The sequence below is a fragment of the Azospirillum agricola genome (assembly GCF_020005195.1).
GTDB lineage: Bacteria > Pseudomonadota > Alphaproteobacteria > Azospirillales > Azospirillaceae > Azospirillum > Azospirillum agricola.
This window is the reverse complement of sequence record NZ_JAIFZR010000001.1, coordinates 283711-396987: the sequence shown is the minus strand read 5'-3', so window position 1 is coordinate 396987 and position 113277 is coordinate 283711. Positions and strand designations below refer to the sequence as shown.

Genomic DNA, 113277 nt, shown 5'->3' with positions numbered 1-113277 from the left:
GCCGGGCTGTTCTATCGCGTCTCGGGCAGCAACCTGAGCGTGGCGGCCCAGACCTTCGACACTGGCAGCGCCGTCATGACACCCCCGGTCACCGCAACGACATCCCTGCCGACCAACTCCGCCGTGTCCATCGACGCCTTCCCGGCGAGCCTGCCCAGCAAGGCCGTGCTCAGCTGGAACAACGGCACCGCGCTGTATCTCAAGATCCTCGTCGCCGCCTGATAACGGAGTCCATCATGTCCGTGCAATTCCCGGCCGCGCTCGTGTGGCCTGACAACACCTTCCGCGTCTTTTACCAGGAGCAGGCTTTCGCCGGGTCGGACGGCACCTAGCACCCCGCCTTGGCTTGGACCACCTGGACGGCCGAGGACTGGGCAACCCTGTGCCCCGACGTCCGGCTGCTGCCCGTGGTCGACGAGCCGCCGTCCGTCACCGCTGACCAACGCCTCGTCCGCCATGCGGAGGAGGCGTGGACGCTCGGCGCCGACGCCGTGACGGTGCGGTACGACGTCGTCGACCTGACACCAGCCGAGCTGGCGGCGCAGCTCGCTGCCGACCGGGCCGCCAAGATCCAACAGGTCAACGCCGAGCGCGATCGGCGCTACGACGCGGGCTTCGCCTTCGAGGGCAACATCTACCAGATCGATGTCGAGAGCCGGACCGACATGCTGGCGATCGAGGCCAAGCTCAACCGCGGCGAGGCCAGCCCTCACGGTGGCTACTGGCGCTCCAAGTCCAACGTCATGGTGCCGATGGACGACGTCAAGGTGGCGGCGTTCATTGGGCTGGTCGAGGACCACGTCGGAGCGATCAAGGCCCAGTCGTGGGTGCTCAAGGACGCCGCCGCCGTCTCGCCCGATCCGGCCAGCATCGACCACACCGCCGGCTGGCCTGACAACGGCTGGCGCCGCGACAACACTCCAGCCCTGACCGACCCGGCGCCCGCGAGGCGCCTTTTTCATGACCGGAGGATTCGATGACCACCGTCACCACGCGCCCCGTCTGCGCGACCGCCATCGCTCTCGTCAAGCAGGCCGAGGGCCTGTTCCTGACCGCCTACCGTTGCCCGTCTGGCGTACCGACGATCGGCTACGGCCATACCGCCGGCGTCACCGAGGCCGACATCGGCCGGCGCACCATCACCGAGCCCCAGGCCGAGGCGTTCCTGTCGGCCGACCTGACCGAGGCCGCCGCCGCCGTCGATCGGCTGGTCAAGGTGCCGCTGACCGCCAACCAGCGCGGGGCGCTCGCCTCCTTCGTCTTCAACCTGGGGGCCGGCAGCTTGGCGTCCTCCACCATGCTCAAGCTGCTGAACCGACGTGATTACGCCGGGGCTTCCGGCCAGTTCGGCGCCTGGATCAAGGGGAGCGTGCGCGACAAGCGAACCGGCATCGTCGCCAAGGTCACTTTGCCGGGGCTGGTCACCCGGCGCGCGGCCGAGCGGGCGCTGTTCCTGGCACCCTGACCCGGCCCGCCACCACCGAATCGTCTGTCCGCCCGCGCCATCCTGGTTGCGGGCCTTCTCGTGTCTGCAAGGAGGCTTCCATGAACACCGAGCCCATCCCTTTCCTATTCGAGGGCGAGCACATCGTCCGCGTGTTCAGACCAGCGAAACCGAGCCGTGGTTCGTCGCCGCCGATGTCTGCCGCATCCTGGGCATCAAGATGTGGCAACGACCACTGAAAGATGATTGACACGGAAAATAGCAAAACTACAATGAATGCTAGGCTTATCGGGAGTCTCATCATGGTAAAAATCAATCATAGGATGCCAATCCATATCAATATAGTTATTTTTGCAATTTTTGGTATATCTCTGTTTTTTCTACTCGAAAACTCAGCTATAGCAAATAATATTTGTGATAACGGTGAAAAAGACATTATTTTGGAAATAATACATGAAAGGATTTCGAAAAGAATTGATGAGAGATCATTTCTTGAGGCTCAGCCCATTCACGTATCATCCAAACATGTTGATCAATACTATGACATCCTTCCCGCCCTGACTGAAAAGATGCGCGAAAGTGTGTACAGAAATAATAAAGAATTATTAAGAAGATCGTTTAAAGATTTTGTTAATTTAACAAATAAGGTCGTTGTTGATATTCACAAAGAAGAAACATCATCTATAATAACAAATACATATGCTCCAGGAGCCTTTTTGTTAACACCTTTTACGAGAGCACTTTATAAGTGGTCAGACTCAAATGCCCTCTGTGAGTTCGTTTCCGGAGAAAGATATTGCGCCTTTTGGAACGATCGCACATCGATAGTAAATAGTAGAGTCAATCATCTTATAAGCCTGCCTTACAAAGCTGATCCATCTACAAATATTTGTGATGAGTTTTTCAATTTTGTTATAAAGAAGTGATAACGTTTCCCGTTTGTATGAAAATTTAGAGAATTCTCGGGATTGCCAAGTGCCCGTTTGACAACCGTTTCAATGGCAGAATCGTCGGAGTAGCAGACTTGCCGCTGCGAGCTGTATCATGCCGCCGGAGACGTCAATCCGCGCTTCGTAATCGCGAACCAGACGTCTCCAGCGGATCATCCATCCGAAGGTCCGCTCGACCACCCAGCGCCGCGGTACGACCTTGAACCCCGGTTCGGTATCGGTTCGCTGAACCACTTTCGATGGTGAAGTCGAGGAAGGTGGCCTTGTCCATCAGCTTCTTGCGATCATAGGTGCTATTTCATCTGGGCCGAGGAAGCCGCCCGAGCCTTGGCCAACCAGGCGCAGCAGTCCTTCGACCCGATGAACCCGGACCACCTTCTGCCGCTGTTGGCCCGGTATGCCGCGGACAAGAAGACGCTGACAGCCAAGGTCGCGGAGATAGCGCCGACGGCCGAAGCCCTCGATCGCCTCGCCACCCCTCGCGAAGGCTCCAGGAAGATCACCGAGACGGCGAAGCTTCTCCAGGTCCGCCCGAAAGACCTGTTCGACTTCATGCAGCGGAAGCGGTGGATCTACCGCCGCCCCGGCATGGACCGCTGGATCGCCTACCAATCCCGAATCCAGGCCGGCGAGCTGGAGCACAAGCTGACCAACATCGAGCAGTCGGACGGCTCCACCTCCACCATGGAGACGGTGCTGGTCACGCCGGCCGGACGGGTGAAGCTGGCCCGGCTGTTGGCGGAAGCCGAAGGGGAGTGAGCGGGCTGCTCAGGTGGGGCGGCCCGCTCACTTCCCTAACCGACAGCACATCACACGGCCGTACCGCCAGTGGTCATCGGCTTGCCTCGCCCGCAATTCCGGTCCCGTAACAGTCCTCACATTGACCGCCATCCTGCGGGTCGTAGCCGGAGCCATTGCATGTTGGGCAATCCTCTTCGCTGAACTCCCCTTCGAAGCCGCCCTCCACATCATCTGCGGACTCTTCATCGTCACGATCTTCACCAAGGCGATCACTCATGACCTTCTCCACCGGCTGAGACGTTAAGCGGGGTTAGCTGAGGCGCTAGACGGAAAGTCGCCAATAGCAGTTTTTCAACCAATGGCCCGCCGACCCCGAAGCTACGGCCGGACCTACTTGATGAGCAAGCAAAGCTTGCACATTTCAGAACATCCCTGCGCCCGGCCTGCCGCGCTCCACCCCGCTCTTGCCCCGCACACTGTCCCACAACTCCTTGCCGATGGCCCGGTGCTGAGCGCAGTACCAGCGGGCCTCCGAATGCCCGAAGCCGAACATGCCTGTCAATCGGCTTCCAATTTCCAGCCGGCATCGGCTTGCAATTTCCAGCCACGCTTGCGGTTGCAGAACCTGTTGTCCAGGGAGTCCACGGGAGGGGCCTGTGGGCCCCCTGGGCAACGGACGGAGGGAAGGCTTTGGATCAGGAGCGGTTCTTGAACCGCCAGCTCTCGTTGCCGGTTTCCAGGATGTCGCAGTGATGCGTCAGCCGGTCGAGCAAAGCGGTGGTCATCTTGGCGTCGCCAGCGAACACCGTCGGCCATTCAGCGAAGCTCAAGTTGGTGGTGATCAACACCGAGGTCCGCGAGTACAACTGGCTGAGCGCGTGGAACAGCAGTTGGCCGCCCCTCTGTGAGAACGGCAGGTAGCCGAGTTCGTCCAGCACCACGAGATCAACGCGGGTCAACTGGTCAGCGAGTTTGCCCGCCTGCCCGGTTCGGGCTTCGGCCTCCAACCGGTTCACCAGGTCGATGACGTTGAAGAACCGGGCACGGGCGCCGCGGCGCACGCAGTTGGCCGTGATGGCGATGCACATGTGCGTCTTGCCGGTCCCGGTTCCCCCGATGAACACGGCGTTGCGCTGGGTTTCCAGAAAGCCGCCATCGTGCAGGTCGCGCACCAGCCCCTCGTTGAGGGGACTGGCGGTGAAGTCGAACTCGGCCAGCGTCTTGGCCAGGGGCAGCTTGGCGGCGCCGAGCTGGTAACGGATCGAGCGCGCCTGCTTCTCCGCCCGCTCCGCGGCCAGCAGATCGCCCAGGATCTGCTGGACGGTGCGCTGCCGCTTCAGCCCGTCGCCCATCACCTCGTCGTAGGCGGCACGCATGCCGGCCAAGCTGAGCTCGGCCATCAGCGCCATCAGCTCATGCCGTTCCATGGCAGCCCTCCCGCACCGCGCGCAGGCGGTCGTAGCGCCCGCAGTCGGCGGCCGGCTCGATGGACAGCGTCAACGCCGTCGGCACCGCCATGGCCGGTGCCGGTGTGACGTCGTGGTGCCGGGCGAGGATGTTCAGGATCACGTCCCGGCTGTGCGTACCGCTCGCCAGTGCCTCGCGGCAGGCGACCTCCACCGCCTCCAGGCCATCGGTGAGGATGGCGGCGAGCACGCCAACGAACTGCCGGTCAGCGTCGTCGCCGCGGCCCAGGCGGGTCCGCACCGTCGCCAGGGCTGGCGGCAAATCCCAGTCCCGGAACGGCGCCCCGTTGCGCAGCGCCCCCGGCTTGCGGACGAGAACCGGAAGGTAGTGCAGCGGATTGTACCGCGTGTGGCCGTGCCCGAAAGCTCGAGGGTGCTCGGCGACGATCGCCCCGTTGAACCACACCACGATCCGTGTCGCGTAGGCGCGGACCTGCACCGGCTTTCCGGCGGCGACCGCGGCCACGCTGTAGCGGTTGCGGTCAAAGTGGATCAGGCAGGTTTTCGAGACGCTGAGCGTGGCCTCGTGGAAGCCGTCGAAAGGATCGCTCACGGTGATCAGCGCCGGCCGCTCCGCCTGGAACACCTCCCACACCGTCCGGCTTTTATCCTCTGGATGCGACGTCTGTTGGGCCCAGACGATCACCTCGTCGTGCAGGCGTTCGTTCACCTCTTCCAGCGTCTTGGCCCGCAGCCGCGGCGTGAACAGCCGCTGGCGCAAGGTGCCGACCTGGTTCTCGACCTGGCCCTTTTCCCAGCCCGAAGCCGGGGTGCAGGCCACCGGCTCGACCAGGTAATGCGAGCACATCTGGGCGAAGCGGCGGTTGAAGCGGCGCTCTTTGCCGACAAATACGGCGTCCACCGCCGTCTTCATGTTGTCGTAGATGCCGCGCTCGCACAGGCCGCCGTAGAAGGCCGCGGCACGGGCGTGGGCGTCGAACACCATCTCCTGGGTCTGGCGCGGGTAGACCGCCACGAACGGCATGCGGCTGTGGCACAGGCGGGCATGGGCCACCTGCACCTTGGTTGTCACCCCGTCCAGGATGATCCACTCCTCCGCCCAGTCGAACTGGTACGCCTCGGCCGGGGCGAAGGTGAGCGGAACGTAGGCGTTCACCGGCCCACTCGGCGGCTGGCGCTGCTTGAAGCGCTTGATGTAGCGCCGCACCGTGTCGTAGCCGCCCTGGAACCCGGCATCCTTCAGCCGTCCGAAGAGCCCCAGGTAGTCGAGCCGGTCACGCACCGGCCGCCGCTCGTTCTCCGTGATCAGCCGTTCCAGCTCCTCCTGGAACCCGGCCAACTTCGGAAGCGGCTGGTGCTGGCGTTCGTAGCGCGGCGCCGTCTCGCCCGAGCGCGGGTATTTCGTCACCGTCTCCCGCGACACCTTCAGCGACCGGGCAATGGCCCGGATGCTTTTCCCCTTCGCGTGCTCGCGTCGTATCCGTGCGATCGTCTCCACCGTCAACATCCCTGTCCGCCACCCTGTCGTCCAAACCCAGGGTCGTAGTCTGCCAGATCAGGGGTGGCTGGTTATTGGACGCCGATCACCCCTGAAACTGGCCCAGTGTTGCAGGCCGATGCACAATGTTCGCAAAGCTCAAAACCTTGGTCCGGAAAGCCGAGGAAAGGACGATCGAAGCCGTATGGCGGCGCATCGGAAACCTGCTGGAGCACTTCCAGCCTCACGAGTGCGCCGCATATATCCGACATGCAGGATACGATTCTACTTAAATCAGACAGACTCTAGCACACCGACATTCTACCGGCTCCAGAAGGCCGGGAAGGGGCCGGTGCTGATGCGGATCGGGTCCGAGGTGCGGATCAGCTTCGAGGCCGCCGCCGCCTGGAGGCGGGCGCGGGAAGCGGATCATCGAGCGGAAGGGGAGGGGGCATGAAGCGCTTCCCGGCGCTTCCCCTCCTATCCAGTCATTTCCCAGAGCTATGCGGCTCGATACCGCTCAAAATACCCTTCAAAACGACTAAGCCCCGCACGAGGCGGGGCTTAAGTCATTGACGCGGTTGGCGTCCCCTAGGGGATTCGAACCCCTGTTACCGCCGTGAGAGGGCGGTGTCCTAGGCCTCTAGACGAAGGGGACGTCGTTGGCGTGGGCGGGTTTTTAGCGAACCCTGACGAAGTGATCAAGCACTTTCTTTCGTCGCCGATACGATTTTTAGAAAAGCGTCCACCGCGGCCGCCGGCGTGTCGAAAGAGGTCACCAGGCGCACCAATCCGTCGTCCCAACGGTAGAATGCGAAACCTTCCGTCTCCAGCGCCCGGATGGTCTTTTCCGGCAGGCGCACGAACAGTTCGTTCGCCTCCACCGGATGCTCCAGCGTGACCTCGGGAACACCGGCCAGCCCCCTTGCCAGGCGCGCGGCCATGGCGTTGGCGTGATGGGCGAGGCGCAGCCACAGGCCGTCGGCCAGCCACGCGTCGAGCTGCGCCGACAGGAAGCGCGTCTTCGACACCAGATGGCCGCCGCGCTTGCGGGCGTAGCCGAAATCCTCGGCCATCGCCGGATTGAAGAAGACCACCGCCTCGGCCGCCAGGCAGCCGCCCTTGGTGCCGCCCAGCGCCAGCACGTCCACCCCGGCCCGCCACGTCACGTCGGCCGGCGCGCAGCCCAGATGGGCCACCGCGTTGGCGAAGCGCGCCCCGTCCATGTGGACCGCCATGCCGTTGGCGTGCGCCACATCGACCAGCGCCCCGACCTCGGCCGGGCTGTAGACGGTGCCGGCCTCGGTCGCCTGGGTCAGGCTGAGCGCCGCCGGCTGCACCCGGTGGACGACGTTGACGCCGGCCCGCGCCACCGCCCGCGCCACCGCCTCCGGCGTCAGCTTGCCGCCGGCGCCCGGCAGGGGCACCAGCTTGGCGCCGCCGGTGAAGAATTCGGGGGCGCCGCATTCGTCCACCGTGATGTGCGCCTCCTCGTGGCAATAGACCGCGCCGAAGGGGGGCACCAGCGCCGACAGCGCCAGGGCGTTGGCCGCCGTTCCGGTCGCCACCGGGAACACCGCCACCGGGGTCTCGAACAGCGCCGACAGGCGCTCGGTCAGCCGGCGGGTCAACGGGTCGTCGCCGTAGGGGCTGGCCGAGCCGGTCGAGGCGGCGGCCAGGGCCGTCATCACCTCCGGCGCCGCGCCCGCCACATTGTCGCTGCGGAAATCATGCATGGTCGAGGGTCCGGGTCTGGGAAGGGGTCAGGGGGCGGGCTTGCCGGCGGTGACGGTCGCGGTGACGGCGCCGTTGCGCGGATCCATCACGTACAGCCGATCCAGCCCCTGGGGCAGGGTGACCTTGAACAGGACGCGGTTGTTGACCACCACGATCTCGCCGATGCGCGACCCGGCGGGCACGTCCAGCGTGACGTCGGCGGATTCGCGGCCGGGCGGCGCACGGTCGGAATCGGCGGCCTGCTGGGCGGCGCGGTTGGGATCGGTCGCGCGTTTGTACAGCTCCACCCCGAGGAAGGTGAAGCCGGCGATGATCAGAACGCCCATGATGACGACGAGTGCCTTGAGGATCTGCACGGTTTGGGGTCCACTCCCGGACAAATGAGACGACAAGAGAAAACTGGCGAACACGCGATGAAAGACGGCCGAACGATGCCCGGAACGATGCCCGAGTCCGGCGACAGCGTCCAGCAGGCACCGCTCGCCTACACGGTTCCCGTGACGGCGGCCGGCGAGCGGCTGGACAAGGCGCTGGCCGCCGGGCTGCCCGACCTCTCGCGTTCGCGTGTGCAGGCCCTGCTGGAGCAGGGACGGGTGAGCGTGGCCGGGCGGACGATAACGGACCCGTCCATGAGGGTCAAACCCGGCCAAACTTTCGACGTTTTCATCCCCGAAGCTGAGGCTGCGCAGCCGGAGGCCCAGGACATCCCCCTGGACGTGCTGTTCGAGGACGAGGACGTGCTGGTGATCGACAAGCCGGCCGGTCTGGTGGTTCATCCCGCCGCCGGCAACCCCGACAACACGCTGGTGAACGCGCTGCTCGCCCATTGCGGCGACAGCCTGTCGGGCATCGGCGGCGTGCGGCGGCCCGGCATCGTCCACCGGCTGGACAAGGACACCAGCGGCCTGATGGTGGTCGCCAAGAACGACCGCGCCCACCATGGCCTGACCGAGCAGTTCAGCGACCGTTCGCTCAGCCGCACCTACCACGCGCTGGTCTGGGGCGTGCCGAATCCGAGGCAGGGACGGATCGAGGGCGCCATCGGACGCAGTTCCGCCGACCGCAAGAAGATGGCGGTGGTCGAGCATGGCGGCAAGCACGCCGCCACCCGCTACCGCGTGCTGAAGAGCTTCGGGCAGGCCGCCGCCCTGGTCGAATGCGTGCTGGAAACCGGCCGCACCCACCAGATCCGCGTCCATATGGCCCACATCGGCCACCCGCTGGTCGGCGATCCGCTCTATGGCCGGGGCCGCTCGTCGCGTCCGGGGGGGAAGCACGCCTCGACCCTGCCGGAACCGGCGCGCCGGGCCCTTGTTGAGTTTCCACGGCAGGCCCTGCACGCCACCGCGCTGACCTTCCGGCACCCGTCGCGCGAGGAGACGATGACCTTCCACGCGCCGATGCCCGCCGACTTCCATGAACTGATTGTCATCCTAGAATCGGTTTAAATTAATGCGCGGGGGGTGGTCGCCTGGTTTAGAGTCGGGGCCATGGCAGGCTTCGACGCCCGCTCCGACGAGGGGCCGAAGCCCGCGCAGAGACAAGAACGGCCCCCCGCGCAGCCTTGCGCGCGGGGGCCGCAGGAAAGGGGAAAAGGACATGGCGACAGCATCCAGCGTTCCGGCGATCGGGGCCGAGAGCAATCTCTCCCGCTATCTCCAGGAAATCCGCAAGTTCCCGATGCTGGAGCCCCAGAAGGAATACATGCTGGCCAAGCGCTGGCAGCAGCATGAGGATTCCGGCGCCGCCCACCAGCTCGTCACCAGCCATCTGCGGCTGGTCGCCAAGATCGCCATGGGCTACCGGGGCTATGGGTTGCCGTTGTCCGAGCTGATCTCGGAGGGCAACGTCGGCATGATGCAGGCGGTCAAGCGCTTCGATCCGGACCGCGGTTTCCGGCTGGCGACCTACGCCATGTGGTGGATCCGCGCGGCGATCCAGGAATACATCCTGCATTCCTGGTCGCTGGTGAAGATGGGCACGACCGCCGCGCAGAAGAAGCTGTTCTTCAACCTGCGCCGCCTGAAGGGCCAGATGCAGGCGATCGAGGAGGGCGACCTGTCGCCCGAGCAGGTCAACGCCATCGCCACCAAGCTGGACGTGCCGGAGCAGGACGTCGTCAACATGAACCGGCGCCTCGCCAGCCCCGACCATTCGCTGAACGCGCCGTTGCGCGTCGACGGCGAGGGCGAGTGGCAGGACTGGCTGGTCGATGAATCGGCCAACCAGGAGATCACGCTGGGCGATCAGCAGGAATTGGGCAAGCGCCGCAAGCTGCTGAGCGGCGCCATGGAGACCCTGAACGACCGCGAGCGCGACATCCTGATGGAGCGCCGCCTGCGCGAGGTGCCGACGACGCTGGAGGATCTCTCGCAGAAATACGGCATCAGCCGCGAGCGCGTCCGCCAGATCGAGGTTCGCGCCTTCGAGAAGTTGCAGAAGGCGATCAAGAACGCGGCGGTCGAGCAGAACATGGTGATGTGACGGTGCTGCGCAGGGCGGGAGCCGGGGCCGCGACGGCCGGCCCGGTCCCGCCCTGCGCCCATCCGCGTCCGGGAGCGTCAGTCGAAGGTGAAGCCGCTGTCCTTCATGTAGATGTTGTGGACCTTGCACCAGTCCACCTTGAACTGCTCGGCCTCATAGCCGATCCAGCTGACCTTGAAGGGTACCACGCAGTTTCCCTCGTCGCTGCCCCAGTCCATCTCGGCCGACTCGCCGGGCTTCAGCGTGAAATCGATCCAGTTCTTGCTCCACTCCCCCTTCTCGAAGGTGCGGAAGCCGTTGATGACGTATTCGGACGACTTGTTGTGGAGATTGAACTTGTAGCTGTCGGCGGCCTGGGCCGCCGAAGCGAAGCCGGCCAGCGCGGCGAGCACGCAGAAGACAAGACGTTTGCGCACGAGGAGCACCTCTTCGATGGGGCGATGGATCGTCCGGCGGGCGGTCGCGGGGTGACGTCCCGCGCCGCGTCCTGTTGACGCTGCCAAGGAAATCGATCGCGCAGAAGAGTGTATTTTAGGCGGTTGCGAGGAAAATTCCTTTCGGTGATCCTGGCGGATCATCGCACCGCCCGAACCGGCAGGACGACGGTCGGGACACTGGCCAGGGCAGCGGTCGGGACACGGGACGGAACAAGGCAAGGCGGGAGGCCAGCATGAGCGGCATCGACGGCGGCTGGGTGGAATTGCCGGCCGGGGACGGCCACCGATTCCGCGCTTACCGGGCGGCGGCCAAGGGAGAGGAGATCGGCCGGCTGATCGTGGCTCCGGAGATCTTCGGCATCAACCGGCACATCCGCTCGGTCTGCGACGGCTTCGCGGCCGAGGGCTACAGCGTGGTTGCCCCCGACCTGTTCGAACGCGCGGAGCGCGCGGTCGAGTTGCCCTACGACGAGGCCGGAATCCAGCGCGGGCGGGACATCAAGGGCCGGATCGCCGATGAGGACGCGCTGACGGACCTGCGGGCCGCGCTGGACCATCTCGGCGGCGACGCGGCGCTGATCGGCTATTGCTGGGGCGGCAGCCTTGCCTGGGCGGCCTCGTCACGGCTGCCGCTGCGCGCGGCGGTCGGCTATTACGGCGGCGACATCGGCAAGCGGCTGGACGAGACGCCGCGGGTGCCCACCCTGCTGCATTTCGGCGAGCAGGACCACGCCATCCCGCCGGAGGTCGCCGCGGGCGTCCGGGCGCGCCACCCGGCGGTTCCCGTGCATCTCTACCCGGCCGGGCACGGCTTCAACTGCGACGAGCGGGGGAGCTTCCATCCACAAAGCGCCGCTCTGGCGCGGCTGCGGACGCTGGGCCTCCTGCGGGCCGTGTTCTGACACGGGACTCGCCACGGCCGGGCAGGCGGAGCGGCCAGCGGCGGAAGGCGAGCAGCCCGGTGGCGATGGTGGCGTAGACCAGAGGCGTCGTCTGCCAGCCCTTCACCAGCATGATGAAGTGCAGGCAGCCGGCCAGCCCGGCGATGAAGACGCCCCGGTGCAGCGCCCGCCAGCGCTTGCCGCCCAGCCGCTTGACCATGCCGTTGGTCGAGGTGGCGGCGAGCGCCGCCAGGATCAGGAAGGCGCCCATGCCGACGGTGATGTAGGGACGCTTGACGATGTCCTTCCAGATCGCCGGCCAGTCGAAGAACTGGTCGAGGCCGATGTAGGTCGACAGGTGGACCGCCGCGTAGAAGAAGGCGAACAGCCCGATCATCCGGCGGAAGCGCGCCAGCGCCGCCACCCCCGTCAGCATCCGCAGCGGCGTCACCGCCAGCGCGATCAGCAGGAAGCGCAGGGCCCACAGCCCGCTCTGCTTGACGCTTTCCAGCACCGGCTCGGCCCCCAGCTCGCCGCTCCAGGCCAGCCAGATCGTCCAGAACAGGGGAACCAGGGCGAGGGCGAAGACGATCGGTTTGGCCCAGTGCGCGGTCAGGACGGCGTTGGCGGTCTGGCGGAGGTCGGGAGCCATGTGGGGAACCTTGAGGGGGTGGGACGCAAGGCTCAGAAGCTCGCCTTCAGGTCCATGCCGGTGTAGAGCGACGCGACCTCGTCGGCGTAGCCGTTGAACATCAGCGTCTTGCGGCGCGAGAAATCGCCGACCCGGCGCTCCGTCGCCTGGCTCCAGCGCGGGTGGTCGACCTCCGGGTTGACGTTGGAATAGAAGCCGTACTCGCGCGGCTGCGAGCGGTTCCAGGCGGTCGGCGGCTGGTCCTTGACCAGCGAGATCTTCACCACCGACTTGATCGATTTGAAGCCGTATTTCCACGGCACCACCAGCCGGATCGGCGCGCCGTTCTGGTTGGGCATCGTCTCGCCGTACATGCCGACCGCCATCAGGGTCAGCGGGTGCATCGCCTCGTCCAGCCGCAGCCCCTCGACGTAGGGCCAGGTCAGCACCCAGGATTTCTGGCCGTACATGCGTTCCGGATCCAGCAGGGTCTGGAAGGCGACGTATTTGGCGTTGCCGGTCGGCTCGACCCGCTTCAACAGCTCGGCCAGCGGGAAGCCGATCCAGGGGATCACCATCGACCAGCCCTCGACGCAGCGCAGGCGGTAGATACGCTCCTCCATCGGGAATTTCAGCAGATCGTCGATGCCGATGGTCGTCGGCTTGGCGACCTCGCCGTCGACGACGATCTCCCAGGGACGGGTGCGCAGCGCCGAGGCGCCGTCCGCCGGGTCGCTCTTGCCGGTGCCGAACTCGTAATAGTTGTTGTAGGTCGTGGCGGACTTCATCGGCGTGGCCGCATCCAGCTTGCCGTCGGCCGGCTTCACCGTGGTGGGTGCCTGGAAGGCCGCGGCCTGCGCCAGTCCCGGCCAGCCGGACAGGCCGCCGACGGCGAAGGCGGCGGTGCCGACGGCCATCAGGCTGCGGCGGGACAGGACCAACCCTTTTGGAGTCACCTCGTCCTCGCGGGCCATCGAGGCGGTGGGGAACTTGAACAGCATCGACCCTCTCCCAATCCGGACGTCATCCCATAACCATAGGTCCGGAGCCGGCCGCCGGCAAATCACGGGGCCTACACGTTTGCGTGAACGGGAGTGGGAGGGGGATCAGGCCGGTTCGTGGACGTAGACGACGAAGCCGACGCTGTCGGGATCCGTCAGGCGCACCTCCAGCCGCCAGTCGGCGCGCGATTCGAGGTGCGGCCGCAGGAGGGCCTGCTTGTCGCAGTCCCAGTCATGGCACATCAGCACCGAGCCCGGGCGGAAATGCGGCTCGAAGTACGCGAACTGCTGCATGGTCTGTTCGGGGTCGGAGGCGCCGTCGAGAAACACGCAGTCCGCCCCGCCGGCCTCCGCGAGGATGGGGGAGAACAATTCGGCGGAGCTGCCGTGGATGAATTTGGCGTGCGGCTTCCGATCCGGTAGATAGCGTTCGTAGAAGGAGGCCGCCAGCAGATAGAGGTTCTGGTCGGCCTCCAGGGTCACCACCTGTCCGGCGCCCAGCGCCTTGAAGGCCGACGACAGGAAGAAGGTGCTGCCGCCGCCCGTGAAGGTGCCGATCTCGAAGCAGTGGCGCGGCTTGTGACGGAGGATGGCGTCGTACAGGGCGCGACGCTCCTCCAGATACATCTGGCCGATCAGGTCGCGGCAGCCCTCGAAGAGGAACTGGGTGTGGGGGTCCCATTTCGGTTTGACGGCCACCATGTAGAGAATGCGGTTGAGGTCGCTCAGCTCATGGAAATTGTGCCGGAAGACGGGGCTGCTGGGGGTGAGCATCGGAATCGACCGTCCACTTGGTTCTGGCGATGGGGCGTCACTTTACCGCGCGGCAGGCGGGGGGAGCAACGCACGGCGATTCCAACATGTTTTCGAAAAATTGGACTGTTTGGGGCGGTCCGGATTCCGTTTTCCGGATGTCACGTCCTTCTCACGGGCAAGCAGTCGGATATCCGCCCAAGGTCATAGGCAAGCATCCTATGACGGGCGTCGGTGTGCGTACCAAAGGCTAAGTTGACCGGAATCGCCTTTACTTCATCGTGTGGGGCTGTAGGACTGCCCGCTAACTCATTCGGTCGGGATGGATTCACGTTGGGGTGAGGCTGGTATTTGCGCAAAGCGAGAAGGTTGTGCGCATTGCTTGACGGGGTTCGGCGGCGCTGAATTCGATGGCGCCGGATGTGACCGTGGATGGGTGGGGCATGGGGGCGGCGGCCGGCGGGGCCGCGAGCGGGATGGGGAAACGGCATGACGGCGACGATGGCGACCGCTGAGATTCTGGATCCGAAGGCGCTGCTTCTCGCCTTGCGGCAGCTCCGCAAGGGTGATTTCTCGGTCCGGCTGCCGATGGACCTGACCGGGGTGGACGGCGAGATCGCCGCCGCCTTCAACGACGTCGTCGAGCTGAACGAGAACCTGACCAAGGAGGTCAGCCGGCTCAGCGTCGCCATCGGCAAGGAAGGCAAGATCAGCCAGCGCGCCAAGCTGTCCAACGCGTCCGGCGGCTGGGAGACCTGCGTCGACAGCATCAACACGCTGGTCGGCGACATGATCCAGCCGACCACCGAGATCGCGCGCGTGATCGGCGCCGTCGCCAAGGGCGACCTGTCCAAGACCATGGCGCTGGAGATCGAGGGCCGGCCGCTCCAGGGCGAGTTCCTGCGCACCGCGCGCAACGTCAACACCATGGTGGAGCAGCTCGTCTCCGTCACCTCGGAGTTGACCCGAGTCGCCCGCGAGGTCGGCATCGAGGGCAAGCTGGGCGGGCAGGCCCATGTGAAGGGCGTCGGCGGCACCTGGAAGGACCTGACCGACAACGTGAACATGATGGCGGCCAACCTGACCGGGCAGGTGCGCAACATCGCCGAGGTGACGACGGCGGTCGCGAAGGGCGATCTGTCGAAGAAGATCACGGTGGACGTGAAGGGCGAGATCCTCGAACTCAAGTCCACGATCAACACGATGGTGGACCAGCTCAACAGCTTCGCCTCGGAAGTGACGCGCGTGGCGCGCGAGGTGGGCTCCGAAGGCAAGCTGGGCGGTCAGGCGCGGGTGGAAGGCGTCGGCGGCACCTGGAAGGACCTGACCGACAACGTGAACATGATGGCGGCCAACCTGACCGGGCAGGTGCGCAACATCGCCGACGTGACGACGGCGGTCGCGAAGGGCGATCTGTCGAAGAAGATCACGGTGGACGTGAAGGGCGAGATCCTCGAACTCAAATCCACGATCAACACCATGGTGGACCAGCTCAACAGCTTCGCCTCGGAAGTGACGCGCGTGGCCCGCGAGGTGGGCTCCGAGGGCAAGCTGGGTGGCCAGGCGCGGGTCGAGGGCGTTGGCGGCACCTGGAAGGACCTGACCGACAGCGTGAACATGATGGCGGCCAACCTGACCGGGCAGGTCCGCAACATCGCCGACGTGACGACGGCGGTCGCGAACGGTGATTTGTCGAAGAAGATCACGGTGGACGTGAAGGGCGAGATCCTCGAACTCAAATCCACGATCAACACGATGGTGGACCAGCTCAACAGCTTCGCCTCGGAAGTGACGCGCGTGGCGCGCGAGGTGGGCTCCGAAGGCAAGCTGGGCGGTCAGGCGAAGGTCGAGGGTGTCGGCGGCACCTGGAAGGACCTGACCGACAGCGTGAATTTGATGGCGGCCAACCTGACCGGGCAGGTGCGCAACATCGCCGACGTGACGACGGCGGTCGCGAACGGCGATTTGTCCAAGAAGATCACCGTGCCGGTGAAGGGCGAAATTCTTGAGTTGAAGAACACCATCAACACGATGGTGGACCAGCTGAACAGCTTCGCCTCGGAAGTGACGCGCGTGGCGCGCGAGGTGGGCTCCGAGGGCAAGCTGGGCGGGCAGGCCCAGGTGAAGGGCGTCGGCGGGACGTGGAAGGACCTGACCGACAGCGTGAACGCGATGGCGACCAACCTGACCGGGCAGGTGCGCAACATCGCCGAGGTGACGACGGCCGTCGCCAACGGCGACCTGTCGAAGAAGATCACCGTGGACGTGAAGGGCGAGATCCTCGAACTGAAGTCCACCATCAACACCATGGTGGACCAGCTGAACAGCTTCGCCTCGGAAGTGACGCGCGTCGCCCGCGAGGTGGGTTCCGAGGGCAAGCTGGGCGGTCAGGCCCAGGTGAAGGGCGTCGCGGGCACCTGGAAGGATTTGACCGACAACGTGAACGCGATGGCGACCAACCTGACCGGGCAGGTCCGCAACATCGCCGAAGTGACGACCGCCGTCGCCAACGGCGACCTGTCCAAGAAGATCACCGTGGACGTGAAGGGCGAAATCCTCGAACTCAAATCCACCATCAACACCATGGTGGACCAGCTCAACAGCTTCGCCTCGGAAGTGGCGCGCGTGGCGCGCGAGGTCGGCATCGAGGGCAAGCTGGGCGGGCAGGCGCAGGTGAAGGGGGTGGCCGGCACCTGGAAGGACCTGACCGACAACGTGAACATGATGGCGGCCAACCTGACCGGGCAGGTCCGCAACATCGCCGAGGTGACGACCGCCGTCGCCAAGGGCGACCTGTCGAAGAAGATCACCGTGGACGTGCGCGGCGAGATTCTTGAGCTGAAGAACACCATCAACACCATGGTGGACCAGCTCAACAGCTTCGCCTCGGAAGTGACGCGCGTGGCGCGCGAGGTGGGCTCCGAGGGCAAGCTGGGCGGTCAGGCGAAGGTCGAGGGCGTCGGCGGCACCTGGAAGGATCTGACCGACAACGTGAACATGATGGCGGCCAACCTGACCAACCAGGTGCGCGGCATCGCCAGCGTCGTCACCGCGGTCGCCGACGGCGACCTCAAGCGCAAGCTGGCGGTGGACGCCAAGGGCGAGATCGCGGCGCTGGCCAACACCATCAACGGCATGATCGAGACGCTGGCGACCTTCGCCGATCAGGTGACCAACGTGGCCCGCGAGGTCGGCATCGAGGGCAAGCTGGGCGGTCAGGCCCGCGTGCCGGGTGCGGCCGGCCTGTGGAAGGACCTGACGGAGAACGTGAACCAGCTCGCCGCCAACCTGACCACCCAGGTCCGCGCCATCGCCGAGGTGGCGACCGCCGTGACCAAGGGCGACCTGACCCGCTCCATCACCGTCGAGGCGATGGGCGAGGTCGCGGCGCTCAAGGACAACATCAACGAGATGATCCGCAATCTTCGCGACACCACGCTGAAGAACGCGGAACAGGATTGGCTGAAAACCAACCTCGCGAAGTTCACCCGCATGTTGCAGGGCGAGCGCGATCTCGTCACCGTCTCCAACATGATCCTGTCGGAGATCGCCCCGCTGGTGAACGCCCAGCATGGCGTCTTCTACGTCGCCGGCCGCGAGAAGGACGAGGCGATGCTGGAGCTGGTCGCCAGCTACGCCCTGAAGGAGCGCAAGAACCTCGCCAACCGCTTCGGCCTGAAGGAAGGGCTGGTCGGGCAGTGCGCCTACGAGAAGAAGCGCATCCTGCTGACCAACGTGCCGCGCGACTACGTGTCGATCAGCTCCGGGCTGGGCGAGGCGCCGCCGCTGAACATCATCGTCCTGCCGGTGCTGTTCGAGGACGAGGTCAAGGCGGTGATCGAGCTGGCCTCCTTCGGCCGCTTCAGCGAGACCCACCAGTCCTTCCTGGAGCAGCTGACCGAGAGCATCGGCATCGTGCTCAACACCATCGCCGCCAACATGCGCACGGAAGGGCTGCTCAAGCAGTCGCAGCGCCTGACGACGGAACTCCAGAGCCAGCAGGAGGAGCTGAAGACCACCAACGAGCGGCTGGAACAGCAGGCCGCCTCGCTGCGCAAGTCCGAGGAGCTGCTCAAGGCCCAGCAGGAGAAGCTGCGCCAGACCAACGAGGCGCTGGAGGAGAAGGCCGAGCAGCTCGAACAGCAGAACGTCGAGGTCGAGCGCAAGAACCGCGAGGTCGTGCTGGCCAAGGCGGCGCTGGAGGAGAAGGCCGAACAGCTCTCCCTCACCTCCAAGTACAAGTCGCAGTTCCTCGCCAACATGAGCCATGAGCTGCGCACGCCGCTGAACAGCCTCTTGATCCTGTCGAAGCTGCTGGCCGACAACCCCGACACCAACCTGTCGGCGCGTCAGGTCGAGTTCGCCCACACCATCCACGCCGCCGGTTCCGACCTGCTCGGCCTGATCAACGACATCCTCGATCTGTCGAAGATCGAATCTGGCACCGTCACGCTGGAGATCGGCGAGGTCGTGCTGGGCGATCTGCGCGGCCATGTCGAGCGCACCTTCTCGCAGGTTGCGCAGGAGAAGAAGCTGCTCTTCACCATCGAGATGGACGAGAAGCTGCCGGTCAGCATCCAGACCGACGAGAAGCGGCTGGAGCAGGTGCTGAACAACCTGCTGTCCAACGCCTTCAAGTTCACCGACGCCGGCGGCATCACCTTCCGCGTCGCCCCGGCGACGGAGGGCTGGAGTGCCGGCCACGCGGTGCTGAGCGCGGCCAGCTCGGTGCTCGCCTTCACGGTGATCGACACCGGCATCGGCATCGCCGACGACAAGCAGCGCATCATCTTCGAGGCGTTCCAGCAGGCCGACGGCACCACCAGCCGCAAATACGGCGGCACCGGGCTCGGCCTGTCGATCAGCCGCGAGATCGCCCGCCTGCTCGGCGGCGAGATCCGCGTCGTCAGCGTGCCGGGCAAGGGCAGCGCCTTCACCCTCTACGTGCCGCTGACCTTCGACCTCGCCAGCGACGCCGCCCAGTTGAGCGGCCAGTCGGGCGGGCCGTCCGGCGGCCTGCTGCCCAAGCGCGCCGACCTCGCCACCCGCCCCATCGTCACCACCGGCTCGGAGGAGGGGCTGGCCCTTCTCCAGCCGCACCCGACCTCCGACGACCGCGAGCGCATCCGCCCCGGCGACCCGGTGGTGATGATCGTCGAGGACGATTCGAAGTTCGCCTCGATCCTGATCGATCTGGCGCGCGAGCGCGGCTTCCGCACCGTGGTGTCGGCGACCGGCGGCGCGGCGCTGCCCTTCGCCCGCAAATACCGCCCCGACGCCATCCTGCTCGACATCGGGCTGCCGGACATGGACGGCTGGGCGCTGCTCGACCTGCTCAAGCGCGACCCGCAGACACGCCACATCCCGGTCCACGTCATCTCGGCCAAGGACGAGCGGCGGCGCGGCCTGTCGATGGGCGCCTTCGACTATTCGGAGAAGCCGGTGGAGCGCGAGGCGATCTTCGCGGCGCTGAACCGCGTGAAGACCTTCAAGGAGGAGCCGCACCGCAAGCTGCTGGTGGTCGAGAAGGAGAGCGGGGAGGGCCGTACCCCGCTCGGCATCGCCGCCCTGATCGGCAACGGCGACGTCGAATCGCGGACCGTCACTTCGACCGAGGCCGCCATGGCGGTGCTCAACGTCGACCGCTTCGACTGCATGGTGCTGGACCTGTCCACCCCGCTCGCGGCCGATTTCGAGCTGATCGAATGGCTGCGCACCCGCGAGTCGCTCGCCTGGATGCCGGTGGTGGTCTACGCCTCCACCGACATCGCCCCGGACGACGAGGCGCGGCTGCGCCGGCTGGCCGAAACGGTCGTGCTGAAGAGCGCGCGCTCGCCGGCCGACCTGCTCGACGACACAGCACTCTTCCTGCACCGCGCCGTCGACCGCCTGCCCGACGAGAAGCAGCGCGCCATCCTCGACCTGCGCCAGCACGACCCGGCGCTGGCCGGCAAGCGGGTGCTGGTCATCGACGACGACATCCGCAACATCTTCTCGCTGGCCAGCGTGATGGAGGCGCACGCCATCCAGGTTCTGCACGCCGAAAGCGGGCGCGAGGGCATCGAACTGCTGAAGCAGAATCCCGACATCGACGTCGCCCTGGTCGACATCATGATGCCGGAGATGGACGGCTACCAGACCATGCGGGAGATCCGCGGGATCGAGTCGCTGCGCCATCTGCCGATGATCGCCGTCACCGCCAAGGCGATGAAGGGCGACCGCGAGAAATGCATCGAGGCGGGGGCGACCGACTACATCGCCAAGCCGGTGGACATCGACCATCTGCTGTCGCTGCTGCGCATCTGGACCGCGAAGGGAACGCGGACGGTGCTGCGGGGGCTGCCGGCATGAACAGACGGAGGATCCGTCTTGCGGCGCGCGGGCCGGCACGGGGCATCCCGCGGCGGGCCCAGGGGGGAATCGCCCCCTTCGTCGTCCCCCGCCAGGGTCTGGTGCCGCTCGACCCGGCGCCGCCGACCGTCGCCGGGCCGCGCGCCGTGTGGGAGAGCCGGGGCATGAGCAGCGACCCGCAACCGGAACCGCGCAAGCCGGACGTCGCCATCCTGATCGTGGACGACGATTCCCGGAACCTGTTCGCCGTGCGCGAGACGCTGGAGGAGCTGGGCGCGCAGCTCGTCCTCGCCAAGTCGGGCGAGGAGGCGCTGAAGCATCTGCTGCGTCAGGACTTCGCGCTGATCCTGCTCGACGTCCACATGCCGGGCATGGACGGCTACGAGACGGCCGAGATGATCCGCAAGCGCGAGCGGTCGCGCCACATCCCGATCATTTTCCTGACCGCCATCAACAAGGACGAGGTCCACATCTTCCGCGGCTATTCGACCGGGGCGGTGGACTACATGTTCAAGCCGGTCGATCCGCATGTCCTGAAATGCAAGGTCGCCGTCTTCGTCGATCTCTACCGCAAGAGCGAGGAGGTCCGCCGCGAGGTTGCCGCCAAGCAGAAGCTGCTCGACGAGAACGAACGGGTCCGCCGCGAGAAGCTGCACGCCGAGCAGGCGCTCCGCCGTTCGGAGGAGCGCCAGGCGCTGATCCTGCGCCAGCTCCCCATCGTGCTCTACACCGCCGACCTGACGCCGGGGCTGCCCTTCCGCTACGTCTCCGACAACGTCGAGGCGGTGCTGGGCCATCCCGCCGAACGCTTCGTCGAGAGCAGCGGCTTCTGGGAGGAGCATCTGCACCCGGATGACCGGCCGCGCGTGCTCAAGCAGCTCGCCTCGATCCGCGACGCTGGCCTGTCGACGGTGGAATACCGCTGGCTCTGTCCGAACGGGTCGGTGCGCCACCTGCTCGACCAGACCGTCGTCGTCCGCGACGAGGCCGGGGCGCCGCGCGAGCTGTTCGGCACCATCCTCGACGTCACCGAGACCCGGCAGGCGCAGCAGCAGCTCGCCCACTCCCAGAAGATGGAGATGGTCGGCCAGCTCACCGGCGGCATCGCCCACGACTTCAACAACATGCTGATGGTGGTGATCGGCAGCCTGGAGCGGCTGGCCCCGGTGCTGGCGGACGACGCCAAGACCGCGCGGCGCGCCGACATGGCGCTCCAGGCGGCGCTGCGCTGCTCCGACATGACGCGCCGGCTGCTGACCTTCGCGCGGCGCCAGCAGCTCCACCCAGAGCCGGTCGATCTCGACGCGCTGGTCGCCGGCATGGGCGAGCTGATGGAGCGCACGCTGGGCCGCGACATCGAGATCGTCATCGAGCCGCCGCCCGAGCCGCTGTGGACCGCCACCGTGGACCGCTCGCAGGCGGAATCGGCGCTGCTGAACCTCGTCATCAACGCGCGCGACGCCATGTGCGAGGGCGGGCACCTGCGCATCCACACCGCCAACGCCCGCTTCCAGGAACCGGCCTGCGCCCACGGCATGAGCGTCCCCGCCGGGGACTACGTGCTGCTGTCGGTGTCCGACAGCGGCTGCGGCATGGCGCCCGAGGTGCTGGAGCGGGCCTTCGAGCCCTTCTTCACCACCAAGGAGACCGGCAAGGGCACCGGCCTCGGCCTCAGCATGATCCATGGCTTCGTCAAGCAGTCGGGCGGGCTGATCGGTATCGACAGCGCGCCCGGCGCCGGCACCACCTTCCGCCTCTACCTGCCGCGCGCGGTGGAGGTGGCCCGCCCGTCCGGCGAGCCGGACGGCGACGCGGCGGAGCAGAGCGCCGGCCGTGGCGAGACCGTGCTGGTGGTGGACGACGACGCCGACGTGCGCGCGGTGGCGGTGCAGGCGGTGACGGCGCTGGGCTACCGGGTGTTGGAGGCCGACGGAGGGGCCGCCGCGCTGGCGGTGCTCGACGCCGCCGCGGGCGGCGGCTCGGCGGTCGATCTGCTGTTCACCGACATCGTCATGCCCGGCGGCATGAACGGCCGCGAGCTGGCGCGCGAAGGGCTGCGCCGCCATCCCGCGCTGCGCGTGCTGTTCGCGTCGGGCTACGCCAACGGCTCGACGGCGCCGCTCGACCCCGAGCTGGCCGCCGCCGAGACGCTGGCGAAGCCCTACCGCGACGCCGACCTCGCCCGCGCCCTGCGGCGCGCGCTCGATTCCGCCGCCGCCCTGTCCCAGGCGGGGTGACGGCTCCCTCCCCCTGGCGGGGAGGGTTGGTGAGAAAAACAGGTCAGGTTCTGCTTTATGGTGTTGTCCGACGATGCGCTCACCCTTCTCCGCAGCTCGATCCGTTCGGTCTGGGCTCTGGAACTCCTGATGCTCCTGCGTCGGGATCCCAACCGCGTGTGGTCGCGCGACGAGCTGATCCGCGAGCTGCGCGGCAGCGAGCTGGTGGTGCAGGAGGCGCTGGATGCCTTTCTCGCCGCCGCCCTGGTCACGTCCGAGAGCGCCGGGCACCAGTACCGGCCGGCGGTGCCGGTGCTCGACCAGTGGGTGGAGGAGATCGAGCGGGCCTACGCGCAGCGCCCCTCCGCCGTCATCCGGGAAATCTTCGCGGCGCCCGGCAACAAGGTGCAGATCTTCGCGGATTCGTTCCGTTTCCGGAGCAATGACTGATATGGATGTCGTGAAGTCTGGCGTCTATCTGCTGTGTTTCGCCGCGAGCCTGCTCTGCATGATCCTGCTGGCGCGAAGCTACTGGCGCTCGCGCTCGCGCCTGCTGCTGTGGAGCACGCTGTGCTTCGTGGCGCTGGCCATCAACAACCTGCTTCTCTTCGTCGACGTGGTGGTCCTGCCGACGCAGGTCGATCTTCTGCCGTTCCGCCAGCTCTCGGCCCTCGCCGCGGTCGGGGTGCTGCTCTACGGCTTTATCTGGGATGCCGATTGATGGCCGGAACCAGCTATGGGTTCATCACCGGGGCGCTCGCCGCGCTGAACGTCATTGCCGGGCTGTTCTTCCTGCGCTTCTGGCGGCGGACGCGCGACGCGCTGTTCCTGCATTTCGCGCTGGCCTTCTGGCTGTTCGCCCTCAACCAGGCGCTGGTCGCGGTGGGCGGCGTCGTGCGCGAGGAGCAGAGTTGGATCTACCTGCTCCGCCTGCTCGCCTTCGGGTTGATCATCGTCGCCATCGTCCGCAAGAACCTGGAGGGCGGCCGGAAGCTCCCGAGGGGCGGCGGCTCAGCGCAGGGACGATAGCCGGTCGATCCGGCGCAGCGCCGGGAACATCCAGGCCCAGCCGGCCGCCAGCCCCATGGCGCCCAGCCCGCCCAGCACCACCGCCGGCACGACGCCGAGCGCCGCGGCCAGCGCCCCGGATTCGAACTCGCCCAGCTGGTTCGAGGCGCCGATGAACAGCGAAGCCACGGCACCCACCCGCCCGCGCATGTCGTCGGGGGTGGAGAGCTGGACCAGCGTCTGCCGCACGAAGACGCTGATCTGGTCGGCCGCCCCCACCACCGCGAGCGCGGCGAAGGACAGCAGCGGGTCGGCCGACAGCCCGAAGGCGACGGTGGCGGCGCCGAAGGCGGCGACGGCGGCCAGCATCCAGCGCCCGGCGTGGCGCCGCACGCCCCAGCGGGTGATGCAGACGGCGGCGGCCAGCGCGCCCAGCGCCGGCGCGCTGCGCAGCAGCCCGAGCCCCCAGGGGCCGACGTGCAGCACGTCGCGGGCGAAGATCGGCAGCAGCGCCGTCGCCCCGCCGAGCAGCACGGCGAAGAGGTCGAGCGAGATGGCGCCGAGGATCTCCGGCCGGCTGCGGATGAAGGCGGCGCCGGCCAGCATGTTGGTCAGGCTCATCGCCCGCCGGGTCATCGTCACCGGGCGCGGCCGCATCAGCAGGACCAGGACCACCGAGAGCAGCATCGCCGCCGTGCTGAAGCCGTAGACCGCCGCCGGCCCGGCGATGTAGAGCAGCCCGCCCAGCGCCGGCCCGGAGATCAGCGCCACCTGCACCGCCGAGGCATGCCAGGCGACGGCGTTGGGCAGATCCTCGACCGGCACGGTGGCCGACAGGATCGCCTGGTTTCCCGGCCCCTCGAAGGACTTGGCGCTGCCGATCAGCGCCACGATGGCGAAGACCGCCGGCGGCGTCAGGGCGCCGGCCAGGGTCATCGACAGCAGGGTGGCGATGGCGGCCAGCTCGACCGACAGGGCGCCCAGCAGCACGCGCCTGCGGTCGTGGCTGTCCACCACATGGCCGGCGACCAGCGCCAGCGCCAGGGTGGGCAGGAACTGGAACAGCCCGACCAGCCCGAGGTCCATCGGGCTGCCGGTCATGTCGTAGACCTGCCAGCCGACGGCGACGACCTGCATCTGCAAGGCCAGCATGGAGCACACCCTGGCGCTCCAGAACAGGGCGAAGGCCCGGTGCCGGAAGGCTGAGCCGAAGGCATCGCCGGAGGAGGCCGCAGTCATCGAACAGGCTCCACGAGAGTCGCCAGCCCCAGCCCGCCGCCGATGCCCAGCGTCGCCAGCCCGCGCCGGGGCGCTGTGCCGTCGGCCGGATCGGTGGGGGGAAAGAGGATGTCGGAGAACAGCCGCGTCATCAGGATCGCCCCCGACGCGCCATAGGGATGGCCGAGCGCCAGCGCGCCGCCGCCGGGGCAGACGCGGGCCTCGTCGATGCCCAGCGCGTCGAGGCTGGCCAGCACCTGGGCGGCGAAGGCCTCGTTGAACTCGATCCGGTCGATGTCGGCGACGGTCAGGCCGGGATGGCGGGCCAGCAGCTTGCGCACCGCCGGGATCGGCCCGGTACCGAGCAGATTCGGGTCGACGCCGGCCGCCTGGGAATCGACGATCCGCAGGCCCCGCGTCAGGCCGAGCGCCCGGAACCTGCGTTCCGAGACGATGGCGACGACCGCCGCCCCGTCGTTGACCGGGCAGGCGTTGCCGGCGGTGACGGTGCCGCCCTCGCGGAAGACCGGACGGAGGCGGGCCAGCCTGTCCAGGCTGGTGTCGGCGCGCGGGCACTCGTCGCGGTCGACGGTGCGGCCGTTGGGCAGGGCGAGCGGCACGATCTCGCGCGTGAAGCGGCCGGCGGCCTGCGCCGCGACCGCCTTGCGGTGGCTCTCCAGGGCGTAGCGGTCCTGGCGTTCGCGCGCGATGCCGAAGGCGGCGGCGACGTTCTCGGCCGCCTCGCCCATTGACGGGTCGCCGACGCTGTCGGGGGCGAAACGGGCACGGTCGTAGAAGCTCGGGCTGCGGGTGAGGCTGGACGGCTTGGCGACGCGCCAGGGGGCGGTGCTGGTGCTCTCGACCCCGCCGGCGAGGAAGACGTCACCGGCCCCCGCCTGGACCAGCCGGGCGGCGAGGTTGATCGCCTCCAGCCCGGAGCCGCACTGGCGGTCCACGGTGACTCCGGGAACCTCGACGGGCAGCCCGGCGGCCAGCGCCGACAGCCGGGCGACGTTGCCTCCCGGCCCGGCGGCGTTGCCGAGCAGCACGTCGTCCACCTCCGCCGGGTCGAGACCGGCGTCGGCCAGCACGGCGCGGATGACCGGCGCGGCGAGATCCTCGACGGGCAGGTCGCGCAGGCATCCGCCGATCCGCCCGACGGGGGTGCGCCGCGCCGCGACGAGGATGGGGCTTTGCGTCACGCCTTCCCGCCTTCAGTCCTCTTCTCCCCGCCGGGGAGAGGGCTGGGGGGAAGGTCGGGATGGGGGTGAGGAAAGCCGGAAGACGCGGGAGTCCTCACGCCAGCTCCTCCAGCCGGCCGGCGCGCGCGCGGTCGCGCAGGGCGGCGCGGGCGATCTTGCCGCTGCCGGTCAGGGGCAGATCGTCGGCCGCCAGGAAGCGCCGGGGCGCCTTGTAGCCCTCCAGCCTGCCATGGCACCAGGCGCGAAGCTCCGCCGCCGGGGCGCGTGCCTCCCCCCGCCACCAGAGCACGGCGGACACCGCGTCGCCCCAGTAGGCGTCGGGCAGGCCGAAAACCACCGCCTCGGCCACCGCCGGATGGGCACGCAGGGCCGCCTCGACCTCCGCCGGGTAGACGTTCAGGCCGCCGGAAATCAGCATGTCGCCCTCGCGGCCGGCCAGCCGCAGCCAGCCGTCGGCGTCGAGCCAGCCATAGTCGCCGACCGTCCCCCAGCCATCCCGCTCGCGGTAGCCGGCGCCGTCGGCGCCGCCGATGTAGCCGTCGCTCAGCATGGCGCTGCGCACCCACACGGTGCCGGGCTGGCCGCGCTCCACCGGCCGGCCGTCGTCGTCGCGCAGGGACAGCTCCACCCCGTGGAAGGGCCGCCCGACGCTGTCGGCCGGCGCCCCCTCGCGCGAGGAGCGCAGGCTGACGAAGCTCAGCTCCGAAGCGCCGTAATATTCGAGGACCGCCACGTCCGGGCACAGCGCGACCAGCCGCTCGTGCAGGGCGGGAGCCAGCTTCGCGCCGGAGCAGACCACCCGGCGCAGGGCCGGGAAGGGCGCGCCCCGCCGCTCCGCCGCGTCGAGGATGGCGACCAGCATGGTGGGCACGACGACCAGGGTGGTGACGCCGGCCTCCGCCAGCCGCCGGGCCGCGTCGTCGCCGTCGAACCTCGGCTGCACCTGGACCGTCGCCCCGGCCGACAGCCCCTCCACCGCGCCGTAGAGGCCGAGGCCGTGCACCAGCGGTCCCGGCACCAGCACGACGTCGCCGGGGCCGATGCCGAACTCGACCCGGCTGGCCTCCAGCGTCGCCAGCCAGGAGCCCTGGTCGCGGATGAACGGCTTCGGCCGCCCGGTGGTGCCGGAGGTGAAGCCGATCAGGAAGGGGGTCTTCGGATCGACCGGCGGCGGCACCCAGCCCGCCGGCTGCGCCGCGATCCAGCCGGCCGCCGTGCCGTCGGCCAGCAGCAGGTCCGGGCGCAGGGTGTCGAGCGCCGCCGCCGCCTGCCCCTCGCTCCATTTCGGGTCGAGCAGCGCCACGGTTCCGCCCGCCGCGACGATGCCGAGGAACAGCGCCAGCAGTTCCGGCCGATTGCCCAGCCGCAGCGCGACGCGCGGGGGCCGCCCCGCCGTCCCCGTCAGGGCGGCCACGCCGGCCCCCGCCCGCAGCACGGACTCCCGAAGGGCGCCGTAGGCAATCGGCGCGGCGTCGAAGATCAGGGCGGGGTGCGACGGGGCGCGGTCGGCGGCGTCGAGGAAGGGCCGGCAGAGGCTCATGGCTTCGGAAATCAGGCGTGGGCCGGCAGCACGCCGGCGCGGCGCACGGCGGCGGCGGCGAAGGCGGCGACGCCCGCCTTGATCAGGTCGCCCGGAAGGAAGGCCATCGACCCGAACGCCGCCTTCTCCAGCGGCATCCCGGCGACCAGCGACAGCCAGGGGATGCCGCCCGCATAGACCACGGCGATGCCGCCCGCCGCGCAGACCGCGAAGAGCCGCAGCGGGTTGGCGCCGGTGGCGAAGCGCTCGGCAAGCAGCCCGGTGACGAAGGCGCCGGCCACCCAGCCCAGGATGAAGCCGCCGGTCGGCCCCATCAGCACGCCGATGCCGCCCCGCCCGCCGGCCAGCAGCGGCAGCCCGGCGGCGACCAGCAGCACGAACAGCAGCACCGCCAGCCCGCCGCGCCTGGCGCCCAGCAGCGCGCCGGCCAGCATGACGCCCAGCGTCTGCGCGGTGACCGGCACCGGCAGGAAGCCCAGCGGGATGGGCGGGGCCATGCCGAGCCCGGCCAGCAGGGCGGCGAACAGGGCGCAGAGGACGAGGTCGCGGGTGCTCAGCATGGGGGTGCGCTTCCTTCCTGGGTGGGACTTGCCCCTACGGGCCGCGGTCGGCGGGGTCGTAGCCCCGCGCCTCCAGCGCGGCGGCCAGATCATCGGCCATGGTGAAGATCTTGACCAGCAGCGGAACGAACAGGGCGGCTATGCTCCGCTCCACGCCGCGCGCCTGCTGGGCCATGCGGACCTCGCGGACCTGTTCGGCCAGCAGCGGGATGAAGCGGATGGTCAGCGCCAGCATCAGCGCCAGCTTGGCCGGGTTGACGCCGACGGGCCGGAGCAGGCCGAACACCCGCTCGAACAGTTCCACCATGTCGGTGACCCGCGTGGTCAGCGTGACCAGCGTCGCCAGCAGGATCAGCGCCGCGAAGCGGAGGACGGCGACCAGCGCCGCCTCCCAGCCGGTCCCGGCAAGCAGGGCCTGCACTCCGAACAGCAGCGCCAGCATCGCCACCGGCGCCCGCAGATGGCGCAGCACCGTCGCCACCGGCAGCCGCGCGGCGGGGAGCAACCCAAGCCCGAGCGCTCCGGCCGCCAAGGCTCCCCAGACGCCGGGCAGCGCCAGCACCGCGGCGGTGACCGCCAGCAGCCCGCCCAGCTTGACGCCCGCCGGCCAGCGGTGGACGGGCGACTCCCGGTGCAGGTAGAGTCCCAGCATCAGGACAGCCGCGCCACATAGGCGGGAATCGCGACGGAGGGCACGTCGTCGGCGACGACCCGCCCATCCTCCAGCACCAGCACCCGGTCGAAATCCATCACCATGTCGAGATCGTGGGTGACGACGACGGCGCTCTGCGGCAACTCGCGGACCAGCTCGATCACCCGGCGGCGGTTGCGCAGGTCGAGCAGGGTGGTCGGCTCGTCGAACACGACATGGGCCGGCTCCAGCACCAGCACCCCGGCGATGGCGAGAAGCTGCTTCTCCCCGCCGCTCAACTGGTGGGCGGGCTGGTGGCGGTAGCGGGCGAGGCCGTGGCGGTCGAGCGCCGCCGCCGTCCGCCGGGCGATCTCCTCCTTCGGGATCTTGCGGGCCTTCAGGCCGAAGCCGACATCCTCCTCGACGGTCGGGAAGACGATCTGCATGTCGGGATTCTGGAAGACGAAGCCGACCCTCCGGCGCACCGCGCGCCCGTCCGTCCGCGTGTCGAGCCCATCGACCAGCACGCTGCCGGAGGAGGGGACCAGCAGCCCGTTCAGCAGCCGGGCGAAGGTGCTCTTGCCCGACCCGTTGCCGCCGACGATGGCGACGCGCCGCTCCGTCAGCCGGACGCTCAGATCGTGCAGGACGGTGCGGTCGCCGTAGGCGTGGGTGACGGAGCGGAATTCGATCATCGGAGCGTGGTCATCGGGCGCGTGTCGGGCGTGTGACGGTCGTGTTCGGGTGCGGAAGCTCTTACCGCCTTTGTCTTCGCCCCGCCAGCATGACCTTGCCCGCGCCCGAGGCTTCGGCTGCCCCTTGATCGTGTCCACACCGATGGGGCCCGGTGCGCGCTGCGTCGCCTTTCCATCCGGGAGCCGCGGATCCTGGCGAAGGGAGGGCGGCGCGCCGTCTTGCCGGTCAAATCTGGGGCGGTCAAATCTGGAATTCGGGATCGACCGGCACCTGCATGGCGGTCGCCATCGCGTTGGTCTGCATCGCCATGGCGAGGACGGAGAGGAAATCCTGGTGCTGCTCGTCGGTCATCCCCTTGGCCCGTGCGGCGGCGGTGTGGGAATGGACGCAGTAGGAGCAGGAGTTGGCCGTTGAGACGGCGAGGTAGATCAGCTCCTTGGTCAGCGGATTGAGCGCCGAGGGGGCCACCATCACCTGCTTCAGCCGGTTCCATGTGGCCTCGAGGAGGTCCGGCTGGTTCGCCAGCGCCCGCCACATGTTGTTGACGAAGTCGGTCTTCCGCGTTGCCCGGATGTCATCGAAGACGGCTTTGACACGAGGGTTCCGCGCGGCTTCCGCGTCGGTCCAGAGCTTGACGGTGGACATGGTGGATCAGCCCTCCTGAGGCGCCGGGTGTTCAAGGGAGGAACAGGGACTTCCCGTTGGGTGCTTGATCCTACCGCCAAGCCGCCGCATGGGAAAGTCCGGCGGGGGCCGGGCCGGGCCGGGCCGGGTGCGGGGCGTGCCGGCCGGAAACGAGGGAGTGACGTCGGAAAACCAGCGGCGGCCGGCGATCCGGCGCCAGGCAAGGAAATTGCCCCGATATGATCATCGGCTTCGCCAGCCTATGCCGCGTCGGCGGAATCCCCGCCGCGACCGGCTTGCAAGCCGCTGCACGCGCTGCGCCGGACGGAATGGGCATCGTCCGGTTGCCGGTCGACGGCGGGGTGACGAATAGATTGGGATGCGGCGGCGCAGGTGCCAGCAAGCAAGGGTGGCAATCCGGCAGGCACGGAAATGCCTGCCCCTTTGGGAAGCGGGCTGAAATCCGGGAGGGTTCGCATGCGATGTCACCGACAAGGAGGCAGCGGGCGACCTCCCTCATCAGCCGGCCGGCAAGCCCCCGGGGGGGGGGCGCCAACCGCTGATTCCGCGAACGGTGGTGAACCATGACGGCGCCCCCGGAATTTTCAGAAAGTCCGCACGGCATCCCGACGGGAGTGTATGAATATATTCCCTTTATTTTGTCGGGAGGCAGAGCATGAACGCGGTACGTGTCGGCAAGCATGGCTACAACTCCATCCTGACGACGTCGCAATCGGTGACGATCGTCAGCGCCGCCCAGAACACCGGCGGCATCGATCTCAAGTCGGCCCAGCTCTGGGCCGCAAACGACATCAGCATTCGGCTGATCGCCACCTACCCGGATTCCAGCAGTGTCGCCTTCTTCTACGTGACCGCTCTATCCAATCAGCCGGGAAGGGAGGCGATGCCCTATCCGATGAATCTTCCGGCCGGGGTGTCGTTGACGGCCGCTACCGGAAACGGTGTCGGCAGCGCCGGGGTATGGGTGAACTACGATCTCATCACCTGAAGATCATTTTCCGGGCTGCCTGCTTGAATAAAGAAAATATTCCTTTAATGTGGGCGCCTTCTTGAAGAGTGTGCTTGGTCGAAGGGCGCGCCTCAGATCATGACAATGGCGGCGTGGGGCGATCCGGATCACCCCACGCCGCTGCGCACCAGCCGCACGGATTCGCGTGGAGAGCCTCGGGACTTCGCCATCAGATCACCTGCATCACCCCGCCCCGGCCCTGTTCACGGGGGTGCTCTCCCGTCGAGAGGGATCGAGCGCCGGAGTGCGCGGCGAGGGAAACGCCGCGGACCAGCGATGAGGCCGGGGCGGGGCTGCTCATCCCAGACCAAGGAAGGGGGCGTCAGCTCATCATCTGCCGGAACAGTTCCCGCGGGGAGCGCACGCGGGAGCCGCCGGCAACCCCGTCGAGCTCCTCATCGGACAGTTCGGCGTTGCCGTGTCCGGCGATCACGGCGGCGATTTCAGCGTCGGTGACGTCATAGCCGTCGGCGCGCAGACGCGTGGCCATATCGGCCGCATCGGTGGCGGTCCGATAGGTCTCGATGAGAGCAGGCGTGGTGTTGGCCGCTGTGACGAACCGCTCGATTTCGGCTTGGCTCATGTGGCTCTCCATCAAGGCACAGTGCCTTTGTTGTCAATCGGCTTGCAATTTCCAGCCACGCTTGCGGTTGCAGAACCTGTTGTCCAGGGAGTCCACGGGAGGGGCCTGTGGGCCCCCTGGGCAACGGACGGAGGGAAGGCTTTGGATCAGGAGCGGTTCTTGAACCGCCAGCTCTCGTTGCCGGTTTCCAGGATGTCGCAGTGATGCGTCAGCCGGTCGAGCAAAGCGGTGGTCATCTTGGCGTCGCCAGCGAACACCGTCGGCCATTGAGCGAAGCTCAAGTTGGTGGTGATCAACACCGAGGTCCGCGAGTACAACTGGCTGAGCGCGTGGAACAGCAGTTGGCCGCCCCTCTGTGAGAACGGCAGGTAGCCGAGTTCGTCCAGCACCACGAGATCAACGCGGGTCAACTGGTCAGCGAGTTTGCCCGCCTGCCCGGTTCGGGCTTCGGCCTCCAACCGGTTCACCAGGTCGATGACGTTGAAGAACCGGGCACGGGCGCCGCGGCGCACGCAGTTGGCCGTGATGGCGATGCACATGTGCGTCTTGCCGGTCCCGGTTCCCCCGATGAACACGGCGTTGCGCTGGGTTTCCAGAAAGCCGCCATCGTGCAGGTCGCGCACCAGCCCCTCGTTGAGGGGACTGGCGGTGAAGTCGAACTCGGCCAGCGTCTTGGCCAGGGGCAGCTTGGCGGCGCCGAGCTGGTAACGGATCGAGCGCGCCTGCTTCTCCGCCCGCTCCGCGGCCAGCAGATCGCCCAGGATCTGCTGGACGGTGCGCTGCCGCTTCAGCCCGTCGCCCATCACCTCGTCGTAGGCGGCACGCATGCCGGCCAAGCTGAGCTCGGCCATCAGCGCCATCAGCTCATGCCGTTCCATGGCAGCCCTCCCGCACCGCGCGCAGGCGGTCGTAGCGCCCGCAGTCGGCGGCCGGCTCGATGGACAGCGTCAACGCCGTCGGCACCGCCATGGCCGGTGCCGGTGTGACGTCGTGGTGCCGGGCGAGGATGTTCAGGATCACGTCCCGGCTGTGCGTACCGCTCGCCAGTGCCTCGCGGCAGGCGACCTCCACCGCCTCCAGGCCATCGGTGAGGATGGCGGCGAGCACGCCAACGAACTGCCGGTCAGCGTCGTCGCCGCGGCCCAGGCGGGTCCGCACCGTCGCCAGGGCTGGCGGCAAATCCCAGTCCCGGAACGGCGCCCCGTTGCGCAGCGCCCCCGGCTTGCGGACGAGAACCGGAAGGTAGTGCAGCGGATTGTACCGCGTGTGGCCGTGCCCGAAAGCTCGAGGGTGCTCGGCGACGATCGCCCCGTTGAACCACACCACGATCCGTGTCGCGTAGGCGCGGACCTGCACCGGCTTTCCGGCGGCGACCGCGGCCACGCTGTAGCGGTTGCGGTCAAAGTGGATCAGGCAGGTTTTCGAGACGCTGAGCGTGGCCTCGTGGAAGCCGTCGAAAGGATCGCTCACGGTGATCAGCGCCGGCCGCTCCGCCTGGAACACCTCCCACACCGTCCGGCTTTTATCCTCTGGATGCGACGTCTGTTGGGCCCAGACGATCACCTCGTCGTGCAGGCGTTCGTTCACCTCTTCCAGCGTCTTGGCCCGCAGCCGCGGCGTGAACAGCCGCTGGCGCAAGGTGCCGACCTGGTTCTCGACCTGGCCCTTTTCCCAGCCCGAAGCCGGGGTGCAGGCCACCGGCTCGACCAGGTAATGCGAGCACATCTGGGCGAAGCGGCGGTTGAAGCGGCGCTCTTTGCCGACAAATACGGCGTCCACCGCCGTCTTCATGTTGTCGTAGATGCCGCGCTCGCACAGGCCGCCGTAGAAGGCCGCGGCACGGGCGTGGGCGTCGAACACCATCTCCTGGGTCTGGCGCGGGTAGACCGCCACGAACGGCATGCGGCTGTGGCACAGGCGGGCATGGGCCACCTGCACCTTGGTTGTCACCCCGTCCAGGATGATCCACTCCTCCGCCCAGTCGAACTGGTACGCCTCGGCCGGGGCGAAGGTGAGCGGAACGTAGGCGTTCACCGGCCCACTCGGCGGCTGGCGCTGCTTGAAGCGCTTGATGTAGCGCCGCACCGTGTCGTAGCCGCCCTGGAACCCGGCATCCTTCAGCCGTCCGAAGAGCCCCAGGTAGTCGAGCCGGTCACGCACCGGCCGCCGCTCGTTCTCCGTGATCAGCCGTTCCAGCTCCTCCTGGAACCCGGCCAACTTCGGAAGCGGCTGGTGCTGGCGTTCGTAGCGCGGCGCCGTCTCGCCCGAACGCAGGTATTTCGTCACCGTCTCCCGCGACACCTTCAGCGACCGGGCAATGGCCCGGATGCTTTTCCCCTTCGCGTGCTCGCGTCGTATCCGTGCGATCGTCTCCACCGTCAACATCCCTGTCCGCCACCCTGTCGTCCAAACCCAGGGTCGTAGTCTGCCAGATCAGGGGTGGCTGGTTATTGGACGCCGATCACCCCTGAAACTGGCCCAGTGTTGCAGGCCGATGCACAGCTCCCGCGCCCGCGCCTGCAAGGACGCGATGCGCGCGCTGAAGCGCGTAGCGCGGAGGCGCTGAAGTCTTGGGACGGCAAGTTGCCAGCCGGCATGGGCATCGGCCGCCTGATCGGCTACGCGAACCGGCTGGCGAACGACCAGATGTACGACAACGCGATGGACCAGCAGATTGGCGCCCTGCGCGCAGTCGGCGTACCGGAGACGTCAATTTTCGTGGATGAGGCGTTGATCGGCACGGTCGGTGACCGGAAGGGCCTGCAAGCCGCCCTGAAACAGGCGAAGCCCGGTGACACCGTTGTCGTGGCCGGACTCTCGATGCTCGGCCGAACCATGGTGGAGGTTCTGCGCGCTGTGCAGCTTCTACAGGCACGCTCCATGCATTTTTGGCTGCTCGACGTGAACATGCATTCCAACTCGGAGGCGGGTGCCCAGTTCGGCAAGGTTGTCGGCATGTTTCAGCGCGCCGAGGAAGAGCGCGTGCTCGCGGTCAGTCGGACCGCCTACCTCGCCGCCAGGGCCAACGGCAAGAGGGTCGGACGCAGCCCGGTCCTGACGCCGGAGAAGTGGAAGGAGGGTGGGCGTTTGCTAAGGGCTGGCGTTAGCGTGAGGGAGGTCGCGAAACGGCTTGGGATCGCGGTGGCAACGACCTACAACCACCGTGACGCCATGATGAGTGATTCGGTGGACGATCTGGAGGAGTAGCAGATGAAGAGTTATTCAAGCTGAAAGACCATGTGATGATGCCATTGTAGTTCCAAAAAGTGCGGTAGCATTCACAGCCTGGTTGATATCAGACCCCCATGTTTTGGCGGTGCGGCCAGCAATAAAACTGATGAAAATTTTGCCGTTTCTTCGCTATCCCCGGCTTGGAACTGACGGAGCTGCGAAAATTCCAGTCGCTCATAGACCCAAGAGCCAGCAGGCAAAGCAGCCGCTTGGTGGCATGCCGATCGAGGTTCGGACACCGACATCCATCTTCCTCCGCATTCCCCTCAGGCGGTCATCCTGATGCATTGACACAAATAATTGGAGAAAATCTCTCAAAGATGCATTCTTTAGGTGGGTGGCGTGAGAATCCGCCACGGCTTACTGGGGAGCGATGGTCAGAAAATGACCGCACCGCTGCATGATTGCGTGATCAGGTTCTGGCGGGAAACAGGCACTGGCCGGACAGTTGCCGGCACTGGCTTTCTGGCAACCGGGGCCGACGGCAAGACCTACGCGCTGACCTGCGCCCATGTGGCGAACCTGGCGCTGGGCCGCAGCTTGACCACCCGCATCGTGTGCCGCGGCTTCCGTCGGAGGCCGCGCTCAACCGCCCGCGTTCAGGCGCCCAGACCCCTATGCTGTGAGGATCACGCTGCCGATGAGCAATGATGACGGATTGGGAGACGCCCTGTTGGCGCGGGTGGCCGCGTGCAACTTCGACGCCACCATCTTCGACACCAACGATCTCAGTACCATTCGCGGCAGCGGTCTGATCGTGCTGCGCTTTCCCGACCGCATCGTCCAGCGGCTGAACCGCGACCGTCCCGACCTTCGGGTGTCGGCCATCGCCTCCGGCGCGTCGGAGCTGCTGTTCCGCTTCGCCCCGCTGCCGGGCGCGAGCGACGCGGTCGAAGAGCTTTTGCGGGCGATGCTGGAGGACCGCGCAGGTCAGGTGGGCTGGCCCTGGACCCTGTTCACCTATGTGTGGGCGGTGGAGCGGCCGGACGACCGCGCCGGGTCGGACTTCGTCAAACGCCGGCACCGGCTGGTCGCCCGCTGCAACGCGCAGCAGTATCAGCGGCGGACGATCACGCTCCCGCCCTTTCACAGCGATGCCCAGCGGGTTGGTCGGGGTGAAAAGGTCGACACCGCCAGCGTCGTCTGCGCCTTTGATGGGCTGCGCCCGGCCACACCCGGCCTTCGTCAAAAGGACAGGCCGGTGTCCGCCAGCGTGCGATGGCGCCGCGGCTTCGGTGTGAAGGCCAAGGGGCTATTCTATGAGGAGGAGCTGAAGTCGAACGGCTGCCGGCCCGCGCTTCCCTTCGCCTGGGAATTTTCCGATCTGGCGCCGACCCCCGAAGAACGGAAAACGCATGACATCCCGGAATCCCTGGCCGGCAAGATGGCCCTGATCTATCTGGACGGCAACGGCTTCGGCCGGCGGCGGGAGGAGGAGGGGCGGACAGCGGCGGGACTGACGGGCTTTTCCGAGAGGGTGAAGGCGAAAAGGCGGGACATGCTGCACGCGGTCCTGACGTCCTTGGAAAAGCGTCCCGGCATGATTCATCCCGGTGACGACCTGGCGCCGCGCCGCTTGCGCTTTGAAACCTTGCTGTGGGGTGGGGACGAGGTGATGTGGGCGCTGCCCGCCTGGCACGCCTGGGCGGTGATGGGAGAGGTGCAGGCGCATTTGAACGGGGGCCAGTGGGGGGAGCTGAGCCATGCCGCCGGGATGCTGATCGCCCCGTACAAGGCGCCGATCAAGCATTTGGCGGCCCTGGTCAAGGATTTGGCCGAAGTTGGGAAGGATGTGGACCGGGGTATCAACGGGGTCCAGATCGGAATCGTCGCCGGTTTCGACATGCCGGGGGTGACGGTGGACGCCCTGCGGCGGCCGTTGTTCGATCTGGTAGGCACCGTTGGCGACGTGCCGCATGGCGCCTTCCACTGCGACGGCGCCCGGTGGCCCGAGATTCAAAAGGCCATGGAGGCGATCAAGCACCCGCAAACGGGTCTGCCGCGATCCTCCCTGTACCGGAGCCATCACGAGGCGCTGGCGAAGGGGCTGTTCGCCATCGGCAAGGCGGAGGAGGCCCGCCGGCATCTGAACGCCGGCATCGGACAGATCGAGCTGGTGCATGAGGGGGCTGTCGATCCCCAGGCCCTCGACATCCTGCGCACCGGTTTTCCCGGCGCGCAGGGCGTGGCCGACCACCCGCTCGTGCCGCTCCACCAAATCCTCAGCCTGTGGGATCTCGCCCGATGACCGTCCCCTTCCGGTGGAAGCTGCGCATCGACCTGCGCAGCCCCTTCCTCATCCCCGGCCCGTCGATCACAACCACGCTGACCGATGCCAGTTTCGCGCGCGATGCCGCCGGCACTCCGATCATTCCCGGCACCCTGATCCGGGGCCTGTTCCGCGATGCGCTGGAAAGCGTGGGGTTCCAAGAAGCGCTGACCGTCTTCGGCGGGAAATCCGGTTCCGCCACCGCCGGGCCGGAGGCCGCGTCCGACATGGCGCAAAGCCGCAGGGTGGACAACATCCCGAAGCGGCGCACGCTCGACTTCCCCGATCTGGTGGCGGAGCGGGAGACGGGCATCGGCCCCGTCGCCCCCTTCACCCGCGTGGCGCTCGACAGCGACGGCACCGGGGCCGCGCGCGACGGGCATTTGCAGTTCATCGAACTGGCGGCGCCGCTCGGCTCCGTCGTCCATTTCACCGGAACCATCGCCGGCAAGGCGGAGGACCCCGATGCCCTTCTGCCCGCGTTCCAGAAGGCCGGCCGCCTGATCCGGGCCATCGGGTCGAACAAATCGTCGGGCTTCGGCGAGGTGGTGGGCATCACGCTATCGCCAGTGTCGGCCGCCGTCGCCAGTCCGGCATCCGTCCCGGCGCCTGACGGAGGCTCCGGTGTTCGGCACATCGACATTGCGTTCGCCCTCGACCGCCCCTTCCTGGTCAACGCCGCGCACACCACCGCAAACGAGTTCGCCGGTTCCGAGGTGATCCCCGGAGCGGTGCTGAAAGGCGCATTGGCGGGCAGCATCGCCCGGCTCGGAATCAGCCCCGACCAGTTGTTCCGGACCCGCATCGGCCATGCGTTTCCCGCCTGGGACGGCCAAATGCCGGCGGTCGTGCCGCCACTGTCGCTGGCGCTGTGCAAGGCTGGGAAGCGGTCCCTGCTGCTTGACCGGCTGCTGGCCGGCGATCTCGACGGACTGCCGCTCGACCATTGGGGACCGCCCATTTTCGCCACCGATTGGAAGGCCGCCGATCACGGCGATGTTCTGAAGCATCTCAAGGCATCGCGGCCCGCTCTGCGCCGTGACGCCCGCACGCGAACCGCGATCGATGGCAAGACCGGCACGGTCGCCTATGATCGCGACACCGAAAGCGGTGCGCTGTTCTCCTATAGCGCCGTGCGTCCCGACGGGCATCGCTGGGTCAGCCGCTGGCTGATCCCGGAGGATGTCGATCCGGCGACGGTGGCGGGCCTGACGGCGTTTCTGGCGCAGGGACTTCCCGGCATCGGCAAGACGCGCGCCATCGCCACGGCAGCGTCCTTTACGCCTGTTGGCGAAACGTCCGCCGTCCCGCTGTCGGGCGGCCGATGGGCGCTGACCCTGCAAACCGATGCCGTGCTCGGTGATGGGGACTTCGCCGATTATCGGGACTATTGGCATGGTCTGGGGTTCACCCTGGTCCGCCATTTCGCCGAACAGCGGTTGGTCGGCGGCTATCTTGCCCTGCGATATCCGGTGAGGCCCGACGGATACGCGCCCTATGTGCTGACCCGCGCCGGGTCGGTCTTTTTGCTGGAGGGCGGCGATGCGGAGCGGATGGCCGGGCTGCTGCGCCACGGGCTGCCGCCCGTACCGCCCTTCGACCGACGGGATTGGCGGGAGTTTCCCTTCGGACGGGAAAATGGGTTCGGCGCGGTGCGGCTGAACGCGGTCGATCACGCGGCGCTGCTGGCCGGCGAGGAACTGGACAAGGGTGGCGCCCATGCATAAGCATCATGTGGAGTTGACGGGCAGCCTGACCGTCCTGTCGCCCCTGCATATGGGCAACGGCCAACGCGGCACGCGCGAGGGACTGACCATCCGCACCGAACAGGGGGAGGAGAAGCCGGTCCAGCTGAGCGAGATCCAGCGTGACGGACGCGACTTTCCCTATCTTCCCGGCACCTCGCTGAAGGGGGCTCTGCGCGCCCGGCTGACGGGCGGAACCGTGGAAAAACTGTTCGGGCGGCTGGACGACAAGACCGATGGGGACGGCGTGATGGGCCGCCTGTGGATCTATGGCGCCATCCATCGGAACAGCGCCGCCGCCGCCGGGCCGCAGCACAGCGTCGTCGCCGCCCGGACCCGAATCGACCGCGCCAGCGGCACCGCCGACGACCACAAGCTGTTCCATGCGGACATGGTGCCCCCCGGCACGGTCTTCGACTTTCACGCCCGCTGGCTGACCGACGCCGAGGGTGCGGAGCTGGACGCCGAGCTGGCGCAGGTCGCCACCGCTCTCGCGCCGCTGACCGACGAGGCCGGGATCGCGCTGGGGCGCGGCGGCCGCCAGGGCCAGGGCCGCGTCCGCCTGTCCGAGCTGACGGCGACGCTGGTACCCTGGGACGGCGACCCGGTGGCGGTGACGCTGCCCACCTTGCGGTGGCAGCCGCCCGGCGAGGTCCACCGGCTGCGGCTGACCGGCGACGGCCCCTACATGATCCTCGATTCTGCCCGCCGCGCGGCCAAGCCGGAGGGCGCGGAGGAGGAGACCAACATCCTGCATTCCCTGCTGGATGGCGCCGGTCACCCGGCGCTTCCCGGCTCCACCCTGCTGGGGGCGTTGCGGGCGCGGGCGGCGTGGCTGGACGGCGGGGCGGACAACCGCGACCGGGTCTATTCACCGCAAGAGGAGTTGAGCGCCACCGAACGGCTGTTCGGCGTCACCGGCTGGCGCGGGCTGCTGGGGGTGGAGTCCATCCGCATCGTCGATCCTGGCGTGTCGCAGCGCTTCACCTCGGTCAAGCTCGACCGCTTTTCCGCCGCGCCCATCGACGGCGCGCTGTTCACGGTGGAGGCCTTTGTCGATCCGGTGTTCGAGGTGACGCTGAGCCTGACCCCGCGCGGCAATACCCCGATCACCGACGGCGCGCGCGCTTTGTTCGAGCGGCTGCTGCGGGACATCCGGGACATGGGCCTGATGCTGGGCCATGGCGGATCGCGCGGGTTTGGCTGGTTCGGGGTGGAGCCCCTTTCCACCGCATCCCTGGACGGTTCTTCGAGTGAGGCGACGGCATGACCGAGAAGCTTGATCAAGCGCGCGACGCCACCAAACTGGACTATGAACGGCTGCTGCGGCAGCGGAGCGGCAACGCCGTCGACGGCGCGCTGGACCTGCATTATGATCGCGTCGATCCGCTGGTCGACGATATCGATGGCGAGTTGGACGCGATGAAAGCGATCCTGCTCGCCCACAAACCCGGCAGCGGTCCGGCCGCGAACCTGTCGGCAAAGCCCGTCCGCAGCAACGCCCCGCCGTTTGCGATGGAAAGCGGCGGCAAGCGACGCCCGTCGGTGGATGAGACGGTGCTGACCTCGCCCTTCCGCTTCGTCGCGCTCAACGACGCCGTTGTCCCGCCGGAGCGGGACCGGCCCGACCTTGGCCGTCCGCTGGCAGGGGGATACCGCGCCGTCATCCGTGTGGATTGGGCAGCGGAAACCCCGCTGCTGATCGGCGCCGGCGGCAAGGAGGATGACGTGGTGGTGCCGATGACCATCGGCGCCGGCAAGACCCCGGTCATTCCGGGGGCGACCATCCGGGGTTGCCTGCGCGCGGCGCTGGAGATCGTCGCGTCCGGGCGGCTGGGCCAGATCAACGCCCATGCCATCTATGGCCTGCGCGATTTCGACCATCCCCTGGTCAAGTCGCGCGACGAAAGCCAATCCTTGCTGGCGGCGAAGAATGTCCGGGCGGGATGGCTGACGCTCGGCCCGGAGGGCGTGACCATCACCCCCTGCGCCGACTGGTATCTGATTCCCATCGCAGCCCTGCGGCCGGCGTCCCGCGATCCGTATCAGTTCCGGGCGAACTGGCTGCGAAAGACCATCCCGGAACGCTATGCCGACATCGAGCGCTCATGGGTGTCCGGCAGCGGGGAGACTGACCGAACCATCCGCTTCAGCGCGATGAAACCGCGACGCTTTGCCATCGAGGAGCAGCGCGGCGATGGCAAGACCATCCTCGGCTTGGACTCCGACGGCGCAGTGTCCGGCCATCTGGTGTTCTCCAATCGCTCGCCCGCGGCGGCATCGGCGCAGGACATCGAGACAAAGGAAAGGAATGGCGGCCCAGGCCAGCCGAAGAAATACGAATATGTCTTCGACAGCCGCGAGGGAACCCCGTTCACCGTCCCGCCGGAGGCGTGGCAGCGCTTTCGCGCCATCAACAGCAAAATCTTCAAGAACAAGATGAAGGGCGACGGGTCCTGGGGGATTCTGGAACGCTCGCTGGTCGATCCCGGCGACCGCATTCCGGTCTTCTATGTCGGGGCCGGGGCCGATCTGCAAATCGGGCTGACACGCTTCTTCAAGATCCGGCATCGCTACAGCCTGGGGCAAATCCGTGACCGCGATCCCGCCCATCGTCGCGCGAAGGCCAAACGGCCGGAAGAGGTCCGGCTGGATTTCGTCGAGGCGCTGTTCGGCTATGTCCATGAGGCCGACGAGCTGTTCGATCCGGTGCCGGACTCGGTCGGTCCCGGTGCCTTGGCGCGGCGCGGGCGGGTCGCCTGCGGCTTCGCCCGGCTGACCGGCGCGGCGCGGGTGGGGCCGGTCGTCGCCACCGTGATGGGCGCGCCGCGCGCCTCCTTCGCCCCCTTCTATCTGCGCGGCCGTTACAAGGATTACAGCAGTCCCGAACCCGCCACCCGGCTGGCCGGGCGCAAACGCTATCCGCCGCGCTTTCCCGCCGAAACCGCGGCGGGGGCGGAGACGGCGATCAACGGCCTGCTGCGGGAGCAGATCGCCCGCATCGAGCGGGACAGCGGAAACCGCCCGTCGTCCAAGGTGCAATCCCGCCTGTCCTTCCTGCTGCCGGCGGCGGGCGAGCGCGAGCTGCGCTTTTCCGGCGATCTCCGGTTGGACAATGTCAGCGCGGCGGAACTGGGGGCGGTGCTGTGGGTGCTGACCCATGGCGGCGACCCGGCCAAGCCCTATCGTCACATGATCGGCCGGGGCAAGCCGTTCGGCGCCGGTCAGATGCGGGTGGACCGGCTGTCCATCCGCCTGATCCCCAACGACGCCGATGCACGCCGGCTGATGGCGCCGCCGGAGGCGTGGGAGCGGGCCTGGGGCGACGGCGACCACTCCATGGCCCCCTTTCTGCGCGCCTTTCACGGCCATATGCGGCGCCACCGCCCGCACTGGCCGCGCACCGCCGATCTGGGCGAGTTCCTGGCAGCATCCGATCCCAGCCTGTGGGACCACCGCGAGCGGTCGGCATCGTTGGAGTACCCGCGTCTCAAGTCCTTCAACGAGATCCGCAAGATCGGCAAGCTGTCGACCGGGTTCGTCCCGCCGAACCCCCGCCCCGACCGCCACCTGCCGGTGCTGCCGGACACCGACGCCGCCCTGCGCTACGCGGAAGCGGCGGTTCTGCCCTACAGCCCGGCAGAGTCGAAGCGATGAGGGCGGGGACCGCCGCGCTGCTGGCGGGGAGGGAACCCTGTGGAAATTCAGGAAAATATTGAGATCGTTCCGTTTCTCACGATGAATGCGGATTTCCTCCTCATGCCCCTTGACGGATCATGGCCGTCCAACATCCACCCTGTGGAACCAGCCGCGGAAAACATCATTGCGACAAGGTGATATGGACGGTAGCCTTCAGAAGCGTTCCGCTATGGGAAGCGGATTGAAACGGGAGGGGCGGACCGGCCGCCCCCGCCACACACTTCAGAAGCGTTCCGCTATGGGAAGCGGATTGAAACAAACTTCTTGGCGTTTTGGGGATTCCAGAACTTCAGAAGCGTTCCGCTATGGGAAGCGGATTGAAACAACACCAAATAGAACATCCGACGAGACATTTCATCTTCAGAAGCGTTCCGCTATGGGAAGCGGATTGAGACTCCATTTCCTCACGGCGGAGATGTTCTCCCGGCGTCTTCAGAAACGTTCCGCCATAGAAAGCGGATTGAGACAGTAGCAGGACGAGCGACAACCACTTGCTGCCACCCGTTCAGACCGTCAGCGGTTCCATGCTGTAGCGGCCGAGGCCCTGGGCGGCGTGGCTACCGGCGTGGGTCAGGGCGCCAAGGGTCAGCAGGGGCCACAGGGGACCAAGGTCGCCGGTCAGGGTGACGGTGCCGCGCAGACCCTCCATGCGGATGGGCGCATCGCCCTGGCGGGCGGAATGGCGGTGCCACGCCAGCGGGCGCAGGGATGAGGCGTCGATGGTCAGGGTGGCGGCATGCTCCTTCAGGCTGCGCCAGTCGGCGACGACCGTGGTGTCCAGCCAGCGGGCCATGCCGGACAGCCGGTTGCCCAGGCTGGTGAACAAAGACCCGACGCCACCATGCGTCGTGCCGCCCCGGCGCAGGCACAGCGGCGTGACGAAATGCAGACGGGCGGCGGCGGGCGGCGCGGACGCGGCCACCCCCTCGTGAACCGCGATGCGGCGGTCCAGCGGCTCCAGCGCCGCATGCAGGCCGTTTGGCATGGCGACCCCGCCGCGCAGAGCCAGCACCCAGGCGTCGGCGGCGCTTTCCAGCCAATCGGTGGCGAAACCGAACAGGGTCAGGCGCAGCGCCATCAGGTCGAGGCCATCGGGCGCGGGATCGGCGGCGATGACATAGGGCTTGGGCGTCTCCAACCCCATCAAGGCCGGATGCTCGCGGAACAGCGGGTCATAGGCGCAGGGCGGCGACCAGGGGCACGGGCCGCCGTGGCGCGCCACAGGCGACGCCGTGTTCAGCAGCTGCCGCCCCCAGGCCCCGCGCAGCCGTCCTGGAAAGGCGGGATTCCACACCAGATCGCCGACGCTCCACCCGCGCGGCGGACGGCAGAGCGCCACCACCTCGGCATGGAACCAGCGTTGCGGCAGTTTGGCCAAGTCCGCCACCGCGATCGGCGCCGCCAGTCGCGCGCCGATCGGATCGCCGTCCATGCCCGAGTCGCCATCTTCCCGCATCCCGCGATCCTCGCCCTACCATAACCCGGTGTCCGCGTGTTTGGCGGCGACCATGCCACATCCACGGCGAATCCGGCCATGGCGAATCCGCCGAAGCGGGCCATCGGACCCTGTGGATATTATTCAATCAATTGATACTACTAAGAAAGTTGCAGAAATCCTGGTGCGCGGCGATCCGCCTCTTGACAAAAAGCCGACCTCAATCGCCTGCCCTGTGGAGAGAGTGGGAAATCACCTTTGTTGCGTCAATGGCTTGCCAGAGGTAGGTTCAGCATCGTTCCGCTATGGGAAGCGGATTGAAACCCAGAGGAAGAGGCAGAAGGCTTTTCCACCTTCCTCTTCCGTTCAGCATCGTTCCGCTATGGGAAGCGGATTGAAACCGATCGAGACGACGGTACCGATGTAGTGGTAGGTTCAGCATCGTTCCGCCATGGAAAGCGGATTGAAACATCTCAAACCGCATCTCGCGGTAGTTCATAAGCGGGGGGGCAATCCGCCCCGTCACCGAAACGGCGCTTTCCCTGACCGCATCTACAGCAGGTAGAAATCCTGCGCCTCGGCCAGCGGGGCGCCGCCATAGCTGCGGGAACGGGTCAGGCCATGGGCGCCGATGGCGTAGACGCGCAGGCTGTCGCCCGGCGCCAGATGGACGGCGACCTTTTCGGCCAGACGGGCGGCGGCGTGTTCGCTCATGCGGGCCTCGAACACGCTTTTCTGCACGCGGACGGCGGCATCCTCCAGCGCCTTGGCGACGCGGCGGCGGCGCTTGTTGTCGGCCACGTCGTAACAGAACACCATCAGCATCTCCGCCGCCGCCATGGCCGCCCGCCTTTCGCAACGCCGTTCAATAATCCAGGGTGAAGGGCCGATAAGGCGCCTCGCCCAGCGTATGGCGGCCATAGGCGACGACTTGCGCCTGCATCACCCGCCGCCACAGCATTTTCCGCCCTGATGGTCCCTTCACCGCGCGGTCCAGCCAGCCCTCATAGCCGCGGATCAGCCGGTCACGACCCGCCGACTGGATGCGGCAGACCGCGCCGCCTGGTTGCCCATCCGGGGCGGCGGTGGTCAGGAAATCGGCGCGGGACAGGATGCGGTTGTTGAACAGATAGACCGCCAGCCCTTCGACCAACGGCGCGCGGAATTCCTCGATCAGGTCGGACACGCAGGCCTGGGCGCCGTCGCGCGCGCTGTGCAGCGCGCCGAATCCTGGGTGCAGCCCATGACGGACGACGAAAGCGGCCAGATCGCGATGCAGCATCGCCGACAGGTAGGAGATCACCAGATTGACCGGATCGGGCGGCGGCCGGCGGCGCCGATGCTCAAACCGCCATCCCTGTTCCAGGCAACGGCCCAGCGCCGGCCAATAGGCGGCCGCCGCCGCCCCTTCCAGCCCCATCAGGGCCGGCACATCCTCGGCCACCGGCAGCTTGCGGATCAGCCGGTTCAGCGCCAGGGCGGCGTCGGTGACAGTGGTGTCGGCCCGCTTGCGGTTCAGCCGCCGCAGCAGGGCGCGCTGGTTGCGCAGCCGGCCATCGACGATGCGCCGCGCCAGATCGAGCCGCGCCTCCGGATCGATGGCCAGCCGCGCCTGGGCCAGATGCAGCCCGGCGCGTGGGCCGGTGGGGCGTTCCAGCGTGCCGACGCTGTCGCCCCAGCCATCGACCAGCGCCACATCGACGCCATGGGTCAGGGCGTGGCGCAGGACGTCGTCGTCGGCCTCGCAGCCCGGTCCCAGTTCGATACGGTCGAGCCGGGCCGGCGGAATCGCCAGCAGTTCCGCCCCATCCTCCGTCACCGTGAAGGACTGGTTGCGCCGGGTCAGCGTGCGGCCCCGGCGGGTGACATACAGCACGCGCAGGCCGGGCGCGCGGTCCTCGTCATCCGGTTCGGGCGCGGGGGCGGCGGGTTCGGATGTCGCGGCGGGATGGCGGGCGAGAACCAGCGCCTCGTCCGGGGTCAGATCGGCGGCATCGTCGCCGTCCACCGGCCGCACCACCAGGGAACGGACGAACAGATGCCCGAGAAAGCGGAACCCCTGTTCGAACGGAACGATGCGGGTCTTGTCGGGGTGCAGCCGCAACCCGTGTTCGGCCAGCAGCGCCGCCATGCGGTCGCGCGCGGCCTCCGCCGCCGCCTCGCCCCGGCACATCAGCAGGAAATCGTCGGCGAAGCGGACCAGACGGATACCGCGCGCGGCGATGCGGTCGTCGATGTCGTCCAGATACAGGTTGGCGAGCAGTGGACTGAGCGGCGCCCCCTGCGGCAGCCCCAAACCCATGGCGGAAAAGCTTTCCAGCCACAGCTCGATCAGGTCGAGCAGAGGCTGCTCGTCGATCGCGCGGGCGAGGCAGGCCATCATCCGCTCATGGGGAACCCGTTCGAAATAGCGTTCGATGTCGCCGTCCACCACCCAGCCGAACCCCTGGCGCCGGTGTTCGGCCACCCGCGCCACCGCCATCGTCACCGACCGCCCCGGACGGTAGGCGAAGCTGCCGTCATGCATCTGCGGATCGAGCAGCGGGGTCAGCACCTGGGCGACGGCGGTCTGCGCCACCCGGTCGACCACCGGCGGAATCGCCAGCGGGCGGGTTCCGCCATCTTCCTTGGCCACGTCGATGCGGCGCAGCCGGCCCGGACGGTAGGTGCCCTGGGCCAGGGCCAGTTGCAGCCGCACCAGCCGGGTCGGCAGATCGACGGAGAACTCCTCCACCGTCATCCCGTCGCCGCCGGCGCCGCCCTGGTTGGCGAGCACCCGCTCCCACGCCGCCTCCAGCCGATCCAGCCGGATGATCCGGTCGAACAAACCAAGGGTTTCGGCGGGATCGGGCATGCGGGAACCCTGTGGAAAGTCGAAAATACGAGGATTATAGGCAGGTTGATGACCATTCCGTACATATTTCCGATGAGGCTCTTGACAGAATGCGGGCTGGGATTTGCCGCTCTGTGGAAAGGCGTGGAGAATGAAGATGTTGCGTCAAGGGGTTGTGGAAGGTAGGTTCAGCGGTGTTCCGCTATGGGAAGCGGATTGAAACTTTCTATAGGAATCAAGTTCAGAGCGAATAATATGTTCAGCGGTGTTCCGCTATGGGAAGCGGATTGAAACTAAGAAATATAAGTATAAGATTCAGTACTACAACAGTTCAGCGGTGTTCCGCTATGGGAAGCGGATTGAAACTGCCGCTTCCGAGAGAGGGCGACCATTCGCGATTTCGTTCAGCGGTGTTCCGCTATGGGAAGCGGATTGAAACTCCTGTGGATTTAGATACGCGTCACAAACGAAGTTCAACGGTGTTCCGCTATGGGAAGCGGATTGAAACAACCAAAAAAATTGCACTGTTAAGAACAGTGGTTCAGCGGTGTTCCGCTATGGAAAGCGGCTCGATTGAGCGAACCGCCTTCCGATTACCCCGCATCCTGCCCCTCAGCCACGGCGCGCAGCAGTGCGGCGTCGTCCGGCAGCGGATTGGCATGGCCCCAGAAGCCGTAATCCGGGAGGGCGCCGCCGCGCCAGCCGCCGGGAAAGGCGCGGTCCAGCGCCGCGATCACCATGCCGGGGCCAAAGACATTGATCTCTCCCGGCGACAGCACGATCAGCGGGCGCAGGTCGTCGGGGGCCAGCCGGTCCGTCACCACGGCGCAGGCCGCGTGCGGCAGCCGTGCCAGACGGGCGCGGCCATCAAGGACCGTTTCCAGCGTGGCGACGGCCTGTTCCCCGGCCGCTTCCATCTCCGCCGTCACGCCTTGTGCGGCGCGGTCGTCGCGGCGGATGGCGGCGATTTCCGCCGCCGTGGCCCCGGCTGCCCGCAGGCCGCGGATATGGCCGCGGTCGTTGGCGGCCACCAGCTCCATCCGCCGGGTCCAGGCGGCGGCGGGCAAGGCCAGCAACGCGAAAACCTGGTGCAGGGAGGTCGGACGCTCCGCCCCCGCCGCGTCGCCGTGGTGATCGACGATGATCGTCCCGTCCGGAAGCGGCATATCGGCCGCCAGTTCCACCAGCACCGGCCGTCGGCCCGACGCGGCGGCGGCCCCGATGGCATCGGCGTAATCCGACGCCTTGGCCCCCCAGGCAAGCCCGGCATCGAACAGCGGCGCATCGGGGGCATGATCGCGGATCAGCCGGGCGATCTCCACCATCTCCAGATCGCGGCCGCCCAGGAAGAAGGCGAAGGGCGAGGGGGCGGTCATGGCACGGTCCGTTGCAGAGATTCAGTCATCCAGGATACAGGAGATACACACCAACCGCGCATCCGATGATCGGCAGCAGGGGAAGCCAGCGTTTGCCCCACCCCGGCACGTGGCGAGACATCGAACCGCCCAGTCCGGCCAGCCCGACGATCGCCCCCGCAAGAAGCACGGCCCAGGCGAAGATCGTCCAGTCCGCGCCACCCCAGGCCTTGATCGTGGCATTGCCGTCCGCTTTGTCGGCCACCAGGACATTCATACCGAGAAAGCCGGTCGCCAGCGACGGAATCGCCACCAGCAGCGCGGCGATGGTCAGGCGGGTGGTGGCCTCGGCGGTGCGGCGGTTTTCCGTCGCGTCCTGATACTCGGCGGCTACGCGCGCTTCTTCCCTCACCTGTTCGTACAGCGCCTTCGTGTTGAGGTGGCTGCGCCACAGGGCATACATCTCGCGCGCCTGAATCTGGTTGGACACATCGACGAACCAGTACTTCTGCGTGAAATCCAGAACACGCTTCAGCGCGCGCTCCACATCCTTGGCCCCCTCCGCGTCGGCCAGCCGCTTCGATTCGGCCAGCAGCGCCGCATATTCGAACTGCGCCAACAGGGCCAGCTGGAAATAATGGCGGCGGAAATGGGGCGGCAGGAAGTCTTTGAAGAATCCGTTCGCTTCACCGCCGACGGCGACGAAGCCATAGCCGGAGAACAGGTAGCGCGACGCCCTGGCGACGTTCAGGCTGCCATCCCCGTTCCTGATCCAATGGCGGTCGTAACAATGGCGCGCCTCGAAATTGCCAAGAAACTCCTTGGCATAGGGAAGCGGCAGATCATCGGGATCGTCACAGTTCGCCAGCCGCACCCAATCGCCATGGGAAATGGCGGCGGGGTCGTCCACCCGCAGGTACAGCATCTGCGGGATGCGCTCGTCCACGACCTGACGGATGTGGGCGCGATCGGCGGACAGCAGCGGCTTCAGCAGAGCCTTCCAATGCCCCGCCAGCGGCGGCTCGCCCTTTTCGACTGTCGGGCCGATCATGTCGGCGGGCGATGCGGGCACATGGTCCGGCCCGCATTGACCGTCCTTGCGTCGCCAGCGGACCGAGGTCGGCATCAAGCCCGCCTGCCCGTTGCGATACCAAAAGGGCGGGTAGGCCCGGCGCAGCCGTTCCTGGACGATCTGGGCGTGGTATAGCCGCATCGGCTGCCGCTCGCGGTCGACCAAGACATGACCGTCGTTGCGGAGTTCCAGCGCCAGCACGGCAATGCCAGCGTCGAACAGGTACAGGTTGGCACGCTCCACCTGAAACTCGACAGTGAAGTCGCCGGTGGCATCGCCGAAGCTCGCGTCCAGACCGTCGCAGCCGGAGCAGCGGAAGAGGCGGACCTTGTCGGATTTGCCGTTCTTGCCGAACAGGAAGTCGCGGACGAAGGGATGGAAATAGACGAATTCCTGATAGGCCGCCTGACCATCTCCAGCCGCCCCGAGATGGTCGAGCAGGCGGGGAATCTCCGTCCACCCTCCGCCTGCCAACGCTTTTGCCGCGTCATTCCGCAAGCTGCGCGGGTCGGTGACGCGCCCGTCCTCCAGCCGGAAAGGCCAGACAAGGATCTGACGAAACTCCTGAACGCGAATGTTTTGCGAAGGTGTCATGAATCGGCTTATCCCAACCTGAAGCACAGCTATTTATAGCAGGTAGCACCTAAGTTTCTGGGGAAAAGCGTGGTTCGCATTTCAGCTTCATACTTGGCATGCCCAAAGGAAATTCAAACGCCTGCCTGACAGTCGTCACGGAATATGGAGGTAGGGAATATGAGATGTTTCTGGTAAATGAATATAAGGGATCAATCAACAAATTAGCGGGATTTGACATCAATACAGGTCCACGGATGGAATGCTTCGGACCGGCAGGCCGTCGATCGACGGTGGTTGATGGGCGCCGCGAAGGGGGCAGGCCGCTTGTTCGACGCCTCCTGCCGACCGGCTGACGCGATTGGCGGGCGCCGATCGGCGGATGCCGAAGTTCCGATGCCCCGACATCAGGCCATTGCATTGATTCAAAATGAAATCAGAAACTGTTCCTCTCATGGTAGGTCTGGAGGAACTGTTTCACGCGCGGCTCGCTGCTCTCGTGGAAGACCTCGCGCGGCGGGCCGAAGGCGGCGATGCGGCCGCGGTCGAGGAAAGCCACCCGGTCGGCCACGTTGGCGGCGAAGCCCATCTCGTGCGTCACCACCACCATGGTCATGCCGTCCGACGCCAGATCGCGCATGACTTGCAGCACCTCGCCGACCAGCTCGGGGTCGAGCGCCGAGGTGGGCTCGTCGAACAGGATCAGGTGCGGCTCCATGGCGATGACGCGGGCAATGGCGACGCGCTGCTGCTGGCCGCCCGACAGGCGGGCCGGGTAGGCGTCCGCCTTCTCCGCCAGCCCGACGCGCGCCAGCATCTGGCGGGCCCGGGCGGCGGCGGCGACCTTGTCCATGCCGCGCACCTGGACCAGCGCCTCGGCCACATTCTCCAGCGCGGTCATGTGGGGCCACAGGTTGAACTGCTGGAACACCATGCCGACGTTGCGCCGCAGGTCGCGCAGCTCGCGGTTCGACAGGCGGCGGCGCGGGTCGCCCTCCGTGTAGCCGACCAGCCGGCCCTCGATGCGGATCTCGCCGCGGTCGTAGACCTCCAGGAAGTTGATGCAGCGCAGCAGCGTGCTTTTCCCCGAACCGCTGGGGCCGATCAGGCAGACGACCTCCGATCGGTTCACCGTCAGGTTGATGTCGTGCAGCACCTCGTTGGTGCCGTAGGCCTTGCTGACGCCACGGATGCTCACCATCGGCGCCGTGGGGTCCGTGGGGGAGTCCTGCCCTCGCATGGGCTTGGTTTCGGTAACGGCCGGCATCACGCCCTCGCGCTCGATATCGTCTTCGACGGGCGGGTCGTCTTCGACGGGTGGGACAGGAAACGGGTCACGCGCGCCTCGAAGCGGCGGCCGAGGCGGGACACCACCTCGACCAGCAGCCAGTAGAACAGCGCCATGGCCAGGATGGTCTCGAAGCTGGCGAAGGTCTCCGCCGCCATCGTCTGCATCTCGTACATCAGTTCCGGCACGGTGATGATCGACAGCACGACGGTCTCCTTGGTCAGGATCGCCAGCATGTTCACGATGGCCGGCACGGTGGAGACCAGCATCACCGGCAGGATGACCCGGCGCAGGATGCCGCCGTAGGGCATGCCGAGGCTGAGCGCCGCCTCCACCTGCCCCTTCGGCACGGCCTGGTAGCCGGCGCGGAAGATCTCGGCGAAATAGGCGCTGCCGTAGAGGCCGAGCCCGAGGATGCCGGCGGTCGTCGCCTCCAGCCGCAGCCCGATGGCGGGGCCGCCGCTGTAGAGCAGGAAGAGCTGGATCAGGAAGGGCGTGCCGCGGATGATCTCGATGTAGGCGCGGATCGTCCAGCGCAGCGGCTTCCACTCGATCCGGCCCAGCAGCATCAGGACGAAGCCCAGCGCCAGCCCGATGGCGCAGCCGGCCGCCCAGCACAGGATGGTGACGCCGAAGCCACGGAGCAGCGCCGGGCCGTACTGGATGAAGAGGGTGAAATCCATGGCGGCGTCACCCCTGCTGGAGCCGGCGTTCGACCAGCGCGCCGAACAGGGCCAGCGCGCCGTTGATCGCCAGATAGATGAGGCCCGCCGCCAGATAGATCTCCAGCGGCCGGTAGTTGCTGGCCGAGATGGTCTGGCTGGTGCGGGTCAACTCGGCCACCCCGACGACGGAGATCAGTGAGGACGCCTTCAGCAGCAGGATCAGCTCGTTCACCAGCGCCGGCACCGAGATGCGGAAGGCCTGCGGCAGCAGGATGCGCCGCCAGATGGTGGTGCCGGGAAAGCCCAGCGCCAAGGCCGCCTCGGACTGGCCGTGCGGCACGGCGTTCAGCGCGCCGCGGTAGATCTCCGAGACGTAGGCCCCCGACGCGAGGCTGAGCGCGCCGATGGCGGCGACCAGCGGCGGCACGTCGATGCCGACCAGCGGCAGCATGTAGTAGATCAGCAAAAGCTGGATCAGCAGCGGCACGCCGCGGAAGAAGCTGACATAGACGCCGCCGGCCATGTCGGCCGCCCGGCTGCCCGATTGCCGCGCCACGCAGACGAGCATCCCGATCACCTGCCCCAGCATGACGCCGAGCAGCGAGATCCAGACGGTCGTCACCGCCGCCCCGAGCAGATGGGGAAGCGCGTCGATGATCACGCTGAACTTCATGAACCGAACTTCATGGCTGGGCCTTGGTTGCCCTCTCCTGTCCCGGGAGAGGGAGGGGACCCGCGAAGCGGGGAGGGTGAGGGGCTATTGGTGGCATGGATCAAGCCGCACGCCCGACAGCCCCTCACCCTTCCCACGGCTCTGCCGTGGGCCCCTTCCCTCTCCCGGGACGGGAGAGGGAGAGTGTTGGCGGTCAGAGCTGCGGTTCGGGGACCGTGGTCGGCAGCTCGGCGGAGAGGCCGAACCACTTCTTCTGGATCGTCGCCAGGCGGCCGTCCTTCTGGATCTTCACCAGCGCGGCGTTGACCGCCTCGATCAGGCTCTTGTCGTCATCGGCCGGGCGGCCGACCCACGAGAAGTAGGAGGGCTTGCCGAAGGGCGGCAGCACGACCGCGAAGGTCTCCTTGCGCTGGGCGGCGGCGTAGGCGAGGTTCGGCAGCGAGTTCACCGACACGTCGACGCGGCCGGCGGCCAGATCGGCGTAGGACTGGTTGCTGTCGACGTATTCCTTGACCGTCGGCGCCGGGGTCAGCGTGGCGCCGAACTCCTTGACCTGGGCGAGCTGCGAGGTGCCCTTGCCGCCGCCGACATTCTTGCCGGCGATGTCCTCGGGCTTGTTGATGGTCTTGTCGTCGGCGCGCTTCATCATCGCCGCCGTCGCCTCCGAGATCGGAACGGTGAAGGCGTAGCGCTTCATGCGCTCCTTGGTGATGGTGACGGGGGCGATGACCAGATCGAACTTCTTGGCCTCCAGGCCGGGCAGCACGCTGGTCCAGGGCAGGTCGATGTACTTGGCCTTGACGCCCAGCTCCTTCGCCACCTCGTCGAACAGGTCGCGGTCGACGCCCTTGTACTCGTTGTTCTCGAGGAAGTCGAAGGGCGGGAACTGCATCTCGGTGGCGACGCTGATGGTGCCGGCCTTCTTGATGTCGGCCAGTGTGTCGGCCATGGCGCCGGCCGCTCCGCCGAGGGCGAGAACCGCGGCGCCCAGCAGGGCCGTCCGCACCGCACGGCCGAAACGGCCCGTCTTCTTGCCAGCGCTCGTCATCGTGAACTCCATTCGTTGAGAACCCCCTGTTGGCGGCCGGCCGTGATCGCTGGGATTGATCGCCACGGTTGCCGGCCTTTTGTGTTTACAAATTAAGCTCGGTCGCGCTGTCGGTGATCGACGCGCCGCTCAGGCTGAAGCGGTCGCCGACTGACAGGAAATGCACCAGGGTGATGGCGCGGTTCAAGTGGACGGTTTGCCGCCGGATCGACAGGCAGGCCGCACCCGGCTCCACCCCCAGCAGCGCCGCCATGTCGGCGGTGGCGTTGACGGCGCGCACCGTGTGCTCGGCCGACGACCAGGGCACCTGGTCGACCAGCCAGCGGCTGGGCGGCACGCTGTCGAAGGGTTCCGCCGCCACCTCGGGCACGGCGTCGAGGTTGACCAGCCGCCGCTCGAACTGGATCGGCGTGCCGTCGCTGAGATGCAGGCAGTCCAGCGACAGGATCGGCGTGCCGTCGGGCACGTCGGGCCAGCGGACCGCCTCGCCGTTGCGCAAGGATCGGCGGTCGAGGATGCGGAACTCGTAGAGGCTGCCGGCCCTGGCCACCACGTCGCCGATGTCCTCGATGGGCAGGGCGAAGCGGTCGTGGCGGCCGGTGGCGACGAAGGTGCCGGCGCGGCGGCGGCGGACCAGGAAGCCCTCCCGCGCCAGCAGCGCGATGGCCTTGTGGACGGTCTGGCGCGACACGCCGTAGAGCGACGAGAGCTGCTCCTCGTTGGGGAGGCGTTCGCCGGCCTGCCAGTGGCCCCGCAGGATCTGGCCGGCGACGGCGCGCTTGATCTGGCCGAACAGCGGACCCTTTCCGTCGAGGCCCGGCCGAAAATCCGGTTGCGGTGCGGCGGCGCGGTCGGCTAGACCCCGTTCGGCCCCCCCTCGGTCGGTCAGGCTCTGTCGCGCCAATCCCTGCACCCCGCTCTCCGCGTCCTCGCTCGGCGTGGGTGCGATAATGTATGTACAAAATAAGACGGTCAATCGGGAAATCGGCGGTTCCGACGCGCCGCCCGAGGTTTCCTACCCCTTTCGCGGGGGGTTGCGCCGCCGCCGCTTCAAGCCAGTTAGGAAGCGGATGTTTCGTTTGTTTTCTTCCGGAGTGCCGAGCCATTTCTGACGTGCCGAGCGGGAACCGGCCAAATGGGAACCGGCCGGAGGGAGCGGGAGGCTCGGTGCGCGACGACCTCGTCGCCTGCCCCGATTGCGGGCGGCTGCACCGCGTCCGCCAGCCGCGCCCCGGCCATCGCGCCGAATGCACCCGCTGCGGCGCGGTGCTCTACCGGCGCGGCGTGGGGGGCGTCCACCACGCGCTGCCGGCGGCGCTGGCCGGCGCGGCGCTGCTGGCGCTGCTGGCGCTCAACCCGCTGATGGCGGTCCACATCCAGGGCAACGACCGCGAGGGGCTGGTCACCACCGGCATCGAGGCGCTGAACGACCAGGGCATGTGGCCGCTCGCCCTGCTGGTCGCCGCCCTGGTGCTGGCCGTCCCGGTGGCGCGGGTCGCGGGCGTGACCCTGGTGCTGTCGGCGCTGCGCGAGGGGCGGCGGCCCGGCAACCCGCACGGCCTGGCCCGCCTGTTCGCCTGGACCGAGCGGCTGCGCGCCTGGGCGATGCTGGACGTCTTCCTGCTCGGCCTGCTGGTCGCCTATTCGCGGCTGGCCGGCTTCGCCAACGCCGAGTTCATGGCCGGCGGACTGGCGCTCGGCGGCTATGTGCTGATCCGCGCGGCGATGGACCAGACGCTCGACCGCCGGGCCGTGTGGAGCGCCATCGACCATGCGCCGGCGAGCGACGCGCCGCCTCCCGCGCGCTGGGTCGCCTGCACCGTCTGCCAGCGCGTCCACGGCTTCGATCATACGGCCCCGGCCCATTGCACCCGCTGCGCCAGCCCGCTGCACGCGCGCGAACCGGACAGCCTGGGGCGCACGACGGCGCTGGTGGCGGCCGGCGCCATCCTCTATGTTCCGGCCAACCTGCTGCCGGTGATGACCGTTGTCAATTTCGGACAGGGCGCCCCCAGCACCATTCTTCACGGCGTGGTCGAGCTGGCCGAGGTCGGGCTGTGGCCGCTGGCCCTGCTGGTCTTCGTCGCCAGCGTCGCCGTGCCGGTGCTGAAGCTGGCGGGGCTGAGCTGGTTCCTGATCGCCGCCCGGCGCGGGTCCGCCGCCCGGCTGCACGCCCGCATCCGGCTCTACCGGGTCATCGATTCCATCGGCCGCTGGTCCAACATCGACGTGTTCATGATCGCCATCCTCGCCGCCCTGGTGCAGTTCGGCGCCGTCGCCTCGATCCGAGCCGACGACGGCGCCATCGCCTTCGCCGCCGTCGTCGTCCTGACCATGCTGGCCAGCCATGTCTTCGACCCCCGGATCATGTGGGACCGGGCGGAGCCGCCGGACGAGCGGGCCGGCGGAGGCGGGTCATGACCGAACGGCACCCCGTGCCGGAGGTGGAGCTGCCGCGCCGCCGCCGCCTGTCGCCGATCTGGGCGCTGCCCATCGTCGCCGCGCTGATCGCCGGCTGGCTCGGCTGGCGCTGGCTGGCGGAGCGCGGGCCGCAGATCGTCATCACCTTCCAGACCGGCGACGGGCTGGAGGCCGGGCGCACCCGGATCAAGCACAAGAACGTCGATCTCGGCACCATCGAGCGGGTCCGCCTGTCCGACGACCTGTCCAAGGTGATCGCGACCGCCCGCATGGACCGCGCCGCCGCCGACCATCTGAAGGAGACGACGCGCTTCTGGGCGGTGCGGCCGCGCCTCGGCCTCGGTGGCGTGTCGGGGCTGAGCACGGTGGTGTCCGGCACCTACGTGGAGATGGAGCCGGGCGGCGGCGGCGACCGCCGCGAATTCGAGGCGCTGGAGGAGCCGCCGGTGGTCCGCTCCGACGTGCCGGGGCGCGGCTTCAGCCTGAAGACCCAGCAGCTCGGCTCGCTGTCGCAGGGGTCGCCGGTCTATTTCCACGGCGTGCAGGTCGGCGAGGTCATGGGCTACACCCTGTCGCCGCAGGACCGCGCGGTGTCGGTGTCGATCTTCGTGCGGGCGCCCTACGACGAGCTGGTGCGCGAGAAGACCCGCTTCTGGCGCTCGTCCGGCATCCAGGTGTCCGCCGGGGCGGACGGTTTCAAGCTGCAAACGGAATCGCTGCGCACGCTGGCGCTGGGCGGCGTCGTGCTCGACACGCCGCCCGACGACCAGGCCGGCGGCCGGGCAGGGGAGGGGGCCGGCTTCACCCTCTACGAGGATCCGGTGGCCGCCGCCGACGACCGCGAGCGGCTGCGCATCCGCTACCGGCTGGAATTCCCCGGCTCGGTCCAGGGGCTCCAGGCCGGCGCGCCGGTGCTGCTGCGTGGGCTTGCGGTCGGCCGGGTGGTCGGCTTGCGGCTGGAATACGACGTGGCGCGCGGCGAGATCCGCGTGCCGGTGGAGATCGAGCTTGATTCCGACCGCGTCCAGCCGGTCAACGCCCCGCCGAACGGTCCCCCGCCCGAGGAGGCGGCGGCGCGCCGCGTCGTGGCGGCGCTGGTGGAGAAAGGGCTGCGGGCGCGGCTGGCCTCGGGCAACCTGCTGACCGGACAGAAGCTGGTGGCGCTGGATTTCGAACCCAACGCCCCGCGCCCGGCGGCCGGGGATCCCACCGGGTCGGAGCTGCCGACGCTGGCCTCCAGCGACTTCGAATCGATCAGCCGCTCGGCCGGGGCGGTGATGGACAGCATCGCCGGGCTGCCGTTGGCCGGGCTGGTCGAGGATCTGCGGCGCACCATCCAGTCGGTCGGCGGGGTCGCCGGCTCGCCCGATCTGGCGCGCTCGCTGGCTGGGCTGGCCCGCGCGCTGGGCAGCGCCGACACGCTGATGCGCACCGCGAACACGCAGGTGCCGGCGCTGGTCGCCAGCCTGCGCGGGGTGGCGACGGCGGCGCAGGGCACGCTGGCCGCCGCCAACGGCGTGATCGGCGGAACCTCGTCGGGGACCCCCGATCTGGCCGGCGTCATGAAGCAGCTGAACGACGCCGCGCGCTCCTTCCGCGTGCTGGCCGATTATCTGGAACGCCATCCGGAGGCGCTGATCCGGGGCAAGACGGGGGATGGGCGATGAGGGGTGGGTTCGTCGGGCGGGGGCTTGTGATGGCGGTCCTGCTGCTGGCCGGCTGCCAGACGCCGGACAGCCGGCTCTACACCCTGTCGGTGCTGCCGCCGGAGGGGCCGGTGGCCGCCGCCGCCGGGGGGGCGCTGGCGCTGGGCGCGCTGGAGCTGCCGCCGCTGGTCGACCGGCCGCAGATCGTCCGCCGGATCGACCCCAACCGGGTGGAGACGCTGGAGTTCGACCGCTGGGCCGAACCGCTGGCCGACGGGCTGCGGGCGACCCTTGCCGCCGACCTCGCCGCCCGCCTGCCGGGACGCAGCGTGCTGCCGGTGGCGGGGAGCGCGCCGGGAGCGGGCACGGCGGTGCTGTCGGTCACCGTGCTGACATTCGAGTCCACGGCGGACGGCCGGGTGGTGCTGGACGCGCAATGGGGACCGGCGAACGGCCCGCGCCGGCGTGACAGCGTGGAGATCCGCGCCGCGAACGGCGAACCGGCGGCGCTGGTCGCGGCGATGAGCCGGGCGGTGGCGGCTCTGGCCGACCGCATGGCGGCAACCGGGCGTTTCTGAATTTCGGCCCTTGAAGGGTTGGGCTGGCGAAGGGTTGGGCTGGACCCTCAGGGCGCCGAGACACCAAGGCGCTCGACGGCGCGTCGCCACCGGCCGGGATGGACGGCGGTGGCGGCAACGCGCCGCGGAAACCGTGATGTCTCGGCGCCCTGAGGGTCCAGAAGCCCCGGAGGGGGGAGGCCCTGTCTCTCCCCTCGATCCACCCCGAATCAATGAACCAGGGTCGCCCCGCGATCGACCCGAGCCGTCGCGCGCGTGGTGGTGAAATCCTCGGCGTGTTGCGGCGCCGGCTTGCGGCGCTCGGCCGGCTCGGCTTCGACCGGCATCGGCAGGCGCAGGCCCGCCTTGTCGAGCGCGCCCGACAGGATGCACAGCGGGGCCAGCGCCATCCGCACGCCTGCCAGCGCCAGCCAGTCGGACAGCAGCATCCCGGCCTCGCCGTGGCAGCCGTGCTGGAGCAGTGCGATCATGTCGAGCAGCTTCGCCTCGTCCCCGCCCAGCATCGGGCAGCGCGGGCGGTGGATGTCGAGCGGGCGGATCGCCGCCGCGATGGCGATCCGCATCACCGTGTCGAAGGCCACCGCCGCGTCGTTGTTCAGCCCCGCCGCCGTCAGCCCGTCCTGCCAGTGCGGGTGGGTCTCCTCCGGAGCCCGCAGCGGTTCGGCCCACAGGCGCAGAACCGAGACGACCAGCGCTTCCGCCGTCCGCAGATCCTGGAGCCGCGTGAGGCCGTCCGGTGACGCGCGGCGGCTGTGGCGGGGCGGCGTGGTCGGCATGGGGGGCTCCTTGCTCCGATTTGTCCGGGATCGATCCGGTGAACGGGCGCCAGCCTACGCAGGCCTTTCTGCAAATGCAAGTCATTCTCAATAACTGTTCAGCGATACTCCGGCCGCCGCGCCAGCCCCTGCTTGAGGTGGCGGATCGCCGCGTGGACCTTGGGCGGGACGTGGCGTTTCTGCGGGTAGACCGCCCAGACGGCGGTGTTGGGCGGGCGGTGCCGTTCCAGCAGCGGAACCAGCCGGCCCTCGGCGACCGGCTCCTTCACGTAATAGTCGGGCAACTGGCACAGGCCGAAACCGCGCAAGGCCGCGTCCAGCACGGCAACCCCGCTGTTGCAGCGCCAGCGGCCGCGCGGGCGGAACAGCCAGTCGCGCCCGTCCTCGTCGAACAGCCAGCCGTCGGAGGTGCCTATCAGGCATTGGTGTCCGGCCAGCGCCCCGAGGCTGTCCGGGATGCCGTGCCGCTCCAGATAGGCGGGGGCGGCGCACAGATGCATCGCGCGCGGGGCGATGCGGGTGGCGACGAGGCTCGATTCGTTCAGCCGTCCCAGCCGGATCGCCAGATCATAGCCCTCCTGCACCAGATCCAGCGTGCGGTTGGTCAACTCGATCTCGACGCTGAGCTGCGGGTGGCGTTCCAGCAATTCGTTGACCAGCGGCACGACGAAGCGCTCGCCATAGGCGGTGGCGCAGGTCATGCGCAGCAGCCCCTTGACCTCCCCCGGCCCGTCGCCCTGGAGGTCGCCGACGGCGAGAAAGGCCTCGTCGCGCTCCTCCGCCAGCCGCTGGCAGCGGGTGAGGAAGGCGCGGCCGCTCTCGGTCAGGCTGACCTTGCGGGTGGTGCGGTAGAACAGGCGGGCCTGCAACCGGTCCTCCAGCCGCGCCACGCTGCGGCTGACGTGGGAGGAGGACAGCCGCAGCCGCTCCGCCGCGCGGGTGAAGCCGCCGGTCTCCGCCACCGCCACGAACTCGTCGATCCCATCCCAGCCGCCCGTCATTCCGCCGCGATCCCCGCCGATTGTCCCCATACGGCAAAAATCTATTCCCGAATTCGCCGTTCTGGCAACGACTGGGACGGGGCTACACTGGCGGCAACCGCCGCCGATCCGCGATCGGCCGAATCCGTATGTCTGGGAAGGAACACCCGCATGGTCCTGTCGCGCGCCGCCGTCGCCTGGGAAGCCAACCGCCCGCTGGAGATCGAGGAGGTCGAGGTCGCCGCCCCGAAGGCCGGCGAGGTGATGGTCCGCATCGTCGCCACCGGCGTCTGCCACACCGACGCCTACACCCTGTCGGGCAAGGATTCCGAGGGCGTCTTCCCCTGCATCCTCGGCCATGAGGGCGGCGGCGTGGTGGTGGAGGTCGGCCCCGGCGTGACCTCCGTCGCGGTCGGCGATCATGTGATCCCGCTCTACACGCCCGAATGCGGGAAGTGCAAATTCTGCCTGTCGGGCAAGACCAACCTGTGCCAGGCGATCCGCGCCACCCAGGGCAAGGGCCTGATGCCGGACGGCACCAGCCGCTTCTCCCTGAAGGGCAAGCAAATCGCCCACTACATGGGGACCTCGACCTTCTCGGAATACACGGTGCTGCCGGAGATCGCGCTGGCGAAGATCAACAAGGCGGCGCCGCTGGAGAAGGTCTGCCTGCTCGGCTGCGGCGTCACCACCGGCATGGGCGCGGTGATGAACACCGCGAAGGTCGAGCCGGGCGCCACCGTCGCCATCTTCGGCCTGGGCGGCATCGGGCTGTCGGCGATCATCGGCGCCACCATGGCCAAGGCGTCGCGCATCATCGGCGTCGACATCAACCCGTCGAAGTTCGAGATCGCCCGCCAGCTCGGCGCCACCGACATCGTGAACCCCAAGGACTACGACCGCCCGATCCAGGACGTCCTGGTCGAGATGACCGACGGCGGCGTCGATTACAGCTTCGAGTGCATCGGCAACGTGAACGTCATGCGCTCCGCGCTGGAATGCTGCCACAAGGGCTGGGGCGAGTCGGTCATCATCGGCGTCGCCGGCGCCGGCGAGGAGATTTCGACCCGTCCCTTCCAGCTCGTCACCGGCCGCGTCTGGCGCGGCTCGGCCTTCGGCGGCGTCAAGGGCCGCTCGGAGCTGCCGGGCATCGTCGAGCGCTATCTGGCCGGCGAGTTCGAGCTGGACACCTTCATCACCCACACCATGGGGCTGGACCGCATCAACGAGGCGTTCGACCTGATGCACGAGGGCAAGAGCATCCGCTCGGTCATCCACTACAACCAGTAAGGCCACGACCGGGGGAGATTCGGGTGATGAGCGAAGCCTTCACGATCCTGTCGGAGACCCGCGTCTTCGGCGGCTGGCTGAAGCGGGTGCGGCACGCCTCGGCGGCGCTGGACTGCGCGATGACCTTCGCGGTCTATCTGCCGCCGCGGGCGGAGGCGGGCGCGCGGGTTCCGACGCTCTACTGGCTGTCGGGCCTGACCTGCACCGACGAGAACTTCATCCAGAAGGCCGGCGCCTTCCGCGTCGCGGCGGAACTGGGGCTGGCCATCGTCGCCCCCGACACCAGCCCGCGCGGCGAGGGGGTTCCGGGCGACCCGGACGGGGCGTGGGACTTCGGCCTCGGCGCCGGATTCTACCTGGACGCGACGGAACAGCCCTGGGCCCGGCACTACCGCATGCACGATTACGTGACGCGGGAACTGCCGGCGCTGGTCGAGGCCGGCTTCCCGGTGAGCGCCCGCCGTTCGGTCGCCGGCCATTCGATGGGCGGGCACGGCGCGCTGGTCTGCGCGCTGAGGCATCCGGGGCTGTACCGTTCGGTGTCGGCCTTCTCGCCCATCGTCAACCCGGCGGCGGTGCCGTGGGGGGAGAAGGCGTTCGGCCGCTACCTCGGCCCCGACCGCGACCGCTGGCTGGAGTGGGACGCCTGCGCCCTGATCGCGACGGCGGCGGAGCGCCTGCCGATCCTGATCGACCAGGGCGACCGCGACGGCTTCCTGGAGGCGCAGCTGAAGCCGGAACGGCTGGTCGCGGCGGCGGAGGCAGCCGGTCATCCGCTGACCCTGCGGATGCAGCCGGGCTACGACCACAGCTATTTCTTCATCGCGACCTTCATCGAGGACCATCTGCGCCACCACGCGGCGGCGCTGGCGGGGTAGGGGCGTCGTTTCACGGCATGGGCGGCGCCTTCCGCCGCCCGTGCCGCCCCCGTGCCGCCGTCAGAACCGCGTGGACAGCGTGAAGAACGTCCGCGCCGAGCGGTCGAGCGTGCTGAGCGGCACCGTGACGAAGGGCTTCGCCAGCTCCAGGCTGGCGTCGATCCGCTTGAACACCCCGAACCGCAGCCCGACGCCGGCCGAGGCAAGCGACCGCCGGCCGTGCCGCGACCCGCTCTCGTAGTTCCACACCGCGCCATAGTCGGCAAAGCCGTAGAACATGGCGTAGTCCAGATCGGGTTCCGCCGTCTCGGCGATGTGCTGAAGCTCGACGCGGGTGGAAAAGCCGTTGTCGCCGCTGATCTCCGAGGAATCGAAGGCGCGGCCGTAATATTTGCCGCCGACGCCGAATTCCTGGGTGGACAGCAGCTCGTCCGGGCTGTACTGCGCCTCGCCGGACAGGACGAGGACGTTGCTTTCGTCGAGCTTCTGGTTGCGCTGGGCGGTCAAGGTGATCTTGCGGAAATCGCTGCGCCCGCCGGCCCGCGACAGGTCGGCGCTGCCCGAGCGGGTGGCGTTCAGGATGTCCAGACCTTTGGAAAGCTGGACCGTCACCAGATTGGTGCCGTCCCAGCCGTCCGACACGTCGTAGGACAGGCCGGCCGTGAGGACGCGCAGGCGGTCTTCCGAAAGCTTCTCGCCCAGCGCCATGGTGCGGCTGTTGTGGAGGGTGAGGCCGACGTCGCCGCGCAGCGTCTCGGCCCGGCTGCGCAGGAAGGGGTGCGACAGGCCGATCCGGGCCGAGGAGGTCAGGTTGTCCAGCTCCAGCGGACGGACGCTGTCGCCCGGCTTCGACCAGGAGCGGCGGACGCCGTATTGCAGAAGCGTCCCCTCCGCGTCGACCGGCACCGCCTGACCGAGATCGAGGAAGCGCATCTCGCGCGCCTGCTGGGTGACGATGCCCTGGGCGGTGGTGCGCTCGAACAGGCCGAGCTGGTCCTCGACGTTGACCAGCCCGGTGAGCTGCATCGGCCCGACCGAGCGGGTGCCCCGGTTGTCGAGCATCAGCAGCCCGTCCATCGGCGTGCGTTCCAGCGTCAGCGTCAGCTGCGACGCACCGGGCGTGTCGGGCGATGCCTCCAGAACCGTCTTCACCGCGACGCCGGGCAAATCGTCGGCGAGCAGGACGTAGCGCTCCATGTCGGCCATGCGCAGCGGGCGCGACGCCTTGATCTTCTCGCCCATCCGCCGCAGCAGGCCGAGCCGGTCGGTCGCCTCGCCCTGGACCAGGACATCGCTGACATAGCCCTCCACCACCTCCAGCCGGACGATTCCGTTGCGGATGCGCTGGGCCGGGACGATGGCCTGGGACAGCACATAGCCGTCGTTGCGGTACTTGGCGGTGATCGCGTCGCGCAGGCCGTAGAGATCGGCCAGCGTCACCGGCTTGCCCAGCCGGTCGCGCCACAGCTCCGCCAGCTCCGCCGTGCCGTAGACGCTGTTGCCGGAGATCTGAAGCTCGTTCAGGGTCAGGGTGATGCGTTCGGCGTCCTTGGGCGGCGGCGCCTTGTCCGGGGCGGGCATCTCCAGCTCGGGCTGCGACTGCGGGGTCGGCGGGCGCTCGAAGCGCTGTTCCAGCCGGCTGGGGTCGAGCGAGGGCGGCAGCACCGGCGGCACGGTCTGCGCCAGGGCGCCCCCGCCGCCCAAGATGCTTCCCAGGACACCGCAGAGCAGGAGGGTGGAGAGCCGGCGCGACGAGGGCCGGCGATGCGGGGTGCTGGTACGGTGCATGGTGGCGCTTGTTTCTCGAAGCCTATTTCTCGGTCAGGGCGGTGATGCCGGTCCAGCCCGGCTCGGGCGTGGCGCCGACGTGTTTCCCGGCCTTGCGCAGCATGGCGGCGGCGGCGCTGTCGAAGGCGGCGAGCGCGGTGAAGCCGGCCGCCGCCGCGTCGAAGCGGCCGGCGCGCCAGTCGGCCAGCGCCCGCGCGTAGGCGGCGCGGGCGGCGGAATCCTCGGGGTCGGCGCGGCGGGCCTGCGACAGCGGCTCGAACACCGCGACCGGCTCGCTGCGGCCGACGACCCGCACGGTGTCGAGCGCGCGGAAGGCGTCGGGGTCGCCGTGGTGGGCCACCGTCTCGCCGCTGACCATCATCGGCGTGGCGTAGTATTTGTTGGCGCCCTCCAGCCGCGAGGCCAGATTCACCGTGTCGCCCATCACCGTGTAGTTGAAGCGGCGCGGCGAGCCGATGTTGCCGATCAGCACCGGGCCGGTCGCCAGACCGATCCGGCAGTCGCCGCGCCCGCTGTCGGTCGCCAGCAGGGTCGGATCCTCGTCCATCGCCTGCCGCATGGCGAGCGCCGCGTCGACCGCCGCGCGGGCGTGGTTGTCGATGGCGTAGGGCGCGCCGAACACCGCCAGCACGGCGTCGCCGATGTATTTGTCGACGAAGCCGCCATGCGCCTCGACGATGTCGGTCATCACCGTGAAGTAACGGTTCAGCACCAGCACCAGGGCTTCCGGCTCCATCCCCTCCGACATCTTGGTGAAGCCGGCGATGTCGGAGAACAGGATGGTCAGGTCGCGTTCCTCGCCGCCCAGGCTGGGCGACTGGCCGGACGCGATCATGTCGTCGATCAGCGAGCCCGGCAGGTAGAGCTTGAAGGCGTTGCGGATCTGGCGCTGGTCGCGGTCGAGCACGGCGAAGCGGAAGCCCAGCAGCAGCGGGAACACCAGCATCGCGGCGAGCGCCGCCTGGAGCCAGGGCAGCACCAGCCCGGCCTGGAACGCCTCGACCGCGACGCCGCTCCACAGAGCCAGCAGCCCGAGCAGCCCGGCGGCGGCCATCGCCGGGCGGGTCGCCAGCGTGATCGCGGCGGATGCCGCGGCCAGCAGCAGCGCCAGCCCGGCGCCGGCCATCCGTCCGGTCTCGGCCAGCCCGTCATGGGCGATCATGTTGGAGATGGCGGCGGCGTGGATGTAGACGCCGGGGATGGAATCGCGGCGCAGGCCGTCGACATACAGGTCGCCCATCACCGGCAAGGCGCAGCGTTCCGGCAGGTTCAAGCCCTCCGGCTTGGTCACCCAGCGGTTGGAGGAGAGCTTGCGGTCCTCGACGTCGAGCACGGTGCCGACCATCACCGCCTTGCCCTTGAAATGCCGTTCGAAGAAGGCGCTGTTGCCGGCCTCGGCGCAGGCGTACAGATCGGCCAGCGAGTAGGTCGGGATGGCCCCCGCCGCCGTCGCGTGGTTGACCAGCATGCGGTTGCCGGGTCCGCCGGGCAGGCGGTAGCCGTTCAGCGTCGTCCAGCCGTCGGCCCCGCGCTCCAGCGGCTTGGCCAACGCGCGCGACGCGACCTCCGCCGCCATGCCGGGCTCCGGGCGGGGCGCGCCGTCCGGTCCGGCGACGTTGAGCGTCACCGGGACGCGGCGCAGCACGCCGTCGGGATCCTCGATCAGATTGACCGAGCGGATGTTGCCGGCCCCGGCGGCGATCTGGTAGCCGCGGTAGGGCAGCAGCGGGTTGCTCTGGTGCTGCACCTTGGCCAGCACCAGCCGCCCCTCCTTGCCGCCGCGCCGCAGGGTCAGCAGATACTCGCGCTCGAAGCCGGGGATCAGCGTCTCGACCGAGGTCGGGTGAACGAGGTCGAGGCCGATCGCCGCCGCCCCGCCATCGAGCATGCCGGCCACCACCCGACCCAGCTTCGGCCCCCACAGCGCCTGCGGCGTGCCGGCGAAGGGCGGGCGGCGGTAGGTCTCCTCGTCGATGCCGACGACGACGACCGGCGAGGGGGCCGGGGCCGGCCGGGGCCCGTGCACCCGCTCGCGCAGCCAGTAGAGGCTGTCGATCGACGGCCCCTGAAGCTCCGCCGACAGCGCCAGGGCCAACCCGGCGGCGACGAGCGGAGCGGTGGCACCCAGCAGGATCAGGCGCAGGCGCCGGGGCAGCCTCATCGTCCGCAGCCTCATCGTCGCCAGCCGGCCGCGATCAGAAGCGGATCAGACGGCCGAGCGCCGGCCCCGCCTCGTCCTTGGCCTGGGGGTCGATCTTCACGACGTAGGACTTGGATCCGGCCGCGACCTTGTAGAGGCCGCCGGGGACCAGCGCCGTGTCGCTCTTGGCGGTGTCCAGCGTGGTGCCGGGCACGTCGACCGTGACGGGGGCGCTTCCCGTCTGGTCCAGCCGCTCGAAGGTGACCGGGCCGGGGGCGGCCAGGAGCAGAATCGGCCGGGTCTTGTAGAGGGTCAGGTCGGGCTTGGGCTTGGGCGGTGCCGCGCCCGGCAGGTTGATGGGGGCGCTGCGGAACACGGTCACCCCGGCCTTGCCGGCCTCGTTGGCGGACAGCAGCAGCTTGCCGCCGTCGCAGGGCAGGGTGTGGCGGTCGATCTTGCCGCCCGACACCGTCGATTCGCGGGCGCCGACGGTGACGCCGCCGCCGGTGATCGTCTCGTTGACGCAGGAATCGAGGTAGCTCAGCGTCAGGGTCTGGCCGGCGGCCAGCGTCACGGTCTGGCCGGCGCTGAGGTAGTCCATCGGCTGGACCCCGGCCACGCCGTCGGAAACGTCCTCGACCAGCGCCGCCGGCTGGGCGCCGGCCTGGGCGGCGGGCGCGTTGGCGAGGGCGGGCGATGCCCCGAGCAGCAGCAGGGCGGCAAGCGCCTGGGCGGGCGTCTGGAACGCGACGGACATGGTGGTCGGCCTCCCGGTTCGGTGTTCGGCGCGGAGCGTTCCGGTCGAACGATAAAATCCTTCCTATCCCTTTAGCGAAGTTACCCGCCCACTTCAAACCCCTTGCGTGTAATAAAAAGCTTGTCACGGCCAGCATCGGCCCATGCCGTGTCACGATATTGAAATATTGCTGCAACCGGCGCGTCACCGGCGGCGGCTATTCTGCGCCATCGCGTGCGGGGCCGGGAGGGCCGCGTGCCCGGTTGCGTGCGAACGGATTGAAGGCATCGCGGCGGATCATGGGCTCTGAACACATCGTCCGCTCCTTCGCGCAGGAGCTTCAGCGGCTGGGCAACCTCGTCACCCAGATGGGCGGCGTCGCCGAGGCCCAGGTCGAGGCCGCGGTCAAGGCGGTCGCCCGGCGCGACGTCGGGCTGGCCTCGCAGGTGATGCAGGCCGACGCCCGGCTCGACGCCTACGAGCGCGACATCGACGCCGAGGCGGTGCGGCTGCTGGCCCTGCGCCAGCCGATGGCGCAGGACCTGCGCGAGATCGTCTCGTCGCTGAAGATCGCCGCCGACCTGGAGCGCATCGGCGACTACGCCGCCAACATCGCCAAGCGGTCGCTGGCGCTGGCGCAGGTGCCGGTGGTGCGGCCCGCCGTGGGGATCCCGCGCATGGGCCGGCTGGTCGAGACCATCATGAAGGAGGTGCTCGACGCCTACATCGAGCGCGACGTTGACAAGGCCGTCGCGGCGTGGGAGCGCGACGAGGAGCTGGACGACCTCTACACCAGCCTGTTCCGCGAGGTCCTGACCTACATGATGGAGGATCCGCGCAACATCACGCCCTGCACCCACCTGCTGTTCATGGCGAAGAACCTGGAGCGCATCGGCGACCACGCGACCAACATCGCCGAGACCATCCATTTCCTGGTGGTCGGGTCGCCGCTGGCGCTGGCCCGGCCCAAGAGCGACGGATCGAGCTTCGCCGTGGTGACTCCCGGCGCGCTTCCAGGCGCCGTGGCGGTCGCGGGCTCCCCGCCGCCGGGCCAGGACGCGCTGGACGGCGACGAGGGGCCGGCCGACGCCGGGTGACCGGCTCCACGGGGCTGTTTCAGACACGACATCCGGTCCGCCGGCCGCCTCGCGCGCGCCGGCATTTTTCCGGCTTCTCCGGCAGGTCCCACGGTGACGGGCCGCGCCCCCGCGAAAGCGGCTTGCATCGGTTCGCTCCCTCGACAATTGTGAACGCCAACGACGACGCCCGTGACGCTGACACGGGCCAACCCTGTCCGAAGGAGCGTCCATGCCGGTGCCTGCCCAACTGTCGACGGGACTGAAGCTGCCCGCGATCGTCTCGCCGATGTTCCTGTCCTCCGGCCCCGACCTCGTCGTCGAAACCTGCCGGTCGGGCCTGATCGGGACCTTCCCGACGCTGAACCAGCGCAGCACCGCCGGCTACGAGGACTGGCTGTTCGAGATCCGGGAACGGTTGGGCGCGCAGGACTCGGCGGCCCCCTTCGGCGTGAACCTGATCGTCCACAAGTCCAACGCGCGTCTGAACGACGATCTGGCGATGACCGTCAAGCACAAGGTGCCGCTGGTCATCACCTCCCTGGGCGCGGTGCGGGAGGTGGTGGACGCGGTGCATTCCTACGGCGGCGTCGTCTTCCACGACGTCATCGGCCGCCGCCACGCCGAGAAGGCGGCGGAGGCCGGGGTCGATGGCATCATCGCGGTGTGCGCGGGCGCCGGCGGCCATGCCGGGACGCTGAGCCCCTTCGCGCTGGTGCCGGAAATCCGCGCGATCTTCGACGGCACCATCGTGCTGGCCGGCGCCATCTCGACCGGCGCCCACATCGCAGCGGCGCGGGCGCTCGGCGCCGACCTCGCCTATCTCGGCACCCGCTTCCTCGCCACCGACGAGGCCATGGTGAACGAGGAGCACAAGCGGATGATCCTGGAATCGACCGCCAAGGACATCCTCTACACGGCGGCGATCAGCGGGGTGAACGCCAATTTCCTGACGCCCAGCATCGTGCGCGCCGGCCTCGACCCCGACAACCTGACCGGGCACGCCAAGCTCGACATGGGCAGCGAGGCCAAGGTCTGGAAGGACGTCTGGTCGGCCGGGCAGGGGGTGGGGTCGATCAACGACATCCTGCCCGCCGCACAACTCTGCGAGCGGCTGATCCGCGAGTATCGCGAGACGCGCGCGGCGCTGGCCTCCGGCCTCTAGGAACCGTCATGACCGACCGTTCCCTCGCCGATCCTGCCCTTGCGGGCCAGCCGGGCGCCGGCCCGCTGGCCGGCATCCGGGTGGTGGATCTCAGCAGCCTGCTGCCCGGCCCGCTCGCCGCCGAGACCCTGGCGGAGGCCGGGGCCGAGGTGCTGAAGATCGAGCCGCCCGGCGGCGACGGCGTGTTCGGCCTGCCGGCCGGCCCGGTCTGGGGCGGGGCGGCGCACGCCCTGCTCAACCGGGGCAAGCGGGTGGTGCGGCTCGACCTCAAGAGCGACGGGGGGCGGGCCGAGCTGCGCCGCGCGCTGGAGGGCGCCGACGTGCTGATCGAGCAGTTCCGGCCGGGGGTGATGGCCCGGCTCGGCTTCGGCTACGCCACCGTGTCGGGCTGGAATCCGCGCCTCGTCTATTGCTCGATCACCGGCTACGGGCAGGAGGGGCCGGCGGCCGGCGACGCCGGGCACGATCTCAACTACGTCGCCGCCGCCGGGCTGCTGGCCGAGCCGCCGCCGGGAGCGCCGGCCGACGCCGTGGCGGAACCGCCGCCGGTCCTGGCCGCCGACATCGGTGGCGGGACCATGCCGGCGCTCGTCAACATCCTGCTGGCGCTGTGGGAGCGGCAGACGACCGGGCGGGGCCGTCACCTCGACATCGCCATGGCGACGATGGTGCGGGTCTTCGCCTTCCCGCACCGGCCGACGCTGGACGCCTTCGGCGCGCTCACCCCGGCCGGCATGGGCGGGCTGACCGGCGGTTCCGCCCGCTACGCGGTCTATCCGACGGCCGACGGGCGCCGGCTGGCGGTGGCGGCGCTGGAGCCGAAATTCTGGGACAATGTCTGCCGGATCATCGAACTGCCGGAGGCGCTGCGCGACGATTCCCGCGACCCCGCCGCGACCCGCCGGGCGGTGGCCGAGCGGCTGCTCACGCGGACGGCGGCGGACTGGATGACCGCCTTTGGTGGCGACACCTGCGTCTCGCCGGTCCGCACGGCGGCCGAGGCGCTGGCGGGGGAGGAAGCGTACCCCATGCCGCTCGTCCCCGGCTTGCGGCGCGGCCGGCCCTGACGGGATCGGTGCTTCAGGCCACCACGCCGGAATCGTGCAGCCGCCCAATCTCGGCGGCGGACAGCCCGAGCAGGTCGCCCAGAACCGCGTCGGTGTCCTGGCCCAGCCGGGGCGCCGGGCGGTGGTCGGTTCGCTCGCCCAGCGCCGGGAAGCTCAGCGGCGATCCGGGCACCATCAGCCGGCCGACCTCCGGCTGCTCGATCTCGCGGAACAGCGGGTTGACGGTGGAGCAGCGCGGATCCTCGGCGACGAGCTGGCCGAAGTCGCGGTAGGGTCCCCACAGCACGCCCGATCCGGCGAAAGCGGCCTCGACCTCGGCCAGGGTCCGGGCGGCGAACCAGGGGGCGAGCACGGCGGAGATGGCGTCGCGCGCCAGGAAGCGTCCGCCCTCGTCCTCCATGTCCACGCCCATCAGCGGGCCGATCATCGCCAGCCTGTCGGCCAACCCGGTCGCCTTGCCGATCGCCCGCCACTGGCGGTTGGAGATGGCGACGATCATCGCCCGGCGGCCGTCTGAGGTCGGGAAGTCGCGGCCGAAGGCGCCGTACAGGTCGTTGCCGATCGGCGGACGGACGGCGCTGTTCACTCGCACGTCGGCGAGATAGCCGAGGTTGCCGATGGTCGCCAGCATCACGTCGGCGAGCGCCACCGTCACCTCCTGCCCCTGGCCGGTGCGGCGGCGGTGGCGTTCGGCGGCGAGCAGGCCGGTGGTCAGGTAGAGGCCGGCGGCGATGTCCCAGGCCGGCAGCACATGGTTGACCGGCTCGCCGCCGCGCCCGGTCGCCATCGGGAAGCCGCCGGCGCAGTTGATCGTGTAGTCGATCGCCGCCGAGCCGTCCGGGTTGCCGGTCAGCCGCAGCATGATCAGGTCCACGCGCGCCGCCGACAGCGCCTCGTGGCTCATCCAGCCGCTGGCCGGCAGGTTGGTCAGCAGGATGCCGGCATCCTCGCCCGGCGCCGTGATGATGGCTTGGGCGATCTCGCGCCCTTCCGGCTTGTCGAGCGCCAGAGTCACCGAGCGCTTGGCCTTGTTCAGCGCGGTCCAGTAGAGGCTGGTCCCGGCCGGGGAGACCGGCCAGCGGCGGTAATCGATGTTGCCGCCGATGGGATCGATGCGGATCACGTCGGCCCCGAGCTGGGCCAACGTCATGCCGCCGAGCGGCGCGGCGACGAAGGCGGAGATTTCCACGACGCGCAGGTCGGACAGGAGCTGGGGCATGGGGGTGGTCCGTGTTCGAGGCCGGGGGCACTCAATTCTGAGCCCCTCTCCCGCAAGGGGAGAGGGGCTTAAACGAGCGCTTACACAAGGGCCGAAGTGGGATAATGGCTGGTGGGAGAAATCATCCCCCTCACACGCACCGCCCGCCGTCGATCTCCAGCACCACGCCGGTCAGGAACTCCGCCTCGTCGGAGGCGAGGTAGAGCGCCGCGTTGGCGACGTCGCTCGGCTTGCCGAGGCGGCCGAGCGGCACGATGCCGAGCATCCGGGCGCGCTTCTCCGGCGTGTCCCCGCCCATGAAGGTGGCGAGCAGCGGCGTCTCGGTGGCGACCGGGGCCAGCGCGCAGACGCGGATGCGGTCGGGCGCCAGCTCCAGCGCCAGCGACTTGGTGATGTTGTGCACCGCCCCCTTGGTCGCGTTGTACCAGACCAGCCCCGGACGCGGCCGCAGGCCGGCGGTGGAACCGAGGTTGAGGATCACGCCCGACTGCTGGGCCCGCATCTGCGCGACGACCGCCTTGGAATAGAGGTAGATCGACTTGACGTTCAGCGCGAAGACGCGGTCGAACTCCTCCTCGGTCACGTCCTCGAAGGGGCCGTTGGCGTGGGTCGAGCCGGCGTTGTTCACCAGGATGTCGAGCCGGCCGAACCTCTCCACCGTCGCCGCGACGGTCATCTCGACGTCGGCGGCGCGGGTCACGTTGGCGGCGATGCCGACGGCGTTTTCGCCCAGGCTTTCGGCGACCGACCGGGCGGCGTCGCCGTTGATGTCGACGACGGCGACGCGGGCGCCCTCGCGCACGAAGGTCTCGGCCATCGCGAGCCCGAGCCCCTGCGCGGCGCCGGTGATCAGGGCGACCTTGCCGTCCAGGCGCTTGGTCATTCTCGTTCCTCCCCAAAGGATTATCGGTGATGGGGGGAGGCTATCGGCCCGCATTCGCTCGTGCTATGGACCATCCGTCATAGCTGCTATCAGCAAATCCCCGCACCGGAATCCCCCGCACCGGCGTCAGGAGGCGGGTTCCGGCGCACCGCCATGGGCGACGACCTTGCCCTTCAGCACGCCGTTCGCCACGCATTTCGCCACCTCGGCGTGAATCAGGCGCAGCAGCGCGCGCGTCGCCTTCGACACCGGCTGGTGCAGCGGCGTCGCGGTGACGAGCATGGCGTGCATGTCCTTGGAGCCGATCTCGCGGGCGATCAGCCGGCCCTGCCGCACCTCGCGGTGGACGGCGCCGAAGGGCAGGATGGTCGATCCGATCCCTTCCTCGACCAGCTGCTTGATGGCGGTGACGGAGTTGATCTCCATGTCGACCTGGAGGTCGATCTCGGCGCGGCGCACGGCGGCGTCGACGACCCGGCGCAGCCCGTTCTCAAGCCCCGGCAGAACCAGCCGCAGGTCGCCCAGCATGGCGACCGGCACCGGCCCGTCGTCGTCGGCCGCCTCGCCCGCATCCTTCGCGGACTGGATCAGCATCAGATTCTCGACCAGCAGCGGCGAGGACAGCATGCTGCGCCCGCGCCGGGCGTCGTAGAGCACGGCGAGGTCGAGCCGGCCACCCTCCACCCATTCCAGCAGGGTGCCGCTGAACACCTCGTGGATGCGCAGCGTCGCGTCGGGATAGCTTTCGTGGAAGCGCCGGGCGAGCGGGGCGCCGAGCGTCGCGCAGATCGACGGGGGGAGGCCCAGGGTCACGCTGCCGGTCAGGCGTTCGGATTGGTCCTGGATCTCCTCCTTGATCTCGGCAAGGGCGCCGAGCAGATGGCGAGCGACGTCGTAGAGCTTGCGCCCCGGCTGGGTCAGCGAGACGCCGCGCCCATGGCGGTAGAACAGGCTGGTGCGCAGCTCATGCTCCAGCTTTTGGACCTGACGGCTCAGCGCCGGCTGGGTGATGCCCAGCTTGACCGACGCCTTGGAGAAGCTGCCGAGGTCGGCAACCTGCACGAAATACCGCAGTTCCAGAAGTTCCATGGGAATCCGCCCTCGCCCTCGCCTTTCCCTTCCGGATAGCGAATACGCGGATATGTGACAAGCAATGTCCCGGCGGGCCGGTCGCGCCGGGAGGTCCGTTGCCCCCTGGGATCAGTTGCGCCGGGACAGGAGACCGCGCGCCACGACCTGCGCCTGGATCTCGGCGGCGCCCTCGAAGATGTTCAGGATGCGGGCGTCGCACAGCACGCGGCTGACCGGGTATTCCAACGCATAGCCGTTGCCGCCGTGGATCTGCACGGCGTTGTCGGCGTTCGACCAGGCGACGCGGGCGGCGAGCAGCTTGGCCATGCCGGCCTCGATGTCGCAGCGGCGGTCGCTGTCCTTCTCGCGCGCGGCGAAATAGGTGAGCTGGCGGGCGATCATCGTCTCCACCGCCATCCAGGCCAGCTTGCCGGCGACGCGCGGGAAGGCGGTCAGCGGCTTGCCGAACTGGACGCGCTCCTGGGCGTAGCGGAGGGCCAGTTCCAGGGCGTTCTGCGCGACGCCGACGGCGCGGGCGGCGGTCTGCACGCGGGCGGATTCGAAGGTCGCCATCAGCTGCTTGAAGCCCTGGCCCTCGACCCCGCCCAGCAGGTTGGCGGCGGGAACGGCGAAGCCGTCGAAGCCGATCTCGTACTCCTTCATGCCGCGATAGCCCAGCACCGGGATCTCGCCGCCGGTCATGCCCTCGGCCGGGAAGGGGTTTTCGTCGGTGCCGCGCGGCTTCTCGGCCAGCAGCATGGACAGGCCGCGGTAGCCGGGGGCGTCGGGGTCGGTGCGGACCATCAGCGTCATCAGGTCGGACCGGCTGCCGTGGGTGATCCAGGTCTTGTTGCCGGTGACGCGGTAGACGTCGCCGTCCAGCACCGCGCGGGTGCGCAGCGAGCCGAGGTCGGAGCCGGTGTTGGGCTCGGTGAAGACGGCGGTCGGCAGGATCTCGCCGGACGCGATGCGCGGCAGCCACTGCTGCTTCTGCGCCGGGGTGCCGCCCAGCCGGATCAGCTCGGCGGCGATCTCCGCGCGGGTGCCGAGCGAGCCGACGCCGATGTAGCCGCGCGACAGCTCCTCCGTCACCACGCACATGGCGAGCTTGCCCATGCCGAGCCCGCCGTCCTCCTCCGGGATGGTCAGGCCGAAGACGCCCATCTCCGCCATGCGGCCGACGACGTCCAGCGGGATCAGCTCGTCCTTCAGGTGCCACTCGTGGGCGTGCGGCTCGACCGCGTCGGCGACGAAGCGGCGGAACTGGTCGCGCACCATGCCGAGCGCCTCGTCCTCCAGCGCCAATTCGCCGAAGCCGCCGCCGTGCAGCGCGTCGGCCAGCCCCTCGGCGATGCGCAGCCGCAGGGCCGACGCGTTGCCGGCCGCGATCAGCCGGCGCACGGCCTCGCTGCGGAAGGCGGCGCGGTCCTCGTCGGTCAGGCCGAAATCGGCCGGGCGGACGATCTCGCCCTGGCTCATGGCGAGGCCGCCGTCGAGCTGGGCCAGATACTCGCCGAAGGCGGCCTGGAGGATGGCGGACTCAAGCTCGCCCAGCCGGCCGGCGCGGTCGAGCCGCTCGGCCCAGCCCCGCATCTGGCGCAGCGCCTCGGCGTAGGTGGCGACCCAGGCGAAGCCGTGCGCCGCCATCTGGTGGCGGTCGAGCAGCGCCGCGTCGGGCGCGCCGTCGGGGGCCACCAGGGCGGCCACCCCCCGCTCGGCCGCCTCGCGCAGCCGGGCCACCGCGTCGAGCGCCGAGGCGGTCGCGGCCAGCAGGTCGGGAAGCAGCAGGGACGGGGTGTCGGTCACGCTGGTGTTCATGGCTTTGCCTTCGTTTCCTCGTTGGGTCTTCACGACGGAATTGCACCGGAGGCTGTGAAGCTTGGCCTCTTCCGTCATTCCTGTCCGCGCACAGCGCCCTTAAGCCCTTCTCCCCTTGCGGGGCGCATCCCGGAGGACGCCAGAGGCGTCCGATGGGTGCGCGGGTTGGGATGAGGGGTATCCGCCGCAGGCGGAAACTTGCGCCCCCTCACCCCAACCCCTCTCCCTCAGGGAGAGGGGCTAAACGAGCGCTTGTACGCCTCATTCCGCCGCCGCCGCCTTCGCGGCCGTCGTCACTCCGGCGAAGGCCCGCTCGACCAGCCGGCGCTGGTCGGATTCGTGGTCGCCGTGGAAGCTGCCGGCGGGGGAGGCCGCTTCCGGCCGCGCCACGCAGGCGACGGTCGGGTCGGCCGCTCCGGCCGCCGCGCGCAACGCCTCCAGCCGGCGGTCGAGCCAGGTCCAGGCGCCGAGGTTGCGCGGCTCCTCCTGCACCCAGACGCAGGACGCCTCCGGCCAGCGGCGGAACAGGGCGGACAGCTCGGCCTCCGGCAGAGGGTACAGCATTTCCAGCCGGACGACGGCGACCTCCTCGGCCCCCAGCGCTTCGCGCTCGCGCTCCAGCTCGTAGGCCAGCTTGCCGCTGCACAGCAGGATGCGGCTGGCCTGCTCGCCGGCCGTCGCGATGACCGGGCGGAAGCCGGTGCCGGGGGCGAACGCGTCGAGCGCCGACACGGCGGCGGGCAGGCGCAGCAGCGTCTTCGGGCTGAGCACCACCAGCGGCTTGCGGTCGCGCCGGTGCATCTGCCGCCGCAGCAGGTGGAAATAGTTGGCCGGGGTCGAGGGGTGGGCGATCCGCAGATTGTCGCGCGCCGCCAGTTGCAGGAAGCGCTCCGGCCGGGCGGAGGAATGCTCCGGCCCCTGGCCCTCCAGCCCGTGTGGCAGCAGCAGGACGAGGCCGGAGGGCTGGCGCCACTTGTCCTCGGCGCTGGCGATGAACTGGTCGATCATGATCTGGGCGCCGTTGGCGAAGTCGCCGAACTGTGCCTCCCAGACGACCAGCGCGTCGGGCCGCTCCAGGCTGTAGCCGTATTCGAAGCCGAGCACGGCGTATTCCGACAGCGGGCTGTTGGCGACGTCGAAGCGGGCCTGCTCGACCCCGAGATGGTTCAGGCTGACGTGGCGCCGGCCGCTGCCCGTGTCCGTCAGCGCGAAATGCCGGTGGGAGAAGGCGCCGCGCACCACGTCCTGCCCGGTCAGCCGCACCGGCGTGCCCTCGGCCAGCAGGGTGGCGAAGGCCAGAGCCTCGCCGGTCGCCCAGACCACGGGCTCCTCGGCGCGCTGGCGGACGACGCGCTCGACCTTGCGGTCGATGGCCAGCCCGTCGGGGATGTGGGCGAGCGCGCCGAGCAGGGCGCGCAGCCGGTCGGCGGCGATTCCGGTGTCGGGCTCGGCCGGCGCGGCGCCGGTCGGCGCGAAGGGCGCCCAGCGCCCGCTGGGGAAGCCGTCATGGTTCGGCCGGTGGTCGGCCGCCGCCGCCAACGCTTCCTGGAAACGCGCCTTGTGCTCCGCCGCCAGCGCCTCGGCCGCCTCGGGCGCCACCAGACCGGCTTCGGCCAGCCGCTTGGCGTAGAGGGCGCGGACCGGCGGATGGGCGTCGATCGCCCGGTATTCCACCGGCTGGGTGAAGCGCGGCTCGTCGATCTCGTTGTGGCCGTTGCGGCGGTAGCCGACGAGATCGATCACCGCGTCGCGGCCATGAGCCTGCCGGAAGGCGACGGCGAGGTCGGCGGCGCGCAGGGCGGCGTCGGGATCGTCGGCGTTGACGTGCAGGATCGGGCTGTCCACCGCTTTCCACAAGCCGGTGCAGTGGCGCGAGGTCCGCGCCTCGTCGGGATCGGTGGTGAAGCCGATCTGGTTGTTGACGATGACGTGGATGGTGCCGGCGACGCTGAAGCCGGCGACGCCGGACAGTTGCAGCGCCTCGGCGACGCTGCCCTGGCCGATCACGCTGGCGTCGGTGTGCAGCAGCACGCAGAGCACCCGCTTCGGATCACCAGCCACATCCTGGCGCGCCCGCGCGCGGCCCAGCGTGACCGGGTTGATCGCCTCCAGATGCGACGGGTTGGGCGACAGGGTCAGCGCCAGCGAGCGCTCGCCGAAGGTGAGCTGGCTCTCCACCCCCATGTGGTAGGGCACGTCGGCCGGGACCGGCGGGTCTGACTGGAAGGGGTGCATCCCCTTGATGCCGGCGAACAGCTCGACCAGCGGCTTGCCGAGCGCGTTGGCCATCAGGCTCAGCCGGCCGCGGTGCATGGTGCCGACCTGCACCTCATCCACCCCGGCCGCCGAGGCGGCGGCCAGCACGCGATCGAGCAGGGGGATCAGCGTCTCCATCCCCTCCGCCCCGAAGCGCTTCTTGGTCGGGTAGCGGATTCCGAGCAGCCGCTCGAACTCCTCGGCCGCCGTCAGCAGGGCGAGGGCGCGCTGCCGGGCCGCAGGCGAGGCCGCGTCCGGCCGCTCGTAGGCGTCGCGCAGCCAGCCGCGCAGGGCCGGGTCGTCGATGTGGGCGGTCTCCAGCGTCAGCGTGCCCTGGTAGAGGCGGCGCAGCCGGGCGGTCTCCGCATCCCCGCCCGCCGGGGCGTCGGAACGGGGTGCCCGGCCGAGCGGGTCGAGATCGGCGGAGAGGTGGCCGCGCTGCCGGATCTCCTCGCGCGCCGGCGCGGCGGGATCGCCGCCGGACGGGGCGGCGCCCAACTCCTCCAGCACCTGGAAGACGGCGCGCCAACTGACGTCGACGGAGGCGGGGTCGTCGCGGAAGCGCTCGTGCAGCGCTTCGAGATAGGCGGCCCCGGCGGCGTTGAGCGGGGAAGACAGCCTAGACATGGCGCACACCGGTCATGCGAATGAACGTCCGTCGCGTGTGAGGAAAGGGATTCGGCAGGGCAGGGGGTGTGCCCAGGCGGTGTCAGAGTAGCGTCGGGGTCGGCGCGGCGGATCGCGTGGCGTGCCTGTAACAGATATTCATTGTGGGCATAGCAAACGGTTCTTGCGGGCCGCTGGCCGTAAGGGGTTTTCAAAAACAATCCGTGTCCCTGATCGCTTGTGGCGCTTATGGCTGGTATGCGCCCGAAAGCCATTCCGCTGGGCAGCGCGCTGCTTCACTGTCAGGGTTACGGCATCGCCTCCGGGCGGAAACCCAGAAAAAACCCCGGACATCCGCAGAGATACGGAACCGGAATCCCGCTCTGCGGAATGGAGGCGCGGCACCCGTCAGGGAATGGTCAGGAACAGAGCGTCACCCGGTCTCGGGTCCGGCGCATCATGTCTTTTCGATCTCGGGGCTGGACGGGTAGAAAGCCCGGTGCCGCCTCCGCACAACAAGATTTCCGGGAGGATACAACCATGAAGCGTCGTCAATTCTTCAAGGGTGCCGCCGTCGCCGCCGGCGCCTCGACCCTGGCCGCCCCGGCCATCGCGCAGTCGGAGCCGACCATCCGCTGGCGCTGCGTGTCGAGCTTCCCGAAGAACATCGAGGTTCTCTACGGCAGCGCCGAGGTGCTGGCCAAGAACGTCGCCGAGGCCACCGACGGCAAGTTCCAGATCCAGGTTTTCGCCGCCGGCGAGGTCGTTCCGGCGCTCCAGGCGCTCGACGCCGCCAGCAACGACACGGTGGAGATGTGCCACACCGCGTCCTACTACTATGTCGGCAAGGACCCGGCCTTCGCGTTCGGCTGCTGCCTGCCCTTCGGCCTCAACACCCGCCAGCAGAACGCCTGGTTCTACCACGGCGAGGGCGGCAAGCTGCTGGAGGAGTTCTACGCCGGCTACAACCTGAAGGCCCTGGCCGGCGGCAACACCGGCTCGCAGATGGGCGGTTGGTTCCGCAAGGAGATCAAGTCCATCGAGGACATGAAGGGCCTGAAGTTTCGCATCTCCGGGCTGGGCGGCCAGATCCTGTCCAAGCTCGGCGTCATCGCCCAGCAGGTCAGCGGTGGCGACATCTACCCGGCGCTGGAGCGCGGCACCATCGACGCCGCCGAGTTCAACGGCCCCTACGACGACGAGAAGCTCGGTCTCTACAAGATCGCTCCCAACTACTACTACCCCGGCTGGTGGGACGGCACCTCGCTCCAGCATTTCTTCATCAACACCAAGCGCTGGGAAGGGCTGCCCAAGCATTACCAGGCGGCGCTGACCGCGGCGGCGGCGCTGGCCAACGTCGACAGCGTGGCGCGCTACGACGTGCTCAATCCGGCGGCGCTGAAGCGGGTGGTGGAGAAGGGCGCCAAGCTGCGTGCCTTCCCGCAGGACGTCATGCAGGCCAGCCACAAGGCGGCGCTCGATCTGTACGACGAGCTGTCGGACAAGAACGCCGGCTTCAAGAAGTTCTACGAGAGCTACCGCAAGTTCCAGAACGACTCCAACCTGTGGCTTCAGGCGTCGGATTACGCCTACGACAACGCCGTGCTGCGTCTGTCGCGCCGCTGATCGGACGTCGCCGGGCGGAGGCGGGGCCGGTACGCCGGTCCCGCCTTCCCCCGCGACCGGGTCTCTGTTGGGAGGGCTGGCCCCTTGTCGTTCCTGATTTCCGTCAGCCGCGTCGTCGACGCGGTCAACGCCCGCATTGGCAAGGGGATCTCCTGGCTGATCCTGCTGGCGATCCTGGTGTCGGCGGTCAACGCGGTCGTCCGCAAGCTGTTCGACACCAGCTCCAACTCCTGGCTGGAGCTGCAATGGGTGCTGTTCGCGGCGGTGTTCCTGCTCTGCTCGCCCTGGACCCTGAAGGACGACGAGCACATCCGCATCGACATCGTCAACGCGGCCCTGTCCAAGCGCGCGCGCGACGGCATCGACGTGCTGGGGCATGTCGCCTTCCTGCTGCCCTTCAGCTTGGTGATGCTGGTCACCTCCTGGCCCTTCTTCTTCGCCTCCTACGCCATCGAGGAGCAGTCGATGAACGCCGGCGGCCTGCCGCAATGGCCGGCCAAGCTGCTGATTCCGCTGGGCTTCACCGTACTGTTCATCCAGGGCCTGTCGGAGCTGGTCAAGCGGATCGCCATCATGAGTGGCCGGCTGGAGGATCCCAACGCGCGGGCCGGCGGGCACCAGGCCGCCGCCGAGGCGGAGGCCGAACGCCTGCTCGCCGCCGCCCCGAACGCCGCCCCGCAAGACGGCGCCCACCTTGCCTCTCCCAAGCCCTGAGTGCCGCCATGACCTCGACCTCCCCCTCCCTGTCGCCGAAGACGGTCCGGCTGTCGGTCGTCTCGGCGCTTCTGCTGATCGCCGTGGCGGTGGCGCTCTACGTCCTGCCGGTGCCGGGTGCCGGCGCGCTGGCCGAGCATGAGGGCTGGCGCGGCTGGGTCGGCCACAACATGGCGCCGATCATGTTCGCCACCCTGGTCGTCCTGCTGCTGCTGGGCTACCCGGTCGCCTTCGCGCTGGCCGCCAACGGGCTGATCTTCGGGCTGATCGGCATCGAGCTGGGCCTGTTCCGCCCCGACCTGTTCCAGGCGCTGCCGGAACGCGTCTACGGCACCATGAACAACGACGTGCTGCTCGCCGTCCCCTTCTTCACCTTCATGGGGCTGGTGCTGGAGCGCTCCGGCATGGCCGAGGATCTGCTGGAGACGATCGGCCAGCTCTTCGGCACCATCCGCGGCGGCCTCGCCTACGCGGTCATCTTCGTCGGCGCGCTCTTGGCGGCGACCACCGGCGTGGTGGCGGCCTCGGTCATCTCGATGGGGCTGATCTCGCTGCCGATCATGCTGCGCTACGGCTACGACCGCCGGCTGGCGTCCGGCATCATCGCCGCGTCGGGCACGCTGGCCCAGATCATCCCGCCCTCGCTGGTGCTGATCGTCATGGCCGACCAGCTCGGCCGCTCGGTCGGCGACATGTACGAGGGCGCCTTCCTGCCCGGCCTGCTGCTGTCGTCCCTCTACGCCGGCTACGTCTTCCTCGTGTCGATGGTCTGGCCCAAGGCCGCCCCCGGCCTGCCGCTGGAGGCCATCGCCTACCGCGAGCCGAGCGGCGCGCGCGGCATCTGGAACCTGGGCGTGCTGGCCGTCTTCTCCGGCGCGGTCGCCTATTGGGTGATGGGTCGGACCGAGGTGAAGGCCGGCGCCGACTTCGTCGTGCTGCTGCTGTCGGTCGCGGTGACCGTCGCCTTCCTGTCGGCGGTGTTCAACCGTTTCCTCGGCGCCCGCCGGCTGGCCGCCACGCTGGTCGTCGCGGCGCTGCTGGTCGGTGGCGCGGTCTGGCTGACCGCCAACGGCTGGACCGCGGCGGCTCTACTGGGCGACGCGGTGGCGGCCGGCGCGCTCTACGCCCTGGTCGCCGCGCTGGTCGAGCGCGCCACCGGCCTGCGCCTGATCTCGCGCATGGCCGAGCAGGTGACCTTCGTCATGGTGCCGCCGCTGGCGCTGATCTTCCTGGTGCTCGGCACCATCTTCATCGGGCTGGCCACCCCGACCGAGGGCGGCGCCATGGGGGCGGTCGGGGCGATGGCGCTGGCCGCCATGAAGAAGCGGCTGACGCTCGACCTCGTGCGGCAGGCGACCTACTCGACGGCCAAGCTCGCCTCCTTCGTGCTGTTCATCCTGATCGGCGCGCGGGTCTTCTCGCTGACCTTCTACGGCGTCAACGGCCATGTCTGGGTCGAGGAGCTGATGGTGTCGCTGCCCGGCGGCCAGACCGGCTTCCTGGTCGCGGTCAGCGTGATGGTCTTCCTGCTGGCCTTCTTCCTCGACTTCTTCGAGCTGGCCTTCATCGTCATCCCGCTGCTGGCCCCGGCGGCGGACCGGCTGGGCATCGATCTGGTGTGGTTCGGCGTCATCCTGGCGGTGAACATGCAGACCAGCTTCATGCACCCGCCCTTCGGCTTCTCGCTGTTCTTCCTGCGGTCGGTGGCGCCCAAGCTGCCCTACATCGACCGGGTGACGAAGAAGCGGACGGAACCCGTGCTGACCAGCCAGATCTACTGGGGCGCCGTGCCGTTCGTTGTCATCCAGCTGATCATGGTCGCGCTGGTCATCGCCTTCCCGCAGATGGTGATGCACTACAAGGCGGCGGCGGTGAAGCTCGACCGGACGCAGGTCGAGGAGCAGTTCAAGGGGCTGGGCAGCGATCTCGACGACGCGCCCCTGCCGCTGGACTTCAAGTGACGGGGAGAGGGGATATGGGCATGCGAATCGCCATCGTGGGGGCCGGCGCCGTGGGCGGCGCGCTGGCCGGGCATCTCGCCGCGACCGGACGGCACAGCCTGTCGCTGCTGGCGCGCGGCGCCCATCTGGCGGCGATCCGCGAGCGCGGGCTGACCGTGCAATCGCCGCAGGGCGAGCGCTTCTGCCGGCCGCCGGCGAGCGATGACGCCGCCGACCTCGGGGTGCAGGACGTGGTGATCGTCACCGTCAAGGGGCACGGGCTGTCGGCCCTGGCGCCGTCGCTGCCAGCGCTGTGCGGGCCGGACACGCTGGTGGTGGCGGCGCAGAACGGCATCCCCTGGTGGTACATGTATGGCGCCGGCGACGACGCCGAAGCCAATGGCCCGGCCGGGCCGCTGGAGGTGGTCGATCCCGGCGGGGCGGCGTGGTCGGCCATCGGGCCGCAGCGGGTCGCCGCCTGCGTCATCGAGGTGCTGCCCGCCCGCATCGTCGAGCCGGGAATCGTCGCCCACACGGCGATGCCGGTGCTGGCCTTCGGCGCGCCGCGCCCCGGCGACCACGCGGCGGCGCTGGAGGCGCTGGCCGCCGCCTTCGCGGAAGCCGGAGTGACCGCCCGCCTGCCGGCCGACATCCGGGTGCCGCTGTGGCGCAAGCTGATGCTGAACATGGCGGTCGGGCCGACCAGCGTGCTGACCGGCGCCACCATGGGCGCCATGGAGGAGGCCCCCGGCATGGCGGCGGTCCAGGGCCGGCTGATGCGCGAGTGCCTGGAGGTCGCCCGCGCCTGGGGCGTCGCGCTGGAGGACGACATCGACGAGCGGCTGCGCCGGGGCAGCGGGGTCCCCGGCCACAAGCCCTCCATGCTCCAGGATCATGAGGCCGGACGGACGATGGAGATCGACCCGATCGTCACCGCCGTCATCGACCTCGCCCAACGGCGCGGCGTGCCCGTGCCGACCATCGAAACGCTGTGGGCGCTGACCGCGCTCAAGGAGCGGGTGGCGCGGGGGTAGGGGTCGTGGTTGCCCCCTATCCCCACCTCCCGCCGACCAAACCCGCCAGCCAAAAGAACCGATTCTCCGGAGTGAGCACCGACATGTCCCTCGACACCCATTTCGTCGCCGGCTCCTGGCGCCGCGGCGCCGACCGGCTCGACATCCGCAACCCGTCCGACCTCGACGAGCTGGCCGGTTCCTACACGCTGGCGACCGCCGACGACGTGCGCGACGCCGTGGCCGCCGCCCGCGCCGCCCAGCCGGTCTGGCGCGCGGCGACGGTCGAGCAGCGCTCGCTGGTGCTCGACAGCATCTCCCGCGCGCTGTTCGACCGGAAGGACGAGCTGGCCCGCATCGCCGCGACCGAGGGCGGCAAGACCATCCCCGACGCGCTGGGCGAGATCACCCGCGCCGGCCATCTCGCCCGCTTCTTCGCCGCCGAGGCGCTGCGGGCGCCCGGCGAGACGCTGGGCTCGGTGCGGCCCGGCGTCGAGGTCGACGTCACCCGCGAGCCGGTCGGCGTCATCGGGCTGGTGACGCCGTGGAACTTCCCGGTCGCCACGCCGATGTGGAAGATCGCCCCGGCGCTCGCCTTCGGCAACGCCATCGTCTGGAAGCCGTCGGAGAAGACGCCCGGCATCTCGGTTGCCGTCACCCGCATCGTCGCCCAGGCGCTGGCCGAGCACGGCATGCCGACCGCCCTGTTCAACATGCTGGTCGGCGCCGGGCCGCAGGTCGGCGCCGCCGTGGTCGACGCGGTGGACGCGGTGTCCTTCACCGGCTCGGTGAACACCGGGCGCCGCATCGCCGTGCGCTGCGCCGAGCGGATGGTCCGCGTCCAGCTCGAACTCGGCGGCCAGAACCCGCTGGTGGTGCTGGCCGACGCCGACCCCGGGCGCGCTGCCGACATCGCCGTCAACAGCGCCTATTTCCACGCTGGCCAGCGCTGCACCGCGACCGGCCGGCTGGTGGTCGAGGACGGGATCCACGACGCCTTCGTCGCGGCGATGACCGAACGGATGGCGGCGCTGCGCGTCGGCCATTCGCTGCTGCCCGACACCCAGATCGGCCCGGTGATCGACGAGTTCCAGCTCACCAAGAATCTCGGCTACATCGAGAGCGGCCTGCGCGAGGGGGCGGAGGTGGCGGCCGGCGGAACCCGGCTCGACCGGCCGACGCGCGGCTGGTTCCTGGCGCCGACCCTGTTCACCGGCACCAGCAACGCCATGACCATCAACCGCGAGGAGGTCTTCGGCCCGGTCGCCAGCGTGATCCGGGTGAGGGATTACGAGGAGGCGCTGGCCGTCGCCAACGACACCGACTATGGCCTGTCGTCGGGCATCATCACCAACTCGATGAAGCACGCCCGGCATTTCCAGGCCAACGTGCAGTCGGGCATGACCATGCTGAACCTGCCGACCGCCGGGGTCGACTACCATGTGCCGTTCGGCGGCCGGAAGATGTCGAGCTACGGCCCGCGCGAGCAGGGGCGCTCCGCCATCGAGTTCTACACCATCATCAAGACGGCCTACCGCGCGCTGTGACGCGCGTGTCGCAGCCCAGGGAGAACACCCCCCATGGCCCAGGACAGCATGCCCAAGGACAGTCTCGCCGCCGACCCGGCCGCCTTCGCGGCGCGCGTGCTCGACCCGATCCGCGCCGTCGTCGGCGAGCGCGGAATCATCACCGACCCCGGCGCCATGCAGCCCTTCATGGAATCTTGGCGCGACGGCTGGGTCGGCCGCTCGCCGCTGGTCGTGCTGCCCGACAGCACGGAGGCGCTGGCGGCGGTGGTGCGGATCTGCGCCGAGACGCGCACGCCGATCGTGCCGCAGGGCGGCAACACCGGCCTGACCGGGGCGAGCCAGCCGCACGCCGACGGGTCGGAGATCGTCGTCTCGACCAACCGGCTGAACCGCATCCGCGAGATCGACATCGACAACGACACGATGACGGTCGAGGCCGGCTGCATCCTCGCCAACATCCAGACCGCCGCGCGCGACGTCGGCCGGCTGTTCCCGATGAGCCTCGCGGCCGAGGGGAGCTGCCAGATCGGCGGCAACATCGCCACCAACGCCGGCGGCGTGCAGGTCGTGCGCTACGGCAACATGCGCAACCTCGTCGCCGGTCTGGAGGTGGTGCTGCCCGACGGGCGGATCTGGGACGGGCTGCGGGGCTTGCGCAAGGACAACGCCGGCTACGACATGAAGCAGATCTTCATCGGGTCGGAGGGCACGCTGGGCATCGTCACGGCGGCGGTGCTGAAGCTGTCGCCGCTGCCGCGCGCCACCGCCACGGCGCTGGTCGCGGTGTCGGCGCCGAGCGACGCGGTCGATCTGCTGTCGCGCGCCAAGGGCATGGTCGGCGACCGCATCGTCACCTTCGAGCTGATCCAGCGTCTGTGCATCGACGTCGCCCGCCGCCATGTGCCGGACGTGCCGGATCCCTTGGGCGACCGCTACCCCTGGTACGTGCTGGTCGAGCTGGCAGACCAGGATTCCGGCGACCGCCTGGCCGGCATGCTGGAGGGCATCCTGGAGGCCGCGCTGGAGGCCGGCGAGGTGCTGGATGGCGTCGTCGCCGCCTCCAAGGCGCAGGCCGACGGTCTGTGGCGCATCCGCGAGGGCATCCCCGAGGGGCAGAAGCGCGAGGGCGTGTCCTACAAGCACGACGTCTCTGTGCCGATCTCCAAGGTGGCGCGCTTCCTCGCCCGCACCGACGCGGCGCTGGAGCGCGCGTTCCCCGGCATCCGGCCCTTCTCCTTCGGGCATCTCGGCGACGGCAACATCCACTACAACCCGATCCAGGCCGAGGACGGCGATCCGGCCGAATGGCGGGCGCGGCTGGCGGCGGTCAACGCCATCGTCCACGACATCGTCGTCGATCTCGGCGGTTCGATCTCGGCCGAGCACGGCATCGGCCGCCTGCGCATCGACGAGATGCCGCGCTACAAGTCGCCGGTCGAGCTGGACATGATGGCGGCCTTGAAGCGCGCCTTCGATCCGCACAACATCATGAATCCGGGCAAGATCCTGCGTGGGGACGGATGATGGGCTTCGAGCACCTGAAGGACTGGGTCGGCGGGGTCGAGGAGCAGGCCGACAGCGCCACGGCGGCCCCGCTGGCCGGTCTGGCGGCGACGCTGGACCATGACACTCCGCCCTGGCCGGCGGGGGAGGTGCCGCCGCTCGGCCACTGGCTCTATTTCCTGCCGCGCGCGCCGCAGCACGCCATCGCCGAGGACGGCCACCCGCGCAAGGGCGGTTTCCTGCCGCCGGTGCCTTTGCCGCGCCGCATGTGGGCCGGCGGCGACCTGCGCTTCCTCGCCCCGATCCCGGTGGGGGCGAGCCTGCGCCGCACTTCCACCATCGAATCGGTGGAGCACAAGGCCGGCCGCTCCGGCGACATGGTGTTCGTCAAGGTTCTGCACGAGATCGCCACCGAGGCCGGCGTCGCGGTGCGCGAGCGCCACGACATCGCCTACCGCGAGGCCGCCAAGCCGGGCGAGGCGGTTCCGCCGCCCGCCGCCGCCGAGGCGATGCCGGCGCCCGACTGGAGCCGCACCGTCACCCCCGATCCGGTGCTGCTGTTCCGCTATTCGGCGCTGACCTTCAACGGCCACCGCATCCATTACGACCGCCCCTATTGCCGCGAGGTCGAGGGCTATCCGGGGCTGATCGTGCACGGGCCGCTGACCGCGACCCTGCTGATGGATCTGTTCCTGCGCAACGCCGGGGGGCGGCGTCCGGCCGGCTTCCGCTTCCGCGCCCGCCGGCCGCTGTTCGACACCCGGCCCTTCACCCTGCACGCCGCCCGCCGGGCCGGCGACGGGGAAGAGCTGGTGGAGGCCTGGGCGCTCGATCCCGATGGCCGGGTCGCCATGACCGCCGAAATCCTGGTGGCGCCATGAGCGCGGTCACCACGGCCCCGGTGCCGCGCCGCAGCTGGCTGTTCACCCCGGCCACCCGGCCGGAGCGTTTCGCCCGCGCGGCGGAAGCCGGGGCCGACGTGCTGATCATCGACCTGGAGGACGCCGTCGCCCCGGTCGACAAGGCGGCGGCCCGCCGGCTGGCCCTGGAGGCGCTGGCGACGGCGCCGGCCCGGCCGATCCAGCGGGCGCTGCGCGTCAACGCCCCGGTGACGCTGGACGGGCTGGAGGATCTGCTGGCGCTGGCGCGTTCACCGGTCCGGCCGGACGTCCTGATCCTGCCGAAGACCGAATCCGCCGAGATGGTCCGCTGGATCGACGCGCTGCTGAGCGGCGCCGGCTGCCCGCTGCCGCTGGTCGCGCTGATCGAATCCGCGCGCGGCGTCGCGGCGGTGGAAGCCATCGCCCAGGCCTCGCCGCGCCTGACCGCGCTGTTCTTCGGCGCCGCCGATTTGTCGGCCGACCTCGGCTGCGCCACGGCCTGGGAGCCGCTGTTGGCGGCGCGCTCCCGGCTGGTCAACGCCGCCGCGCTGGCGGGGATCGAGGCGGTGGATTCCCCATTCTTCGCCCTGAACGACGCCGAGGGGCTGGCGCGCGAGACGCAGGCCGCGCTGGCGCTCGGCTTCGGCGCCAAGGCGGCGATCCATCCGGGGCAGGTTGCCGCGATCAACGCCGCGCTGACCCCGAACGCGGAGGCCGTCGCCCAGGCCCGTCGAATCCTGGTCGAGAGCGCCAAGGGGGTCGGCGTGGTCGATGGCCGCATGATCGACGAGGCGGTGGCCCGCAAGGCACGCCGCATCCTCGCCCGCGCCGGAGACGCGGCGGCGGGCGATCCGGGAAAAATCTGAGAAGATCGCCGGAAATGAAGGTCGCGCGTTGCTCCGGCGCCACCGCTTGCTATTTTGGGCAAGCGCTGATGGTGCTGGCAGGAGTGCGTTGAAAATGATGAGTGATCCCGCGCCGACGCGGCGCCGGATGATGGCGGCCACGGCGGCGGGCCTGTCCCTGGCGGGGATTCCGGCCCGCGCCGCCCCGGAAACGGGAATGGAGCCGGCGACGGAGGCGGCGGTGACGCTGTCCCGCACGGCCCAGTGGGACCGGCTGGCCGGCGGCGATCCGGCGCGGCCCCACCGCGTCTTCGTGGCCTGGCCGGAGGTGGAAGCGCCGCCCGAAGGCTTCCCGGTGTTGTATCTGCTCGACGGCAACAGCGTCTTCGGCACCGCCGTGGAGGCGATGCGGGTGACCGGGGCGCGCGGTGCCGCGATGGCGCCGCCCCCCGCCGTGGTGGTCGCCATCGGCTACCCGACCGACAAGCCGTTCGATCTGGCGCGGCGGGCGCGGGACTACACGCCACCGGCCGCCGGGGCGCCGGAGGGGACCGGGGGCGCCGACGCCTTCCTTGCCTTCATCGAGAACGAGCTGAAGCCGGAGATCGAGCGGCGCTTCCGCATCGACCGCGCCCGCCAGACGCTGTTCGGCCATTCCTATGGCGGGTTGTGCGTGCTGCACGCGCTGTTCACGCGCTCCGGCGGCTTCCAGCGCTACGTCGCCGCCAGCCCGTCGATCTGGTGGCATGGCAGGGCCGTGCTGGAATCGGAGCGCCGCTTCACCGCCGCCCTGCCGGCCGACGCCGCGACGCGCAGCCTGCTGGTGACGGTCGGCGAGCATGAGCTGGTTTCGCCCTCCGGCCCGGCCGCGGATCCGGCTGTCGAGGAGCGGCGCCGGGCGGCCCGCATGGTCGAGAACGCCCGCGAGCTGGCCGGGCGGCTGGCCGCCCTGGCGCCGCGCGGCCCGGCCGTGGAGTTCGTGTCCTTCGCCGGGGAGACCCACGGCTCGGTCATCCCGTCGGCGGTCGGCCGCGCGGTGGGCGTGGCGATCCGGCGGTAGGGCGCTGATGAAGGCAAGGCGAATCCCCTCTCCCACGAGGGGAGAGGGGATTCGCCAAGGGTCAGGCCTTCGACAGTTGGACGCTGGTGGTCTCGGCGGTCAGGTAGCCGACGGCGGCCCCGAACCGGTCCTTGTAGTTCGCCCGGACCAGCGGATCGAGCGTCGCCTGCACCTTGCTGTGCAGCGTCTTGCCCCAATCGCCGGCGTGCTGGAAGTTGCTCATGATGTAGGTCCAGCCGTTCAGCTCGTCGACCGCGTGCAGGCCGGTCGACTCGCCGCCGGCTGGGATCGACATCAGGCGCGACAGCGCCTTGGTGTCGACGTTGTAGGCCCACAGGAAGTTGTTGACGTGGCTGCCGCTGTCCTCGCCGATGAACAGCGTGCGCAGCTTTTCCGAGAATTTCAGGTTGTCCGGGTTGCCGATCCTGTCCGGGTTGGCCAGGTTGCCCAGCGCGTCGGCCGGGATGTCCTCGCCGACCAGCAGGGCCTTGGTGCGCACCGGCACCCACTCGCTGTCGATCGCGGCACCGGTCTGGTCCTTCTGGCCGCCGGCCAGATCGTGGGCCATGATGCCGCCGGCGACCAGCGGCTTCTCCAGCGCGATGCCGCTGGCGGCGTTCCAGCCCTTGCCACCCTTGACCATCGAATCGACGATGTTCTGGAGGGCGGAGTAGGCGACCTTGTCCTTGATGTTGACGGTGGTGCCTTCCATCTTCGTGAAGCCCATGCTGCCGCCCATCAGGTAGGCGTAGCGGTGGGTTTCCAGGAAGGCGGCCGCCTTCTCCATGCCGGGCTTCAGCTTCACCCAGTTGGCCGCGCCGTTGAAGAAGATCCTGGTGAAGGAGTCGTCCTTGGGATCCTCCTTCAGCACGGTCATGATGTCGGCGGGCTTCAGCTTGCCGGCCATCTCCTCGATCTCGGCGCTGGTGGCGTGGCCGAGCTTGATCCAGGACAGCGCGGCGCCGGCGGCGGCCGGGTCGATCGAGAAGCCCTCGCCGATCCTGGCGACGTAGAGCGTGCCCGACGACAGATCCTTCTCGCGGTCGGCGACGAACAGGAACAGGCCGCTGTTCGTCGCGTCGTCGCCCATCAGCGCCGTGCGGTTGTCCGGCATCACCTGGATCAGCTCGTGCGAGATGCGGCCCATGCAGAAGTGCTTCTTCACCGAGCCGGTGCCGTCCGGGTTGACCGTCACCTCGGGCAGGTGCCCGTAATGGTAGGGGTTGGCCTTGGTCTCGTCGCCGTAGAGGTTGGCGCTGTAGGCCTTGAACTGCTTGTTCGATTCGATGAAGGCGGCGTCCGGCTCGTACTCCTCGCTGGACAGGTGGGTGTTCCACGGCGACAGGCTGGCGCCGCAGGTGATCCACAACCCATGGACCTTCGAGGTGTCGACGTTGTGGTACTGGACCAGCGTCAGCTTGCCGGTGGTCTGATCCTGGTCGAGCGTCAGCACGGCGATCGGCGAGGGCAGCGTGCCGTAGGTGTCGGCGCCGGCCTGGTTGCTGGTGGTGTATTCGAACTGCACGACGGCGAAGACCGCCTTGCCCTTGATGCCGGGAACCGTCGCGTTGGGCAGCGCCAGCAGCGAGGTGCCGTCCGGCGAATCGGAGAAGATCTGCCGCTCCTTGCCGGGCACCGACCGGTCGATGATCGGCTTGCCGTCGATGTCGACGTAGCCGCCGGCCAGGATGGTGCCGCCCTTGCCGTCGGACACCATGTCGCCGGTGATGAAGAAGGGTTCGTAGGCCAGCTTGAAGGTCTGCGTGCTGCCGTCGCTCAAGCTCACGGAGAGGCTGGAACCCACGGTGGTGGTCGCCATGGCGGCGGGGTTGCTCAGCGTCGGGGCGGCCATGCCGGTGAAGGAGGCGGAGGCGAAGCGCGCGCCCGCCGCCGGGGTGGCGGCGATGGCGGCGCTGCCGAACCCGGCCAGCAGCGGGGAGGCGGCGAGCGGCAGCATCGGCGCGCCGGCCAGCAGTTGCAGGGCCTTCCGGCGGGAGGGATTGGACAGATCGGACATTCTGGCTTTCCAGCGGTTCGGGCGCGGCGCCGTCCGCGACGGATGCCGGCCATGTCGGGATGGCGGAGGGGCGGCCAACCCCCCGTGTCTGGCACCGATGGTAGAGCGTTTGCGTGACAGCTTGATGTAACCGGCCCAGCTTGATCCGCGCTGTTTGCCGATCGGGAGCGGCCGGGCTGCGATTGCCGGCGCATCCTTCTCCCTCGGCGCGCCGATCCCGCTGTTTCGGACGGGCCGGTTTTCAGGGATACTCCAACCCGTCAAGGAGGCCCGAATGCACACACCCCCGGCTTTCCGCGAGACCGACCGGTCCGCCATCCACGAGACGATGCGCGCCGCCCGGCTCGCCAATCTGGTCACGGCCACGGCCGGGGGATTGATGTGCACGCCGCTGCCCCTGTTCCTCGACGCGGGCGAGGGGGAGTGGGGCACGCTCTACGGGCATGTGGCGAAGGCCAATCCGCAATGGAGGGAGCCGCCGGCCGGTGATGGGCTGGCGATCTTCATGGGGCCGGACGCCTACGTCACCCCGTCCTGGTACGTGGGCAAGAGCCGGGACGGCAAGGTGGTTCCGACCTGGAACTACGTGACGGTCCATGCCCACGGCCCGGTCGAGTTCTTCGAGGACGCCGACCGGCTGCTCGCCGTCGTCGCGCGGTTGACCGACCACCACGAGGGTGCGCGGCCGCAGCCATGGGCGGTCGGCGACGCGCCGCCCGACTTCATCGCCGCGCAACTGCGCGGGATCGTCGGGGTGCGGATGCCGATCGCCCGGATTGAGGCCAAGCGCAAGATGAGCCAGAACCGCGGCGCCGAGGACCGGGTGGCCGTGAGGGCGGGGCTTTCCCAAAGCGCCGACGCGCGCGACCGCGAGGCCGCCGCCCTCGTTCCGGAGTGACGCGGAGGGCGAAGCCTCGCCGTCAGTGCTGCATCAGCATCCGGGTCACCGTGCTGCGCACCAGCGGCAGGTGCGCGGCGGCGCGCAGGGCCGCGTGGCGGGCGAGGGCCATGGGCGGGCGGTCGTTGGTGTAGAGACCGACGAGGAGGGCGGTGGCGGTGTAGAGCGGCCGCGTCGCCAGCCGGTGGGTCATCTCGTAGCGGCGGAGCAGCAGGGGCGCCGCGATGTCCCGCCCCTTCGCCGCCGCCTCGCGGACGAGGCGGGCGAGCGTCGCCTGCCCCTGGAGGCCGAAATTGAAGCCGTGCGCGGTGACGGGATGCATCCCCACCGCGGTGTCGCCGATCAGGGCGGCGCGGGTGGCGGCGAAATGGTTGGCGTAGGTGGTGACGAGCGGATAGACGCGCGGCTCCTCCACCGGGCGCATCGCTCCCAGCCGGCCGCGATAGCGCCGGGTGATCTCGGCGCCGAGCGCCTCGGGATCGAGGCTGGCGATCTGCCGCATGGCGGCGGACGGCAGCGTCAGCACCGCCGAGGACATCCGGCCGTTGAGCGGCAGCATGGCGATCGTGTGCCCATGCTCGAACCATTCGGTCGCGACGCCGCCATGGTCGCCGTCATGGGCGACGCGGCAGACCATCATCGACTGGCCGAGCCGGTTGATCGACGCCCCGATGCCGAGCCGGTCGCGAACCTCCGAAAGGCGTGAATCCGATGCCACGAGCAGCCGCGCCGTCAGGCTCCGCCCGTCCGACAGGCGGACCATGGCGCGGTCCCGGTCGGTGCGGACGTCCGTCACGGTCTGGCCGGCGAGCAGCGTCAGGCCGTCCTGCCCCTCGGTCGTCTGGAACAGCGCGCGGCGGATGCGGTGGTTGGAGACGAGTTGCCCCAGCCTGTCCGCGCCGCTCCCCGTCCCGCCGAAGGTCAGGGCGAAGCGCGACGATCCGTTGAGCACCCGCGCCTCGCGCAACGGCGCGATGTCGGCGGGGTCGAGCCGCGCCCAGGCGCCGAGGTCGCCGAGGATGCCGACCGAGCGGTGGGTGAGCGCGATTTCCCGCCCGTCCGGCGCGGGATCGGCCAGCGTGTCCAGCGGCTGCCGCTCCACCACCGCCAGCCGCAGGCCGCTGCCGGCGAGCGACCGCGCGAAGGCCAAACCCGTCGGACCGCCGCCGACCACGATCACGTCATATTCCATGGCGCACCCTTTCGCAGAGCCCCTGCGTGCTTTCCTCGGCGAGTGGAAGCCGCCGGGCCGCTCCGCCGCCCCCGCCGTGGCTGGCGGCTGAGCGGCGGCGCGAGGGTGGCACAGCCCGGCCGGGCTTTCCATGGCCGCAGGGTGCGACACACCGTCCGGCTTCGGAGACCTCGTGCCGGGCGCTTCGCCGGGCTCAGGCGGCCGGGGCCTGCCCCAGGCGCGAGGCGACGGCGTCCCAATCGACGAGCTGGTCCAGGAAGGCGGCGAGATAGTCGGGACGCCGGTTGCGGTAGTCGACGTAATAGGCGTGTTCCCAGACGTCGCAGCCCAGCAGCGCGTGCCGGCCGTGCGCCAACGGGTTCTCGCCGTTCGGCGTGCGCATCAGGGCCAGCCGCCCATCCGCCTCCTCGGTGAGCCAGACCCAGCCGGAGCCGAACTGGGCGACCCCTTCCTTCACGAAGCCGTCCTTGAAGGCGGCGACCGAGCCGAAGCTGTCGATCAGGCGCGTCTCCAGCGCGCCGGGCACCGATCCGCCGCCGTTCGGCTTCATCCAGCTCCAGAAATGGATGTGGTTCCAGTGCTGGCCGGCGTTGTTGAAGATGGCCGGCGACGCTTTGTCGGCGAAGGATTTCTGGACGAGCGCGTCGAGCGGCAGCCCGGCGAAGGCCGAGCCGGGCACCAGCTCGTTGAGCTTGGCGACATAGGCCGCGTGGTGCTTGCCGTGATGCAGCGTCATGGTTTCCAGCGACATCGCCGGCCCGAGCGCGTCCGGGGCGTAGGGCAGGTCGGGCAGAACGAACGCAGCGGTCATCGTTTCCTCCTTACCGTGAAGCCGTCCGGCCATGGACCGATCCATAGAGCGGTCCGCAAACCATGCCCCATGGACTCGGGCAGGCCGAACGGCTAGATTTCCAAGTGCGTTCTTGGTTTATTGGTTGCGGGATAATATGTCAAGTTTTGACTTGGAAAATGGGGGCTGGTCGCCGCGTCCGGTGGCCGACCGGCTGCTGACCCTCCTGAAGACCCGTGGCCCGCAGACCACGGCCGACCTTGGCCGCGCGCTCTGGACGACGCCGGAAAACGCGCGCCAGCAGCTTGGCAAGCTCGCGGCGGAGGGGTTGGCGGAGGCGCGGACCCAGCCGCGCGGGGTCGGGCGGCCCGCCCAGCTCTGGCAGCTGACGGAGGCCGGGCATGACCGCTTTCCGGACGCCCACGCGGAGCTGGCCGTGCAACTGCTCCAGGCCGTCCAGGCGAAGTTCGGGCCGCCGGCGCTCGATGCGCTGATCGCGGCGCGCGAGGCCGACGCCACGGCGGCCTACGAGGCCGAACTGGCCGGGGTGTCCGGGCTGGGTGACCGCGTCGCGCGTCTGGCCGCGATCCGCGACCGCGAAGGCTACATGGCGGAATGGGGGGAGGAGGCGGATGGCGCGCTGTTCCTTGTCGAGAACCACTGCCCGATCTGCGCCGCCGCCGCCGCCTGCCAGGATTTCTGCCGCGCCGAACTGTCGGTCTTCCAGACGGTGATCGGGCGGGGCGCCCGCGTGCGGCGCATGGAGCACATCCTGGCCGGGGCGCGGCGCTGCGCCTACCGGATCGAGCCCGCCGCCGATCCGCTCCAGGACTCTTGAAGGGGCGCCGGGTTTCAACCGCCCGAAACGTCCCCATCTCTTCTGCTCCCGGTCCTGTGGCGGTCCTGTGGCGGGGGGCGACCGCTCCAGGACCGGCGGGCCAGACCCAGCGGGAGAGAGAGCGATGAGCAACCTGAGCAAAGTCCTCGGCGTCATCCTGGCCAACGGGATGGCCGGCCGCACCGGCCGGGGACCGGCTTTCGCCGCCGCGATGCCCCTGCTTCTCGGCAAGAAGGGCAAGAAGGCGTTCAAGAAGGGCCATTACGGCCACGGTGTTCCGCCGGCGGCCGGCGGCATGGGGCTGTTCCAGAAGGCGGGGCTCGCCTCGCTGGCCTATCTCGCCTACCGGGCCTATCAGGACGGCCAGAAGCAGCGCGGCGCCCCCGGTCCGTACCCGTCGGCGTCTGGCCCGGCACCGGGACCCTTCCCCGGGACGCCTTCCGGTTCGACGGTCGGCGGGCCGCTGGGAGGCATCCTCGACCGCTTCGGCCTGGGTGGCATCATGGGCGGCGCGCTTGGTGGTGCTTCGGGCGGATCGGCCGCCGGCGGTCTTGCCGGTGGCTTGGGCGACCGTCTGGCCGGGGTTCTGCGCGGCGGCGCGCCGGAGCCCGAGCCCGACCTCGGCGACGCCAAGGCGCTTCTGCTGATCCGCGCCATGATCGCGGCGGCGAACGCCGACGGCCGCATCTCGCCCGACGAGCAGCGGCGCATCCTCGACAGCCTCGACGCGGCCCAGGCCGAGCCGGAGGACCGCCGGATCGTCGAGGCCGAACTGCGCGCCCCGAGGCCGATGGACGACATCGTCCGCGAGGCCCGCGATCCGGAGACGGCCGAGCAGATCTATCTTGCTTCCGAACTGGCGGTGCGCGGCGGCAGCGAGGTCGACCGCCAGTATCTCGCTTATCTGGCCTCCCGCCTCGGCCTGTCGGACGCGCGCCGCCGCGAGCTGGATTCGATGGTCTAGCGCCCCGCCGCCTTGCGCCCTGGCCTCCCGTTCCTGTCTCGACGATCCGCGAAAATGGGGAGGCCGCAATGGATCGCGGGATGCTTCTCGGCGCGGGGGGCGGCGGTTCCGTGCGGTCGGCCGCGCGCGGGGCCTTCACGCCATGACACGCTGGGATGACAGGTGGGCGTGGGGCCGTCCATGCTGGACGGCCCCGGTAGCGAAACGCCTGCCGAACGCCTACTCCTGGGCGGGAGCGGCGAATTCGAGCTGAAGCGCGAAGGCCGAATCCTGGGTGGGCACCGTCTCGCCCTCCAGGGAGTCCGCCCATTCCACCACGCTGGCGCCGATGGTGGCGGCCAGATCGCCGGTGATCGAGGCGACCAGCTCCCGCGCGCCGTCCGGCGGGGTGGCGCCGGGGGCGACGCGCAGCCAGGCCAGCGGAGTCTTCAGCGACACCTGACGGTCGCTCTTGGCCTTGCGGACGGCGGCCAGGATGCCGACGCAGGCCTCGCCGGCCAGTTCGGCCGACGCCGAGGCGAACTGGTCGTCCGCCTTCGGCCAGTTGCCCCGGTTGTGGATCGACGACGACCGGCCGGGGAACAAGCCCTGGTAGAGCGTTTCGGTCATGTAGGGCAGGGTCGGCGCGAACAGGCGCAGCATGGTCTCCAGGCAATGCCACAGCGTGTACTGGGCCGAGCGGTGCTCGGCCTCGTTGCCCACGTCGGAATAGGCGCGGCCCTTCGACAGTTCCAGGTAGTTGTCGCAGAAGTCGTTCCAGAAGAAACGCTCGATCAGGTGCAGGGCGTCAGCGTACTCGTACTTCCCGAACAGCTCGCCCGAACCGCGCACCACCTCGGACAGCCTGGTCAGGATCCACTGGTCGACCGGGCTGACGATGATGCCCTTGGCCACGTCCTCCTTGGGGGTGGACGGGGCGCCGTCGAAGTCCTTCAACTGCATCGAGACGAAGCGCGTGGCGTTCCACAGCTTGGTGGTCAGCCGCTTGCCGACCTTCAGCACGTCCTCCGACAGGGCGGTGTCGAGGCCGAGCCGCGAGGTCGCGGTCCAGTAGCGCACCACGTCGGCGCCGTAGCGCTCCAGCAGGCTGTCGGGGGTGACGACGTTGCCCTTGGACTTGGACATCTTCGAGCGGTCCTGGGCGAGGCACCAGCCGCTGATGGTGATGTCCTTCCAGGGCGCCTTGCCCTCGTGCAGGTACGACTTGACGATGGTGTAGAAGGCCCAGGTGCGGATGATCTCATGGGCCTGCGGGCGCATGTCCGCCGGGAACAGCTTGTCGTGCCGCTCGCTGTCGACCTCGAAGCCGGGGGCCACCGCGCGGCTGTTGAGCTGGGGCGACACCGAGCTGGTGGCCCAGGTGTCCATCACGTCGGGATCGGGCTCGACCTCGTCGGCGGTGTAGCCGCGCGGCAGGTCGGTCAGCGGGTTGACCGGCAGGTCCGCCACGTCGGCGAACAGCACCTTGCCCTCCTCGCCGGGCCGCTTGGAGTACCAGAAGGGGAAGGGCACGCCGAAGTAGCGCTGGCGCGAGATGCACCAGTCCCACTTCAGGTTCTCGACCCAGCGGTCGTAGCGGACCTGCATGTAGGGCGGGTACCAGGCGATCTCGCTGCCGATCTTGAGCAGGTCGTCCTTCTTGTCCAGCACGCGGACGAACCACTGCGGCGTCACCAGGATTTCCAGCGGCGCGCCGGAGCGCTCGGCCGACGGCACCATGCGGTTGACCGCCGTGCTGCCGCGCACCACATCGCGGGCGGTCAGCAGCTCGATGGTCTTGGTGCGCGCCGCGTTGACCTTGAGGCCGGTCAGCTCGGCCGCCGCCGCCTGGGCGGAATCCCGGTCCAGCGACGGCCAGTCGGCGCTGCCGCCGATGCGCTCCAGCCCGGTGAGGCGGCCGTTCTTGTCGAGGATGACGCGGGTCGGCAGCTTGTGCTCGCGCCACCACTCGATGTCGGTGGTGTCGCCGAAGGTGCAGCACATGACGATGCCGGTGCCCTTTTCCGGGTCGGCGCGCTCGTCGGCGAGGATCGGCACCGGCACCTGGAACAGCGGCGAGATCGCGTTGCGGCCCAGCAGCCCGGCCGCCTTCGGGTGGTCGGGGTGGATGAACAGGGCGCAGCAGGCGCCGAGCAGCTCCGGACGGGTGGTGGCGATCACCACCTCGCCGCCGCCCTCCAGCCCGAAGGCCAGCTCCCACATCGAGCTGGCGACCTCCTTGTCGACCACCTCGGCCTGGGCCAGGGCGGTGCGGTCCACGGGGTCCCACAGGGTCGGCTGCCAGGTGCGGTACAGATGGCCCTTCTTGAACAGGTCCAGCGCCGACATCTGCGACAGCTTCATGCTGGTCGGGCTGATGGTCTGGTATTCCTGGGCCCAGTCGACGCTGAGGCCGATGGAGCGGAACAGCTTGCGGAAGTCCTCCTCGGACTGCTGCACCACCTCGTGGCAGATGGCGACGAATTCCTCGCGCGACATGTCGGTGGCGCGGATCTTGCGGGTCGCCTCGACCAGACGCTCGGTGGGCAGGCCGTTGTCGTCGAAGCCGATGGGGTAGAACACGTTGCGGCCGGCCATCCGCATGTAGCGGGCGGTGAGGTCGGTCTGCGTGTAGCTGTAGATGTGCCCCATGTGCAGATAGCCGGACACGGTGGGCGGCGGGGTGTCGATGATGTACGACTCGCTCTTGGGCGCGGCGGCGTCCCAGGCGTATGTGTTCAGGCGCTTCCAGGATTCCTGGCAGTCCGCCTCGGCAACCTTGAAGTCGTACTTGTCAGCAAGTGTCCCACTCATTCCCATGCGCTCGATTTTGTTTGGCGGTTAAGACTGGCGCGGCGTTTCACGTTCCGAACGGCAAGGCCCCGACCCCATCCATCCATCCACCGGCCGGGTGGACACCGGCCGTGTGGACATATGGTTCGGAAACGCGGGCTCGCCGCCGAGCGCCGACATCCGGGGGCGCCGAAGGATACGATAAGGGCCGAGAAATTCAAATGTTATCGCCAACCGCCGGTCGGCGCGAACGCCTCCCCCACAGGAACGCGGCGATGGCGGCGGCCTGGACCAGGGCGGCGGCGAGGAACAGCGGGAGCCCCGCCTGCGGTTCCGCGCCGGGGCCGGCGCGGAGCAGGCCGAACGCCGCCGGGGCGAAGGCGTAGGCGGCCTGCCCGATGGCGACGATCAGCGGCACGACGCGGGCGGCGTCATCCGCCCGGAACTCCGCCTGGGCGATCAGCGGCGGCAGGGAGGTGGCGTTGCCGATCCCCAGCCCGAAGAGAAGGATGCCGGCCAGCAGCCCCGCCCCGCCATCCACGGTCATGGCCGCCACCGCGAGGATGAGCGAGCCGAGCACCTGCACGCCGAGGCTGGCGCAGGCGACGAGGCGGCGGTCGGCCGACACCGGCATCAGCCAGCCGACCAGGCTACGGCCGGCGATGGCGGCCAGGGTGGCGGCCGCCATCGTCAACCCGGCCCCGCCTTCGCCCAGCGCCGGGACCAGCAGCGAGAAGAGATGGGCGAGCAGGCCGATCTGCGCGAACAGCCCCAGCGCCATGGCGGCGGCCAGCGTGATGAAGCGGCGGTCCCGCCACGGGCCGCCGCCGGCGAGCGGCTCCGCGTGCCGGGGGGTGGGGCGGGCGTCCACCTTGCCCGGCCGGTCGCCGTCGGGCTGCTGGCCGAGGCTCTCTGGCGTCTTCGCGAAGACCAGCGCCGACAGCAGCCCGACCACCAGCGTCATGGCCAGCCCCACCGCGACGGAGGCCGCCGGGAAGCCGAGGCCGCCGATCAGCGCGACCCAGAGCGGCGAGAAGAGGATCCCGCCGACGCTGGCGCCGTTGTAGGCCATCCCGAGGGCGGCGGGCCGGTTGCGGACGAACCAGGGGGCGACGATCGCGTTGACCGCCGCGGCGCCCAACGCCACCCACCCGCCGCCGCTCGCCAGTGCCGCGGCGAAGAGCTGCCAGGGCTCGGCGGCGACGGCCCAGCCGGCGACACCGGCGGCGAGCAGCGCCGCCCCGAGGACGGTCACGCGGGGAACGCCGAAGGCGCGGTGCAGCCGCGGCAGGTTCGCGACGACCAGCGCGCCGAACAGGAAATGCACCGTCACCGCCGTGGACACCAGCGTCACCGGCCAGCCGGTGCGCGCCACCACCGCGTGCAGATAGACCGGCGGGCCGTAGAAGCCGACGCCCCAGCCGAAGACGGCGAGCAGGAAGGTGGCGGCGACGACGCGCCAGCCGAAGAAGGGGCGGGCGGCGGGAAGGCTGGTCATGGTCGGCGGGTCTCCGGGGAGGGGGATGAACCCGCTTATCGCCCGCCGTGCCCGCCGGGTGCTTCGGCCCGGACCGAAGCGTCGGCCCCGCCGGTCCGGGTGGCGTTCAGCCGCGCCGGCAGCGCAGTGCCCAGCCGATCACCAGCAGCGGCACCAGCAGGGCGGCCCAGGACACGGCGTCGTGCAGCCCGTCGTCGAGCAGCGCCGCGACCAGACCGACGATGGTGGCGAGCGCTATGAGGAGGGGAACCCCGAAAATGGCGCGCAGGGGCAGCGGGGCGGGCAGGGGAGCGGCGGGCTTCATTCGGCCGCTCCCGGCGCCGGAACGCGGTCGCCGCCGACCTCGCGCAGCCGCGCCTCGACGGAGGTCCGCCGCCGAACGACCCACAGATAGAGCCCGCTGCCGAGGATCGCGATGGCCGCGACGTCGAGCGCCGCCCACAGGATCTTCAGCGGCAGCCCGCCGTAATCGCCGAAATGCAGCGGCTGCGACAGCCGCAGCGCCAGCATGTACCAGGGCATGGAGCGCATGGCGGTGAGGGCCCCGGTCTCGGCGTCGACCAGGGCGGGGGTGAGGATGCGGTTGGTCGCCGGGGTCGCCCCCTTCAGCCACACCGCGTAATGGTGGTTGCTGGAGAAGCGCACGCCGGGGAAGGCGACGAACTGCGGCCGGGTGCCGGGGGCGGCCTCCATCGCCGTGCGCACCGCCGCGTCGAGCGAGACGAAGCGCTCGGGCACCGGCTTGTCCTTGTAGGGCGCGACCATCGCGGCGAGCTGGTCGGACCGCCAATAGGCGACCAGCGGCACCGACAGCGTGTTGATGACGCCGGTCAGCCCGACGACCGCCACCCACATCAGGGTGACGATCCCCAGCAGATTGTGCAGGTCGAGCCATTTCAGCCGGGCGCTGCGCGTCGTCCGCACCGTGCCGAAGCGCAGCTTGCGCATGAAGGGGGCGTAGACCACCACGCCCGAGACGGTGGAGACGAACAGCAGGAAGCCCATGAATCCGAGGAACAGCTCGCCCGGCAACCCGGCGAACAGATCGACGTGCAGGCGCAGCATGACATGCATGAAGCCGCTCTCGTCGTTCAGCTCGCCGACGATCCGGGTCGTGCGCAGATCGATGGCGGAGATGTGCATCTCCTTGCGCGACGCGCCGGCGGTCGGCCCGGTGGTGACGTTCACCACCGGCCGATCCTCGTCGAAGCTGAGGAACAGGCCGCGCTCGCCGGGATAGGCGGCGCGCGCGGCGGCCACCGCCTCGTCCAGCGTCCTCAGCCCCGTGCCCGGCGGCACCGGCGGCAGCGAACTGTCCTCGGTGAACTGGTCGATCTCGTCGTGGAAGATCAGCGGCAGCCCGGTCAGGCACAGCAGCAGCATGAAGAGCGTGCAGATCAGGCTCGTCCATTTGTGGACGAGGTACCACGCCTTGATGGTCCGGTTGGTCATGGCAGGCCCTTCATGCTGGCTGGAGGCTGGCGCCGGGTGCCGCCGGTCAGAAATCGACCGACATCGACAGCTTGGCGGTCAGCGGGTTGCCCTGGGTCAGGTAGCCGCCGTTGGCGGACGCCCAATAGGCCTTGTCGGCGACGTTCTCCACCGCCGCGCGGAAGGTCACCGGCCGGTTCTGGATGTCCGTGGTCATCCGCGCGCCCAGGTCGAAGCGGGTCCAGCTCGGGATCTTCAGCGTGTTGGCCACATTCACATACTGCGACCCGGTGTGGATCATCCGGCCGGTCAGCGTGACCTTCGGCAGCGAGGCCGGCAGGAAGGGCAGGTCCCATTCGACGTTGGCGTTGAACTGGTGGCGCGGCGCGCCGACCGCGTCGTTGCCCTCGGTCGCGGGGTTGCCGGTGTTGGTCAGTTCCGGATCGATGACGGTGGCGCCGCCGATCAGGCGCACGCCCTCCACCGGCTCGCCGTACAGCATCAGCTCGACACCGCGGTTCTTCTGCTTGCCGGAGACGCCGTAGATCCGGGTGACCGGGTCGGTGACGCCGCTCGGCTGCGAGGTCTGGAACAGGGCGAGCGAGGCGCTGAAGCGGCCGAAGTCGAGCTTGCCGCCGACCTCGTACTGCACCGATTTGTAGGGCTCGAAGATCTCGCCGGAGTTGACGGAGGTGGTCGGCGCGGTCGGGCCCTGGGCCAGCCCCTCGATGCGGTTGGCGTAGAGCGACAGCTCCTTCAGCGGCTTCACCACCAGCCCGACCACCGGGGTCAGGGCGGATTCGTCGTAGTTCGTGGTCCGCAGGCCGCTGGCGCGGTTGTATCCCTTGACGTGCAGGTTCTGCTGGCGCAGGCCGACGGTCAGCGACACCCGGTCGTCGAGGATCGACAGCGTGTCCGAGGCGTAGAAGCTCTTCAGGTCGGTCTCGCTGACCTTCGGCGGCTCGCCGGTCATGCCGGCGGCCGAGGTCGTGCGCGGCCGGGCGACGATGATCGGGGTGTACAGGTTCGTCGGGGTGCTGGCGCCGAACTCGAAGCCGTTGTGGTTGGCGGTGCGCATCAGCGAGGCGCCGACGTCGAGGCGGTGCAGCACCGGGCCGGTGCTCTGCTCGGCGCGCAGGCCGATCTGGCCGCTCGACGCGAAATCCTGGCGCGGCACGGTCAGGCGGTTCGACGTGCCGTTGCCGTTCGCGCTGGTGATGGTGGGCGAGGCGTAGTCGCCGTCCTCCCGCGTGTGGCGCAGGCCGAGCGCGCCATGGACGGTGACGTTGGGCAGGATGTCGTATTCGGCGCGGAGCTGGCCGAAGGTGTCGCGCATGTCCGAATAGGTCCAGGGCTGCGCGTAGTTCCGCGAGGCCGAGGGCACCGCGGGCACGGCGCTGCTGTTGAGATGGACCACCGGGCGGCCGTTCTCGACCCGCTGGCGCTGCGAGGCGAGGTCGAGGGTCACCCGCGCCCGCTCGCCGCGATAGTCCAGCGCCAGCGTGCCGAGCAGCAGCGAGCGCTTCTCGCCGTCCACGGCGGTCTCGCCGTCGCGGGCCACCAGATTGGCGCGCACGCCGAACATCCCGCCGTCACCGAAGCGGCGGCCGACATCCACCGCGCCGCCGAAGCGGCTGTCCATCGCGTAGTTGGCGGTCAGCCGGGTCAGCGGCTCGTCGTCGGCCCGCTTGGGCACCAGGTTGATGCCGCCGCCGATGCCGGTCCCGCTGGGGGCGGCGCCGTTCAGGAACGCGTTGGCGCCCTTCAGCAGCTCCACCCTTTCGTACATGTCGGCGGCGGAGACCTGACGGGGGGCGATGCCGTAGAGCCCGTCGACGGCGATGTCCTCGCCGTAGAGCGGGAAGCCGCGGATGACGAAGGCTTCGGAGAAATTGCCGTAGCCGAGGCTGGCGCGTACCGCCGGGTCGTTGGCGAGCACCTCGGCGACGGTCTCGGCCTGCTGGTTGCGGACGGTCTCGGCGGTGTAGGCGGTGACGCTGAAGGGCACGTCCATCACGTCGCGGTTGCCGAGCGCGCCGAGCCGCCCGCCGCGCGCCACCTGCCCGCCGGCGTAGGCCTGGGGCAGCACGCTGGGGCCGGTGGCGGCGGCCGTCCCGGCGACCTGGACGGGATCGAGCTGGACGGCGCCCTGCGCCGCGACGCGCTCGACCGTCACCGTCTCGTCGTTCAGGAAGCGGGCGACGAGCCCGGTGCCCGACAGCAGCCGGTTCAGCCCGTCGCGCGCCGGGAGCCGGCCGCTGACGCCGGGGGAGGAGACGCCGCGCGTCACCTCGCCGGGGGTGAGGACCTGGATGCGGGTCGCGGCCGAGAAGGCGGCGAGCGCGCCGTCCACCGATTGCGGGGCGATGGCGAAGGCGACGGTTCCCGTCTGGGCCTGTGCCTGCGCCGTGGCGGCCGGAACGCCCTGGACCAGGAGGCCCGGCACGATCAGCACCGAACTGGCCAGCAGCCGGCCCAGCCAGGGAGCCCGCCGGCCCGTCTTCGAAACACGCACACCCGCACCCGCGCCAACTGCCGCCATCGCTCGCCTCTGCCGAAAGGAACACAGGGCCGACGCGGTCGATCGCGACTGCGTCTCATTTGCCCTTTTTCCAACAAGACGATGGTCGCGGCGAAAACCCCGGGAAGTTTTTTGCGGTGCGCCGATTCTTTCTGGATGAGCGGTCGGAAGGGGCGGCGGAAGCCTCAGCGCAGCAGGGTCAGGTAGGGGGTGATGCGGGTGGCGCGGACGCCGATGCCACGCTCCAGCGCGTCGAACACCGCCGCCGGGCGGTCGAGGGAGAAGACGCCCGACACGACGCGGTCGGCGGCCTCGTCGTTCAGCAGCACGACCCGGCCGGGCCATTGCCGGTTCAAGGCGTCGATGACCGAGGCGAGCGGCTGCTGCCGGAACACCACCTGCCCGTTGCGCCACGCGAAGGCGACGCCGGGGTCGGCGGCGACCGGCGCCGACAGCCCGCCGGCCCCGGTTTCGACGCTCTGGCCGGGGTGGACTCGGACGGTGTCCTCCCAGCTGAAGCCGCCGTCGCCGCCCAGCGCCGCGACCTCGACCAGCCCCTCGCCGACGGTGACGGTGACGCGCCCGCCGTCGCGGCGGACGCTGAACTGGGTGCCGAGCACGCGGGCGGCGCCGGTTCCGGCATCGACGACGAAGGGGTGTTCCGGGTCGCGCGTGACCTGGAACCAGGCCTCGCCGCGCAGCAGCCGCACCCGCCGTTCGCCGCCCTGGAAGTCCAGCGCGATGGCGCTGTCGGTGTTCAGGTCGGCGCTGGAGCCGTCGGGGAGCCGGACCGCGCGATGCTCGCCGACCGCCGTGGCGTGGTCGGCGACGAGATTCTGGTAGGTCGCCGGTCCGCGCCACAGGCCCCAGCCGCCGACGGCGAGCAGCAGCGCCAGCGCCGCCGGGGCGAACCGGCGTGTCCGGAAGGATCGGAACCCGAAAGACCGTCGCGCACCAGTGGGCGCCGGGATGCCGTGCGCGGCGCGATGGGCGGCGCTCGCGGGGACCTTCAGCGAGTCCAGCAGGTCGCGCACCTCGCCCCAGGCGCGGGCTTGCGCCGGGCCGCGCGCCAGCCAGGCGGTGAAGGCGGTGCGCTCCGCCGCCGTGAGGTCGTCGGCCTGGAGACGGAAGAACCACGCGTTCGCCTCGGCGAACAGCGCGTCCTCGTCCTGATCCTGGTCCCGATCCTGCCGCTGTCTGTCCGTGTCGCTCATCGCCTGTTCCGCGCAAGCGCGTGTCCGCGCCCCTTCCGGTTTCTTTCCTTATCAAGACGATCGGGACAGGAAAATCCCTGAGATAATTCCGCCTCCGGAAAGCCGGTCTTCCGGGCCGGGGGCTACCGGGGCCGGGGAGGGCGCCCCTTCATGTGGCTCCGGCACTGCTCCAGCGCCTGGCGCAGGTGATACTCCACGGTGCGCGGCGAGATCTCCAGCCGCTCGGCGATCGCCCGGTAGGACAGCCCCTCCGCGTGGTAGAGCAGGAAGACGGCGCGGGTCTTGGGCGACAGCCCGTCGACGGCGCCGCGCAGGCGGGCCATGGTTTCGTTGCGTTCGACGACCGCGTCGGCGCCGGGGGCGGGGGAGGGGATGTCTTCGCCGGGCGCGCCGCCGTCGCGCCGCCGCCGCCGCCGCAGGACCCGGCAATGATCCAGCGCGATGCGGTCGGCGACCGTGAACAGCAGCCCGGCCGGGTTCTCGACCGCCTCGCCGTCGGGCATCCGGGCCAGACGGAGGAAGGCGTCCTGCGCCAGATCGCCCGCCACCTGGGGATCGCCGGTGCGGCGCGCGATGACCCGCTCCACATGCGTGCGGTGGCTGGTGAACAGCCCGGCGATCTTGTGCGCCCAGCTTGTCACGGACAGGGGCCGGGGCTGAAGGCGGCAGGGGAAGGGGCGTCGGTCACGGGACGGTCGGACGGTTTCGGGGAATGGGGCGGGAACAGGCTAAGGAGGCAGGAAGCGGGACCGGGGGCGGATGGGCGCCGAGGTCCCGGCCGACCGATATAGCGGCAATTTCCGTGCAATGCGAATCGTTCTTAGCGCGGGCGTGTGGGTCGGCCGGCGGCGGGCCGCCATCCGGTCCGGCTTGACCAAGGCATCGAAATATTGAATGAAATATAGCGTTGTCGGGCATCCCTGCCATCGTTGCGAAGGAAGCTGTCCCATGCGTCTGCAAGTCCTGCGATCGAAAGCTCTGCTCCTTGCGCTCGGCCTGTTCACCCTTGCCGTTCCCGCCATGGCGGCGGAGCTGCACGCCTATGTCGGCGCCGGCCTGCGTCCGCCGATCGATGCCCTGATCGCGGCGTTCGAGAAGGACAGCGGCATCGCCGTGCGCGCCGAATATGGCGGTTCCGGGCAGCTTCTCGCCCGTTTCGACGAGACGGGGACGGGTGATCTGTTCATTCCCGGCACGACCTTCTACACCGACAAGCTGAAGGAGCGCGGCGCCGTCGCCGACCTGAAGGTGCTGGTGGTGCATGGACCGGTGCTGGCGGTGACGCCGGGCAAGGCCGGGGTGATCCAATCCTTCGCCGACCTTGCCAAGCCGGGCCTGCGGCTGGGGCTGGGCGATCCGCGGGCGATGGCGCTCGGCCGCACGGCGGAGGAGATCCTCGACAAGTCCGGCCAGGGCGAGGCGATCCGCAAGAACGTCACGGTCCGTGCGGCGACGGTGAAGCAGCTTGCGCTGTATCTTCTGGATAGCAACGTCGACGCCGCCATCATCGGGGCGTCGGAGATCGCGCAGAATCCGGGCGCGCTCGCCGTCCGCTCCATTCCGTCGGACTGGTATCAGGCGGAATACGCGCCGGTGGCCGTCCTGACCACCAGCAGGGCCCCCGACGCGGCCCGGCGCTTCGCCGATTATCTGGCGTCCGCCGCCGGTCTGGCGGTGTTCGAACGTTTCGGCTTTCCGGCGGCTCCCCAGGACGTCACCCCGGGGGCTCCCAAGCCGTAGGGGCGCGGGGCTTGCCCTGTTCCGGCCCGTCCTCTTCCAGCCCGTCCTCTTCCGGTCTGTCCCGGTTCGAGCGGTTGGCCGTGCTGCCACTGGCGATCGTCGCCGTGACGGTTGCCGGCGTGCTGGGCGCGCTGGTCCTGCGTCTGCGCTGGGGGGAACTGGCGGCGGCCCTGTCCTCCGCCGAGACGCTGTTCGCCCTGCGCCTGTCGCTGCTGACCTCGGTGGCGGCCCTGGTGATCGCGCTGACGCTCGGTCTGCCCGCCGGCTATCTGATGGCGCGGCGGCGTTTTCCGGGGCGGGCGCTGCTCGACACGCTGCTCGACCTGCCGCTGGTCATGCCGCCGTTGGTCGCCGGGCTTGGGCTGCTGTTCCTGTTCGGACGCCCGATGCTGGGCGGGCCGCTGGGCGCGCTGGGAATCGAACTGCTGTTCTCGCCGGCCGGGGTGGTGCTGGCCCTGGCCTTCATCGCCACCATGGTGGTGCTGCGCAGCGCCATGGCGTCCTTCCAATCAGTCGATCCCGGCTATGGGGCGGCGGCGCGGACGCTTGGGGCGGGAGCCTGGGAGGTGTTCTGGAGGATCGACCTTCCGCTCGCCGGACGCGGCATCGCGGCGGGTGCGCTGCTGGCCTGGGCGCGGGCGCTGGGGGAGTTCGGTGCGACCTTGATCGTCGCGGGAGCCACGCGGTTGCGCACGGAGACCTTGCCGACAGCCGTCTTCCTCAACATCGCGACGGGGGAAACCGGCGTGGCGGTCGCCTGCGCCTTGCTGCTGTTGACGGTGGCCCTTGCGATTCTGCTGGCCGCGCGGGCGCTGGGCTGGCGGAAAGACGGGGTATGAGCATGTAATTTCCATAATACATCTTATGCATTTATTGGGATTCGATAACAAGCGTGGGCGTGGCGATTTGCAAAATCGGCAAGAAGGGCTGTTGCGTTGCTGGTTGGCTTGCGCTAAGGTCCGCCTCCGCAAGCAACGGACCCGTAGCTCAGCTGGATAGAGCGCTGCCCTCCGAAGGCAGAGGTCATGAGTTCGAATCTCGTCGGGTCCGCCATTTTCCCGCTTGCGCATCAATCACTTAGGCCAACGCTCTCCGGAAGCGTTTGCGCAACAGAGCGCAGAACGCTGCGGGAACGTGACATTCGATTGGCACGCGCTTGACACGTGGCTCGACCCCGCGTTCTTGTTTCTTCCCAATTCCGCGACTCGGCGAATCGCCCTGCCCTATTGCGTCGCGCCCTGCCCCACCTCCCTCACCGCCTGATCCGCCCGCACGATGATGTCCCGCGCGGCTGGCGGCACGATGTAGGCGACGGAGGGCGTCACCAGCGAGACGATGATCGACAGCACGTCGTCGGGGAGTCCCAGCCGAGTCCTTGACGCAGCGCCACGCCGAGCACGGCGACGGCGACGCCGGAGAGACCGCCGGCCCACACCTTGCGGGCCGGGATGAGAGAAGCCATTCGGAAAGCCATGTGCGTGCCCCTCCTGTGGGCATGGAAAAGCCCGCGACCGGGATGGCGCAGGCTGGGTATGGTCGATGGACGCATTAACGATTATGTATTGCAAATCATTGGTTTACAGGTCGTGTTCTCAGAAACATCATCATGAACGTACCAAGAACAAATAGGCTCTGGCTGTCCATCCAAGCAGAGGAAAGCCATGACCGTCCAGACCTTCAATCCGACCGACCTGCCGCAGTCCACCACCAATTGGGCCGTGGCCCAGCGCATCGTCGGTCCGTTCGCGCCGCACGCACAGAGCGCTCCTGACCTGACGGTGGCGCTTGATCGCGGCTTCCTACTGAACGGCGCCACGCTGACCGAGGTGGCGGCGCAGACTGTCGGCCCCCTGGCGCTGCCGGTCACCGGTTTCCGGGTCGACCGCATCGTGATCGACCGCAGCACCGGCGCCGCCTCGATGATCGTGGGCAGCGCCGGCTCAGCCACGCCGCCGGCTATTCCCACTGGCACGCTGCCGATCGCCCGCATCCTGCTGCACGCCGATACGCTGGAGATCACCAACGCCCTGGTGTATGATGAGCGGGCACTGTCCGACCTGTCGCCGACGCCGCCCGATGCGTCACAGATCCCCAACCTCGCCGAGTTCATTCGCGACACCGTCGCATCCTTCCTCGTCGCCGGGACGGGCATCACGCTCACCCACGACGATCCTGGCAACACGCTGACCATCTCGACCCTCCCCGTTGACCCTTATTGGCGCAGCACGGTGCTGTTGCTCCAGCCCCAGGCGGGCGACACACTGGCGTTCGATCGGACAGGCCTGCGCACGCTGACGCTCAATGGCAACGCCGCGATCACCAACGGTAGCCTCTGGGCCGGTTACGATGCCGTGACGCTGGGCGGCTCTGGCGACTATGTGTCGGCGCCCGACAGTGCGGATTGGAACATGGGGGCGGAGGCATTTACCATCGAGTGGGTTGGGCGTCTGGACACGGTGTCCGGCACCCAGGCCATGCTCGGGCAATGGACCGCTGGCAACCTGTCCAACAGCGCCTTCGAGCTTTTCACCACCGGTTCCAATCTGTTCTTTGATTTCGTGTCGGGAACCACCCGGACCCGGATCACCAGTCCCACGGCCGTGAGCGCCAACGCGACGCTCTACGTCGCCGTCACGGGCTCGGCGGCCGGCGGCCTGACCTTGTACCTCAACGGTGCGTCGGTCGGAACGGCCACGGCTTCCGGCCCGATGAACAACAGCACCGCGCCTCTCACGATCGGGTATGACGGGCAGAACTCCATGGATGGACTGACCTACGCAACACGCGTCACGAAAGGTATCGCCCGCAAGATCACAGCACTGTCGGCACCCTTCCCGATTGGGTGACAGTTCAAAGTCGATAACTGCCAGACCAGCCATGAAGAACCTCATGGCTGGCCTGGCGCCTCGGCGCTCAGTCAGAACGGCTGTGACGCGAGATCCTGGCCCTCACCGATGCCGGAGCCGGGGGCCAGCGGCTCGCAGGCGGTGCAGTTGGGGTCGTAGCCGTGGGCGCAGATGTGGGCGCCGCCGGCGGACGGCTCGGCGGCAGTCGGAGCCGAAGGTGTGGTCATGATGACCATCCCTTTGGCCGCCTCCCGCCCATGCTTCAGCCCGGCCTCGTAGCCGGTCAGAAAGAGGCTGTCGGCCTCGCCCCCGCAGACGGTGCAGCGGTAGCGCGGCGACAGCCTCGGGCGGTCCAGCCACTCGAACTGGTGCGGGCCGGGGTAGCCGTCCAGCTTGGCGCGATTGGCCTTGACCTGCTCCCTCAGGCCCTGTGCGTCGATGGTCATGCTGAGCGCTCCTTGATGATCTCGTGCAGCCGGGCGACCGCCGCAGCCGGATCCATGTGGCGCCAGGGGCGATCCTCCAGCACCGCGACCATCTCGGCCGGCGACAACCCTCCGCGCTCGGCCTGCGCCTCGTGCGGCGCGAGCAGGCTCCACGGAACCGACGCGGGTGTGCCGGGCACGGCTTTGTGTCGGCGGGCGCCCAGGACGGGAAAGGTCTCGGCCGTCATGCCGGCAGCCCCATCGCCTTGGCCGTCACCGGCCCGACCACGCCATCGGCAACCAGCTTGTGCGCCGCCTGCCACCGCGCCACGGCGGCATGGGTGGCCGGGCCATAGACGCCATCCACCTTGGTGCCGACGATCCGCTGGACGGCCCGGACGCGGTCCTCCTCCGGCCCCTCGGGTGCCGCGCCCATCTGCGCCTGCACGACCTGCCGCTGGAAAAGCGCCGCCTCCGCCGCACGTCGGGCGACGAGGCCGGGGAGCCGCGTCTTCACGCCGTCGACGGTGGCGTAGACCCAGCGGTCGAACTGGATCGCCGCCCCCTCGTAGTCCCGCGCGTTCAGTAGCTTGAGCAACGTCGAGCTGGCGAGGCTGCCGCTGCCGAGGTTGAACACGAAGGAGGCGAGCGCGCCGCGCTGGTCGGGGTTCAGCGCCACCGTGACCAGTTCGTCCACCTGTCCGGCGGCGGCGGTCAGGTCGGCGGACAGGAAGGCTTCCGCCTGGGCGGCGGTGATGACCTGCCCCATGGTGACCCCTGCGGTGTGGCCGTAGCCGATGGTTGGGACACCGGCCGGGCAGCGGTAGGCGGTCAGGTACAGGCCCTCGAAATGCTTCACCAGATCGACGGCGGCTGGGCAGACCGGCGTGATGGTGCGCGGGATCGCCGCGCCGTTGGGCGTGGTGGTGGGCATGATGGTCTCCGTGGTTCGGGAATTAAGCGTTACAGGCCGGCTGTAACGCGATTACCGGCGGTCGGCCGGCGGCAGACGGTAGAGCCCCGCGGACAGGCCCCGCTTGGCGTTGACGAGGAGGTGGCCGAGCAGCAGGAGGGCGGCGTCCTTGTTGCCGCCGCAGTCGGCGAGCGCCCGCTCCACCTCCTGCTCGGCTGGGTCGGTGTCGGTTGCATCAGACATAGGGAGTGCTCCGGATCGGGTTGTGCCGGACATGACGCGGGGGATTGGGCATGGGAGGATCAGGCATTGGTTGTTCCTCCGTGAGACTGCCTCGGGCGACCGCATTCCCCTGCCGGTCGCCCGTTTCTTTTGGAGGAGGCATGAAAAAGGCGCCTCACGGGCGCCGGGTCGGTCAGCTTGGGCTGGAGTGTTGTCGCGGGGTCAGGCCTGGATGGTCGCAGCCTCGCGGAACAGGTCGTCGATCTGTTCGTCGGTCAGGCCGAGCTGCGCGGCAACCGCCGTCAGCAGGGGGCCGGCCCGGACAAACTCGACGGCGTATTCCCAGGCCAGCCTTGCTTCGGCGTCGTCGGATGCCGTCATGGCCGCCTCGACAGCGGGCAGCAGGCCGGAGCGGTGCAGCACGGCGCGGGCCTGGAAGGCGCTCACGCTCGCGGGGACGGGCGGCGGTGGGGCCGGCTCAACCGACCACACTCGCGTCACCGCGTCCTCGCTGACCGTCACCGCTGGTCCGGACAGCCGCTCGCCGGGCCCCGGATCGGGCCGCGTGTCGGCAACCGGCAGCCACCGCAGTCCCTTTGCCGGAGCGAGGTCGGGCGGCTCGTCGACAAAATCCTGATACCGGTCAAAGCCGGCCTCGTTGCGGGCAATGGCCCCATCGGCAGTTACAAGCGCGTACAGCATGTCGTCCTCATAGGATCGGGAATGGTCCGTCGACCAACGCATTGGGGGCGGTCGAGCCGGAGATGCCACGGTTGTGTGCGGTCATGCGGATGGCACAAATTTCGGCAAACAGAGGAATGCCTAGGGTTCCAGTATCCAAGATACCAAAATACGGGATTGCCGCCCCATTCGTCATTCCGGTCGCGCCAGCAGCGGAGTTTACAAGGGTGCCGTTCTTGTAAAGCCGCAGATTCGTCCCGTCTCGTTGTTTGATGATATGAACATTTTGATTTACGACAAGTGTTCCAGCCGGGGCGTTGACCGCCAAACCTCCAGGATTGTACGTGGTGGTCTCGTAAGAGCCGGTCGTTCGCAAAACGTCCAGATACTCGGCAGCTCCCCCGTATCGCGCAAACGTCGCCTGATCCGCCGCGAGCGACGTGATCTTGCCGACCCACTCAAAGCAATAGTCGCCAGTGAATGTAAAATTCGATGTCGCGGCCCAGGCCAGCCAATAAGCGGGGTTTCCTGGGAAGGTCAGGCTCTTGTAGCCAGACCATACCGACGAGCCAAATGAAAACGCCGTTCCTGTAGTAATTACCTCGTTATTAGGGCCGTCATCGACCGGAACACCGTCAGACGCCATTGGCTGCACGATTGTGCGGGTATACGCGCGATAGGGATCTTGCCCGTTGGACGCTCGATCCGTCGAGCCGCCATACCCAACGCTCGAAAGCATCAACATGTCAGCACCTCACACATCGGCCGGAGCGTTGATGGAATAGTAGACCCGCACCTCAAGCAGCGACGACGAGACGGCAAGCGTGTCGGAGGCGTTGGCGGCGTCGCGGTAGATTTCCAGCAGGAGGGAGCAGCCCGACCCGGCCGTGCCGGCCGGCGTCACCACGCCGCTGATGGCTGAGATGTGGCGCTTGCCGGCACCCAAAAATGTGTCCGTCACCGTGACCGCCGTGCCCCACGCCGAATCGATGGTGTCGCCGTCCCGCTGCCACTGTGCCCGCGCGCCCATGACGGTGGCGCCCGAGCCCGAGGCGGCCTCCCAGACATACTGGACCATCAGGCCGGCGGAGAGGTTGGCCGATGGCGGCATTGGGATGGTGACTTGCCCGTAGAGGGCTGTCGCAGCGTCGAAAGTCAGGACGGGCTTCAAAATCTTGTTCGTGGCCGTCTCCGATGAGGAGCTGGTCGCACCGGAGGTGATGCGCGGCTTGATGGCGGAGGCCGGCAGCGGGATGACGTGCCATCCTTGGCCAATGGCGCCGATCAGGGACGGCGGGTAAT

At 69.1% G+C, this 113277-nt stretch carries 100 protein-coding genes, 2 tRNA genes, 2 pseudogenes and 1 CRISPR repeat array (2 of these 105 cut by a window edge); of the genes and pseudogenes, 44 read left to right on the top strand and 60 right to left on the bottom strand.

Annotation, left to right across the window (positions count from 1 at the left end):
* The 4 genes from JN22_RS01640 to JN22_RS01625 form a co-directional block, all read left to right on the top strand.
* Positions 1-222, top strand: partial view of a hypothetical protein gene (locus tag JN22_RS01640; protein WP_143268099.1) — the end only. It extends 924 nt beyond the left edge of the window; the window shows 222 of its 1146 coding nt (coding positions 925-1146); its start codon lies beyond the left edge, outside the window; it ends in the stop codon at positions 220-222.
* A 119-nt stretch (positions 223-341) separates the two neighbouring features.
* A complete protein-coding gene (locus JN22_RS01635) occupies positions 342-980 on the top strand; it encodes a DUF4376 domain-containing protein (protein ID WP_085552235.1) in 639 nt (212 codons plus the stop codon).
* Entirely contained in the window at positions 977-1465 is a 489-nt protein-coding gene (locus tag JN22_RS01630; RefSeq protein ID WP_085552234.1) for a lysozyme, read from the top strand. Before JN22_RS01635 ends, JN22_RS01630 begins: the two co-directional genes overlap by 4 nt.
* A 221-nt stretch (positions 1466-1686) precedes the next feature.
* Positions 1687-2370 carry a hypothetical protein gene (locus JN22_RS01625; protein ID WP_143268098.1) on the top strand — a complete coding sequence of 228 codons (684 nt, stop codon included), beginning with the start codon at positions 1687-1689 and terminating at the stop codon, positions 2368-2370.
* Between the two features lie 69 nt (positions 2371-2439).
* On the opposite strand, the pseudogene JN22_RS01620 reads toward JN22_RS01625, so the two are convergent.
* A pseudogene (locus JN22_RS01620) lies at positions 2440-2692 on the bottom strand (transposase); the annotation flags it as partial.
* Between the two features lie 29 nt (positions 2693-2721).
* On the opposite strand from JN22_RS01620, the gene JN22_RS01615 reads away from it, so the two are divergent.
* Complete coding sequence (locus JN22_RS01615) at positions 2722-3153, top strand: phage antirepressor KilAC domain-containing protein (protein WP_085552233.1); 432 nt, start codon at positions 2722-2724, stop codon at positions 3151-3153.
* Positions 3154-3226: 73 nt separating this feature from the next.
* Here the strand turns inward: JN22_RS01615 and JN22_RS01610 are convergent, their stop codons facing one another.
* From JN22_RS01610 to JN22_RS01585, 6 genes are all read right to left on the bottom strand, one after another.
* Positions 3227-3412, bottom strand: coding sequence for a hypothetical protein (locus JN22_RS01610; protein WP_143268097.1), 186 nt, complete (start codon positions 3410-3412; stop codon positions 3227-3229).
* Positions 3413-3830: 418 nt separating this feature from the next.
* Positions 3831-4562 carry an IS21-like element helper ATPase IstB gene (gene istB, locus JN22_RS01605; RefSeq protein ID WP_085552232.1) on the bottom strand — a complete coding sequence of 244 codons (732 nt, stop codon included), beginning with the start codon at positions 4560-4562 and terminating at the stop codon, positions 3831-3833.
* Positions 4549-6069, bottom strand: a complete 1521-nt coding sequence (gene istA / locus JN22_RS01600) for an IS21 family transposase (RefSeq protein WP_085552231.1) — start codon at positions 6067-6069, stop codon at positions 4549-4551. The genes istB (JN22_RS01605) and istA (JN22_RS01600) overlap by 14 nt, the downstream gene beginning before the upstream one ends.
* A gap of 552 nt (positions 6070-6621) precedes the next feature.
* A tRNA-Glu gene (locus JN22_RS01595) sits at positions 6622-6697 on the bottom strand.
* A gap of 43 nt (positions 6698-6740) precedes the next feature.
* A complete protein-coding gene (locus tag JN22_RS01590) occupies positions 6741-7775 on the bottom strand; it encodes a threonine aldolase family protein (RefSeq protein ID WP_085552230.1) in 1035 nt (344 codons plus the stop codon).
* Between the two features lie 27 nt (positions 7776-7802).
* Positions 7803-8132, bottom strand: a complete 330-nt coding sequence (locus JN22_RS01585; RefSeq protein WP_085552229.1) for a hypothetical protein — start codon at positions 8130-8132, stop codon at positions 7803-7805.
* A gap of 87 nt (positions 8133-8219) precedes the next feature.
* Between JN22_RS01585 and JN22_RS01580 the strand changes: the two genes are divergently transcribed.
* Both JN22_RS01580 and rpoH read left to right on the top strand, forming a co-directional pair.
* Entirely contained in the window at positions 8220-9224 is a 1005-nt protein-coding gene (locus JN22_RS01580; protein ID WP_223677514.1) for an RluA family pseudouridine synthase, read from the top strand.
* Positions 9225-9375: 151 nt separating this feature from the next.
* Positions 9376-10260 carry an RNA polymerase sigma factor RpoH gene (gene rpoH / locus JN22_RS01575; protein ID WP_085552227.1) on the top strand — a complete coding sequence of 295 codons (885 nt, stop codon included), beginning with the start codon at positions 9376-9378 and terminating at the stop codon, positions 10258-10260.
* Between the two features lie 77 nt (positions 10261-10337).
* On the opposite strand, the gene JN22_RS01570 is transcribed toward rpoH, so the two are convergent.
* Positions 10338-10676, bottom strand: a complete 339-nt coding sequence (locus JN22_RS01570; protein WP_211099538.1) for a hypothetical protein — start codon at positions 10674-10676, stop codon at positions 10338-10340.
* Positions 10677-10930: 254 nt separating this feature from the next.
* Here JN22_RS01570 and JN22_RS01565 point away from each other — a divergent pair, with 254 nt between their 5' ends.
* The gene (locus tag JN22_RS01565) at positions 10931-11599 is read left to right on the top strand and encodes a dienelactone hydrolase family protein (protein ID WP_085552226.1); all 669 of its coding nucleotides are present in this window, start codon (positions 10931-10933) and stop codon (positions 11597-11599) included.
* On the opposite strand, the gene JN22_RS01560 is transcribed toward JN22_RS01565, so the two are convergent.
* The 3 genes from JN22_RS01560 to JN22_RS01550 form a co-directional block, all read right to left on the bottom strand.
* Positions 11511-12230 (bottom strand): protein-methionine-sulfoxide reductase heme-binding subunit MsrQ, encoded by a 720-nt coding sequence (locus tag JN22_RS01560; protein ID WP_085552225.1) that lies wholly within the window; start codon positions 12228-12230, stop codon positions 11511-11513. The genes JN22_RS01565 and JN22_RS01560 overlap by 89 nt on opposite strands.
* A 32-nt stretch (positions 12231-12262) precedes the next feature.
* The gene (msrP, locus tag JN22_RS01555; RefSeq protein WP_085552224.1) at positions 12263-13210 is read right to left on the bottom strand and encodes a protein-methionine-sulfoxide reductase catalytic subunit MsrP; all 948 of its coding nucleotides are present in this window, start codon (positions 13208-13210) and stop codon (positions 12263-12265) included.
* Positions 13211-13315: 105 nt separating this feature from the next.
* Complete coding sequence (locus JN22_RS01550; protein ID WP_085552223.1) at positions 13316-13984, bottom strand: O-methyltransferase; 669 nt, start codon at positions 13982-13984, stop codon at positions 13316-13318.
* A gap of 468 nt (positions 13985-14452) precedes the next feature.
* On the opposite strand from JN22_RS01550, the gene JN22_RS01545 reads away from it, so the two are divergent.
* From JN22_RS01545 to JN22_RS01525, 5 genes are all read left to right on the top strand, one after another.
* Positions 14453-20314, top strand: coding sequence for a HAMP domain-containing protein (locus tag JN22_RS01545; RefSeq protein ID WP_085552222.1), 5862 nt, complete (start codon positions 14453-14455; stop codon positions 20312-20314).
* On the top strand, positions 20311-22551 hold the full coding sequence (locus JN22_RS01540) for a response regulator (RefSeq protein ID WP_085552221.1): 2241 nt from the start codon (positions 20311-20313) through the stop codon (positions 22549-22551). Before JN22_RS01545 ends, JN22_RS01540 begins: the two co-directional genes overlap by 4 nt.
* Positions 22552-22680: 129 nt before the next feature.
* Positions 22681-22980: a hypothetical protein gene (locus tag JN22_RS01535; RefSeq protein ID WP_223677513.1), complete on the top strand. Its 300-nt coding sequence runs from the start codon at positions 22681-22683 to the stop codon at positions 22978-22980.
* Between the two features lies 1 nt (position 22981).
* The gene (locus JN22_RS01530) at positions 22982-23251 is read left to right on the top strand and encodes a DUF5985 family protein (protein ID WP_085552219.1); all 270 of its coding nucleotides are present in this window, start codon (positions 22982-22984) and stop codon (positions 23249-23251) included.
* Positions 23251-23559, top strand: a complete 309-nt coding sequence (locus tag JN22_RS01525; RefSeq protein WP_085552218.1) for a DUF5985 family protein — start codon at positions 23251-23253, stop codon at positions 23557-23559. The genes JN22_RS01530 and JN22_RS01525 overlap by 1 nt, the downstream gene beginning before the upstream one ends.
* Here JN22_RS01525 and JN22_RS01520 read toward each other — a convergent pair.
* From JN22_RS01520 to JN22_RS01490, 7 genes are all read right to left on the bottom strand, one after another.
* Positions 23542-24777: an MFS transporter gene (locus JN22_RS01520; protein ID WP_085552217.1), complete on the bottom strand. Its 1236-nt coding sequence runs from the start codon at positions 24775-24777 to the stop codon at positions 23542-23544. The two genes, JN22_RS01525 and JN22_RS01520, sit on opposite strands and share 18 nt — an antisense overlap.
* A complete protein-coding gene (locus tag JN22_RS01515; RefSeq protein ID WP_085552216.1) occupies positions 24774-25958 on the bottom strand; it encodes a thiolase family protein in 1185 nt (394 codons plus the stop codon). The genes JN22_RS01520 and JN22_RS01515 overlap by 4 nt, the downstream gene beginning before the upstream one ends.
* A 94-nt stretch (positions 25959-26052) precedes the next feature.
* Positions 26053-27498 (bottom strand): class I adenylate-forming enzyme family protein, encoded by a 1446-nt coding sequence (locus tag JN22_RS01510; protein ID WP_085552215.1) that lies wholly within the window; start codon positions 27496-27498, stop codon positions 26053-26055.
* 11 nt (positions 27499-27509) lie between these two features.
* A complete protein-coding gene (locus JN22_RS01505; RefSeq protein ID WP_085552214.1) occupies positions 27510-28058 on the bottom strand; it encodes a biotin transporter BioY in 549 nt (182 codons plus the stop codon).
* 34 nt (positions 28059-28092) lie between these two features.
* Positions 28093-28710: an energy-coupling factor transporter transmembrane component T family protein gene (locus JN22_RS01500; RefSeq protein ID WP_085552213.1), complete on the bottom strand. Its 618-nt coding sequence runs from the start codon at positions 28708-28710 to the stop codon at positions 28093-28095.
* A complete protein-coding gene (locus JN22_RS01495; RefSeq protein ID WP_085552212.1) occupies positions 28710-29384 on the bottom strand; it encodes an energy-coupling factor ABC transporter ATP-binding protein in 675 nt (224 codons plus the stop codon). Before JN22_RS01495 ends, JN22_RS01500 begins: the two co-directional genes overlap by 1 nt.
* 241 nt (positions 29385-29625) lie before the next feature.
* Complete coding sequence (locus JN22_RS01490) at positions 29626-30030, bottom strand: carboxymuconolactone decarboxylase family protein (RefSeq protein WP_085552211.1); 405 nt, start codon at positions 30028-30030, stop codon at positions 29626-29628.
* A 655-nt stretch (positions 30031-30685) separates the two neighbouring features.
* Here JN22_RS01490 and JN22_RS01485 point away from each other — a divergent pair.
* Entirely contained in the window at positions 30686-31018 is a 333-nt protein-coding gene (locus JN22_RS01485; RefSeq protein WP_085552210.1) for a hypothetical protein, read from the top strand.
* Between the two features lie 343 nt (positions 31019-31361).
* On the opposite strand, the gene JN22_RS01480 is transcribed toward JN22_RS01485, so the two are convergent.
* From JN22_RS01480 to istA (JN22_RS01470), 3 genes are all read right to left on the bottom strand, one after another.
* Positions 31362-31622: a Nif11-like leader peptide family RiPP precursor gene (locus JN22_RS01480; protein WP_179166012.1), complete on the bottom strand. Its 261-nt coding sequence runs from the start codon at positions 31620-31622 to the stop codon at positions 31362-31364.
* A 146-nt stretch (positions 31623-31768) separates the two neighbouring features.
* Positions 31769-32500 (bottom strand): IS21-like element helper ATPase IstB, encoded by a 732-nt coding sequence (istB, locus tag JN22_RS01475; protein ID WP_085551984.1) that lies wholly within the window; start codon positions 32498-32500, stop codon positions 31769-31771.
* Positions 32487-34007 (bottom strand): IS21 family transposase, encoded by a 1521-nt coding sequence (gene istA, locus JN22_RS01470; protein WP_085551985.1) that lies wholly within the window; start codon positions 34005-34007, stop codon positions 32487-32489. Before istA (JN22_RS01470) ends, istB (JN22_RS01475) begins: the two co-directional genes overlap by 14 nt.
* A gap of 96 nt (positions 34008-34103) precedes the next feature.
* On the opposite strand from istA (JN22_RS01470), the gene JN22_RS01465 reads away from it, so the two are divergent.
* The 6 genes from JN22_RS01465 to JN22_RS01440 all read left to right on the top strand — a co-directional run bounded on the left by JN22_RS01465 (position 34104) and on the right by JN22_RS01440 (position 42524).
* Positions 34104-34829, top strand: coding sequence for a recombinase family protein (locus JN22_RS01465; protein ID WP_143268095.1), 726 nt, complete (start codon positions 34104-34106; stop codon positions 34827-34829).
* A 408-nt stretch (positions 34830-35237) separates the two neighbouring features.
* Complete coding sequence (locus tag JN22_RS01460) at positions 35238-35504, top strand: hypothetical protein (RefSeq protein WP_143268094.1); 267 nt, start codon at positions 35238-35240, stop codon at positions 35502-35504.
* On the top strand, positions 35494-37101 hold the full coding sequence (locus tag JN22_RS01455) for a hypothetical protein (protein WP_143268093.1): 1608 nt from the start codon (positions 35494-35496) through the stop codon (positions 37099-37101). The genes JN22_RS01460 and JN22_RS01455 overlap by 11 nt, the downstream gene beginning before the upstream one ends.
* On the top strand, positions 37098-38849 hold the full coding sequence (locus JN22_RS01450; protein ID WP_085552206.1) for an RAMP superfamily CRISPR-associated protein: 1752 nt from the start codon (positions 37098-37100) through the stop codon (positions 38847-38849). Before JN22_RS01455 ends, JN22_RS01450 begins: the two co-directional genes overlap by 4 nt.
* Entirely contained in the window at positions 38842-40137 is a 1296-nt protein-coding gene (locus tag JN22_RS01445; RefSeq protein WP_085552205.1) for an RAMP superfamily CRISPR-associated protein, read from the top strand. Before JN22_RS01450 ends, JN22_RS01445 begins: the two co-directional genes overlap by 8 nt.
* Positions 40134-42524 carry a TIGR03986 family type III CRISPR-associated RAMP protein gene (locus JN22_RS01440; RefSeq protein WP_085552204.1) on the top strand — a complete coding sequence of 797 codons (2391 nt, stop codon included), beginning with the start codon at positions 40134-40136 and terminating at the stop codon, positions 42522-42524. Before JN22_RS01445 ends, JN22_RS01440 begins: the two co-directional genes overlap by 4 nt.
* Before the next feature lie 547 nt (positions 42525-43071).
* On the opposite strand, the gene cas6 is transcribed toward JN22_RS01440, so the two are convergent.
* The 10 genes from cas6 to JN22_RS01390 form a co-directional block, all read right to left on the bottom strand.
* Positions 43072-44022 (bottom strand): CRISPR system precrRNA processing endoribonuclease RAMP protein Cas6, encoded by a 951-nt coding sequence (cas6, locus tag JN22_RS01435; protein WP_085552203.1) that lies wholly within the window; start codon positions 44020-44022, stop codon positions 43072-43074.
* Positions 44023-44553: 531 nt separating this feature from the next.
* Positions 44554-44841, bottom strand: coding sequence for a CRISPR-associated endonuclease Cas2 (gene cas2 / locus JN22_RS01430; RefSeq protein WP_085552202.1), 288 nt, complete (start codon positions 44839-44841; stop codon positions 44554-44556).
* A 25-nt stretch (positions 44842-44866) separates the two neighbouring features.
* Positions 44867-46855 (bottom strand): CRISPR-associated endonuclease Cas1, encoded by a 1989-nt coding sequence (gene cas1, locus JN22_RS01425; RefSeq protein WP_085552201.1) that lies wholly within the window; start codon positions 46853-46855, stop codon positions 44867-44869.
* Between the two features lie 165 nt (positions 46856-47020).
* Positions 47021-47411: direct repeats of the CRISPR family, unit length 38 nt; unit sequence GTTCAGCGGTGTTCCGCTATGGGAAGCGGATTGAAACT.
* Between the two features lie 16 nt (positions 47412-47427).
* Positions 47428-48210, bottom strand: coding sequence for a hypothetical protein (locus JN22_RS01420; RefSeq protein WP_085552200.1), 783 nt, complete (start codon positions 48208-48210; stop codon positions 47428-47430).
* Between the two features lie 25 nt (positions 48211-48235).
* The gene (locus tag JN22_RS01415) at positions 48236-49855 is read right to left on the bottom strand and encodes a magnesium transporter CorA family protein (protein ID WP_143268092.1); all 1620 of its coding nucleotides are present in this window, start codon (positions 49853-49855) and stop codon (positions 48236-48238) included.
* A 415-nt stretch (positions 49856-50270) separates the two neighbouring features.
* The gene (locus tag JN22_RS01410) at positions 50271-51101 is read right to left on the bottom strand and encodes an amino acid ABC transporter ATP-binding protein (RefSeq protein ID WP_449658086.1); all 831 of its coding nucleotides are present in this window, start codon (positions 51099-51101) and stop codon (positions 50271-50273) included.
* The gene (locus JN22_RS01405; protein ID WP_085552198.1) at positions 51101-51805 is read right to left on the bottom strand and encodes an amino acid ABC transporter permease; all 705 of its coding nucleotides are present in this window, start codon (positions 51803-51805) and stop codon (positions 51101-51103) included. The genes JN22_RS01410 and JN22_RS01405 overlap by 1 nt, the downstream gene beginning before the upstream one ends.
* Before the next feature lie 7 nt (positions 51806-51812).
* Positions 51813-52460 (bottom strand): amino acid ABC transporter permease, encoded by a 648-nt coding sequence (locus JN22_RS01400; RefSeq protein ID WP_085552197.1) that lies wholly within the window; start codon positions 52458-52460, stop codon positions 51813-51815.
* Between the two features lie 193 nt (positions 52461-52653).
* Positions 52654-53508 (bottom strand): transporter substrate-binding domain-containing protein, encoded by an 855-nt coding sequence (locus JN22_RS01395; RefSeq protein WP_085552469.1) that lies wholly within the window; start codon positions 53506-53508, stop codon positions 52654-52656.
* Between the two features lie 85 nt (positions 53509-53593).
* On the bottom strand, positions 53594-54421 hold the full coding sequence (locus JN22_RS01390) for a UTRA domain-containing protein (RefSeq protein WP_085552196.1): 828 nt from the start codon (positions 54419-54421) through the stop codon (positions 53594-53596).
* 254 nt (positions 54422-54675) lie between these two features.
* Between JN22_RS01390 and JN22_RS01385 the strand changes: the two genes are divergently transcribed.
* Genes JN22_RS01385 through JN22_RS01375 form a run of 3 tightly spaced genes read left to right on the top strand, consistent with a single transcriptional unit; the run spans position 54676 to position 58153 of the window.
* Entirely contained in the window at positions 54676-55929 is a 1254-nt protein-coding gene (locus JN22_RS01385; protein WP_223677512.1) for a paraquat-inducible protein A, read from the top strand.
* Positions 55926-57596 (top strand): PqiB family protein, encoded by a 1671-nt coding sequence (locus JN22_RS01380; RefSeq protein WP_085552194.1) that lies wholly within the window; start codon positions 55926-55928, stop codon positions 57594-57596. Before JN22_RS01385 ends, JN22_RS01380 begins: the two co-directional genes overlap by 4 nt.
* A gap of 29 nt (positions 57597-57625) precedes the next feature.
* Positions 57626-58153: a PqiC family protein gene (locus tag JN22_RS01375; protein ID WP_223677511.1), complete on the top strand. Its 528-nt coding sequence runs from the start codon at positions 57626-57628 to the stop codon at positions 58151-58153.
* Between the two features lie 209 nt (positions 58154-58362).
* Here the strand turns inward: JN22_RS01375 and JN22_RS01370 are convergent, their stop codons facing one another.
* On the bottom strand, positions 58363-58929 hold the full coding sequence (locus tag JN22_RS01370; RefSeq protein WP_085552192.1) for a hypothetical protein: 567 nt from the start codon (positions 58927-58929) through the stop codon (positions 58363-58365).
* A 98-nt stretch (positions 58930-59027) separates the two neighbouring features.
* Positions 59028-59930 carry a LysR family transcriptional regulator gene (locus JN22_RS01365; protein ID WP_085552191.1) on the bottom strand — a complete coding sequence of 301 codons (903 nt, stop codon included), beginning with the start codon at positions 59928-59930 and terminating at the stop codon, positions 59028-59030.
* A gap of 150 nt (positions 59931-60080) precedes the next feature.
* Here JN22_RS01365 and JN22_RS01360 point away from each other — a divergent pair, with 150 nt between their 5' ends.
* Together JN22_RS01360 and fghA are read left to right on the top strand one after the other, a co-directional pair.
* Positions 60081-61199, top strand: a complete 1119-nt coding sequence (locus tag JN22_RS01360; protein WP_085552190.1) for an S-(hydroxymethyl)glutathione dehydrogenase/class III alcohol dehydrogenase — start codon at positions 60081-60083, stop codon at positions 61197-61199.
* 26 nt (positions 61200-61225) lie between these two features.
* The gene (gene fghA / locus JN22_RS01355; protein ID WP_085552189.1) at positions 61226-62077 is read left to right on the top strand and encodes an S-formylglutathione hydrolase; all 852 of its coding nucleotides are present in this window, start codon (positions 61226-61228) and stop codon (positions 62075-62077) included.
* A 60-nt stretch (positions 62078-62137) separates the two neighbouring features.
* On the opposite strand, the gene JN22_RS01350 is transcribed toward fghA, so the two are convergent.
* The 3 genes from JN22_RS01350 to JN22_RS01340 are packed head-to-tail and all read right to left on the bottom strand — an operon-like array spanning position 62138 to position 66762.
* Complete coding sequence (locus JN22_RS01350; RefSeq protein ID WP_085552188.1) at positions 62138-63865, bottom strand: ShlB/FhaC/HecB family hemolysin secretion/activation protein; 1728 nt, start codon at positions 63863-63865, stop codon at positions 62138-62140.
* A 22-nt stretch (positions 63866-63887) separates the two neighbouring features.
* Entirely contained in the window at positions 63888-66026 is a 2139-nt protein-coding gene (locus JN22_RS01345) for an adenylate/guanylate cyclase domain-containing protein (protein ID WP_085552187.1), read from the bottom strand.
* Positions 66027-66060: 34 nt separating this feature from the next.
* A complete protein-coding gene (locus tag JN22_RS01340) occupies positions 66061-66762 on the bottom strand; it encodes a hypothetical protein (protein ID WP_085552186.1) in 702 nt (233 codons plus the stop codon).
* A gap of 278 nt (positions 66763-67040) precedes the next feature.
* Between JN22_RS01340 and phoU the strand changes: the two genes are divergently transcribed.
* The 3 genes from phoU to JN22_RS01325 all read left to right on the top strand — a co-directional run bounded on the left by phoU (position 67041) and on the right by JN22_RS01325 (position 70049).
* Positions 67041-67838 carry a phosphate signaling complex protein PhoU gene (phoU, locus tag JN22_RS01335; RefSeq protein ID WP_085552185.1) on the top strand — a complete coding sequence of 266 codons (798 nt, stop codon included), beginning with the start codon at positions 67041-67043 and terminating at the stop codon, positions 67836-67838.
* Positions 67839-68049: 211 nt separating this feature from the next.
* The gene (locus JN22_RS01330) at positions 68050-68982 is read left to right on the top strand and encodes an NAD(P)H-dependent flavin oxidoreductase (RefSeq protein ID WP_085552184.1); all 933 of its coding nucleotides are present in this window, start codon (positions 68050-68052) and stop codon (positions 68980-68982) included.
* Between the two features lie 8 nt (positions 68983-68990).
* Positions 68991-70049: a CaiB/BaiF CoA transferase family protein gene (locus JN22_RS01325; RefSeq protein WP_085552183.1), complete on the top strand. Its 1059-nt coding sequence runs from the start codon at positions 68991-68993 to the stop codon at positions 70047-70049.
* A 13-nt stretch (positions 70050-70062) separates the two neighbouring features.
* Here the strand turns inward: JN22_RS01325 and JN22_RS01320 are convergent, their stop codons facing one another.
* From JN22_RS01320 to JN22_RS01300, 5 genes are all read right to left on the bottom strand, one after another.
* Positions 70063-71268, bottom strand: coding sequence for a CoA transferase (locus JN22_RS01320; protein WP_085552182.1), 1206 nt, complete (start codon positions 71266-71268; stop codon positions 70063-70065).
* A 130-nt stretch (positions 71269-71398) separates the two neighbouring features.
* Positions 71399-72151, bottom strand: a complete 753-nt coding sequence (locus JN22_RS01315) for a glucose 1-dehydrogenase (protein WP_085552181.1) — start codon at positions 72149-72151, stop codon at positions 71399-71401.
* A gap of 126 nt (positions 72152-72277) precedes the next feature.
* Positions 72278-73240 carry a LysR family transcriptional regulator gene (locus JN22_RS01310; protein WP_085552180.1) on the bottom strand — a complete coding sequence of 321 codons (963 nt, stop codon included), beginning with the start codon at positions 73238-73240 and terminating at the stop codon, positions 72278-72280.
* A 111-nt stretch (positions 73241-73351) separates the two neighbouring features.
* A complete protein-coding gene (locus JN22_RS01305) occupies positions 73352-75040 on the bottom strand; it encodes an acyl-CoA dehydrogenase family protein (protein ID WP_085552179.1) in 1689 nt (562 codons plus the stop codon).
* A gap of 261 nt (positions 75041-75301) precedes the next feature.
* The gene (locus JN22_RS01300; RefSeq protein ID WP_085552178.1) at positions 75302-77923 is read right to left on the bottom strand and encodes a 2-oxoglutarate dehydrogenase E1 component; all 2622 of its coding nucleotides are present in this window, start codon (positions 77921-77923) and stop codon (positions 75302-75304) included.
* A 519-nt stretch (positions 77924-78442) separates the two neighbouring features.
* On the opposite strand from JN22_RS01300, the gene JN22_RS01295 reads away from it, so the two are divergent.
* The 9 genes from JN22_RS01295 (at position 78443) to JN22_RS01255 (ending at position 89013) form a co-directional block, all read left to right on the top strand.
* Positions 78443-79528 carry a TRAP transporter substrate-binding protein gene (locus JN22_RS01295; RefSeq protein ID WP_085552177.1) on the top strand — a complete coding sequence of 362 codons (1086 nt, stop codon included), beginning with the start codon at positions 78443-78445 and terminating at the stop codon, positions 79526-79528.
* A gap of 84 nt (positions 79529-79612) precedes the next feature.
* A complete protein-coding gene (locus JN22_RS01290; RefSeq protein WP_085552176.1) occupies positions 79613-80242 on the top strand; it encodes a TRAP transporter small permease subunit in 630 nt (209 codons plus the stop codon).
* 170 nt (positions 80243-80412) lie between these two features.
* Entirely contained in the window at positions 80413-82203 is a 1791-nt protein-coding gene (locus JN22_RS01285; RefSeq protein ID WP_085552468.1) for a TRAP transporter large permease, read from the top strand.
* A 20-nt stretch (positions 82204-82223) separates the two neighbouring features.
* Positions 82224-83216 (top strand): ketopantoate reductase family protein, encoded by a 993-nt coding sequence (locus JN22_RS01280; RefSeq protein WP_179166009.1) that lies wholly within the window; start codon positions 82224-82226, stop codon positions 83214-83216.
* 83 nt (positions 83217-83299) lie between these two features.
* Positions 83300-84742: an aldehyde dehydrogenase family protein gene (locus JN22_RS01275; protein ID WP_085552466.1), complete on the top strand. Its 1443-nt coding sequence runs from the start codon at positions 83300-83302 to the stop codon at positions 84740-84742.
* Between the two features lie 33 nt (positions 84743-84775).
* Positions 84776-86248: an FAD-binding oxidoreductase gene (locus tag JN22_RS01270; RefSeq protein ID WP_396021881.1), complete on the top strand. Its 1473-nt coding sequence runs from the start codon at positions 84776-84778 to the stop codon at positions 86246-86248.
* The gene (locus JN22_RS01265; protein WP_085552174.1) at positions 86245-87108 is read left to right on the top strand and encodes an FAS1-like dehydratase domain-containing protein; all 864 of its coding nucleotides are present in this window, start codon (positions 86245-86247) and stop codon (positions 87106-87108) included. Before JN22_RS01270 ends, JN22_RS01265 begins: the two co-directional genes overlap by 4 nt.
* Positions 87105-87974 (top strand): itaconate degradation C-C-lyase RipC, encoded by an 870-nt coding sequence (gene ripC, locus JN22_RS01260; RefSeq protein WP_085552173.1) that lies wholly within the window; start codon positions 87105-87107, stop codon positions 87972-87974. Before JN22_RS01265 ends, ripC begins: the two co-directional genes overlap by 4 nt.
* A gap of 94 nt (positions 87975-88068) precedes the next feature.
* Positions 88069-89013 carry an alpha/beta hydrolase gene (locus JN22_RS01255; protein WP_223677510.1) on the top strand — a complete coding sequence of 315 codons (945 nt, stop codon included), beginning with the start codon at positions 88069-88071 and terminating at the stop codon, positions 89011-89013.
* Positions 89014-89074: 61 nt separating this feature from the next.
* On the opposite strand, the gene JN22_RS01250 is transcribed toward JN22_RS01255, so the two are convergent.
* Complete coding sequence (locus JN22_RS01250; RefSeq protein ID WP_085552171.1) at positions 89075-91030, bottom strand: PhoX family protein; 1956 nt, start codon at positions 91028-91030, stop codon at positions 89075-89077.
* A gap of 274 nt (positions 91031-91304) precedes the next feature.
* Here JN22_RS01250 and JN22_RS01245 point away from each other — a divergent pair, with 274 nt between their 5' ends.
* The gene (locus JN22_RS01245) at positions 91305-91928 is read left to right on the top strand and encodes an FMN-binding negative transcriptional regulator (protein ID WP_085552170.1); all 624 of its coding nucleotides are present in this window, start codon (positions 91305-91307) and stop codon (positions 91926-91928) included.
* Between the two features lie 22 nt (positions 91929-91950).
* Here the strand turns inward: JN22_RS01245 and ubiM are convergent, their stop codons facing one another.
* Together ubiM and JN22_RS01235 are read right to left on the bottom strand one after the other, a co-directional pair.
* On the bottom strand, positions 91951-93120 hold the full coding sequence (gene ubiM / locus JN22_RS01240) for a 5-demethoxyubiquinol-8 5-hydroxylase UbiM (protein WP_085552169.1): 1170 nt from the start codon (positions 93118-93120) through the stop codon (positions 91951-91953).
* A gap of 193 nt (positions 93121-93313) precedes the next feature.
* A complete protein-coding gene (locus JN22_RS01235; RefSeq protein WP_085552168.1) occupies positions 93314-93931 on the bottom strand; it encodes a superoxide dismutase in 618 nt (205 codons plus the stop codon).
* Between the two features lie 136 nt (positions 93932-94067).
* On the opposite strand from JN22_RS01235, the gene JN22_RS01230 reads away from it, so the two are divergent.
* Together JN22_RS01230 and JN22_RS01225 are read left to right on the top strand one after the other, a co-directional pair.
* The gene (locus tag JN22_RS01230; protein ID WP_085552167.1) at positions 94068-94748 is read left to right on the top strand and encodes a helix-turn-helix transcriptional regulator; all 681 of its coding nucleotides are present in this window, start codon (positions 94068-94070) and stop codon (positions 94746-94748) included.
* A gap of 124 nt (positions 94749-94872) precedes the next feature.
* On the top strand, positions 94873-95712 hold the full coding sequence (locus JN22_RS01225) for a tellurite resistance TerB family protein (protein WP_085552166.1): 840 nt from the start codon (positions 94873-94875) through the stop codon (positions 95710-95712).
* 219 nt (positions 95713-95931) lie between these two features.
* Here the strand turns inward: JN22_RS01225 and JN22_RS01220 are convergent, their stop codons facing one another.
* The 7 genes from JN22_RS01220 to JN22_RS01190 all read right to left on the bottom strand — a co-directional run bounded on the left by JN22_RS01220 (position 95932) and on the right by JN22_RS01190 (position 105789).
* Entirely contained in the window at positions 95932-98505 is a 2574-nt protein-coding gene (locus JN22_RS01220; RefSeq protein WP_085552165.1) for a valine--tRNA ligase, read from the bottom strand.
* Between the two features lie 196 nt (positions 98506-98701).
* Positions 98702-99982 carry an MFS transporter gene (locus JN22_RS01215; RefSeq protein WP_085552164.1) on the bottom strand — a complete coding sequence of 427 codons (1281 nt, stop codon included), beginning with the start codon at positions 99980-99982 and terminating at the stop codon, positions 98702-98704.
* Positions 99983-100088: 106 nt separating this feature from the next.
* Positions 100089-100286: a hypothetical protein gene (locus JN22_RS01210; protein WP_085552163.1), complete on the bottom strand. Its 198-nt coding sequence runs from the start codon at positions 100284-100286 to the stop codon at positions 100089-100091.
* Positions 100283-101434 carry a PepSY-associated TM helix domain-containing protein gene (locus tag JN22_RS01205; protein ID WP_085552162.1) on the bottom strand — a complete coding sequence of 384 codons (1152 nt, stop codon included), beginning with the start codon at positions 101432-101434 and terminating at the stop codon, positions 100283-100285. The genes JN22_RS01210 and JN22_RS01205 overlap by 4 nt, the downstream gene beginning before the upstream one ends.
* 46 nt (positions 101435-101480) lie before the next feature.
* Positions 101481-103928, bottom strand: coding sequence for a TonB-dependent siderophore receptor (locus tag JN22_RS01200; protein ID WP_223677509.1), 2448 nt, complete (start codon positions 103926-103928; stop codon positions 101481-101483).
* A 191-nt stretch (positions 103929-104119) separates the two neighbouring features.
* Positions 104120-105148 (bottom strand): FecR family protein, encoded by a 1029-nt coding sequence (locus JN22_RS01195; protein ID WP_085552161.1) that lies wholly within the window; start codon positions 105146-105148, stop codon positions 104120-104122.
* 122 nt (positions 105149-105270) lie between these two features.
* Positions 105271-105789 (bottom strand): RNA polymerase sigma factor, encoded by a 519-nt coding sequence (locus JN22_RS01190; RefSeq protein WP_223677508.1) that lies wholly within the window; start codon positions 105787-105789, stop codon positions 105271-105273.
* 307 nt (positions 105790-106096) lie between these two features.
* Here JN22_RS01190 and modA point away from each other — a divergent pair, with 307 nt between their 5' ends.
* From modA to JN22_RS01175, 3 genes are all read left to right on the top strand, one after another.
* Entirely contained in the window at positions 106097-106888 is a 792-nt protein-coding gene (gene modA, locus JN22_RS01185; RefSeq protein ID WP_143268089.1) for a molybdate ABC transporter substrate-binding protein, read from the top strand.
* Between the two features lie 80 nt (positions 106889-106968).
* Positions 106969-107727, top strand: a complete 759-nt coding sequence (locus JN22_RS01180) for an ABC transporter permease (protein WP_223677507.1) — start codon at positions 106969-106971, stop codon at positions 107725-107727.
* Between the two features lie 137 nt (positions 107728-107864).
* A tRNA-Arg gene (locus JN22_RS01175) sits at positions 107865-107941 on the top strand.
* Positions 107942-108111: 170 nt separating this feature from the next.
* Here JN22_RS01175 and JN22_RS34695 read toward each other — a convergent pair.
* Complete coding sequence (locus JN22_RS34695) at positions 108112-108237, bottom strand: hypothetical protein (protein ID WP_263300700.1); 126 nt, start codon at positions 108235-108237, stop codon at positions 108112-108114.
* A 312-nt stretch (positions 108238-108549) separates the two neighbouring features.
* On the opposite strand from JN22_RS34695, the gene JN22_RS01170 reads away from it, so the two are divergent.
* A complete protein-coding gene (locus JN22_RS01170) occupies positions 108550-109734 on the top strand; it encodes a LamG-like jellyroll fold domain-containing protein (protein ID WP_085552159.1) in 1185 nt (394 codons plus the stop codon).
* 71 nt (positions 109735-109805) lie between these two features.
* Here JN22_RS01170 and JN22_RS01165 read toward each other — a convergent pair whose 3' ends face one another.
* The 8 genes and pseudogenes from JN22_RS01165 to JN22_RS01130 form a co-directional block, all read right to left on the bottom strand.
* Positions 109806-110180: a hypothetical protein gene (locus tag JN22_RS01165; protein WP_085552158.1), complete on the bottom strand. Its 375-nt coding sequence runs from the start codon at positions 110178-110180 to the stop codon at positions 109806-109808.
* Entirely contained in the window at positions 110177-110359 is a 183-nt protein-coding gene (locus JN22_RS01160; RefSeq protein WP_211099537.1) for a hypothetical protein, read from the bottom strand. The genes JN22_RS01165 and JN22_RS01160 overlap by 4 nt, the downstream gene beginning before the upstream one ends.
* A gap of 44 nt (positions 110360-110403) precedes the next feature.
* Entirely contained in the window at positions 110404-110595 is a 192-nt protein-coding gene (locus JN22_RS01155) for a peptidoglycan-binding domain-containing protein (RefSeq protein WP_223677534.1), read from the bottom strand.
* 18 nt (positions 110596-110613) lie between these two features.
* Positions 110614-111093: pseudogene (locus JN22_RS01150) on the bottom strand (lysozyme); the annotation flags it as partial.
* 51 nt (positions 111094-111144) lie between these two features.
* Positions 111145-111315, bottom strand: coding sequence for a hypothetical protein (locus JN22_RS01145; RefSeq protein ID WP_179166008.1), 171 nt, complete (start codon positions 111313-111315; stop codon positions 111145-111147).
* A 201-nt stretch (positions 111316-111516) separates the two neighbouring features.
* Complete coding sequence (locus JN22_RS01140; protein ID WP_143268088.1) at positions 111517-111996, bottom strand: hypothetical protein; 480 nt, start codon at positions 111994-111996, stop codon at positions 111517-111519.
* Positions 111997-112003: 7 nt separating this feature from the next.
* Entirely contained in the window at positions 112004-112720 is a 717-nt protein-coding gene (locus tag JN22_RS01135; protein WP_143268087.1) for a LamG domain-containing protein, read from the bottom strand.
* Between the two features lie 9 nt (positions 112721-112729).
* Positions 112730-113277, bottom strand: the 3' portion of a protein-coding gene (locus JN22_RS01130) for a hypothetical protein (protein WP_085552154.1). 451 nt of this gene lie beyond the right edge of the window; only the last 548 of its 999 coding nucleotides appear in the window; its start codon lies off the right edge, out of view — the gene reads right to left on this strand; its stop codon occupies positions 112730-112732.

What these genes read in the sequence shown, in the direction of transcription:
- JN22_RS01630 (WP_085552234.1), top strand. Translation starts at nt 977, where the DNA reads ATGACCACCGTCACCACGCGCCCCGTCTGCGCGACCGCCATCGCTCTC.
- JN22_RS01625 (WP_143268098.1), top strand. Translation starts at nt 1,687, where the DNA reads ATGATTGACACGGAAAATAGCAAAACTACAATGAATGCTAGGCTTATC.
- JN22_RS01610 (WP_143268097.1), bottom strand. Translation starts at nt 3,412, where the DNA reads ATGAGTGATCGCCTTGGTGAAGATCGTGACGATGAAGAGTCCGCAGAT.
- istB (WP_085552232.1), bottom strand. Translation starts at nt 4,562, where the DNA reads ATGGAACGGCATGAGCTGATGGCGCTGATGGCCGAGCTCAGCTTGGCC.
- istA (WP_085552231.1), bottom strand. Translation starts at nt 6,069, where the DNA reads ATGTTGACGGTGGAGACGATCGCACGGATACGACGCGAGCACGCGAAG.
- JN22_RS01590 (WP_085552230.1), bottom strand. Translation starts at nt 7,775, where the DNA reads ATGCATGATTTCCGCAGCGACAATGTGGCGGGCGCGGCGCCGGAGGTG.
- JN22_RS01580 (WP_223677514.1), top strand. Translation starts at nt 8,220, where the DNA reads ATGCCCGAGTCCGGCGACAGCGTCCAGCAGGCACCGCTCGCCTACACG.
- rpoH (WP_085552227.1), top strand. Translation starts at nt 9,376, where the DNA reads ATGGCGACAGCATCCAGCGTTCCGGCGATCGGGGCCGAGAGCAATCTC.
- JN22_RS01565 (WP_085552226.1), top strand. Translation starts at nt 10,931, where the DNA reads ATGAGCGGCATCGACGGCGGCTGGGTGGAATTGCCGGCCGGGGACGGC.
- JN22_RS01560 (WP_085552225.1), bottom strand. Translation starts at nt 12,230, where the DNA reads ATGGCTCCCGACCTCCGCCAGACCGCCAACGCCGTCCTGACCGCGCAC.
- msrP (WP_085552224.1), bottom strand. Translation starts at nt 13,210, where the DNA reads ATGCTGTTCAAGTTCCCCACCGCCTCGATGGCCCGCGAGGACGAGGTG.
- JN22_RS01550 (WP_085552223.1), bottom strand. Translation starts at nt 13,984, where the DNA reads ATGCTCACCCCCAGCAGCCCCGTCTTCCGGCACAATTTCCATGAGCTG.
- JN22_RS01545 (WP_085552222.1), top strand. Translation starts at nt 14,453, where the DNA reads ATGACGGCGACGATGGCGACCGCTGAGATTCTGGATCCGAAGGCGCTG.
- JN22_RS01540 (WP_085552221.1), top strand. Translation starts at nt 20,311, where the DNA reads ATGAACAGACGGAGGATCCGTCTTGCGGCGCGCGGGCCGGCACGGGGC.
- JN22_RS01535 (WP_223677513.1), top strand. Translation starts at nt 22,681, where the DNA reads ATGCTCCTGCGTCGGGATCCCAACCGCGTGTGGTCGCGCGACGAGCTG.
- JN22_RS01530 (WP_085552219.1), top strand. Translation starts at nt 22,982, where the DNA reads ATGGATGTCGTGAAGTCTGGCGTCTATCTGCTGTGTTTCGCCGCGAGC.
- JN22_RS01525 (WP_085552218.1), top strand. Translation starts at nt 23,251, where the DNA reads ATGGCCGGAACCAGCTATGGGTTCATCACCGGGGCGCTCGCCGCGCTG.
- JN22_RS01520 (WP_085552217.1), bottom strand. Translation starts at nt 24,777, where the DNA reads ATGACTGCGGCCTCCTCCGGCGATGCCTTCGGCTCAGCCTTCCGGCAC.
- JN22_RS01510 (WP_085552215.1), bottom strand. Translation starts at nt 27,498, where the DNA reads ATGAGCCTCTGCCGGCCCTTCCTCGACGCCGCCGACCGCGCCCCGTCG.
- JN22_RS01505 (WP_085552214.1), bottom strand. Translation starts at nt 28,058, where the DNA reads ATGCTGAGCACCCGCGACCTCGTCCTCTGCGCCCTGTTCGCCGCCCTG.
- JN22_RS01500 (WP_085552213.1), bottom strand. Translation starts at nt 28,710, where the DNA reads ATGCTGGGACTCTACCTGCACCGGGAGTCGCCCGTCCACCGCTGGCCG.
- JN22_RS01495 (WP_085552212.1), bottom strand. Translation starts at nt 29,384, where the DNA reads ATGATCGAATTCCGCTCCGTCACCCACGCCTACGGCGACCGCACCGTC.
- JN22_RS01490 (WP_085552211.1), bottom strand. Translation starts at nt 30,030, where the DNA reads ATGTCCACCGTCAAGCTCTGGACCGACGCGGAAGCCGCGCGGAACCCT.
- JN22_RS01485 (WP_085552210.1), top strand. Translation starts at nt 30,686, where the DNA reads ATGAACGCGGTACGTGTCGGCAAGCATGGCTACAACTCCATCCTGACG.
- JN22_RS01480 (WP_179166012.1), bottom strand. Translation starts at nt 31,622, where the DNA reads ATGAGCCAAGCCGAAATCGAGCGGTTCGTCACAGCGGCCAACACCACG.
- istB (WP_085551984.1), bottom strand. Translation starts at nt 32,500, where the DNA reads ATGGAACGGCATGAGCTGATGGCGCTGATGGCCGAGCTCAGCTTGGCC.
- istA (WP_085551985.1), bottom strand. Translation starts at nt 34,007, where the DNA reads ATGTTGACGGTGGAGACGATCGCACGGATACGACGCGAGCACGCGAAG.
- JN22_RS01460 (WP_143268094.1), top strand. Translation starts at nt 35,238, where the DNA reads ATGACCGCACCGCTGCATGATTGCGTGATCAGGTTCTGGCGGGAAACA.
- JN22_RS01455 (WP_143268093.1), top strand. Translation starts at nt 35,494, where the DNA reads ATGAGCAATGATGACGGATTGGGAGACGCCCTGTTGGCGCGGGTGGCC.
- JN22_RS01450 (WP_085552206.1), top strand. Translation starts at nt 37,098, where the DNA reads ATGACCGTCCCCTTCCGGTGGAAGCTGCGCATCGACCTGCGCAGCCCC.
- JN22_RS01445 (WP_085552205.1), top strand. Translation starts at nt 38,842, where the DNA reads ATGCATAAGCATCATGTGGAGTTGACGGGCAGCCTGACCGTCCTGTCG.
- JN22_RS01440 (WP_085552204.1), top strand. Translation starts at nt 40,134, where the DNA reads ATGACCGAGAAGCTTGATCAAGCGCGCGACGCCACCAAACTGGACTAT.
- cas6 (WP_085552203.1), bottom strand. Translation starts at nt 44,022, where the DNA reads ATGCGGGAAGATGGCGACTCGGGCATGGACGGCGATCCGATCGGCGCG.
- cas2 (WP_085552202.1), bottom strand. Translation starts at nt 44,841, where the DNA reads ATGGCGGCGGCGGAGATGCTGATGGTGTTCTGTTACGACGTGGCCGAC.
- cas1 (WP_085552201.1), bottom strand. Translation starts at nt 46,855, where the DNA reads ATGCCCGATCCCGCCGAAACCCTTGGTTTGTTCGACCGGATCATCCGG.
- JN22_RS01420 (WP_085552200.1), bottom strand. Translation starts at nt 48,210, where the DNA reads ATGACCGCCCCCTCGCCCTTCGCCTTCTTCCTGGGCGGCCGCGATCTG.
- JN22_RS01415 (WP_143268092.1), bottom strand. Translation starts at nt 49,855, where the DNA reads ATGACACCTTCGCAAAACATTCGCGTTCAGGAGTTTCGTCAGATCCTT.
- JN22_RS01410 (WP_449658086.1), bottom strand. Translation starts at nt 51,101, where the DNA reads ATGCCGGCCGTTACCGAAACCAAGCCCATGCGAGGGCAGGACTCCCCC.
- JN22_RS01405 (WP_085552198.1), bottom strand. Translation starts at nt 51,805, where the DNA reads ATGGATTTCACCCTCTTCATCCAGTACGGCCCGGCGCTGCTCCGTGGC.
- JN22_RS01400 (WP_085552197.1), bottom strand. Translation starts at nt 52,460, where the DNA reads ATGAAGTTCAGCGTGATCATCGACGCGCTTCCCCATCTGCTCGGGGCG.
- JN22_RS01395 (WP_085552469.1), bottom strand. Translation starts at nt 53,508, where the DNA reads ATGACGAGCGCTGGCAAGAAGACGGGCCGTTTCGGCCGTGCGGTGCGG.
- JN22_RS01380 (WP_085552194.1), top strand. Translation starts at nt 55,926, where the DNA reads ATGACCGAACGGCACCCCGTGCCGGAGGTGGAGCTGCCGCGCCGCCGC.
- JN22_RS01375 (WP_223677511.1), top strand. Translation starts at nt 57,626, where the DNA reads ATGGCGGTCCTGCTGCTGGCCGGCTGCCAGACGCCGGACAGCCGGCTC.
- JN22_RS01370 (WP_085552192.1), bottom strand. Translation starts at nt 58,929, where the DNA reads ATGCCGACCACGCCGCCCCGCCACAGCCGCCGCGCGTCACCGGACGGC.
- JN22_RS01365 (WP_085552191.1), bottom strand. Translation starts at nt 59,930, where the DNA reads ATGACGGGCGGCTGGGATGGGATCGACGAGTTCGTGGCGGTGGCGGAG.
- JN22_RS01360 (WP_085552190.1), top strand. Translation starts at nt 60,081, where the DNA reads ATGGTCCTGTCGCGCGCCGCCGTCGCCTGGGAAGCCAACCGCCCGCTG.
- fghA (WP_085552189.1), top strand. Translation starts at nt 61,226, where the DNA reads ATGAGCGAAGCCTTCACGATCCTGTCGGAGACCCGCGTCTTCGGCGGC.
- JN22_RS01350 (WP_085552188.1), bottom strand. Translation starts at nt 63,865, where the DNA reads ATGCACCGTACCAGCACCCCGCATCGCCGGCCCTCGTCGCGCCGGCTC.
- JN22_RS01345 (WP_085552187.1), bottom strand. Translation starts at nt 66,026, where the DNA reads ATGAGGCTGCCCCGGCGCCTGCGCCTGATCCTGCTGGGTGCCACCGCT.
- JN22_RS01340 (WP_085552186.1), bottom strand. Translation starts at nt 66,762, where the DNA reads ATGTCCGTCGCGTTCCAGACGCCCGCCCAGGCGCTTGCCGCCCTGCTG.
- phoU (WP_085552185.1), top strand. Translation starts at nt 67,041, where the DNA reads ATGGGCTCTGAACACATCGTCCGCTCCTTCGCGCAGGAGCTTCAGCGG.
- JN22_RS01330 (WP_085552184.1), top strand. Translation starts at nt 68,050, where the DNA reads ATGCCGGTGCCTGCCCAACTGTCGACGGGACTGAAGCTGCCCGCGATC.
- JN22_RS01325 (WP_085552183.1), top strand. Translation starts at nt 68,991, where the DNA reads ATGACCGACCGTTCCCTCGCCGATCCTGCCCTTGCGGGCCAGCCGGGC.
- JN22_RS01320 (WP_085552182.1), bottom strand. Translation starts at nt 71,268, where the DNA reads ATGCCCCAGCTCCTGTCCGACCTGCGCGTCGTGGAAATCTCCGCCTTC.
- JN22_RS01315 (WP_085552181.1), bottom strand. Translation starts at nt 72,151, where the DNA reads ATGACCAAGCGCCTGGACGGCAAGGTCGCCCTGATCACCGGCGCCGCG.
- JN22_RS01310 (WP_085552180.1), bottom strand. Translation starts at nt 73,240, where the DNA reads ATGGAACTTCTGGAACTGCGGTATTTCGTGCAGGTTGCCGACCTCGGC.
- JN22_RS01305 (WP_085552179.1), bottom strand. Translation starts at nt 75,040, where the DNA reads ATGAACACCAGCGTGACCGACACCCCGTCCCTGCTGCTTCCCGACCTG.
- JN22_RS01300 (WP_085552178.1), bottom strand. Translation starts at nt 77,923, where the DNA reads ATGTCTAGGCTGTCTTCCCCGCTCAACGCCGCCGGGGCCGCCTATCTC.
- JN22_RS01295 (WP_085552177.1), top strand. Translation starts at nt 78,443, where the DNA reads ATGAAGCGTCGTCAATTCTTCAAGGGTGCCGCCGTCGCCGCCGGCGCC.
- JN22_RS01285 (WP_085552468.1), top strand. Translation starts at nt 80,413, where the DNA reads ATGGCGCCGATCATGTTCGCCACCCTGGTCGTCCTGCTGCTGCTGGGC.
- JN22_RS01280 (WP_179166009.1), top strand. Translation starts at nt 82,224, where the DNA reads ATGCGAATCGCCATCGTGGGGGCCGGCGCCGTGGGCGGCGCGCTGGCC.
- JN22_RS01275 (WP_085552466.1), top strand. Translation starts at nt 83,300, where the DNA reads ATGTCCCTCGACACCCATTTCGTCGCCGGCTCCTGGCGCCGCGGCGCC.
- JN22_RS01270 (WP_396021881.1), top strand. Translation starts at nt 84,776, where the DNA reads ATGGCCCAGGACAGCATGCCCAAGGACAGTCTCGCCGCCGACCCGGCC.
- JN22_RS01265 (WP_085552174.1), top strand. Translation starts at nt 86,245, where the DNA reads ATGATGGGCTTCGAGCACCTGAAGGACTGGGTCGGCGGGGTCGAGGAG.
- ripC (WP_085552173.1), top strand. Translation starts at nt 87,105, where the DNA reads ATGAGCGCGGTCACCACGGCCCCGGTGCCGCGCCGCAGCTGGCTGTTC.
- JN22_RS01255 (WP_223677510.1), top strand. Translation starts at nt 88,069, where the DNA reads ATGATGAGTGATCCCGCGCCGACGCGGCGCCGGATGATGGCGGCCACG.
- JN22_RS01250 (WP_085552171.1), bottom strand. Translation starts at nt 91,030, where the DNA reads ATGTCCGATCTGTCCAATCCCTCCCGCCGGAAGGCCCTGCAACTGCTG.
- JN22_RS01245 (WP_085552170.1), top strand. Translation starts at nt 91,305, where the DNA reads ATGCACACACCCCCGGCTTTCCGCGAGACCGACCGGTCCGCCATCCAC.
- ubiM (WP_085552169.1), bottom strand. Translation starts at nt 93,120, where the DNA reads ATGGAATATGACGTGATCGTGGTCGGCGGCGGTCCGACGGGTTTGGCC.
- JN22_RS01235 (WP_085552168.1), bottom strand. Translation starts at nt 93,931, where the DNA reads ATGACCGCTGCGTTCGTTCTGCCCGACCTGCCCTACGCCCCGGACGCG.
- JN22_RS01230 (WP_085552167.1), top strand. Translation starts at nt 94,068, where the DNA reads ATGTCAAGTTTTGACTTGGAAAATGGGGGCTGGTCGCCGCGTCCGGTG.
- JN22_RS01225 (WP_085552166.1), top strand. Translation starts at nt 94,873, where the DNA reads ATGAGCAACCTGAGCAAAGTCCTCGGCGTCATCCTGGCCAACGGGATG.
- JN22_RS01220 (WP_085552165.1), bottom strand. Translation starts at nt 98,505, where the DNA reads ATGAGTGGGACACTTGCTGACAAGTACGACTTCAAGGTTGCCGAGGCG.
- JN22_RS01215 (WP_085552164.1), bottom strand. Translation starts at nt 99,982, where the DNA reads ATGACCAGCCTTCCCGCCGCCCGCCCCTTCTTCGGCTGGCGCGTCGTC.
- JN22_RS01210 (WP_085552163.1), bottom strand. Translation starts at nt 100,286, where the DNA reads ATGAAGCCCGCCGCTCCCCTGCCCGCCCCGCTGCCCCTGCGCGCCATT.
- JN22_RS01205 (WP_085552162.1), bottom strand. Translation starts at nt 101,434, where the DNA reads ATGACCAACCGGACCATCAAGGCGTGGTACCTCGTCCACAAATGGACG.
- JN22_RS01195 (WP_085552161.1), bottom strand. Translation starts at nt 105,148, where the DNA reads ATGAGCGACACGGACAGACAGCGGCAGGATCGGGACCAGGATCAGGAC.
- modA (WP_143268089.1), top strand. Translation starts at nt 106,097, where the DNA reads ATGCGTCTGCAAGTCCTGCGATCGAAAGCTCTGCTCCTTGCGCTCGGC.
- JN22_RS01170 (WP_085552159.1), top strand. Translation starts at nt 108,550, where the DNA reads ATGACCGTCCAGACCTTCAATCCGACCGACCTGCCGCAGTCCACCACC.
- JN22_RS01165 (WP_085552158.1), bottom strand. Translation starts at nt 110,180, where the DNA reads ATGACCATCGACGCACAGGGCCTGAGGGAGCAGGTCAAGGCCAATCGC.
- JN22_RS01155 (WP_223677534.1), bottom strand. Translation starts at nt 110,595, where the DNA reads ATGGGCGCGGCACCCGAGGGGCCGGAGGAGGACCGCGTCCGGGCCGTC.
- JN22_RS01145 (WP_179166008.1), bottom strand. Translation starts at nt 111,315, where the DNA reads ATGTCTGATGCAACCGACACCGACCCAGCCGAGCAGGAGGTGGAGCGG.
- JN22_RS01140 (WP_143268088.1), bottom strand. Translation starts at nt 111,996, where the DNA reads ATGCTGTACGCGCTTGTAACTGCCGATGGGGCCATTGCCCGCAACGAG.
- JN22_RS01135 (WP_143268087.1), bottom strand. Translation starts at nt 112,720, where the DNA reads ATGTTGATGCTTTCGAGCGTTGGGTATGGCGGCTCGACGGATCGAGCG.